Here is a 112,396-nt window from a genome sequence, read left to right as displayed (position 1 = left end):
CGCTGCTGGCGACGCGCCGACATTTAAAAGAAATTGAACCTGTGTAGGGTGAATATGGTCATAGACCCACAACACACAGATAAAGGCTTGCAGTTTGCCCCTGCTTGGGTATATTTTTGCATGCTTAATCAGCAATTCGGTCTTCGACGATTCGGAAACGAGGTTTGAATGACAAAAGAGATGAACGCATTGGCACCGATTGTTCAAGATAACATCGACGGTTATCTGCAAGCGGTAAACAGCCACCCTATGCTCAGCGCTGAAGAGGAGCATTCGCTGGCCGAGCGTCTCCATTATCATGGTGATCTGGAGGCGGCGAAGTCGCTGATCTTATCTCACTTGCGTTTTGTTGTTCATATCGCCCGTGGATACACCGGATACGGTCTCCCGATGGCAGACTTGGTACAAGAAGGCAACATTGGCTTGATGAAGGCGGTGAAGCGTTTCAACCCAGAGGTTGGCGTACGCCTCGTGTCCTTTGCTGTCCATTGGATCAAAGCTGAAATTCACGAGTACGTATTGCGTAACTGGCGTATCGTTAAAGTGGCAACCACCAAAGCGCAGCGTAAGCTTTTCTTTAACTTGCGTAAAAACAAAAAGCGCTTGGGTTGGTTTAATAACGACGAAGTGAATATGGTCGCAGAGCAACTCGGCGTGGAAGCGTCTGAGGTGCGCGAAATGGAAGCGCGGTTGGCCGCACAAGATGCGACCTTTGAAGCGCCGGCGAATGCCGACGATGAGCGCGAAAACGGTCCAATGGCCCCTGTCTATTATCTGGAGGACAAAACCTCCGATATTGCCGCATCGCTAGAGGCGGAGAACTGGGAATCGCACGCCAATCGCCGCTTGGCCAGCGCACTCTCGGCACTGGACGAGCGCAGCCAACATATTGTTCGCTCGCGTTGGTTAGACGATGATAAGGCCACATTGCAAGATCTCGCGGATCATTATCAAGTGTCGGCGGAGCGTATTCGTCAACTTGAGAAGAACGCGATGAAAAAACTGAAGCAAGCAATGGGTGATGCGCTGTAAGCGCGCAGTCAATCGAAGATGAACCGGCCACTAGGCCGGTTTTTTTATGTCTATCGAATAGATGAAAACCGTGATATTAAAAAGTTATTCACAGCTTATCCTGGATCCTTACTACATCTAGTGGATCCGAATCAAGGATCATCGCTTATCAACGCAATCCACACCTTTTTCCACAGTCGATCAAAAAAACGCACGTTGCTGGTTTGGTGACGCAGACGCGTGCGCGCAAACTCAGGTACAATGCAGGTTCACCGTGAGGAGCACGTTATCGCCGTGTGACGTCAGTTGGGAATAACTTTGTGAGTGAAGAGGTAAAAGGTATGGATCAGTTTGCACACATCTCTGTGACCGATGCGTGGGAAATGCTGCGTGATGATCAGCAAAATGCAGTATTAGTGGATATTCGCGATCCGCAAACATTTCAGGTTGCTCACCCTCAAGATGCGTACCACCTGACTAACGATACCTTGGTCTCGTTTATGGATCAGGTCGACTTTGATCAGCCGGTGCTGGTGATGTGTTATCACGGGATCAGCAGCCAAGGCGCGGCACAGTATTTGATCAATCAAGGCTTTGATGCGGTATACAGTGTCGATGGTGGCTTTGAGGCTTGGCAGCGCCAAGCGCTGCCGACCGCGTCGGGTATCGATCTTAAATAGTGATCATCAATAGGACACGTCATGCAAAAACTCGCGGTACTGCCAAATGCACGCTTGGCACAGGCGTTTGTCGATTATGCGGCGGCGCATCGGGTTAGTCTTGAGCTTGCCCCCGAGCCAGACGCACAAGTGGCGATTTGGTTAGTCAACGATAATGATAAGGCGTGGGTGGATAGCGAGCTGGAACGATTTATCGCTGATCCCATGCACAGTCGTTATCAAGCGGCATCTTGGCAAGTCGCCGAAACCCGTCATGCCCGTTTTCACTATCCGTCAGCCGGATTGTGGCAAACCGTTAAAGATAAATCTGGCCCGGTCACTCTAATGGTTATGAGTGCCAGCGTGGTGTTGTTTGCACTTATGACGCTCGGTGGGTTTGAGGTCGTGGTGCGCAGCTTGCTGTTTCCGGCAGACAGTGAACAGCGCTGGCAGCTGTGGCGTCTATTCAGCCATGCACTGCTGCATTTTTCCGCGTTGCATATTATTTTCAACTTACTCTGGTGGTGGGTGCTTGGTGGTCGCATCGAGCGCCTCGGCAGCAGCAGTAAGCTGGTTCAAATCTTTTTATTCGCCGCGCTTTTCTCGGGACTCGGCCAGTATTGGTTGGAAGGGCCTTACTTTGGTGGTCTCTCGGGCGTGGTTTACGCGCTGTTAGGCTATTTATGGTGGATGACTTGGCTGGCGCCATCGCGTGGTCTCACGGTAGAAAAGCCGTATGTTGTCTTTATGCTGGCATGGCTGGTGATTGGCTTTTTCCAGCCGATGGGCATGAACATTGCCAATATGGCGCATTTATTTGGTTTGATCATCGGCTGTTTGCTGGCGCTTTGGGATGCAAAACGCCATTCAACGGGCTGAAAGGGGTCTACACGTGGTGGGTTTATCCGCCGTTGATAGAAAAAGAGCAGATATCTGCTCTTTTTTTGTTCGTAAGCGCAATTTTATTGCGTCAGATCTATGTTTTTATGTTCGCTTTCACGGTTTTTGTTTTCAATTTGAGTAATTATTCTACCCGTTGAGCGAATACGAAAATTTATTGCTCACTTCTTTGATTTTTATCCTTTTATAAATCCATCGCGTACATCTTACTGAGGACCCTCTCATGTTTGGAATCTTCCGTCCGGCTTCTCACCGGCAAAGATTGCCCCAAGCGCAGATCGGTGACACCTACACTCGACTGCGTTGGCAATTGTTTATTGGGATTTTTATCGGCTACGCCGGTTATTATCTCGTGCGTAAAAACTTTAGCTTGGCCATGCCGTATTTGATTGATGAGTATGGCTTTAGTCGTGGTGATTTGGGGGTGGCGCTCGCCGCTGTGTCCATCGCTTACGGCTTATCAAAATTCTTAATGGGCAGTGTCTCTGACCGCTCAAACCCACGTTATTTCCTCAGTGCTGGGCTGTTAATGTCATCGTTGGTGATGTTCAGTTTTGGTTTCCTTCCTTGGACAACCAGCAGCATTGCCATCATGTTTGTCTTGCTGTTTATTAATGGCTGGGTACAAGGCATGGGCTGGCCTGCCTGTGGGCGCACCATGGTGCACTGGTGGTCACGGAAAGAGCGTGGTGAGCTGGTGTCGGTTTGGAACGTGGCGCACAACGTCGGGGGTGGCTTGATTGGGCCGCTATTCTTGCTCGGCTTGTGGCTGTTCAATGATGACTGGCGTGCGTCTTTTTATGTGCCCGCATTTTTTGCCGCATTGGTCGCTGTGTTTATCTGGTTAACCCTACGTGACACGCCACAGTCGTGTGGCTTGCCACCGATTGAGGAGTATAAAGACGATTACCCAGAAAACTATGACGAGGACGCGTTCGAGAAAGAGATGACCGCCAAAGACATTTTCGTCACCTACGTGATGAAAAACCGTCTGCTGTGGTACATCGCGATTGCTAACGCCTTTGTCTATTTGATTCGTTATGGCGTACTCGATTGGGCACCGGTTTATCTTGATGAAGCCAAAGGCTTTACCGTGGATAAATCCTCATGGGCCTACTTCCTCTATGAATGGGCGGGGATCCCAGGCACCTTATTATGTGGCTGGATGTCTGATAAATTCTTCAAAGGGGCACGGGCGCCAGCCGGTGTGTTATTTATGGTGCTGGTGACCGTGGCAGTGTTGGTATACTGGTTTAACCCAGCCGGCAATCCGGGCATCGACATGGTCGCACTGGTGGCGATTGGTTTCTTGATTTACGGGCCGGTGATGCTGATTGGTCTGTATGCCTTGGAGTTGGCACCGAAAAAAGCGGCGGGCACTGCGGCAGGCCTGACCGGTTTATTCGGCTATCTGGGTGGCGCGGTTGTCGCGAATATCGCGCTTGGCTATACCGTCGACCACTTCGGCTGGGACGGTGGCTTTATGCTGCTCACCGGCGGGTGTGGGTTGGCCATCTTCTTCTTGTGCTTAGCCTGGGTTGGGGAGCATCGTGTGCGCCGTGACACAGCTGTGCACGCTGCCTAAATGATCTGTCTTGGCATCGCCTAGTGGCTATGCGTAAACTAGGAAGCCCTCGTGTTCGCGGGGGCTTTTTTGTAAGGGGAGAAGCAGTGAAGCAAAACAAACGTCATCAGCAAATCATTGATCTGGTTAAGTCACAAGGATACGTGAGCACGGAAGACTTGGTTGAGCGCTTCAATGTCAGCCCGCAAACCATTCGACGCGATCTTAATGAATTGGCGGCAGAGAACCATATTCGTCGCCATCATGGGGGCGCAACGGTGCCGTCCAGCTCTGAAAATACCGCGTATGCCACCCGTAAAGTGCTTCAGCAGCACGAAAAAGACACCATCGCCCAAGCGCTTGTTCAACACATTCCCGATGGTGCCACCTTGTTTATCGATATTGGCACCACACCTGAAGCCGTGGCACGGGCGTTGTTAGATCACCAAAACTTACGGGTAGTGACCAACAACTTGAATGCCGCCGCGATCCTGATGCCAAAGCAGGATTTTACGGTGATTATTGCGGGCGGCGAAGTACGTAACCGTGATGGCGGGATTGTTGGTGAAGCCACACTCGACTTTGTCTCTCAGTTTCGGCTCGACTTTGGCATTCTTGGGATCAGTGGCATTGACGATGATGGCTCACTGCTCGACTTTGACTACCATGAAGTGCGGGTCAAAAAAGCCATTCTTGATAATAGTCGTTGTGTGATGTTAGCGGCAGACCATACCAAGTTCGGCCGTAATGCCATGGTGAACCTGGGGAATATCACCCAGCTTGATATGGTCTTTACTGACGCGACGCCACCGGCACAGATCCGCGATATGCTAAGCGCGCAGGGGAGCCATCTTGAGGTGATCAGCCACCCTGGATGGGTCGCTGACGTCACCGTCGAGTCATCATTGGTATAAGTATTTAGTGAATAATAGGTCGGTGAGCATACGGCGATTGGTTTCGGCGAGTAGGAGCTCGTTGACCTTCTCTAAACACTTTTTCCTAATCGTTTCCCGGCCAGACAAGGATTTTATCTGGGTAGCGTTTTGCTGGTTCAAGGTTTCAATAATCACATCGCGGATCAGGGGAGAGTGATACTCCAGCTCACTGACGAGTTTGGGGTTATCGACCATCAACTCCACTTTTATCTTGATAAAGCCGAGCCGGCGACCTTCGGTCACATAGTTGGTGGTGATCTCAGGCTCCAAAGAAAAGTAACTGTATTCAGGGTTACGCTCACCCTCTTCTTGTGCATGGACGGCGGCACTAAGCCAGAACAACACGCTCAGTACGACCATTAATAGGGGTTGCTTTTTACTCATAGTGACCCAGTTATTCCGTTCATGGTGTGATAAGGGTAGGCCGAGCGCATTCTCCAAACGCAGCCAGCCTGATACAATTACCAGCCGAGTATAGCAACATTGTCCACCCCTTAGCGGTAAGGACAGGCGAATTTTGCGCGATGTGGCACAGGAAACAATGTCGGAATTAAATCATACCTATTTAGAAGCGCTGCAAATGGCACGCTGGGAGCGACCAGATATTGCGGCGCTAAAGCGCACCGCAGAGGGCAGTTGGTTACTCGAATCGCACTCGATGACAGCGAGGCTAAAGCGCCACTGTCATGACTTTGATGTGGATGTGATTGCTGTTTATCAATTAACCCCAGATAAACTGACCGACGGCGAAATCGCGCTGATTGGCCAAGAGGCTTGTGTGGTGCGCGAAGTGGTATTAAAAGGGGATGGGCGTCCTTGGCTGTGCGCGCGCACCCTGATGCCCGCTTCCACCTTAGAAGGGCAAGGAGGACACTTGCACGCGTTGGGCACCGAGCCATTGGGTCAACATGTATTTAAACAGCGCGCCTCTCGCCGCGATGCGATTGAAACCGCCAATGTGGCGTGTCTATCGCATCAGTTACATGCGCGTCGCTCTCGCCTTTGGCTTCACAATCGGCCAATGTTAGTGGCGGAGCTGTTTTTGCCAGACTCACCTGTGTATGGAAAGGAGATCCCGGCATGAGCGCAAAACTGGCGGCCTTTGGACAGTTAGCACGTTTAGACCGACCTATTGGCACCTTACTGCTGTTATGGCCCACTCTATGGGCTTTGTTTTTAGCGGCGGAGGGTCTACCGCCACTATCAACTTTAGCGGTCTTTGTGCTCGGTGTGTATATGATGCGTGCGGCAGGTTGCGTGATTAATGACTATGCAGATCGCCACGTCGATGGCCATGTTAAGCGTACTAAAGACAGGCCGTTACCGGCCGGACGGATCAACGAAAAAGAGGCCATTGGCTTTTTTGTTGCGTTGGTATTGGGCGCTTTTTTGTTGGTGCTCACCCAAAACCGTTTGACCATTCAACTTTCTTTTGTCGGCGTTGCGCTGGCGTTTATTTATCCTTTTATGAAGCGCTACACCCATCTGCCCCAGTTAGTATTAGGGCTGGCGTTTAGTTGGGCGATCCCGATGGCGTTTGCGGCGGCGCAAAATGCGCTGCCCCCCGTAGTTTGGCTGTTGTTTCTGGCTAACATTTGTTGGACTATCGCTTACGACACCTTGTATGCCATGGTCGACAGAGACGATGACGTTAAAATTGGCATCAAATCGACCGCCATTTTATTTGGCCGCTGGGACAAAGCGGCAGTGGGTGGCTTGCAATTATTCACCTTGGGGCTGCTGATGCTCGCTGGGCAGTGGTTAGCGCTGTCGCCAGCCTATCAGTGGAGCTTATTGGCCGCTTTTGCCTTGTTTGTTTATCAGCAATACCTTGCCAGAGAGCGCGAGCGAATGGCGTGCTTTAAAGCCTTTTTGAACAATAACTATGTCGGCTTAGTGATTTTTATTGGTGTATTGGCCGGTGTATACGGTTAGCCCAATTTGAAAAGAAAGATAAGAAAGGCGCTTCTTGGTAAAGCGCCTTTTTTGATCAGGGTTGATTGGTGAACGGACGGTTTCGCTTAGCTTTTGTCCGTCTTGTGCGTACCTAGTGGCTGATTAAGCACCGCTTGAATGGTCAATTGCACTTCCGGTGAAATTAACCCACACACCAGATCGTTGAGTGCGGCGATACGCTCGGCATTGGCTTTGGCATCATCATCCAAATAGCCTTGCTCACGGAGCGTATCGACGAAGGTGCTAAATACGCCTTTGTCAAAAAACTCAGGTGCATTAATACCGTGTAAGCGGCTCAGACGCTGCGCCAGCATTTGGCTGTGTTTTTCCAAATCGCGCTTATCAATGTGCGGCTGGTGGCTGAATAAGGTGAGCGTAATCGCGTAGCGCTGCAGCGTTTCGGCAATGGTACGGCCAAGTAATTGCAGCTCACCGAGCTTGGCATTATTCATGGTCACTTTGCCATCGTCACAACACAGCAGCGACTGATCGTGCATCGCATGTAGCAAGGCATCGAAATAGCTTTCGAGTCCGGCATCATCAAAGCTCATAAAAAGTTCTGCTTTGAGCAAGGGATACAGCTGCTGTACGCAGGCGCGTAAGCCCGATTGACTAATCGATTTGTGGGTCACCAATATTTGCGCGATCAGCGATGGCAGCGCCACCAGATGAATCACATTGTTGCGATAATAGGTCATTAGGATCGCTTGTTGGCGATCTAAGGAAATCACCTCGCCCATGGTGTCTTTTTCGACCACCAATTTGTTGAGTGATAACGCGTGATCGACCAAATCCGCCGGTGATGCTTGAGGCACACTGCTGCTTGGCGAGTAAGGCGCTTGCGTTAACAAAGCCTTATACACACCCAGTTGTGTTTCCAGTGCTTCACGGCTTAAGGCGCGCTGGCGCGAGGCGAGCAATGCAGTGGCACATAAGTTGAGGGCATTCGTGGCCGCCGCATCGTTAATGTGGGTCATCACCTTGGTGGCCAAATCGCTGACAACTGGGTTCATCCACGCTGGCTTTTGCGGCTCGATGGGATTGACGTAGTCGTGCCAGTCAGGGACTTGTTCATTAAGGTGCTGATTGAGGGCAATGGGCTCGCCAAAGTTAACGTAACCGAGGCCATAATTACGCAGTTTGCGCACAATACCAAGCACCTGGCCAAAGCTTTCTTTCTCTTTGCGTTGGCCTTGGAGCTCTTTGGCGTAGGTGTTGACCTCCATGACGTGCTCGTAGCCGATATAGACAGGCACCAAGGTAATGGGGCGCTGTTGACCGCGCAGCATGGCTTGCAAGGTCATGGCGAGCATGCCTGTTTTTGCTGGCAGTAAGCGGCCTGTGCGAGAGCGGCCACCTTCGGCAAAGTACTCCACCGAGTAACCTCGGGCAAATAACTCGGCCAAGTACTCGCGGAAAACGGTGGAATACAGGCGGTTGCCCTTAAAGCTGCGGCGAATAAAGAAGGCACCACCACGACGGAAAAGCGGCCCAGCGGGGAAGAAGTTGAGGTTCACGCCAGCGGCAATATGCGGTGGCACCAACCCTTCTTTGTACAGCACATACGACAGCAATAAGTAGTCCATGTGTGAGCGGTGGCAGGGCACATAAACGATTTCATGACCGTCTTGTGCTAACTGACGTACTCGTTCGGCATTATTGACGTTGATGCCTTGATAGAGCTTGTTCCAAAGCCAGGTAAGAATGCGGTCACTGTAACGGATCAAGCGATAGGAAAAGTTAGCGGCGATCTCTTCCATCATATCGACCGCTTCTTTACGAACTTTTTCAACCGATACATCACGGCTTTGCGCTTCGTCGTGGACGACTTTGTCGATGGCCTTTGATGCCAGCAGGCGTTTGAATAGCAGAGCGCGATTAGGCAAACGAGGGCCTGAAGCCGCGAGTTTTTGCCGCGAGAAGTGGATCATCGCCACCCGCGCCAATTTATGGGCGATGGCTTGGTCGGTGCCGTGCTTGTCGGCCATGTAGCGCAGCGACACCGCTTGGCTAAGTCGCACCATGCCATCACGGCCACGAGTAAGAATGGTCCACAGCTTCTCGGGGCCATTCATCGCGCGCAGAATGGCTTGATGGCGCTGGGTCTCATTGCCCGGATCGCGCTGCCAAAGCACCGAGGCAGGCACAAGTTGAATATCTAAATCGCTGTCTTGCCGGTGTAAGTGGAGTAAGTCTTTAAAATGCGCGAGCGAGCGCGCAGGCAGATCGTCATCACCGGAAAACACCTTGCGTCCGTGACTAATAAACACGTAGCGCGGCAAGGTGACATCGCCAATGGTCAAGGGCGTTAACGGATCGGGAAGCCCTTGACGCAGACAGGTACGCCGTAAGGTTAATAAATCCGAATGAGACCGAAACGGCAACACATACACGATGGGCCGTGCGAGTGACAGATTAAGCTGTTCGACCGGTTCAGAGGGAATGCATTGGGTTTTTACCCAGGCAGAAAGCGGCAAATTCAATAGCTTGTAATAAATCTTTTGCCAGAGCGCCATGATTGTCAGTGCCTCAAATTCAAAATGCGCGCCAAGGATAGCAGAAAAGTGCCGCGAACTTGCAAACAAAGGTCGAGATTGACCGCTCTGCTGCGCGTCATCGGCGGCGTTCACGAGAATGAGATCCGCTTCTCGTGGGCATAATTAGTGCTTTTCAAGCTGCAGTTTACTGGATATACTCACAGTTAACTGTATAAAAAGACAGGTAAGAGCATGAAGCCGTTAACCGCGAGACAGCAACAGATCTTCGATTTGATTAAAGCACACATTGAAGAGACAGGAATGCCCCCCACCCGCGCCGAGATCGCCCGTCAATTGGGGTTTCGTTCGGCGAATGCCGCTGAGGAGCATTTAAAAGCCTTGGCCCGCAAAGGGGTACTGGAGATTATCCCAGGCGCCTCGCGTGGTATTCGTTTGATCAGTGAAGAAGAAGTGGTGACGCCGGAAGAGCAAGGGCTGCCCTTAATTGGTCGTGTCGCCGCCGGGGAGCCGATACTGGCGCAAGAGCACGTGGAAAGCCACTATCAGGTCGATCCTGCGCTATTCAAGCCTAATGCTGACTTCCTGCTTCGTGTGAATGGCATGAGCATGAAAGACATTGGTATCCTCGATGGTGATTTGCTCGCCGTCCACAAAACGCAAGATGTGCACAACGGCCAAGTGGTGGTTGCCCGTGTTGATGACGATGTGACGGTCAAACGGCTTGAGAAAAAAGGCGCACAAGTGGTCCTTCATGCTGAAAACGATGAGTTTATGCCTATTTCGGTGGACTTAACCGCCCAGTCGCTGACCATTGAAGGCGTCGCTGTGGGGGTGATCCGTAATACCGACTGGATGTGATCCTGGCCTGGGCGGGCGAGAGCGTCCGCCATTAAAGCGCGGTTAAAAAAACACCTTTGCATTCTTGCTAAGTTAAACGATAATTATTATCATCAATGATTATCGTGTGTGGAGGTGTCCGTGCGTACTCAACAGCATTCTGTTCCCAGTAAGCTATTTAAGCCAATGTGGCTGCGCAGTCGTGAGAGCCTGACTGACGACGGGGTGATCTATGATCCTATGGCGGCCGCGGCCTGTCAGGGGTGCGTGTTGCAGCCCGAATGCGATTGGCGCAATCTCGATCAAACCCAGCTGCTATATGCCACACTCACTAGCCAATGTGATGCCATCGTCAAACAGTTTTTGGCCCAGCATCCCACTGCGTGGATTATTAACGTGGGTGGCGGATTAGACACCCGCTTTTATCGATTGGATAACGGCCGCTGTCGCTGGTTGGAAGTGGACGTGGACGAAACCCTGCTCTGGCGTGAGCGCCTCTTTCATACCAGTGAGCGGTTTCGGATGGTGCAAGGCTCGGTCAAGCAGCTTGACTGGCTGGCGCAGTTGGCGGTGCCGGCCGGTCACCCGACGATGCTGATTTGCGATCAAGCCTTGTTAGAATGTACTAACCAAGACATTTCTGCTTTTTGCCACCATATTAGCCGTTATTTCCCCCAACTTGAGGCTTGCTTGGTCTTGGCGGGAGACAAATGTCATACTCGCATGGGCCAAAAGCTCGGCTGTGAGCGCTACCAACACGGGTTCACCGACCCCAGAATGGCGATTATTAATGCGTTACCTTGGGCGTGTCGCGTGGAAGAAAAATCCCCGCTCGATAAGCCGTGTCCGCGTTGGCGACTGTGGCAGCGTGCGCTGGCGGCGATGCCGCGTTACCGTCTGCGTTTTACCCCGGTGGTTCTGCACCTAGAACTGTAGTGCGGTGTGGTTCGCCGCCTGCCGCGCCTGCGTGATGTATCAGTATGTGCTTGGCATCACGATCTTTTTCTGCTGTTTTTTTGTCCTTTAGGCAAACCTCTCCTAAATTGAATGTAAATAAAACGTTAATGAATGTGACCGGCTGTATCGCGTTTTTTCCTTAACGACGGCTTGCTGATATCGCCACTCTGACTGCTATCACGGCGTGAGACGTTGGTATGTGGCCATAGGCAGCGAGGCTTTGCATTGATGCCGTGAGGCAGGAGGGAGCCGTGCTGAGGCACCAACGACGAATCCTAGCATTGGGAATGGCTTTGCTCAGTGGCCCAGCGCTGGCCGCCGAGCGTGAAGGCTGGAACCTCACCCAAGGGGTGACGGCCATCAGTCAGCAGGTGTATGACCTGCATATGACCATCTTTTACATCTGCGTGGCGATTGGCGTGCTGGTATTCGGGGTGATGTTTTGGGCCATCATCCGCCACCGCAAATCCAAAGGCGCAAAGCCTGCCTCGTTTCATGAAAGCACCAAAGTAGAAATTGCGTGGACGCTCGTGCCGTTTTTGATTTTGGTGGGCATGGCAATTCCGGCCACCCAGGTGTTACTCGATATGGAAGATACCAGCGAGCCGGCACTCACGGTGCAGGTAACGGGCTCACAATGGAAGTGGCATTACCGCTATTTTGACCATGACGTTGCCTTCTTTTCACTGCTTGCCTCTAGTCCGGAACAAATCCGCAATGAAAGACAAAAGCGTGATACCTATTTGCTCGAGGTCGATCAGCCTTTGGTGTTGCCAGTTGGGCGTAAGGTGCGCTTTTTGATCACCTCACAAGATGTGATTCATTCGTGGTGGGTGCCCGCCTTTGCGGTGAAGAAAGATGCCAACCCCGGCTTTATTAATGAGGCGTGGACCAAAATTGATAAGCCCGGCATTTACCGCGGCCAATGTGCAGAGCTGTGCGGGAAAGACCACGGCTTTATGCCGATTGTGGTGATCGCCAAGCCCCAAGCGGAATTTGATGCTTGGGTGCAAGAAACCGCCTTGGCACAGCAGAAAGCGCGCGAAGAGGAGCAACGCTTGCTGGACATGGAAATGCCGATGGATGAGCTGATGGCGCTCGGCAAACAAGTGTATGACAGCCGCTGTGGCATGTGTCATCAAAGCGAAGGGCAAGGGATGCCGGGCGTGTTCCCCGCGTTGGCCGGCGCTGAGATTGCTACTCAACCGGATAGATTGGTCGACCATATCGATATTGTCGTCAACGGTAAAGCGGGCACTGCCATGCAAGCGTTTGGCCCGCAATTGTCGCTCAAAGAATTGGCAGCGGTGGTGACCTATGAGCGTAATGCGTGGGGCAATGACACTGGTGAGACCGTACAAGCTGCGCAAATCAACGCGGTGAAGTCAGGTGAAGATCTTTAGGAGCGCGTGATGACAGATACTACCCCAGATAACCTGCATGACGATCATCACCACAAACCACGTGGGATCATGCGTTGGGTGTTGACCACCAACCACAAAGACATTGGTTCCATGTACCTGATTTTCAGCTTCACCATGTTTTTACTGGGTGGGGCAATGGCGATGGTGATCCGCGCCGAGCTTTTCCAGCCCGGGCTACAATTGGTTGAGCCTAACTTTTTCAACCAAATGACCACAGTACATGGCCTGATCATGGTGTTTGGCGCGGTGATGCCCGCGTTTACCGGTTTGGCTAACTGGATGGTGCCGATGATGATAGGGGCGCCGGACATGGCGCTGCCACGGATGAATAACTGGAGCTTTTGGATCCTGCCGTTCGCATTCTTGCTACTCATTGGCTCCTTGTTTATGGAAGGCGGCGGCCCTAACTTTGGTTGGACTTTCTACGCACCGCTGTCGACCACCTATAGCCCAGACAGTACCGGCTTATTTGTATTTGCCCTGCATATCATGGGGATCAGCTCGATCATGGGGGCCATCAATGTGATTGTCACCATCACCAATATGCGTGCGCCGGGCATGACCTACATGAAAATGCCGCTGTTTGTTTGGACGTGGCTGATCACCGCCTTTTTGCTCATTGCAGTGATGCCGGTGTTGGCGGGCGCGGCCACCATGGTGCTTACCGATAAGTACTTTGGTACCAGCTTTTTCGATGCCGCGGGGGGCGGCGATCCAGTTTTGTTTCAGCATATTTTCTGGTTCTTTGGTCACCCCGAGGTCTACATCATGATTTTGCCAAGCTTTGGCATTATCTCGGCCATTGTCCCTGCGTTTTCACGCAAGCGCCTGTTCGGTTATAGCTCGATGGTGTATGCCACCGCCTCGATTGCGGGGTTGAGCTTTTTGGTGTGGGCGCACCATATGTTCACCACCGGGATGCCGGTGTTTGCCGAACTATTTTTCATGTTCTGTACCATGCTGATTTCGGTGCCCACTGGGGTGAAGGTCTTTAACTGGGTCGCCACCATGTGGCGGGGATCCTTGACCTTTGAAGTGCCCATGTTGTTTGCGATTGCCTTTATTGTGTTGTTTACCATCGGTGGGTTTTCGGGCTTGATGCTGGCCATTACCCCGGTCGATTTTCAGTATCACGATACCTATTTTGTGGTAGCGCACTTCCACTATGTGCTGGTTTCGGGGGCGGTGTTCTCGATTATGGCCGCCGCTTACTACTGGCTCCCCAAGTGGACGGGCCATATGTTTAATGAAACCTTGGCCAAGTGGCACTTTTGGTGTTCGGTGATTTCGGTGAATGTGCTTTTCTTCCCCATGCACTTTCTGGGACTGGCGGGAATGCCACGCCGGATCCCCGATTATGCCCTGCAGTTTGCCGATGTGAATGCGATTGTCAGTATCGGTGGCTTTGCCTTTGGTTTATCGCAACTCATCTTCTTGGTGGTGGTGATTCAATGCGCACGGGGTGGCGCACCAGCGGCCGCTAAACCGTGGGAAGGTGCCGAAGGGCTGGAGTGGACTGTACCTTCACCGGCACCGTATCACACCTTTGAGACACCGCCTGATCTCAAGGAGGTGCGCGATGGCCACTGAGTCCGCGCGCTCCGTGCGCCGCTTACTGCTGCTCGCCGTGGCGATGTTTGGCTTTGCCTTTGCCTTAGTGCCTTTGTACGACGTGTTCTGTGAGGTGACAGGGATCAATGGTAAAACCGATAACGAGGCCGCCGCATCCAGTGCGGGTATTGACCAAGACCGCTTGGTGACTGTCGAGTTTATTGCCTACACCAACCCCGGCATGCGCTGGACGTTTGAGCCGCAAGTTAATCAGATGCAAGTGCATCCTGGTGAGACCCATACCATCAATTACCTAGCGACCAACAATGCGCGTTATGACACGGTAGGCCAAGCGGTGCCTTCGGTCTCGCCGGGATTGGCGGCACAGTACTTTAATAAAATCGAATGTTTTTGCTTTAACCGTCAGCCACTGCCGCGTGGTGAGGATGCCTCCTTACCGCTTATCTTCTACGTGGATCCCGAGTTGCCGGATGATATTAACCACTTAACGCTGGCTTACACCTTGTTTGATGTGACTGCCAGCGCCAAAGAATAAGGAGGCGCTCATGGCGACGCCTGAACGTTACTATGTCCCTGCGGCGAGTATTTGGCCGATTGTTGGTGCGGTGGCGCTGTTCCTGATTGCCGCTGGCGCAGGCGCCACGGTGGGTGGCTTGTTTGGTGGCAACGGCCCTTGGTTGTTGCTGGCAGGCACTGTGCTTATTTTGATTATGCTCACCGGGTGGTTTCGCGACGTGATCCACGAATCTATGCAAGGGCTGTACTCGGCGCAAATGGACCGTTCTTTTCGCCAAGGAATGAGCTGGTTTATTTTCTCTGAGGTGATGTTTTTTGGCGCTTTTTTTGGTGCGCTCTTTTATGCCCGTTTTATCGCTGTCCCGTGGCTCGGTGGTGCGAGTAACAATGCGATGACCGCAGAGGTACTGTGGCCGGATTTTGTCGCCCAGTGGCCACTCACTTTAACCCCGGGTGGGATTGAAACCACCGCGATGCCGGCGATGGGACTGCCCTTACTTAACACACTGATCCTACTGACCTCGTCGGTCACGCTCCATATTGCCCATACCGCGATTGAAAAAAATCAGCGTGAGCGATTGAAAGGCTTTTTACTGGTGACTGTGCTGCTTGGGGCACTGTTTATGTTCTTTCAAGGCGAAGAGTATGTGCACGCCTATCAAGAAATGAATCTGCGTCTCGACTCCGGAGTGTATGGCAATACCTTTTATCTATTAACTGGCTTTCATGGTCTACACGTGACTTTGGGCACCATCATGTTGTTGGTGGTGTGGCTACGTGTGATGCGTGGGCATTTTAGCCCTGAGCATCACTTTGGCTTTCAAGCCAGTGCCTGGTATTGGCACTTTGTCGATGTGGTCTGGCTATGCCTGTTTGTCTTTGTGTATATCTTGTAGCTCAGTAAGGGCGCGGGTTGGGGGCAATCCAGCCCATGGAGAGCGCAATCAGCAATAAGACAAAGACAACCACGGAAAACAGCACACGCCGACCGAGATAACGCGATAAAGGCACGGAACTATCGCCTTTTAGGAGTACCGGCAAGGCACGAAAGAGGTTAAACAGAATAAAAACCAGTAAGCAAATCAGAATAGCTTTGACCAACATAAGCGCTCCTTAGCGCAATAGGTAATCATGAAACAAGGACGGCGAATGGGGTTTCTGATATTGACTGTGGTTGTGGTCTTGCTGCTCGTCAAGTTAAGCCATTGGCAATGGACGCGTGGCGAGCAAAAAGCCCAACACCTGGCACAGTTTGAGGCCAATCAAGCACCGGAGTCGCTCTCAGGCACGGAGCAAAAAGGGCAATACCTGGCGATCGATGGCCAGTTTCGCCCCGAGTTTGCCGTGTGGCTCGATAATCAGACCCACCAAGGTCGCGTAGGCTATCGCCTTTTTCTTCCCTTTGTACCGAGCCAGCAGTCATCGCAATGGTGGCTGGTTGAATTGGGTTGGATTGCCGCGCCTGCGCTGCGCCGCTTGCCGGAAGTGCCCGCGTTGGCATCGCGCTACCAGCTGTCTGGCTTTATTGATACACCGTCCAAGCGGGTGGTGCTCAAGAAAGAAACGGCATCGCATAAGTGGCCTGCTCGGGTGCAGCGCATTGACTTACAAGCACTGAAAGCCCAACTGACAACGCTGAATACGCAGTGGCTGATACGGACAAAAACATTGGTCGATCTGTCAGCGCCGAGCCAGGATGCCTTGGCGCAAGCTGGGATAACGCCGGTGTGGCAGCCGGTGGTGATGCCGCCTGAGAAACACTATGGCTATGCCTTGCAGTGGGCGTTAATGGCGCTCGCGGTCAGTATTGGCGCGGGCATCTGGTGGTACAAAACTAAATAGAGGGAAGCGGTGTGAAAGGACGCATGACGCTGGTGGCATTGATTGGCATTTTTGTCCTGCCCGTGGTGGTGGCGAAATTGGTGTTGGAGCAAAGTTGGTATGAAAAAGGGGTCACCAATTACGGACAGTTTCTCACTGAGCCGGCGACCTTGAATTGGTTACCTGAGCAAGGCCAGTGGCGGTTGATTTATCGGGTGCCAGAACAATGTGATTCGGTGTGTGAGCAAGCCCTGTTTCAGTTAACACAAATTCCGATTGCGGTCGGTAAAGAGCGCGATCGGGTCAGCAGCGTGGCACTGACGAGCTCCGCCCCGAAAGCGCCGGAGGTACTGACATGGCAAACCTTGACCACCGAACAAGCGCAGGTGTGGCAGCAGCAAGCCTTTGATAAAAATACCATTTATCTTAGCGATCCGATGAATAATGTGGTGCTGGCCTATCCGGTCAGTGACGATAAAACGAAGTGGGTCGCGCAAGGCAAAGGCTTATTGCGCGATCTCAAACGGCTTCTCAAGTTGTCTAAGGTAGGCTGATTATGGCAACGCGTCGCTACCAACTCGCCGTCTTATCGACACTGATGCTGGCCGTGCTGGTGGTTGGACTCGGCGCGTATACCCGCCTGACTGAAGCGGGACTTGGCTGTCCAGACTGGCCCGGATGCTATGGCCATTTAGGGGTGCCGGCCAGTGACAGCGCGCAATCGGTCGCCATGTCGCGTTTCCCCGATGCGCCGCTCGATATCAATAAAGCGTGGAATGAAATGTTGCACCGCTACGTGGCGGGCACCCTAGGGTTGGCGATTTTTGCGTTGGCGTGGATCAGCTGGCGACGTCCTGACTATCAGGCTTTACGACCACTGACCACCTTGCTCAGTGTAGTCGTCATCGCTCAAGCTGCCCTAGGGATGTGGACCGTGACCTTAAGTTTAATGCCGGTGGTGGTGATGGCGCACTTACTCGGTGGTTTCACCACGGTATGCTTGCTGGCTTGGCTGGCGGTGGCGACAGGCGCGCTCCGGTTGCCTATGATTTCGATGTCGTCATCCGCGCGCCGCGTGGGCACGTTGGCTTTGGTGGCGGTGATTGTACAAATCGGTCTCGGCGGCTGGACCTCCGCCAACTATGCCGCTACTGTGTGCACCCAGCTACCTATCTGCGAAAGCCCTTGGTGGCAGCTTTTCACCCCTTCCGCTTTTCATCCTGTCAGTCCTCTTAGCGATACCTATCAGTTTGGGGTGCTGAACCATGCCGAGCGGGTGACCATTCATGCCACGCACCGTCTGGGCGCCATGGTGGTCACCGCGTTAGTGCTCGCTTGGGCATGGGGGCTGTGGCGTGCTGGGGCGCGTGCGCTGGCAATGAGTGTCAGCGCCGTGTTGGCGATTCAAATTACGCTGGGCGTGACCAATGTGGTCGCGCTACTGCCGCTGAGTGTGGCGGTGGCGCATAACCTCGGTGGATTGTCGCTATTGGCCACATTACTCCTCACCCGATTTTTATGTCTTTCAGCGTCGACCCGACAAGGAGCCCGTGATGGCACAGTTTCAACGTACCGCTAGTGTTTCGACGCCTGCTGGCGCCAGTTGGCGAGATTATTATGAGCTGACCAAGCCGCGCGTGGTCGCCATGTTGCTCCTCACTGCGCTGGTGGGAATGTGTTTAGCCACCCCCGGCTGGCCACCTTGGTCGGCCGTATTGGTAGGGTTATTTGGCATTGGCGCACAAGCCAGTGCGGCGGCGGTGTTTAATCACGTGATCGACTGGAAAATTGACACGAAAATGCAGCGCACCCGCCATCGCCCCGTTGCCGAGGGACGAGTCACTCAAGGCGCCGCGTTGGCTTTTGCGGTAGGGCTGATGGTGAGCGGTTTTATCGCCTGTTGGTGGCTGAACCCGCTCACGGCTTGGCTAACATTTGCTAGCCTGGTCGGGTATGCGTTGGTGTATACCCAGTGGCTTAAACCCGCGACTCCGCAAAATATCGTGATTGGTGGTTTGGCCGGTGCAATGCCACCACTGCTAGGCTGGACCGCGGTGACCGGAGAGCTTCACGCGCATGCGTTGCTGTTGGTGATGATCATTTTTACCTGGACGCCGCCTCACTTTTGGGCGTTAGCGATACATCGTCGCCATGATTATGCCAAAGCCGATGTGCCAATGCTGCCGGTCACTCACGGGGTAGGGTTTACCCAAACCATGGTGTTGCTTTATACCCTACTGCTGGTCATCGTGGGCATTTTCCCTTGGCTGACTGGAATGAGTGGTTGGCTGTATCTGGTAGGGGCGACCACGCTAAACCTGGTCTTTGTTGGCTATGCGTGGCGACTGAAAACCCAGTCGCAAAAAGGCATCGCGTGGCAGACCTTTAAGTTCTCGATATGGCATATCTTTGCGACCTTTGTGGTGCTGCTTGCCGACCACGCGTTGCGCTATTGAGTTGCGCTATGGGAGGGACTATTTTAGCCCTTTTGCCGACAGCACGGTGGCTTTGTCGGCGACAAACGAGACTTTGATGTGTTGACCATCGCCACCCCATACACAGTGGGTCAATCCCATGGTGTCGTCGCATTGGCTTGGCTCGCCAATGTGGCTCACAACCACGTCATAGCTCATGCCGACTTCAAGTTGATCATAGTTTTGCTTGGTGACTTTCGAGCAGCCCGCGAGTAATACCACCAACACACAAGCAAAAAATACACGCATAACCCTTCCTTATTCATTCAGTGATGAGGGCAGTTGACCCAGTGTAACTGACGCAGTGTAACTGGCGCAGTGCAACTGACGCAGTGTAACTGGCGCAGTGCAACTGACGCAGTGAGGCTGCCGCTCGTCGATGAGATTGCTGCAATGGTACACTGCTGCACCCATCAGGGCTACCCAAGGATGTGAGCGCTTGTCGGTGCAATCATGTTCTTTATCAAAAATAGATTACCTCCCTCACTCAGTGTGGGTTCTTTAAGATTCAAAACGAGGCAGTATGTGGCAGTCTTTAACCCAGCGTGAACTTCACTGGCGCGTTTTATCGCTGGCTTTACCCATGGTGATCTCCAACATTACCGTCCCCTTGTTAGGGCTCGTGGATGCCGCGGTGATCGGCCATTTGGAGCATGCGTGGTATCTAGGTGGCGTGGCGGTTGGCAGCACCATGATTAATGTCACCTTTTGGTTGTTGGGCTTTTTGCGCATGGCGACCACCGGGTTTACCGCGCAAGCCTATGGCGCGAATGATAACCGTGAGCTGGCAGCGACCTTTGTGCGTGGCGCGACCTTAGCGGGTCTGTTGGCTACGCTATTAATCGCACTGCATGTGCCTATTTTAGAGGGGGTCATGCACTTTAGTGACGCCAGTGCTGAAGTCAAACATCACGCGAGCCAGTATTTCTCCATTCGGATCTTTAGTGCGCCAGCGACCTTGATGAACTTGGTGGTCATGGGCTGGCTACTGGGGGCGCAAAATGCGCGTCAGCCGATGTGGCTGCTGATTGTGGTTAATAGTGCCAATATTATCCTTGATTTGCTGTTTGTAGTGGGTCTCGATATGAAAGTCGAGGGAGCCGCGGCGGCGAGTGTGGTTGCCGATTATCTCGGCCTCATGCTGGGGCTCTATTTTGTTAAAGGCATCTGGCAATCGCGCCAGTTACCGACCGTTCGGTCGGTGTTTGAGCGCGGGCTGACTGGGATGAGCCGTTTGCTAAAGCTTAACCGAGACATCTTTTTGCGCAGCCTTAGTTTGCAGTTGGCGTTTACTTTTATGACCTTCCAAGGGGCTACGCTTGGTGACGAGATTGTGGCCGCCAATGCGGTATTGATGAGCTTTCTGATGCTGATTTCCTTTGCGATGGACGGCTTTGCTTATGCGATGGAGGCGATGGTGGGGAAAGCGGTTGGCGCGCAGAGCAAGTCTGCGTTGTTGGTGTCACTGATAGGCAGCACTTTTTGGTCGTTGGTGATTTGCTTGGCGATCACACTGGCGTTTGGCGTGGCAGGCCATCACATTATTGCGCTGATTTCCGATATTGAGGCGGTGCGTGACCAAGCGGCGCGCTATTTACCTTGGCTAGTAGCTATGCCTTTGGTGTCGATGTGGTGCTTTTTGCTCGACGGTATCTTTATTGGCGCGACGCGGGGTAAAGACATGCGCAATGGGATGTTTGTCGCCACTGCAGGTTTTTTTGCTGCCTGGTGGTTAGCGCAAGGGTGGGGCAATCACGCCCTGTGGTTAGCGATGCTTACTTTTATGGCGCTAAGAGGGCTCAGTCTCGCGGTATGCTTTGTGTACCACTGGCGACGAGATAGCTTTTTTGACGTTACGCACTGAGACCTATCAACAAAAAACAGGCCAGTTGGCCTGTTTTTTCCGATAAGAGACGGCGTTTATTAGTAGTAAGAATGATCGCCACGGGCGTGCTCGGTCACATCACGCACGCCGTTTAGCTCGCCGCTGAACTCAGCCAGCAACTGCTTTTCGATCCCTTCTTTTAAGGTCACGTCTACCATTGAGCAACCATTACAACCGCCACCGAATTGCAAAATCGCCACCGCGTCATCGGTGATTTCAATCAAATTCACATGGCCGCCATGGCTGGCAAGCTGTGGGTTAACTTGGCTTTGAATCACGTAATCAACCCGCTCCATCAAAGGCGCATCGGAGGCCACTTTCCGCATTTTCGCATTCGGTGCTTTCAACGTCAGCTGTGAGCCCATTTTATCGGTGACAAAGTCGATTTCCGCTTCGTCTAAAAAGGGCAGGCTCATCTCATCGATAAAGGCCGAAAACCCGTTAAACTTGAGTTCGGTATCGCTGCCTTCTATCGCTTCGGGGGGACAATAAGAAACACCGCACTCGGCGTTTGGCGTGCCTGGGTTAACCACAAACACGCGAATATTGGTGCCCTCGGGCTGTTGCTCAAGCAGCTTCACAAAGTGGCTTTGTGCATTTTCTGAAATATTGACTTCTGACACGACAAATACCTGACTAATCCAGTGTGTTTTATACAGTGTACTCCGGTTTGCGTTGGCTATCACCCCTTGAAGCATGTGGCTACTTTATGAGCATGGATAGCACGCTTTCCGTTAGGGTAGATCGGTACGTGCCAAACAGTAAATATCGATCGTTTCTGCTCCCGCACGGCGTAATAACCGGCACAGTTGTGACACCGTTTGTCCGGTTGTTACCACGTCGTCAATGATAGCCACATGCGAACCTGGCAGCTCGCCGCTGATCGCAAACGCATGTTTCAGATTAGAGAGCCGCGCCTGTCGGCTTAAACCTTGTTGTGGCGCAGTATGGCGATGTCGGACTAAAACATTATCGTCAACTTGAGTGTCAAGATGGTCGGCCAGTGCCCAGGCTAAATGCACGCTTTGATTAAAGCCGCGCCGCCAGCGGCGCCGCCAATGGAGTGGAACAGGCAGCAATACGGGGGCGGGGTGATGGATACGTTCACTTAACTGGCGGGCAAAAGGTATCGCCAATTCAAAGGCCTGTTGGTATTTAAATGCATGGATAAGCTGCGGCAGCGGATCCTCGTAGGCACTGATCGCGACCAAGCGGTCCCATGCTGGAGGGTGGCTAAGGCAGACACCACAGCGTGCTTGTGGGGTTGGGACCGGCAGGCCGCAACATTGGCATAGACAATAAGAGTAGTGCGCATCCCAGCAGGCGGCACAGCATAAAGCCGGGGTGGCACTCTCGGGTGCGGCATCCAATGACAAGTGGCAAACCGGACACTGAGAGGGCAAGAGTTTGCCTCCCCAGTGGGTGAGTAAACGCGTGAAGCGCCGTGGTGTGATTGCTGATATCATAGGCACCTTGATTGAAAAGCAACCAAGGCAGTGTAAAGCATGGCGTTATGTGATTGGCAATCTCACGGGCAAGGTCCCGATCTGGTTCTCATTCATGGCTGGGGAATGAACAGTGCTGTCTGGTCAATGCTAATCCCTTACTTGACCGCGCACTATCGTGTTCACTGTGTTGACCTGCCGGGTTTTGGCGACAGCGCCCACCAACCGGATCTTGATATCGAGAAACTGGCACAAGTGTTGCTTAAAGAATCACCAGCGCATGCAACTTGGATAGGTTGGTCACTGGGCGGATTAGTGGCAACACAAGCCGCACTGTTATCGCCACAGCGTGTGACTGGATTGGTCACTATCGCCAGCTCACCCAAGTTTGTCGCAGAGCCAGGGTGGCGTGGGATCAAGTCGGCGGTACTCACCGACTTTGCCGACCAGCTTGAGCGTGATTTTTCGCAAACGGTGGAGCGCTTCATGGCGCTACAAGCTATGGGGTCTCCCACGGCGAGAAAAGATGTGAAAGCGCTCAAACAAGCGGTATTTTCGCGACCGGCGCCTGACCCTCGCGCGTTGGCGGATGGCTTGGCGATGCTGGCAAACACGGATCTGCGCCAGCAGTGTGAGGCGATCACTGTGCCTTGGTTGCGGTTATACGGGCGGCTAGACGGTTTGGTGCCTGCGTCGGTGGCGGAAGCGGTCTCTGCGTTAGCGCCTCACTCACAATGCGAGGTATTAGCACACAGTGCTCATGCCCCCTTTGTGACGGAGCCTGACGAAGTGGTGGACAAGCTATTTGCCTTTTTAGGCACAAACTTGCCGCCCAAATAGTGTGCGCTGATCGTTTTTTGGTAGAATTGACTAAATCCTGTCATGGTTCTGCCGATAAGTTAACTATGTCACTTGCTCTGACATTAGGAGAGACCATAATGAACGTAGGTAACGTTGGGCAGTCTCAGGCGTATCATCAACAAACGATGAAGCCAAAAGCGCCGACACAACCGCAACAAAATGCGGACAACGCGGCCAAAGACACGAAAACAGCCAAGGCGGCTGAGACGCTTTCCGCTGCCGAGGCAGCAAAAGAAAGCAAAGATGTGAAAGCAGCGAAAAACGCTGAAGGTGTTAAAAAGCCAGAAGATAAATCATCGGTTGAATCCTTTACCTATGGTGCGTTGGGCATGGACCACCCGGACAAAGTGAAAGAAAACGATGATGCGGCCTATGGTGCGGGGCAGTTTTTGTCTGCGCTGGGCACAATAGGTACCATACTTGCGGTTGTCGTCTAAACTATAAGGAGACGAGGCCGCACTGACAATTAGGCCTTCAGCTGATGTTGGGAGGTAGCATCAGATGAATATATCGCCAGCAAGCGTCAGTATCCCAACTGTCGCGCCATCGGTGAACCCGCCAACTGAACAAGTTGCGCGGGATAACCGCATGCGCGAAAAAATTGTCCCTACCAAGCAAGCCCCAGAGCCAGAACACGGCAAAGCGGCGACCGATCAAGGTAAGCAGCTCGGCCGCTCATCCTGGGATCCGTCACAGCACCCTAATTATTCGCTCGACTACAGTCGCGAGTCCTTGTCCGACGCTGATTACGACGGCGCCAATATTGCTGGGCGTGTTGATGCCATGGCACGTAATGAGCCTGGAGAGCAAGCACGCAAAGACAACGGCTACCCCTTGGGGTTGAAAATGCCGGAAGAGGTGCTGGAGAAAGTTGAAGAGCTGAAAAGGTTCGAGCAAACGCGTGCGGTGGTTGCCATGCGTTATCAGCAAGCAACCGTGGCGAACATGCCCTCAGAAGTGCTGATTGTGATATAAGTGGTGTCCATGATGCCACGATGAAAAAGCCCCACGATGTTGCGTGGGGCTTTTTGGTTAGGAGCGCTTGGCGCGGGCAAAGGCATCGGCCATGCTGCCCATTGCGGTGGGTTTGTCCTGGCGCTTTTTCGGACTTTTGTCACGCGGCTTAGGGGCGGCTGCTGAGGGTTCGCTGGCGGCTGGGGTATCGTCGAGGCGCATCGATAACCCAATTCGCTTGCGCGGCGCATCCACCTCCATGACTTTCACTTTCACCACATCACCGGCTTTGACCACCTCACGTGGGTCGCTGACAAAGCGCGTCGACAGCGCAGAGATATGGACTAAACCGTCTTGATGAACACCCACGTCGACGAAGGCGCCAAAGTGAGTGACATTGGTCACCACACCTTCGAGCTGCATCCCAGGCTTCAAATCACTGATTTGATTAATGCCATCGGCAAAGGTCGCCGTTTTGAACTCTGGACGCGGATCGCGACCGGGTTTCGCAAGCTCACTCAGCACATCGGCGACAGTGATCGCCCCAAAGGTGTCATTGGCATAATCATTGGCGTTTAAACTTTGCAGTACGCCCCCGTTGCCGATTAATGCATCGACCGCTTTACCCGTCTTTTGGGCGATGTGTTTGACCAGTGGGTAGGTTTCTGGGTGAACGCCGGAGCGGTCGAGCGGATTGGTACCGTCCATGACGCGTAAAAATCCCGCGCACTGTTCATAGGCTTTGGGGCCCAAACGAGGTACTTTCAGCAGTGTCTTGCGCTCATTAAAGCGGCCGTTTTGGTCGCGAAACGCAACAATGTTGTGTGCCATCGTTTGGCTTAAGCCCGCCACGCGCGTGAGCAACGGTGCAGAGGCAATATTCAAATCTACGCCCACGGCGTTGACACAATCTTCCACCACCGCATCAAGCTTTTTCGCCAGCTGGTGCTGAGAGACATCATGCTGGTATTGGCCCACCCCAATCGACTTAGGATCAATTTTTACCAGCTCCGCCAAAGGATCTTGCAGGCGGCGAGCGATAGAAACCGCGCCACGTAGCGAGACATCCAGATCGGGAAATTCTTTGGCTGCCAGCTCTGACGCTGAGTAAACCGAGGCACCGGCCTCACTGACCATCACGGTTTGGATGCTCAAATCGGCTTGTTTGAGCATGGTGGTGACAAAGTGTTCGGTTTCACGTGAGGCGGTGCCATTGCCGACCGCAATCAAGTTCACGCCATGGCGATCAATAAAACGGCGTAGTGTTTTACTCGCCCCTTCAATATCGTGTTTAGGCGCGGTGGGGTAAATGGTGGCGGTGTCGAGCAGTTTGCCCGTGCCATCCACCACCGCCACTTTACAGCCGGTACGTAGGCCTGGGTCTATCCCCATGGTGCAGCGAGGGCCAGCCGGTGCAGCCATCAATACATCTTTTAAGTTGGCGGCAAACACATCAATGGCGTCGTTCTCTGCGCGCTCTTTCAGGTTGGCCATGAACTCGGTCTCAAGATGCATCAAGATTTTTACTCGCCAGGCAAAGGCGATGACTTGTTTGCGCCAACGGTCTGCCGGGGCGGTGCCCAAAGACAGCTGATAGTGTTGAGCAATCATGGTTTCGCACACGCTTTGCTTGCTGTCTGGTGCTTGGTCGGGGTCGGCAACCAGTGCTAGCTGTAGCACGCCTTCATTGCGACCACGAAGCATGGCTAAGGCACGATGAGACGGCACTTTGGCAATTGATTCTTGGTGAGCAAAGTAGTCTTTGAACTTGGCACCGGCTTCTTCCTGGCCAGCAACCACGGTGGCGCGCAGCACCGCGTATTGCTTAAGGTATTGGCGCAGCGTCTCTAATAAGCTCGCATCCTCGGCAAGGCGCTCCATCATAATGGCGCGGGCGCCATCCAGCGCGGCTTTGCTATCAGCGACGCCCTTTTCCGCATTGATGTATTGCTCAGCAAGTGTGTCAGGGTTGTGTGAGGCGTCTTGCCATAAGGCCTCAGCCAAGGGTGCTAGGCCGGCCTCAATCGCAATTTGGCCTTTGGTTCGGCGCTTGGGTTTGTAAGGCAGATAGAGATCTTCTAAGCGGTTTTTACTCTCGGCAGCGAGAATATCGCGGCGCAAGCTCTCGGTCAGTTTGCCTTGCTCGTCAATCGATTTGAGAATGGTATCACGACGAGCGTCCAATTCGCGCAGATAGACCAAACGGGTCTCAAGGGTGCGCAATTGCGAGTCATCCAGGCCCTGGGTCGCTTCTTTACGATAGCGGGCGATAAAAGGGACAGTGTTACCATCGTCAAGCAGATCGACCGCTGTCTTAACTTGACCTGGTGCGACATTGAGTTCGTGCGCCAGGGTGTGTGTAATGGATGTGTGCATGTGTTTCCTTTTCTCTACAAGCACGGCAGGGGAACGCCCTGCCAAGGGATAGCATTTTTGACCGCGATGGGGACGAAGGTTCCCTCAGGTGTTACTGAGCGTCGCTGTCACTGGGTTTCGGGTAGGTAATGGTATTCACAAACCATTGCTTTTCGCCTTCAGGGGTTGAGACCACCACCTCGTCATCAACGGCTTTTTTTAATAGCGCCCGCGCCATGGGGGCATCGATAGAAATGTAATCTTTGCGTTCATAAATCTCATCAGGACCAACGATTCGAAATTGCTTGGTGTCGCCGGCTTCGTTTTCAATTTCCACCCAGGCGCCAAAAAAGACCCGTCCTTCTTGCTCGGGCGCGTAATCAACAATAGTTAGGTCATTGAGGCGTTTGCGCAGATAACGGACGCGGCGGTCTATTTGGCGTAACAAACGTTTGTTGTAGGTGTAGTCTGCATTTTCTGAGCGATCACCCAAACTGGCGGCCCAACTGACAATTTTGGTCACTTCTGGGCGCCGTTCGTGCCACAGGTAATCGTGCTCGGCTTTGAGCGCGTTAAACCCTTCTCGGGTCACCAATTTGGTTTTCACGTTACCTCTCCTTTCGCTAGCCATTCGGCGTCGCGCGATATAACCTTGTCCAGGAAAGTACAAGAAGCGGGCAAACTTGTCGAGGCAACACTCGGTAACAATTTACCCTTGGCTTGGCGTCAGACAAACACGCGGTCTGAAAGAGAACTGTGGCAAAATTCAGTATGATATAAGTGACGGTCAATCGATGGCCGGGCAACGATCAGTATTGAGGGCTTAGCATGCAAGAGAACTATAAAATTCTAGTGGTGGATGATGATATGCGTCTGCGCTCGCTACTGGAACGCTACCTGACCGAGCAAGGTTTTCAGGTGCGTAGTGTGGCCAATGCCGAGCAAATGGATCGCTTACTCGCGCGTGAAGCCTTTCACCTGATGGTGCTGGATCTGATGTTGCCGGGGGAAGATGGCCTGTCCGTGTGTCGCCGTTTACGTCAAGCGAATAACCAGTTGCCCATTTTGATGTTGACCGCCAAGGGCGATGAGATTGATCGCATTGTCGGTTTAGAAGTGGGTGCCGATGATTACCTACCCAAGCCTTTTAACCCGCGAGAGCTATTGGCGCGGGTACGCGCGGTATTGCGCCGGCAGACCATTGAAGCGCCAGGCGCGCCGAGTGCAGACTCAACCACAGTGACCTTTGGCGAGTTTCGCCTCAACTTGGGCACGCGAGAAATGTTTCGCAATGATGAGCCTATGACGCTCACATCTGGCGAGTTCGCGGTGCTTAAGGCCTTGGTCACCAATGCGCGAGAGCCTTTGTCACGTGATAAGCTGATGAACATGGCGCGTGGCCGTGAGTATTCGGCGATGGAGCGCTCGATTGATGTACAAATCTCGCGTTTGCGCCGCATGATAGAAGAAGATCCGAGTAAACCGCGTTACATTCAAACCGTATGGGGGCTCGGCTACGTATTCGTGCCGGATGGAGAGGTATAGCGATGCGGATGTCACCGCGGACTAACTTTGCACGTACCTTGTTTATCTTGGCTGGCTTATTAATTGCCAGCCAAGTTTTTTCTTATCTAACCATCGTTAATTATGCCTTGCTGCCTAGTTTGCAGCAGTTCAACAAGATCCTCGCTTTTGAAGTACGCTTGATGCTGGAAGAAGACTGGTATCTTAAGGGTGGTGAAGTCCTTCACCTGGGTGAACCCGTGCGGCGGCAATTGTTGGAGCAGATTGGGGTCACCTTGCATGCGCCCAACAGTGAGCCTGCGGCGGCGTTTAAAGACGCCATGGAAATTGATTATTTAAGCGAACATATCAGCGAGGAGTTGGGCACCCAAACCGAAGTGCGCTTGGTCAGTGGTGAAGACAGCTACGTGCTGTGGCTGAAGTTTGACCAGATTGACGATTTTTTAATGCGGATCCCGCTTTCCGAGCTGCATCAAGACGACTTTGCGCCTTTATTTCAATACAGCTTAGTGATTGCCCTGTTGGTGATAGCGGGCGGGTGGCTATTTATCAAGATGCAAAACCGCCCACTTGTGGCCCTTGAGCGCGCGGCGTTAGATGTGGCGGATGGCCGTTTTCCTGACCCTGTCCCACCACGAGGGGCATCAGAAATTCAGGCGGTGACGGTCGCGTTTAATAAAATGTCAGCCGGTATCCGTAAGTTGGAAGAAGACCGCGCCTTGCTGATGGCGGGCGTGAGCCATGATTTGCGCACGCCACTAACGCGCATTCGCCTTGCCACTGAAATGATGTCATCGGATGACGCCTATTTGGCCGATAGCATTACCGAGGACACCGAAGAGTGTAATGAAATCATCAACCAGTTTATGGATTACTTGCGCGCCGTGCAGCAGCAAGACCCTGATCCTGTCGACTTAGCGAGCATTTGCCACGATGTGGCGAGTAATCAGCAACAAATGGGGGTCGATATTGATCTCGATTTAGGGGCATTGCACGGAGAGTTATTTGCTAACTCGGTAGCGTTAAAGCGTGCGGTGACCAATTTGGTGGTTAATGCGGTGCGATACGGTCATGGCTGGGTCCGTCTCGGTTGTGGCAGTAATGCTGATCACACCTATCAGTGGGTGGAAGTGGAAGATAATGGCCCGGGCATTGAAGCGAGTCTCGAAAATACCTTGTTCCAGCCGTTCACCCGCGGCGATACGGCGCGGGGCAGCGAAGGAACGGGGCTAGGACTAGCGATCGTGAAACGGATTGTGGAACAGCTTCATGGTGATATTCGCTTGTCGTCACGCACTGAAGGTGGGTTAAGAATTCAGATGACGTTTCCTGTGGGCAATAAAAAATAACGCCCTTGTGTGCGTGTGACCACGTTTTTAGCCGCGGAAGTCGCGGAACCAGGGGGGTAGGCCATACTGTCATAGAGACTCAATACACTGGGAAACGGCCATGCGTTTATCGCTAGACAGTCAGGATCCGACGCCTAAATTTCAGCAGCTGATTGATCAAATTCAACGGCAAATTGCCAGCGGCACCCTCTACCCCGGTGCGCGACTTCCCTCAGTGCGGCAACTGGCCAAAACATTGGCGATGAACCCAATGACGGTGTCGCGCAGCTATCAACAATTGGCCGATGAGGGGTGGCTTGAGCGCTTGCCTGGAGTGGGCATGCAGGTGAGTGAAACCATGCGCCCGGCTGAACCCGAGCAGCGTTTGCACTACGTTGAAGGCGCACTGGCGCACTTTATCCAGGCGGCCAGTGAAGCGGGATACAGCAAGTCAGAAACCATGGCGCTGATCATGACGCATTGGGAGCGTTATAGCGGCGATCAGGCATTGGAGTAGTGGGTTTTATGCCCCAGCCAGCGGCGAATAATCGCTTGAGCATGTTGTGGGTAGTGTTGATGTAGGTGCGTGGCCAGTTTTTGCACTTCAGGGATCAGCCCCTGATCTCTGACCAAATCGGCAATCTTAAACTCAGCCAGCCCGGTCTGGCGGGTGCCGAGAAGCTCGCCAGGTCCACGAATATCGAGATCGCGCTGCGCAATCACAAAGCCGTCATTGCTATCGCGCAGCACCCCAAGCCGCTGACTGGCGGTTTTGGATAAAGGGGCATGGTAAAGCAGCACACAATGACTGGCGACGGAACCACGGCCGACACGGCCACGTAGCTGGTGGAGTTGTGCCAGCCCGAGTCGCTCGGGGTTTTCGATAATCATTAGGCTGGCGTTAGGGACATCGACGCCCACTTCAATAACCGTTGTGGCCACCAATAACTGTAACTCGCCTTGTTTAAAGGCTTCCATGACCGCTTGCTTTTCTGCCGCTTTCATTCGCCCGTGAACTAAGCCAATCTCCAGGTTGGGGAGGGCTTCTTTAAGCGCGGTGGCTGTGTCTTCCGCGGCTTGCGCTTCTAAGGCGTCGGACTCTTCAATCAAGGTGCACACCCAATATGCTTGTCGACCGGCTGCACATGCGGCACTGACGCGGGCTATGATATCGTCGCGGCGGGTGTCGGGGACGGCGACGGTTTGGATGGGTGTGCGCCCCGGGGGTAATTCATCGATGACGGACGTTTCAAGATCCGCATACGCGGTCATCGCCAAGGTACGGGGAATGGGGGTCGCGGTCATGATAAGCTGGTGCGGATGGGCGCCTTGCTGCTCGCCTTTTTCACGCAGCGCGAGACGTTGGTGAACGCCAAAGCGGTGTTGTTCATCAATAATGACCAACGCTAGGCTGTCGAACTGGACGCTCGCTTGAAACAAAGCATGGGTACCGACCACCATTTTCGCTTCGCCGTCAGCAATGCTTGCCAGGGTTTGCTCCCGCGCTTTCCCTTTTAGTTTGCCGGCCAGCCAACCGACTTGAATGCCCAGTGGTTCGAGCCACTGAGCGAAGTTAGTGGCGTGTTGCTCGGCCAATAGCTCGGTCGGTGCCATCAACGCAACTTGATGGCCTTGTTCAATCGCTTGCAAGGCGGCGAGCACGGCGACCAAGGTTTTACCTGCCCCCACATCGCCTTGCACGAGGCGCATCATCGGAAACGGCTTGGCCAAATCGGCGCTGATCTCGCTCACCACCCGGGTTTGTGCGCCGGTGGGAGTGAAAGGCAGGTTGTCTAAAAGGCGCTGCCCTAATGACTGACTGGGCGCGAGGGCAAAGCCTTTCACTTGTTGGGCATGATGGCGCACAGACAGCATCGACAGATGCTGGGCAAGGAGCTCTTCAATGATCAAGCGTCGCTGAGCAGGGTGTTGCCCTGCTAATAAGTCTTCCAACACGGTCTCGGGCGGCGGACGATGCAAAAGGTGTAATGCATCGCGCAGCGAAAGCTGTCTATCGTACAAGCCTTCGGGCAGCAGCTCGTCGACGCCACTTTTGTCTAACAAAGCCAGGGCTTGATCGGTCAGGCTACGCAGCGTCGCTTGGCGAAGCCCCTCCGTGGTGGGATACACGGGGGTGAGGGTTTCTTCCATCACCAACTCGGTAGGCTCGGAAAATACCTGATACTCGGGGTGAATGATCTCCAGCCCGTGCTTTCCGCGCTTGAGCTCACCGTAGGCTTTTACTTGCTTGCCTACGGCTAAACTGTTTTTCATTGCGGCATTAAAGTTGAAAAATCGCAGCGTTAACGCGCCACTGCTATCTTGCACTCGGACGGTGAGCATCCGGCGACGACCAAACACGGTGTCATTGTGGGTGATTTCCCCTTCGATGGTGGCATGTTGGCCCGGTAAGAGACTCGCGACCGGCCACACACGGGTGCGATCTTCATAACGATAAGGCAGGTGAAATAAAACATCCTGCACCGTATGCAGGCCTATTTTTGCCAGTTTTTCTGCCATTTTGCTGCCAACGCCACTTAAGGTATCAACAGTCACCGCACTTAGCATCGAAGATCGCATCTGTTTCTCTATGGGTTTGCTCTGGCTCGTGTGTCGGACTAACGTGGATGTTTGGCTGCCTGCATCTGTGCCCACCACGCCTCGCCGGCCACAATTTGACCGTGCGCATCTAAGGGCGGATAAGGCAAGCCTTTTTGTTTTGCCACGCGGGCAAGCACCGGGTGACCACGCTCGAACAAAATGTGGTGAACCTCGTGGTCGGGCAAGCGTGTCTTATCCAACTGATACATGCCAGCCGCTTGGCGTTGGCGCTGTGCTTCGTACAAAATCAAGGCACTGGCTACTGACACATTGAGTGACTGTACCATACCTACCATAGGAATGAGGATGTCTTGGTCCGCTTTGTCGAGCGCTTCGCGACTGATGCCTTGTTTTTCTTGCCCCAGCACGATGGCCGTCGGACGGGTGTAGTCGATCTCGCGAAAATCGACCGCGGTATCCGACAAGTTAGTGACTAACACCTGCATCCCTTGGGCGTGCATGGCATCAAAGGCTTCTTCCGTGGTGTTGTGAGTGACCACATCTATCCAGTTGCGCGAGCCGGCCGATGTGCCACCGAGGGTGCGCATCTTGGTGCCTTCTGGCCATACCGCATGCATGCGGTGAATGCCTACCGCGTCGGCCGTGCGAATGATAGCGGAAATATTATTGGGCTTGTGAACTTGCTCCATGCAGACAGTGAGATCAGGCTGGCGTTGGGCCAAGACCTGATGAATGCGTTCAAAGCGTTCAGGGGTCATGATTTAATTCCGTCAATAACAGGCAAAAAACGGTGACGCCCGCCAAAGGGCGGGCGACGGGTAATGATGGGCTGGGGCACTCAGTTTTTCTGGCGGCTCACTTTCACCACATTAGGCATCACGCGAAGGCGACGCATAATGTTGGCCAAATGCACTCTGTCTTTGGTCGTTAAGCGAACAAAGATAGTGTATAGGCGACCATCACGCTCTTCGGTGGTTAACCCTTGGATATTGGATCCGGTTGCGGCGATGGTATTGGTGAGGTCGGCCAATGCTCCCTGGTGGTTTTGCATATCCACGCGTACCCGGGTGCTGAACTCTTGTTCAAAATCGTCCGCCCACTCGACCGGCATATATTTATCCGGCTCTTGGCGGTGGCCACGGATGTTGGCACAGGTTTCACGGTGGATAACCAAGCCTTTACCTGGGCTGACATGCGCAATGATGGGGTCACCTGGGATCGGGCGACAGCAATTGGCATAAGTCACCAAGATGCCATCTGCCCCGCGAATCGGCATTTTGCCCTCGGTCGGGGCGGCCGGATCTTGATCTAGCAAGCGACGAGCGATCACCACGCTCATGAGTTCGCCAAGACCAATTGATGCCAGTAAGTCGTCACTGGTTTTGAGCTTCAAGTCGCTCAGTACAGCGTCAACGCGTTCAGGATTAATATCCGTTAGGTTTTTCTCTCCGAGCGCGTGATTGAGCAGGCGACGCCCTAGGGTGACCGACTCTTCTCGGCGCATGGTTTTTAGCACCTGGCGGATTTTCGTCCGTGCCCGCGCAGTGACCACATAGTTAAGCCAAGCGGCATTAGGACGCGCGCCTGGTGCGGTGATAATCTCAACCGTTTGACCATTTTTGAGCGGCTGGCTCAGCGGGTAAGGCTGACGATTAACCCTTGCCCCAACACAGGTGTTGCCGACATCGGTGTGGACGGCATAGGCAAAGTCGACCGCGGTGGCATCGACAGGCAGCTCGACAATCCGCCCTTTGGGGGTAAAGACGTACAGCTCGTCAGGGAAGAGATCCGATTTGACGCTCTCGATAAATTCGAACGAGCTGCCGGCGCTTTGCTGCAGCTCGATAATGTTCTGCATCCAACGCTGCGCCCGTTTTTGCGCGGTGGTGCCAGAGGGTCTGTCGGTGCCACTTTTGTACGCCCAGTGTGCGGCCACCCCTTTATCCGCCATTTGATCCATGTCTTCGGTACGAATTTGTACTTCCACCGGGACACCGTGCGGGCCAATCATAGAGGTGTGCAGTGACTGGTATCCGTTGGCTTTGGGCACCGCGATATAGTCTTTGAGCCGGCCTGGGCGTGGCTTATACAAGTTATGCATTTGCCCCAGCACGCGGTAGCAGGTATCGAGATCACCCACAATCACCCGAAACGCGTATAAATCCATGATGGTGTGGAAACGCTGCTCTTTGTTCTTCATCTTGTTATAGATGGAGTAGAGGTTTTTCTCTCGGCCCAACACACGGGCGTTAATCCCTGCATCTTCCAAGCGGCCTTCAATTTCCGCATGGATTTTTTGGATCATCTCTTTGCGGTTGCCCCGCGCTTGCGCGATCACCTTTTTAAGCACGCGGTAGCGATTGGGGTACAAGGCCTCAAAGCCGAGCTCTTCAAGCTCGACTTTTATATTATGGATACCCAGACGATGGGCGAGGGGCGCGAAGATTTCTAGCGTTTCACGGGCGATACGGCGTTTTTTATCTGGGCGTAGCGCACCCAAGGTACGCATATTGTGGGTGCGGTCACTCAGTTTTATCAGGATCACGCGAATGTCATGGGCCATCGCCATGACCATTTTGCGAAAGTTTTCGGCCTGGGCCTCTTTGCGATCGCGGAATTTAAGCTTATCAAGCTTAGACACCCCGTCCACCAAGTCGGCTACCACATCACCAAAGCGTTGCTGCAGATCGTCTTTGGTCACCTCAGTGTCCTCAATCACATCATGCAGCAATGCCGCCATCAAGGTTTCACAGTCCAAGCGCATTTCTGCCAAGATCCGTGCTACCGCGATGGGGTGAATAATATAAGGTTCGCCGGTTGAGCGAGTTTGCCCGTCGTGGGCATCCCTGGCTACTAGATAAGCTTGCCGAAGCGCTTCAAGCTGTGACTCCGGCAAATACTGGCTAGCAACTTCTTTCAGGCTATCAAATAGATACAAACGGCCTGTCCCTGATAAATGCAGCGTTTAACGTTGACCAGAAATGGTGCTTACCGCGGCCATTTCAGCGGCTTCTTGCTCTTGCTTCTCCTGACGCTCTCGTGCGTCGAGGACTTCTTTGTTGATCAGTCCTTCTTCAACTTCACGCAAAGAGATCACTGTGTACTTGTCGTTTTCTTCTGCGACGAGGGCATCTTTGCCGCCGGTTTGCATTTGACGGGCGCGGCGAGCCGCAACCAGAACGAGATCGAAGCGGTTACCAATTTTTTCAACGGCGTCTTGAACAGTTACGCGTGCCATGAAGGACTCCAGCTATGTCATCAATAGGTCATTCAAAATGACCGAAAAGTATACAAAAGGCCGCGACCTATTGCCAGCGTTGGCTGGGGCAATGGCCACGTCTCAATGTGGTGGTTAGTCAGCCAACAGTTCGTCGATCATTGCATGATACTTGCTGGCTTGTTTGGCTTGTGCCATCCGCTCGGCACGGATGATGGCCTTAATATCCATCAATGCGACATCAAAGTCATCATTAATAATCAGGTAATCATAATCAGCATAGTGAGAGATCTCGGTGCGTGCTTCCTGCATGCGTTGCGCAATCACTTCCTCACTGTCTTGACCACGTGTCGTGAGGCGTCGTTCTAACTCTTCACGGCTGGGTGGCAAAATGAAAATACTCTTGCTGTTCGGCATTTGCTGACGAATTTGCTCAGCGCCTTGCCAATCGATATCGAGAAAAATATCGACACCATTATTAAGCATTTTTTCAATCCATACGCGCGAGGTGCCGTAATAATTGCCAAACACTTGCGCGTGCTCTAAGAACGCTTCCTGTGCAATCAGTGACTGAAATTCTTCCTCGGAGACAAAATGATAATGCACACCGTTTTCTTCACCCGGACGCATAGCGCGCGTCGTGTGAGACACAGACACTTTCATGTCATAGCGAGGGTTATCATTCAGCAGCGCTGAAATCAGACTAGATTTGCCCGCACCACTTGGGGCGGAAACAATGTAAAGCGTACCTTGGCTCATGGATTGATCACTTTCACTGGCTGATGCCCATCCGCAGTATAGCGTATACGTACAGGCGTCGATCGACGAATAGATAGTTGTTCCCCGTGGGAGGTGCGCAGGGTAGCACGAACTCATTAGGATTTGAACGGGAACGGTGTGAAAGCGATCCGCAGGATCCTTCGAGAGGCATGATGAGGTTGTGGTGTGACAAAGGTTCACTGTTCGATGCTGAGCTGATAGGGTAGGTCGTCGTTATCCAAGAAGATGCATAGCACGCGTTGGGGGTTGATTTTCAATCAGTCACCCACATTTGTGTTGTGCGCAATTCACGCCCTTTAGGGCCTTAAACAGCGAGAAGATATCACTAAAAAACGAACGACATGAAGGAGGTGTCAATAATGGAAGGTACACCCGATTTGTATCCCTCACGCGTCAATGGAAAAGAAACCCTCTCCCCACGTCTAGACCCTGTTGTGTACGGCGGTGCGCAGCCAGAGGTACCACATAGCTTAAGCCCGCACGAGCTGGATACGTTCGAGCGCCAAGGCTTTCTAGTTATGAAGGATTACATGCCGGAAATGGTGGCACCGCTTAAACGTGAAATCACCCGTTTACGCGATGATATGGCCGGCTATGAAGAGCTATATACCGAGCCAGACAGTGATGAGCTGCGTACTATTTTTAAACCTTTTGCCTACAGTGATTTGATTGATCGCTTCTCACGTGATCCGCGCATTCTCAATAAAGTTCGGCAAATTTTGGGCTCGGATGCATATTTGATGCAATCGCGCGTCAATATTAAGCCTGCGTTTAAAGGCAAGTCGTTTCCTTGGCATTCTGACTTCGAGACTTGGCACGTTGAGGATGGAATGCCACGGATGCGAGCCGTGACTGTATGGCTGATGTTAACCGATAACACCGAGCATAATGGGCCTTTGTATGTGATCCCCGGCTCGCACCATCACTATGCGTCTTGTGAAGGCAATACCGGCGAGAAGAACTATCAGCAGTCGCTGAAAAAACAAATGCTGGGCGTGCCCAAGCCAGAGACCATGGAGGCATTGTTAGAAGACAATGGCATTGCCTCGGTAACGGGACAAGCCGGTACCTTGGTGTTCCATGATTGTAACTTGATGCATGGCTCACCCGATAATATCGCCAACGACCCACGTTCGATTTTAATGTTTGTCTATAACAGTGTGGAGAATAAACCGGTGACGCCATTTAGTGGGTTGCCACCGCGCCCCCACTATTTATCCAATCCCGACCAACGCCCTCTGCAGGCGGTTGAGTCACTCTGGCCGCTGGCCTCTTAACCGTGCTAACGCCCACGTTGTTGTGGGCGTTTTTAGTTTTTTTCGCTTTGAATCAGGGTTTTGCTATGCTGTCTCGATAATTGAACAAGCGTTTAATTATCTCGCTAATTTCAACGACATTAAGGAGTTTCCGTTGAACACATCATCAAAAACGACCCTGAGCGTGACTGTTGCCGCCCTGAGTGTAGCCAGTGCCGTATCCTTCTCTTCTTTTGCTCAAGCCAGTGACAGTGCGCTTAGCGAACAACTTGGCATTGCTGATCATGCGGTGATTGCTCACCGTGGTGACTCTTACAATGCGCCAGAGTCGACCTTGCCGGCCTACCAACTTGCCTGTGAAGTGGGCGCCGATTATCTCGAGCTTGACCTGCAGCGCACAAAAGACGGCAAACTGATCGCGGTGCATGACGACAACCTTAAGCGCAACACCAATATTGAGACAGTCTATCCTGAGCGTGCCGGCGACCCGGTCAATACCTTTACTTGGGCAGAGCTAGAAAAGCTGGATGCGGGCAGCTGGTTTAATCAGTCATACCCAGAGCGTGCGCGTGAAAGCTTCCGCGGCTTGAAGCTAGTGACGCTGGATCAGGTACGTGAAATCGCGGAAGACTGTGCGCACCAGCCTGGGCTTTATATTGAAACCAAGGTGCCTGAATTCTTCCCAGGGATTGAGCAGGATTTGAAGCAAGACTTGACCGAGCATGGTTGGTTAGATGACGACGCCAAAGGCAAAGTGATCCTGCAGACTTTTAACAAATCGAGCCTTGAAACATTGCAAGATGTGATGCCGAATGTGCCAAAAATCTTGCTGCTATGGGCAGGTGATGGCTATATTCCCACCAAAGATAGCGCACCGAAAGCGGATGATGAGTCCTACGCCCAGTACTACGCGCGTCAAGAAGTGGCCTCGAAAGCGGACTACGCAGAGTGGTTGGATTATGCCAAGGAGCACGGTGCCATCGGTGTAGGCCCTTCAGGCACCCAAGCCAACTTTGATGATGCTTGGTCAAGCCAGTTTAGCTATATGGACCTAGCGAAGAAATGGATGGTGGACATGAGCCATGAAAAAGGCTTGCTGATGCACATGTATACCTTGGACGATCGCGAAGATTTGATCCGTTACCGTGAGCGCGGCGTGGATGGCTTCTTTACCAACCGTCCTAACGTGGCGGTCAAAGCCTTAACCGACAGCGACGGTAAAGACATTGAAGCGACCTTAACGCAACTGGGTTATTAACCCGGCGCGTTAACTGTATTTACCCTTTGAGCCCGCCTTTTATTAGCGGGCTTTTTTCGTTGGGGGCAAACGCTAGAGAGGGTTCGGTTCGGCTTATTTCGCTAAGCAGACCCTCCGCGCCATGGATGGCGCGGCGGAGCCTCCAGGGATGGATTGACGGCGTGTCTGTGTGCGACTGAGCCGATGCCCCAAGGTTAACTTTTTGGCTATCTACTCGCTCGCCATTAGTTTAGCCAGCGTACGTCGGTACATGGCATAAGCCACTGCGCCCGCAAGGAGGTTACCGATTAAGGCACCGGCAAACAGGCCAAACAGCTCGCCAATTTGTGCCCCCAGCCAGAGGCAGGGCAGGAAAAACGCAAATAGGCGAAGCGCAGAAATGGTCAGCGCGGTGTATGAGCGGCCCAATGCATTGGTAATCGACACCATCAACATACACACCCCTAGCGCGCCCAGGCTAAACGGCACTAGCGTAAGGTGAGTGTGCAAGATATCGGTGACTTGTTGATCGCTGGTCATCAAATCGGCGAGGGGAGCGGCAGCAAGCCAGGTCACTACGGCAATCAGCAATTGAAAGCCGAGAATAAACTGACAGGCTAACTTGACCAAATGGCGCACTTCGGTCAGATCGCCTTTACCCAGCAAACGACCCACCATGGGGGGCATCGACATAGTCAGCGCCAGCACCGAGACAATGGCAAAGAATTCAAAGCGTGAACCCAATGCCCAGGCGGCCACTGCCGCTGAGCCAAAGCTGGCGAGCAGCTTGGTGGCCAGCATGGATGACACAGGCGGCAGCAGCTGGCTTATCATCGCTGGCCCCATAATATGCCCAATCGAACCCACACTTTGTTTAATGTTTAAGTCCTGCCAGTCAAACGAAACCCAACCTTTACTAAACACGCGGGGCGCGACAATGGCAATGCCAGTGCCAAAAGCAATCAGAGTAGCCACCGCCGCGCCATTGATGCCCCAATCGAGCCAAAAAATAAAGATAGGATCGAGGATAAGGTTTAATAAGCTGGTAACCACCATCATGGAGCCGGGCAACATGGTGTTGCCATTAGCGCGAGCCAAGCTATAGAAGAAGTAAAGCACCGCCCCTGTCCAGGCACTGACGAGCCAAATTTGCCAATAACTATCGATCACCGGAAATACCTTGTCTGGCGCATCGAGCAACATCAAGATCGGGTGGCGTAAGGCATAGAGCAAGCCGGCAAACAATGCCACGCCTGTGGTGCCAATAAATAAAATCAGCCCGCCTAGCTGTTGGGCATAGTGACACTGATCGGCCCCGATCGCGCGCGAGATCACCGCCGTGGTCGCAATCCCGAGTCCGACTTGAATGCCGATAATGATCATCTGAATCGGCAAAGTGAAGCCTTGCGCCGCGAGGGGGAGCACGCCCAACTGACCAATGAAGGCACTATCGACAAGTTGAAAACTCATCAGCGACAGCACACCAAACAGCATGGGGAGGGTGGTCGAGAACAAGCGCTTTGCGCGAGAAGCAGACTCCATCAGGCACTCTTTGCGTTAATAAAGGGAAAAAAGCCGAGCATTGGCATGCTCGGCATAGTCGCACCAATTGTAGAGGATTGCTGAAAATTACCAACCCCTAATGAATGGGTGATTCATGGTTGACGGACGCCATCTAAGACTTACTCCATACCGAGCTGGTCGGCGAGATACGTATAGGTCCGCGCGAGCATCTTAGCACGGGTGGTATTGTTGGATGCGCCTGCATGCCCGCCTTCCATATTTTCAAAATAGAGCACGTCATGCCCCATCTCCTGCATTTTCGCGACCATTTTGCGCGCATGGCCAGGGTGCACGCGGTCATCGCGGGTTGATGTGGTAAAAAATATGCGCGGGTAAGCCGTTTCAGCTTCAATATTATGATACGGTGAATAAGTGCGAATGTATTCCCAGTCATCATTGTTGTCTGGGTTTCCATACTCTGCCATCCAGCTGGCACCGGCCAGCAACTGGTTAAAGCGACGCATGTCCAATAGGGGCACTTGGCACACGACCGCGTTGTAAAGATCGGGCCGTCGCATCGCGGTTGCGCCGACCAAAAGTCCTCCGTTGCTCCCGCCTTGAATGCCAAGATGGGCTGGTGAGGTGATTTTGGACGCGATCAATGCTTCTGCCACTGCTTCAAAATCTTCATAGGCTTTGTGGCGTTGATCTTTAAGTGCCGCTTGATGCCAAGCGGGCCCATATTCACCGCCCCCGCGTATATTGGCGAGGACATAAACGCCCCCTTTCTCGAGCCAATTTTTCCCCGTTACCGCGCTGTAGTGCGGTGTCAAGCTGACCTCGAATCCACCATAACCATATAACAATGTCGGGTGGGACTGATCCAGGTCGAGTGACTTTTTCGCCACGATAAAATAAGGAATGGCGGTGCCATCTTTTGATTTTGCAAACTGCTGTGTCACCTGAAGATCGTCCGCATTAAACTTGGCTTTAGTCGATTTAATCACGCGGGGATCTTGGTGACCTGGGGTCACTTGATAAATCGAGGGTGGGATCAGAAAGCTGGCTACGTCGACAAAAAAGTCATGGTGCTCAGGCGTCGCATTAAAGACCGAAAGCGTTGCATTATCTTCTATTGCCACCGTCTGAGTGTGCCACTGGCCAGTATCCTGTGGACGGAATAGCTGTATTTGCGACGTAACATCATTGAGCCAGCTGACCACAAGGTACTCGGCCGTGACGTCTAGCGCTTCAATATTGGCAGACGCCGTTGGTTTGACAAGTAATTGATAAGCCGGGGTCGGCTTGGCAAGCTCTGTCATTGAGGCATAGACAACACTGCCTTGCGGGAAGGTGCGTTCTCCTTGGCGATAGTCAGATTTTAGCTGGAAAAACAATTGCCCCTCAAAATAATCCATGACTTCACTATCTGCGGGTAATGCCAACGGCACCAGATCGTCTGCGTTTAGCCAAAAGAGCTTTTGCGAATAAAAGGTCATACCCTCTGCAATTAACGTCACTCGGCTGTGGCTATCACGTAACGTCATGGCGCTGACGGAGACCGAGTCGGTAGCGCCTTGGTATAAGGTTGTCGCTTCCGATAAAGGTGTGCCCCGTTGCCATTGTTTGATGGTGCGTGGGTAGCCCGAGTCCGTTAAGCTATCGGGCCCAAAATCAGTGGCTACGAGCAAATGATCGCGATCCAGCCAGGTGGTCCCGCTTTTGGCCTCGGGTAGTGTAAAGCCATCATGGACAAATGCCTTGTCGAGCATATCGAATTCACGTTTCACCGTCGCATCGGCGCCACCGAGTGAGAGGGCGACCATACAGCGCTGGTAGTCAGGCGCGTAGCAATCGACTCCTTTTAACACCCAATCTTTTTGCTCTTGCTGTGCCAGGGCATCGATATCAATGACGGTTTCCCACTCAGGCGCTTTTTGTGCATAACTTTGCGCCGATGTGCGTCGATAAATGCCCTTAACATGGGTATTATCTTGCCAAAAATTATAGTAGAAGGAGCCCCGTCGTGTCGGGTAGGCAAGCCGATCTTGTGCGTTAAGCACGGCCAAACTGTCTTCATAAAAGGCATCATACTGCGATTTTTTTTCCAGATAAGCGTCTGTTTTGCTGTTGTGCTTTTTAACCCATTCGAGCGCCTCTTTGCCCTCAACGTCCTCAAGCCACAGGAAAGGATCCGCTTGCTCAGCGCCGTGTGCGGTTGCAACTGTCATGGCCAGTGCAGCCGCTGACAGGCATTTGGTTTTGTTTGTCATCGTGATTCTCCCGACATCATTGTCAGTGGGTGTGTCAATACATAGAAAAAAACCGAGCAAAAAATGCTCGGCGTCGAAAAAGGTTCAACGTAAGCCGAAACGGCAGTGGTGGGATTTAACTATTACTCAAAAAAGCGATCCATGGCGACGCCATCGGTTTGAGTGACTCAGACTGCGCCGCCTGCTTCATCGCTTTCAGCGCCGCTTGGTTATTCTCAAGCTCAAAATACGCCATGCCTTTTAAGTACTCGAGCTCTGCGCGTACATCGCCAGCGATATCTTGATTGTCGTCCGCAAAGGGAATAACGGCTTGATACTGTTGGTCTTGTACCATCAGTCGCGCAATCTTTAGTTTGGTTTTTGGGTCATTATCGATGCGATAAGCCGCACGATACGCGTCGATCGCTTCCGGTAACTCTTTGGCTTGATGCCAATACTGCGCGAGTTTCTTTAAGTGATCATGGGTACGCTCGACAATGCCAGCGTCTAACGCTTGTGCCAGGGTTGTCGCTGCACGATAAGGAATCGATTGATACGCTAAAAAGTCTGTTAGCCTCAACACTTCCTTTTCTTTATCGAGTAACCCCAAGCTATAGGCTGACTCCAAAGCGGCCAGAGCTGCCGCTTCATTGTTTCTTTCCATTTCAATACCGGACAGTTGTTTCCAATATTGCTTTTTCGTCGGATTGATGGTGGTCAGCGTCGTTAACACTTGTGCCGTGTTCGCCAAATCGTTGGTTTGATAATAGGCCGACATCAGCATCATATACCAAGATTCACTCGGCGTATCACTGAGCGCAATGGCCTGCTTTATCTCGGGAATCGCTTGCTTAAACTGCTCTTGCTGTATGTACGCGCTTGCCAAGGTCATATAACTCATGGCGTCGGGTTTTTCCTCACCCTCAGCGAGTTGTATCTCGAACCACTGACGCATGAGTGAGACCGTTTTACCAAAGTCTTCTTGCACCATATACAACTGCGCTAAGCTATACCGCACTTGCTGCGCGACCGCGACGGGCAAGGCGCCAACTTCTAACGCTTTGGCGAAATAGGTAACCGCTTTGGCATAGTTATCTTCCATGGAATGGATATAGCCGAGTTGTTGTAAAAGTACTGCCTGATCATAATTTTTGTTACCGCGACGCTCGAGTGCCGATGCCAGCTCTTGCTTAGCCTCTTGATATGTCTCGTTAGCAATGTACTTTTGTACTTTGTTCACGGTACGGTAGGTACGATCGGACAGCTCAGGCGTATCCGCACCATAACTAGCACTTGATAAGCTGGCGACAAATAAGGCCAGTGCCAACATCCGTGTCAGTTTTTTTTCCATGATGGCCATCCTAGTTAATTGAAAACTCTATTTCTTGAGAGAGCCGAGCTTTAACGGGGGCGCCGTCTACAACTTTAGGTTTAAAGCGCCATTGCTTGACGGTTTTTTGCGCCGCCCGGCGAAGTCCCATGCGGCGCGGATCTTCTTTGAGTACCGCCACGTCTTCGACGCCGCCTTGCTCATTCACAGTAAACTCAAGCAATACTGTGCCTTTTTCTAGCCCAGCGCGTGCCGCTTTACGTGGCATTTGCGGTAAGAAGGTGGCAAGCGGTGTCGGCCCTTGGTTGCCGCTCACTCCGCCGCCGCCTTGGCTGTAATGCCCCAGTACCGATCCGCCACTGACATTCACGGGTAAATCCAGGTCAGGCATATCTAAATCTACCTGGTCCATTTGCGGCTTCACCGTTGATGTCACTTTCATTTCCGGTGGTGGTGGTGGCTTTTTCGGCGGTTTCGGCTTAGGAAGCTCACGCTTTTTCTCTTTAACCGTTTCTTCGGGTTTGATCCGTACAAATTCGATGATTCGCTGATCGTCATCAGAAGCTAGCTCATGGCGTTCTTTGTTGACAATTTTATCCATGCCCCAAAAAAGCCCCAGCGAGACGAACAGCGCGATCACTATTGACGCCAAATAACGCATACGCTAGTCCTTGCTTTTCGCTGCAATCGAGATGCTATCGACGCCGGCCATCTTAATTTGATCCATCACATCGACAACCACACCCGCACTGGCCTCTTGATCGGCTTGGATAACAACCGCGCCCTCTGGGCTCTCCGCTCGTAAACGCTCAATATTGGCGCGTACGGCATCAACATCGACGCGGCGTTTGTCCACCCATACATCGCCAGCAGGACCAACCGCAACCATGATGTTGCCTTTACTGACTGTTTGTGCAGTATTGGCACTGGGTCGGTTGACGTCTATCCCCGCCTCTTTCACAAATGAGGTGGTGACGATAAAAAAGATCAGCATGATAAAAACGATATCCAACATGGGAGTCATGTCGATTGCCGCTTCTTCATTGCCTTCATTGCTATAACGTCGTTTCATATCGCTACCTTAAATCCTTTTACGAGGTAACATGCTTAAGCTTATCTTCAAGCTTGCGCGTGGATAATTTGGCGAGGTGATCCAGCCGGGTACTAAAAAACAGCCCTGATAAAGAGGCAACCATGCCCGCAAGTGTCGGGATAGTGGCTTTGGAAATCCCTGAAGCCATTGCTCGTGGGCTGCCTGTGCCTACCACGGCTAACGTATCAAAGACGTGAATCATCCCTACCACGGTGCCAAGTAAGCCCAATAAAGGACACATGGCGATCAGTACTTTGACAATAGGCAGTCCGCGCTTGTTTTCAATATCACGTTGTGAAACTAGCTCCTCACGGATCCGCTTAGACGCCCAGCTTTTATGGTCCTTGCGTTGTTGCCACTGTGTGACGACCGACTTGGCCGCGCGTGGTGCCACAAAAATAAAGTAAAACCAACGCTCCAATAATGCACACCATAGAAAGACACTCAGGATAAATATGGCGACGAGGACATCGCCGCCCATACCGAGAAAGTGTCGAATCGACTCTAGTTCAGAGAGTATCCATTGCATGACATCTCCTTAGCTTTCAGCGGTGTGAAGCTTTTCCTGGTAACGCGCAATAAAGCCAGCGCTTTGCTCTTCAAGCGTTTGAACCAGTCGACGACCTTTGCTGTGGACAAAGGTGTAGAGGAACAACAAAGGAATCGCAACGACAAGGCCAAGCATGGTAGTCACCAAGGCTTCGGAAATGCCGCCAGCCATCAGTTTAGGATCGCCCGTACCAAATAGGGTGATCGCCTGGAAGGTCCCAATCATCCCCATTACTGTACCGAGTAGGCCGAGTAGCGGTGCCACCGATGCAAATAACTTAATCGATCCGATAAAGCGCTCAATTTTCGGTGCATTACGCATGATGATCTCGTCTAGTTTGGCTTCTAGATCTTCGAGGCTGGCACCTTGGTGCTCTTTATAAGCCGTGATCACTTCACCCAGCGGGTTACTACCAATCGCCTCTTCACTTTTCTTCTGCTTGCGTATTTTGTTACCGATAACCGATAGACGCAGATAGCAGAATAGGGCAATGAGCAGGCCAACGGCACCCATGGCGAGAATGATATAACCGACAATCCCGCCTTGGTCGATACGCTCTTGAACGTTTGGACTTTGCACCAGTAATGACAGAATCACCCCGCGTGATGGGTCGATATGTAAGGGCGCATAGTCACTAGAGGCTGACTCAAAGGCGGCAACATTAGAGAGAATCGAATCGACGGGTTGACGCGCTAATTCTTCAAACTTGCCGGTTTCTGGCTCATAAGTCAGGTATTTACCATTGGCAATGGCATTAAACTCACCAATCAGAGTGACATCATCTTGGGCTTCGCTGCCTTCGCCGTACACCACAGTGGCCGGTACGGTCGAGGTGTCACCTGAGACGATCATTTGCTCCATAATGATCTGCCAAAACTGCTCGAGCTCGGTAATCGACGGCAGCTCTTTACTTTCAGCGAGTTTGGTTAGCAGTGCTTCCCGCTCAGGAAATTGCACCGCATTTTGAGAGGCGCTGAACAAGCCGTTAAATTCGCCGGAGAACTGGCGAACGACGCCAAACATCTCACCTAGCGATCCTGAGCGTTGGCGCAGGGTCTCACTAAGCTCAGTGAGGGTTTTATCATTACTATCAAAGGTCGCTTTGAGATCTTCACCTCGCTGCGATTCGAAGGCGAGCTCCTCTTTAGCTTTGGCCAATAGCGCCGCTTGGTTTTCTTTATCGGCTAAAAACGCGGCTTCACGTTCGCGGTTTTGTTGCGATTCGGTAACGCGCTCGCTTTTAATTTGGTTGAGTAGCTCATCCAAGGTATTGGCTTGCACGTGGCTTAGCGATAATGTGACCGCGGCAATCCCTGCAAATAGATACTTGATTCCTTTCATGGTTACTTCTCCCCTGTAAAGACAGGCAACTCGATCAATGCGGGTGGCGCTTGTTTTTTCGCAATCCGCAGCCCTTGCGTAATTGCATCACTGTAGCCTTCGGGTAAGGCTTCCCATTGATTGGTTTGCTTATTCCACATGCCGGTTTCGGCGCCATCGGGCGATTGGAAGAAAAGTGCCGTTCGACCTATGCGAAGAAAATCATAGGTTTTAGTGTCACCATTACGTGCCATACTGGCTTTGTAGGCCTCAATGTTACGTGAGAAGCCTTCTTCAATTTGGTAAGCCTCGAGCACGCGACGGAACTTCTCTGATGTGGTGACATCCGCGCGATCCATCATCTCGCGGAGGCTGGCAATCCGTTTTTCCCGTTCGTCTAATTGGAAAGGTAAATCGAGCTGCACAAACTGATCGAGTGAATCAATCATCTTGAGTGTCAGCGGCACGATTTCCATCGCGGTTTGATCAATTTGTTCAATTTGCTTTTCCAGTGATGCGAGCTCTTTATTTTGCGAGTTCACCATTCGTTCAAGCTGGTTGTTATACACACGCATGCTATCGAGCTGACGCAGTACGGCTTTGTACTCGGCCAGCATGCTGTCGGTTTGTTCGCTGTATTGATCAATTTTTTGTTGCGATGCTTGCCCTGCGTTATTTTTACTTTCTACCGCTGACACCACGTCATCGGTAGAGGTAGCCATCGCAAACGAGCTCGTCAGCAACAGAGAACTGACAATGGCGTTACTTAATCCCTTACGTACCATATCCGTTACCTGTTAATTGTGGAGAAATAAGGCGCGGCGAGGCCGCGCCCGGTGTTGAGTTAGAAGTTTTGAGAATATTTAAAGAAGAAAACACGGCCTTGAATGCTGTATAAATCTTCGTCGTAGGTGACACCATCACTCTCAAAAGATGGATCCTCGTCAGTCAGGTTACGCACACCGGCTGAAAGTTGTCCGTCCCATGGGGCCTGGTAGGTATAGGCCAGATTCCATGTGGTTTGGCTAGTGATGTGTCCTGTCTCGTTATAATCCTTGTCAATATCTTGAGCTTGGCTATCGATATAATCCGCGGATAAATAGATATCGTGGGTATCAATGTAGTTAAAGCCAACGCCACTTTGGAAACGATATTTCGGCAATCCATTACGGCCCACTTGGTTATTAACCGGGCCATTGACGAACTCAGGCTCACTATAGTCAAGCACATAGGTACCACTGAAATCGTAACGAACACTACCTATGTTCAGGTCATGCGCATAGTTAGCCTTAAGATCGATCCCCGATGTATCGAGCGTCCCTAAGTTAAGCCATTCGGCATCGGCACTGACAATTTTTCCGCCCTGACGAGTGATGTTCGGGTTTGGCTTACCGCTTGAACGTGCCTCGTCAATCATTGACTGCAATGTATTTAAGACAATGGTGTCTTCAATCGAGACATTGTAATAGTCTGCAACCAAGTCAAGGTTCTCAAGCGGGCTGTAGCTAACGCCAAAGTTAAATGAAACTGACTCTTCGGCATCCAGATCTTTATTGGACTTACGAATCACATCATATTGACGCTCGGGACAGTCAGCGTCCGCTGTACCATTAGCTTCACATGAGACATAGTCTTTAGCGTAATCGCTAGACTGTGAATCAGCAGCGTAAAGATCGGACAGTGTTGGTGCTCTAAAGCCCATCCCTGCACCGGCGCGGAACATTAGATTATCTTGTGGTTGATAACGAAATGAAATCTTGGGTGAAATCTCGCTACCAAAATCGCTATAGTCGTCATAGCGTGCTGCTAAGTTCATCTCTAAATCATCAGTCAGGTACAGCACAGATTCTGCAAACAGCGCAAAAGTTTCACGGTCACCGGCGGCGGAGTTACCTGCACTACCAATGATATTGCCTGCTTCGCTTTGTGAATCATAAGTATCTGAATACTCGTAACTTGTAAATTCAGAGCCAAGATAGAGAGGAACGTTAATCCCTCCGATTTCGGCAACATCAAATTGCAACCCACCGGTGAATTGGTGCATCTCCATTTCTGTATCGCGAGAAGTGGTGGCTGAGAGAACATCGGCCGCTTCGTCAGTGAATTCGCCGTCGACAAATTCACCGTCATTGGCAAGCTGTTCGGCAGGGCTTTTAAATACATAGCCAGTGCCTGTTTCACTACTTTGTGAGTAGTTAGTGTGATAACCGGTTTCCCAGATCACTTCACCAACGGCCTCAGTCGCAAAGTAACCGTCTAAAGCAAAGTTCAAGTCAGCTTGGAAATCGGTCACTGTATTATCGCGTGTGCCGACTTTGTCGAACCGATAATAAACCGTTGCGGGTCCGTCAGCAGGATCGAGACCATTATCAGTAAAGAATTGTGCGCCGCCGGTTGTTGTTGGATCAACCGAAAAGGTACCGGCTGCGGGGGCAAAACGACCGAAACTTTCATTGCGGTTAATCAGCAGCTGAGAGGTAAAGGTTGTGGAGTCGGTTAAGGCCAAATCGCCATTTACAAACAGTGTGTTACGCTCAAGAGAAGCTGTTTTTGCTGCTTCAGACGTGTAATCATAGCCACACACGGTCCCCAGTCCGGGATAGATAGCTTCACCAGCAAAGCCATCTTTACACTCTCCATTGTTCTCGGTGCCGGCGATCGGTTTTATGGATCCATCATGAAATACATTGCGGCCGTAAACACTCACCCCACGCATATCATCGAAGCTGGCGGCATCGGTATTTTTAGAACGCAAGAAGTCACGGTCACGAAGATAAATCTCGTCTTTGCTATCATGCTCAAAGGTGAACATTAGGCTTCCATCACTGCCCGATGTACCACCTGATATAGACACATTTTTCTCATCGCCCCCTTCTCGGTCGGGAATGCCTCCACCGAAGGTCACATTGAGTCCATCAATACTGTCTTTTAATATAATATTGACCACGCCTGCGACGGCATCAGAGCCGTAAACCGCTGAGCCACCATCGGCCATGATTTCAATACGCTCCACGGAGGCGGCAGGAATCGCGTTAATATTGGCAGCACCGCCCCCCAACGCAGCCGACCCAGGCAAGCGTTTGCCGTTAACGAGAACCAGTGTACGAACACTGCCTAGGCCTCGTAGTGACATCGTCGCTTGGCTTTGCCCGCTAGAACCGGATCTTTCACTGTGTGAACCAAAGGAATTATAGCTTGATTTGCGCAGCACGTCGGCAATAGACACATCACCCGCACGTGCAATTTCGGCCTCACCGATAACTGCTACAGGCGTACTGCCCTCCATGGAGGCGCGTGTGATCCGCGATCCCGTGACTTTCAGCTTCTGCAACTCTTGGGCTTGTTCTTGAGACTCTTCCGCGATAGCGGTTGAGGCGAATGTGACTGATCCCACTGCGAGACCAATGGCAACAGACAGTGCCGTTGTTCTTGTCTTCATCCTTGATTGCTCCCTGTCATTTGACTATTTCTCCAGCGCGTATTTTCAGTACTGCTCTTATCCCTGAGCGCGCATGACAGCCAGATATACCGAATGTTTCGTCTAAGCGTCAAACAAGTGACAGCGACACCCTCTATCCGCGCTGTCATGGTTTATTTCGCTTATTTTGGTGGTTTGTTTTGATGTGCAGCGCATAAGCATGTCTATATAACTGGTCTTTTACTTATTGTTAGAGAATTGTTTCATGTGAGGCAGGGTTAGCGTGCTTGGTTGTGCGGTAAGTGGATATGCTGGTAATAGATGAATGTAAAGAATATACAACTATTTAACATGGTTTCGTTTCTCGTCGCATAATTTACCTAATGTGTGCATCGGTAATAGTGGCGTTCACGCGTTCAACGGAAAAGCAGTTAGTCCAGTTTTAAACTGACATGAGTTAACAAAAAATGACATTTATTTGATAATTGTGTTTGTAGCGTCTATGGAAATTTATGCACTTTTTTTGCTTAAGCGTCTAGAGCAAATGCTCAATTGATAGGTTTGTCATATTCTGTAATTTTACTGTCATGTGAATGAATGTTGTTTTTTTTATTTTGTAAGTGGCTGGTATCGAAAGAGAAAAAAAATCAGGTCTCATGGACATGGACCGTTGATCGTGGTGATAAATCAAGATAAATATAGGAGCCTTAAGTATCGTGTGTCATGAGGGGAAAGCCCCACGGTGCCTAGGATGGCACTGACAACTCGATACCATAGACTAATAAAGCGGCTCGTTTAGATGTCGTTGAGTCTAGACAGTCAACAGGGAGTAGTGGACTATGCTGTCGTACTTTTTACGCCGGTTACTGTTGGTGATCCCGACATTTCTCGGCATTACCATTTTGATCTTTGGTATCACCCGTCTTGTGCCGGGTGGGCCGGTCGAGCGAATGATGACGCAAATGCAGGCACAAGCCGATGGCGGCTCGAGCTTGCAACGTGCTGGTGACAGCTCGGCGTTATCGGACGATCAGATTGCCGAACTTAAGGCATTTTACGGCCTCGATAAACCCGTGCTAGAAGCCTATGTCGATTGGCTGGGCAAGCTCGCCAACTTCGATCTGGGTGAGTCGACGCGCTACTACGAGCCGGTCACCGACATGATCGCCGAGCGTCTGCCCGTCTCCTTGTTTTACGGCGGCATGACCTTCTTCATCAGCTACTTTATCTCTCTTCCGCTCGGGTATTACAAAGCCCTCAAACACGGTTCAGTGTTTGATTCGTCCTCCTCTGTGCTGATTTTTATTGGGTTTGCCTTGCCTGGCTATGTGGTCGGGGTATTACTGATCACCTTGTTTAGCTATCACCTCGAATGGTTCCCGATGGGGGGCTTTGTGGGCGATGCCTACTACGACGCGACCAGCTTTTGGGAACGCGCCAAAGATGTGATGTGGCATGCGGTACTGCCGCTGATTTGTTATCTGATTGGTGACTTTGCCACCCTGACCATGACGATGAAAAACAACCTAATGGAAAACCTCTCGGCGGACTATATCCGTACGGCGATTGCCAAAGGGTTACCGTTCCGCTCGGCGGTGCGCAAGCACGCGCTGCGCAACAGCTTGATCCCGATTGCTAGCCATTTTGGCAACTCGTTGTTGTTCTTTATGACCGGCGCGTTTTTGATTGAAGTCATTTTCAATATCAATGGCATCGGCTTACTGGGCTATGAGTCCATTATGGAGCGCGATTATCCGGTGGTGATGGGCATTGTCGCCATCAATGCGCTATTACTGCTGGCCGGCAATATTATCTCCGATATCTGTGTTGCCTTGGTTGACCCTCGCGTGAAGTTTGGATCTTGATATGTTGACGTTTAGCCCTTTAACTCAAAAGAAAATCCGCAGCTTTAAGCAAATTAAACGCGGTTACTGGTCGTTTATCATCTTGACCACCATGCTGGTGTTGTCGCTGTTTGCCGAGCTTTTTATCAACAGTAAAGCGTTAATGGTCAAATACGACGGTGAATATTATTTCCCGGTACTGAGTGATGTGTACTTGGCGAGCGACTTTGGTCAAGTGGGCACTAGCGAAGCCAACTATCGTCAACTTGCCAAAGCCTTTGCCGCACAAGGCGGTGACAATTATGTGGTGATGCCCCTAGTGCCATGGAACCCACTGGAGCAAGACTTTAGCGGTGATTTCCCGCCGACAGCGCCGAGCGCTGAGCATCAGCATTATCTCGGTACCGATGAGATTGGCCGCGACATTCTCGCTCGCTTGGTGTACGGCTTTCGTATCGCCATGGGGTTTGCGTTACTCACCATGGCCGCTTCCTATGCGATTGGTACAGCCGTTGGCTGTGCGATGGGCTTTTGGGGCGGCAAGTTTGACCTTTTCTTCCAACGCTTTATCGAAATCTGGTCGATGGTGCCGTTTTTGTACGTGATCATGATTTTGGTTTCGATTCTTCAGCCCACCTTTGCCCTGTTTGTAGGGATTAACGTGCTATTTGGCTGGATGGCGATCACCTGGTATATGCGCACCATGACCTATAAAGAGTCAGCGCGCGATTATGTGATGGCCGCGAGGGCGCTGGGGGCGTCGACCAGCCGGATCCTTTTCCGTCATATTTTACCGAACACCATGGTGATGATTGTTACTTTGGCGCCTTTCACCATCGCCCTCAATATTACCGCGCTAACAGCGCTGGATTATCTCGGCCTTGGGCTGATGCCGCCGACGCCCAGTTGGGGCGAGCTGTTGCAGCAAGGCAAATCGAATTTGGACGCACCATGGATTGTTGCGTCCGTAGTGACCTCACTGGTGGTGGTATTGGTGATGGTGACCTTCATTGGTGAAGCGGTGCGCGCGGCGTTCGACCCGAAAAAATTCACCCGTTACGACTAACGTTAAACACAATGTGCAATGTTTGAATCACGATAAGGAAATCACGATGAAAAAACTGATCCTTGCGACCTCAATTTCAATGTTTAGCCTGACTGGCTGGGCGGCGGATTTGCCTGAAAACCTTAATTGGCAAACCAATTGGGATGCACCTAAAATCGGCTCTCCCAACGCCAAACGTGGCGGCGTTTTGCGCTCACACTTAAGCTCCTTTCCCCAGACGCTGCGCACGGTTGGCCCAGACTCCAACTCAGGCCTGCGCAGTTATTTTCTCGATGAAATGCCTTCATTGGTAAAGCGCCACCCAGACACACTGGAATGGATCCCGGATTTGGCCAACGAGTGGGCGTTTGGCGATGATCATAAAACCATCTACTTCAAGCTGAACCCAGAGGCGACCTGGTCGGATGGCGAGCCCGTCACCGCTGATGATTTTGTGTTTATGATGCAGTTCTACCGCTCGAAAGACATTGTTGCGCCTTGGTACAACGAGTACTACACCAACACCATTGGTGGAGTCGAGAAAATTGACCAACACACCATTGCGATATCGACTGCAATAGAGAAAAGCGACGAAGATCTGATGTATACCTTGGGTAGTTTGGTCCCACGTCCCGCGCACTTTTACGCCAATCCGCGTAAAGATGAAAACCAAGACGGCATTGCCGACGACTTTGTACGTCGCTATAACTTCAAAGCGACCCCCACCGTGGGCCCGTACGAGTTAGCGCGGGTGCAAAAAGGCCGTAGCGTCACCTTTGAGCATGTGGATGACTGGTGGGGCTACACCAACCCCTATTATCAGCACCGTTATAACGTCGATAAGATCCGTCTGCGGGTGATCCGGGATAACGATATCGCCATGAAGCACTTTGAAAAAGGCAACTTGGATGTGTTCGATTTGCTATTACCGGATGTGTGGCACGACAAAACCCAATCTGAACCTTATAAAAAAGGCTACATCACCAAATTCTGGGGCCACAACGAATTACCGGTTGGCGCGGGCGGTTTATGGATGAATACGGCTATGCCGCTGCTCGATGATATCAATGTGCGCAAAGGCATCCTCTATGCCACGGACTTTGATGGCATGATTGAAAATATTACCCGTGGTGACTACTCACGCAAGCCACATGCAATGGGGCATGGTCATGGTGAGTACGACAACGATGGTGCGACACCGCCAGCGTTTGACCCTGAAAAAGCGATCAGCTATTTCGAAAAAGCTGGCTTTGACCAAGTGGGCCCCGATGGCATTCGTATTAACGACAAAGGCGAGCGTTTAAGCTTTGCGATCACCTATGGATATCAACACCACACCCCACGCATCGCTTACTTGAAAGAGCAAGCGAAAAAAGCAGGGTTGGACTTTACCATTCACCTGGTTGATGGCTCATCGGCGTTTAAATACATACTGGAGAAAAAGCATCAGCTGGCGTTTCTCAATATGGGCACCTCAGAAATCCCGGCCTATTGGGAATACTTCCACTCGGATAACGCTAATAAAAAGCAAACCAACAACCACACCAATTACAGCTCCCCGGCGTTGGATAAGCTGATCATGGCGTACAAAACCGAGTTCGACATGGCGAAGAAATACCAGCTGTCGCACCAGATCCGCGCTAAGATCTCAGAAGCCAGTGTGATTGTACCTGGGTACATGGTGCCGTATGTGCGTCAAGGTTTTTGGCGTTATGTACAAATCCCAGACAACGCAATGACCAAGCGCACCGAAAAAATGGTCACCAGTGGCCGCGTGATGGGCTTTGGTACCTTCTGGATTGATGAAGAGATGAAAGACGCCACCGAAGAGGCCATGGACGACGACAAAGCCTTTGAGCCGGTGACTATCATTGATGACAGATACAAGCTGTAGGGGCGATTATGACGCAGGATGTCATTCTTTCGGTTAAGGATTTGACCGTTAATTTTACCACTGACGACGGCCCCCGTGAGGTACTTCACGGGGTAAGCTTTGACGTAAAAGCCGGGCGCACGCTCGGCTTGGTGGGCGAATCAGGCAGTGGCAAAAGTGTCACAGCAATGTCAATCATGGGCCTGCTCCCTAAGCCCTACGGCCAGGTGACGGGCGGCGAAATCTTGTACCGCGGGACCGACTTGGTGACCTTGCCCGCCAAAGAGCGCTACGCGATGCGTGGCAATCGGATCTCGATTATCTTTCAAGACCCGATGACGGCACTGAACCCGGTGCATACCGTGGGTCGGCAAATCAATGAAGTTTTGATGCTACACCGCCCAGAGCTGGATAAAAAAGCGCGCGCGGCGTGTGCGCTCGATATGCTGGCCAAGGTGAAAATCCCGATGCCAGAAAAGCGACTGAACGAGTACCCGCATAACCTATCCGGTGGGATGCGTCAGCGGGTAATGATCGCCATGGCACTGGCCTGCAAACCCGATATCTTGATTTGTGATGAGCCAACCACCGCCTTGGATGTGACGGTGCAGGCCTCGATTTTGGACTTGATTAACGAGCTGCAAGAAGAAACCGGCATGGCGGTGATTTTTATCACTCACGATCTGGGGGTAGTCGCCGAGGTGTGTGACGATGTGGCGGTGATGTACGACGGCCAAATTCGTGAACGGGCGGATATTTTCACCCTCTTTGATCACCCATCCCATCCGTATACCAAGCGTTTATTGGGATTAATGCCGGGGCGTCATCATCAACCCAAACAGATGATTGATATTCGCCCGTTGGAAGCGTTTGATGCCGCGCCATCATCCCCGTAGTTGCAGGAGAACGCGATGAGCAAGGAAGTCCTCAGAGTAGAAAACCTGAAGCAGTATTTTGTCTCGGGCAAAGGCCTGCTTCGTCAAGGCTACACCATTAAAGCCGTCGATGGCGTATCGCTCTCGGTGTCCCAAGGTGAAACGCTCGGGCTGGTGGGTGAGTCGGGGTGTGGCAAAAGCACCCTTGGCCGTACCATGCTTAAGCTGTTTGAGCCTACCGAAGGGAACATTTTCTTTGAAGGTAAAGACATCACCCATTTATCGCCACGTCAGATGCGGCCACTGCGTAAAGATATGCAGATTGTCTTTCAAGATCCGCTCGAGTCGCTAAACCAGCGTCACACCATCGGCGGGATCTTAGAAGAGCCCTTTATTATTCACAATATAGGCACCGCGAAAGAGCGCCGCCAATGGGTACTTGAGCTGCTAGATAAAGTCGGATTGCCCCACGATGCGGTAAACCGCTACCCGCATGAGTTTTCGGGCGGTCAGCGCCAGCGGATTGGTATCGCGCGGGCGATTGCCCTTAAACCGAAACTGCTTATTTGTGACGAATCCGTCTCCGCCTTGGATGTATCGGTGCAGGCCCAGATTCTTAACCTGTTGCTGAAACTCCAGCAAGAGATGAACTTGGCGATGATTTTTATCTCCCACGACTTATCGGTGGTTCGTCATATCTCCGATAAAGTGGCAGTGATGTACTTTGGTCATGTGGTGGAAGAGGGTCCGACCGAAACCGTCTATCATCAGCCGCAGCACGAGTACACGCAAAAGCTACTCTCTGCCATTCCGATCACCCACCCCAAATATCGCAAACACAAGCGCCGCGCTGAGCAACCAGCCGCTGATGCGGACATTCAGCACGAGTCGGTGGGCGAAAAAAAGCCTGAAACCACCCGCTAGTTCTGTTTCCCCACCCTGTTTCAGGGTGGGCATCGGCTCATGCTTGCGCTTTTTGCCGAGGACGCTAGCCCGATAACCGCCAATGTGGTGTGTCTCACACTTCTTCCTCTTTGCTTTATCCTTGTGACAAATTAATCAGTAAGTGTGAGTGCGATCTCTGTTCATGCATCAGTGTTACCGGTAACTTTGCAGCGTAGAAGGTTGGTAACATAACAATTACATCCAGCGTTTCGACCACTCGCATTCCAGCTTGATGGAATAAATGGAAATAAAACAAGGACATCCTACTATGAAAGCAATAACGAAAACCCTGCTCGCTGCCTCTGTCTCTGGCTTGTTCTCTGTGTCAGCGATGGCGGCGGATTTTAATCTGAAAATCCAATCGTCTGATCCCTCAGGTGATCTCAACTTTAAGGTTCAGCAGCGCTGGGCTGACCGTGTGGAGACCATGTCTGATGGCCAAATCAATATTGATTTATTGCCTGTCGGCTCTGTGGTGAAACACACCGAGACGCTCGGGGCGATAAAAATGGGGATCCTGGACGGCCATGTCACTGCCACGGGCTACTTTTCCGGCAAAGATCCGGCCTTTGGCTTGATTGGTAATATGGTCGGTGCTTGGTCCGATACCACCCAGCTGCTGCAATACATGAATTACGGTGGCGGGAATGAGCTGATGACCGAGCTTTACGCCCCGTATGGTGTGCAGTTTGTAGGCGCATCGACCACGGGCGTTGAGTCGTTTATTTCCAAAAAACCGATTGACGGCGTGGCTGATCTTAAAGGACTCAAGCTGCGTGCCCCAGAAGGCTTGGTGCAGCAAGTGTTTGCCGCCGCTGGCGCCACACCGGTTAACTTGCCGGGCTCGGAAGTGTTTACCGGTCTGAGCAAAGGGGTGATTGATGCGGCCGATTACACCGTGTTTTCCACCAACCAAAAAGCGGGCATGAATGATATTGCACCGCACCCAGTGCAGCCAGGCTTCCACTCGTTGCCACTGATCGATATCTCTATCGCGCAGAAAAAATGGGACAAGATGCCAGAAGACTTGCAGACCATTTTGAAAACCTCGGTGCGGGATTTTTCTTACGACATGACCACCCAACTGAAAATGGCAGATATGGCAGCCGTGAAAGAGGCCAAAGCCAACCCAGAGATCACCATTCATGATTGGTCGGATGAAGAGCGCAAGAAGTTTCGTGAAATCGCCAAAACCCAATGGAAAGTGTTTGCCGAGCGCTCACCGAATGCACAAAAAGTGTATGACTCAGTCACTGAGTTCTTAGAAACCAATGGCTTGTTGTAAGCATTCATCCTTGTCTTGCCAGTGATAGGAGGGCGCTGCCCTCCTGATTGTGGACCCATTTTATGACTGAACAAACGCCTCATACCCCGCCCGAGCCCGACGAGCACCCAAGAAACGTACTCGATAGGGCGATCATTAAGGTAAGCCATTTATTAAGTTGGCTATTTATCGCCACCGTTTTTATCTCATTTTACGAAGTGGTGATGCGTTACCTGTTTGATTCGCCCACCACCTGGGTGCATGAAACTGCCTCATTTATCGGCGGCTCCTTGTTCATTATCGGTGGTATTTATGCCTTTGCGGCCAATCGCCATGTGCGTGTGGTCTTAGTTTACGACGCGGTGTCGTCACAAACGCGCAAATACCTCAACCTGGTTCATCACCTCGTCGGACTCGCGTTTGCCAGCATGCTGGCCTATTCATCCTACTCGCTTGCCAAGGAAGCCTGGTTTGCACCTTGGGGCGAGCTACGACTTGAGACCTCAGGGTCTGTGCTCAATGCGCCCTATCCGGCGCTGCTTAAAGGGCTGATTTTTATCGCGCTGTGCATTCTTGTGCTCCAGTTTGTATTGCATCTCATCCAAGAGCTTATGGGGCTGAGGAACAAAGACGATGTTTGATTTATCTTCGATTGGACTAGCGTGGGGAAGCCTGCTCATGCTGGTGATGCTGATTGGACTGCTGCTCACTGGGATGCAATTGGCGTTTGTGTCTGGGTTTGTGGCGATCTTTTTTACCCTCTTTTGGTTTGGCCCCGAGGCGATGCCATTAATTGCCAGCCGTACCTACAGTTTTGCCTCTGGTTACGTCTTTTTAGCCGTGCCGATGTTCGTATTGATGGCAGCACTGCTTGACCGGTCAGGCATTGCCAAAGACCTTTTCGATGCCATGAAGTCCCTAGGGCGCAAGGTGAGAGGCGGGGTCGCGGTACAAACCATTTTAGTCGCGGTGTTGCTGGCTTCTATGTCTGGCGTGATTGGCGGTGAAACCGTGCTATTGGGGATCTTGGCGTTACCGCAAATGCTCCGCCTTGGTTATGATCGCAAACTGGCGATCGGGACCACGTGCGCAGGGGGCGCGCTCGGGACCATGCTGCCGCCCAGTATCGTACTGATTATCTACGGTATGACCGCCAGTGTATCGATTGGTGATTTGTTCAAGGCATCCTTTCTCCCCGCCTTTATTCTCGCCGCTTGTTACATCGCTTACGTGTTGATTCGTTGTAAGTTAAACCCGTCACTGGCGCCGATCCCAAGCGACAGCGGCGAAGACGATGAGCCGCAAGTGAGCTACTTTAAAGCGCTGTTTTTCCCACTTTTCTCGGTAGCCGTGGTACTTGGCAGTATTTACACTGGAGTGGCCTCGGTCACTGAAGCCTCGGCGCTAGGGGTTGTGGGGATCATGCTGTCTGCGATTGTCCGTGGTGAGATGAATCTTTCGATGCTCAAAGAGAGCGCAATTGCCACTATGCGCACCTGCGGGATGATCATGTGGATTGGCATTGGTGCCAGCGCCCTGGTGGGAATCTACAACTTGATGGGCGGGATTGATTTTGTTGAACAAGTGATCCTGAGCCTAAGTGGCGGCAGTGCAATAGGTACCTTGCTTATCATGATGGTGATCTTACTCGTCTTAGGGATGTTTTTAGACTGGGTCGGGGTGGCGCTGTTAACCATGCCGATTTTTGTGCCCATCATCACCGGGCTTGGTTTTGACCCCATTTGGTTCGGGGTGGTGTTCTGCCTCAACATGCAGGTGTCGTTCCTTTCGCCGCCATTTGGACCCGCTGCCTTTTATCTTAAATCGGTCGCCCCGAAAGACATTAGTCTTGGTGAGATTTTTACCTCACTCCTGCCTTTTATCGCCCTGCAAGTGTTCGTGCTGTCATTGGTGATTATCTTCCCTGAGTTGGCAATGTGGTGGCAATGATCATGGTATTAAAACAGCAATATCGAGTTCTCAAGGTGTTATCGCTAGCGTGTGGCTTGGCTAAGGGTTGTGGTGTGCAATGAAAGTAAAAAAACTATTAATCATGGGGGTTTCAGGGTGCGGCAAAAGCCTGATTGGCAGTGAAATTGCCCGTGCACTCGACCTGCCTTTTTATGACGGTGATGATTATCACCCTGCTGACAATGTAGAAAAAATGCGGCAAGGGATCCCACTGACTGATGCTGACCGCAGCGGTTGGTTACGTACTTTGAACCGTCTGTACACCGACAATGAGGCAGCGGTGATTGCTTGCTCAGCATTAAAGCCGGAATACCGCGACGTTCTGCGACAAAACAACCCAGAGTTAGTGATTGTCTACCTGCAAGGGGATTACGCTACGATTTGGTCGCGGCTACAAAAACGGGCTAACCATTATTTTCATGGTGAGGCCATGCTGCGTAGCCAATTTGACGCCTTGGTCGAGCCCAGCGCTGAAGAGGCCTTGTTTGTCGATATCTCTTACCCCGTCGATACTGTGGTCGCGCACGCGTTGCAACAAATAAAGGAGATGGAGTCATGATGCCATCACAGATAGGTCTGGTTGGATTAGGTGTGATGGGGAAAAGCCTGGCTTTAAACCTTGTCGATCACGGCTTTAATGTCGCAGGCTTTGATATTGACCCGCACCACCGGCAAGCGGCGCATGAGGCCGCGTTACCCCTCAATCAGGCATCGGACAAGGGGCAGCTAACGGTGGTTGATTCGCTATCTCAGCTGCTGACCAGTTTGCAAACGCCGCGCGTTATCGCCTTGTCGGTGCCTGCCGGCGAGGTGGTCGACACGGTGATCCGTGAGTTGCTAGCAGCGGGGCTCGCACCTGACGATATTGTTATCGACACCGGCAACAGCCTGTGGACGGATAGCGAAAGACGCGCCCGCGACTACCAAGGGAAATTGCGATTTTTTAACACCGCCATTTCCGGCGGGGAAGTGGGCGCTCGCACCGGCCCCTCGCTGATGGCCAGTGGCGATGCGTCAGCGTGGGCGCAGGTTAAACCCATGTGGTTGGCGATTGCGGCAAAAGTGGATCACGCCGGTCAGCCTGTGGGCCAGTTTGAGCAGGGTGAGCCGTGTGCCGCTTATTTGGGCGGGGCGGGTGTGGGTCATTATGTCAAAATGGTACATAACGGCATTGAATATGCGGACATGCAGTTAATTGCCGAAGCGTACCACTTTATGTCGCAAGCACTAGGGCTGTCGGCGGTGGAAATTGGCCAATGTTTTGCTCGTTGGAACCAAGGGCCACTCAATAGCTACTTGATGGCAATCAGCGCCGAGATCTTGCAAACCCCAGACCCTATCACAGGTAAGCCGTTCGTCGAGGTGGTGCTGGATAAAGCCGGCCAAAAGGGAACAGGCATGTGGACGGCAGTGAATGCGCTGCAAACCGGTGTCGCGGCTCCAACCATTGCCCAGGCGGTGTTTGCTCGCGCCCAAAGTGGCTTAAAAACGGTGCGATTGGCGGCAGCGAGAACTCGCATAAACCTAACGTCTGTTGCGTATGATGATATTGATACCCAGCTTGAAAACCTGCACGACGCCCTGTATTGCGCCAAATTATCGGTGTATGCCCAAGGGTTTGACCTGATCAACACCACCGCGCAGCAACAAGGCTGGACACTGGACTTTGCGCAAATTGCCAAGATTTGGCGCGCAGGGTGCATTATCCGCGCGCAATGTTTAAGCGAGATTGCCAGCGCGTATCAACAGACGCCAGATGTCGCTAATTTACTTCTTGTCGCGCCCTTTGCCGAAGCGATGAACCGCCAAGCTCCCGGCTGGCGTGCGACCGTTGCCAGTGCCGCGCAAGCGGCGGTACCTATTCCCGCGATGGCGGCGTCATTGAGTTATTTTGATGCCCTGTACAGCGAGGTGTTACCCGCTAACTTGCTTCAGGCTCAGCGCGACTATTTTGGCGCTCATGGCTATGCACGCGTGGATGACGATGAGTCACGCCAGTACCATTTGACCTGGAGTGAGCAGCCAAAGCGCCAACAAACACGATAATAGGAGGTGCGCTGTGATGGGCGCGCCTTTTTGTTACACGTAACAACAAAAAGGCCCAAAGAGTGGGTATGATGGAGCCAAAACAAGACTGCATCAACGAAAGACCCAGATGGCGAATAAGAAAAAGCGACCGACATTACAAGACATTGCCGATCGAGTCGGCGTCACCAAAATGACAGTAAGCCGCTGTTTACGCGATCCGGCGATGGTCTCGGACGCCGCCCGTGAAAAAATCCAATTGGCGGTAGAGGAGCTGGGTTATATTCCCAACCGCGCCCCCGATATTCTTTCTAATGCGAAATCCCACGCGATTGGCGTACTGGTGCCTTCGCTGACCAACCAAGTCTTTGCCGAAGTGATCCGCGGGATTGAATCGGTCACCTCACCAGAGGGCTATCAAACCATGATTGCCCACTATAGCTATAGCGCCGCGCTTGAGGAGCAGAGCATTGAGTCTTTGCTCTCGTATAACGTCGATGCGATCATTTTGTCGGAAAATGTCCATACCGACAGAGCGCGCAAAATGCTGCAAACCGCCTCGATTCCGGTGATTGAAATCATGGATAGCGTGTCGCCACGCCTCGAGCAAGCGGTCGGTTTTGACAACACCAAAGCCTCGCGGGATATGACCAACGCCCTGATTGAAAAAGGGCGCCAATGCATTGCGTATTTTGCCGCCCGTATGGATGAGCGCACGCGCTTAAAGCTTGAGGGTTATCATCAAGCGATTGCTCAAACCCAGCAAACGCCGATCAGCCTGCAAACTGAAGACGCCTCGTCATTTACCTTAGGGGCCAAGTTACTCGGCCAGATCCTTGAGTTACATCCCGAGGTGGATGGCATTGTTTGCACCAACGATGACCTGGCGATTGGCGCTTTATATGAATGCCAACGACGCGGGATCAAGGTGCCGGAACACATTGCGATTGCCGGTTTTCACGGTCACGACATCAGCCAAGCCATGCTCCCCAAACTGGCGACAGTGATCACCCCCCGAGAAGAAATCGGCCGCGTCGCCGCCACCGAGCTTATCTCCCGACTCCGCGGCGCCGACACCTGGCCGAGCCACATCGATCTTGGCTACCGCATCGAACACGGGGAGAGTATTTGAGGCAGTAGCCATGGCACAGCGGTGAGGCGTTGTCTGTGAACGCGTTAACCGCTATTTATCGCCAGTGTGAGCCTGGTTGCCAGCAAACGTACGAGCAAGCAAATCGCACTTGCGCCAGAGGCGATGATGCGGCATCACGCTATCTTCATCAATATTGCGAAGCCTACCCGTCTCACGGTGATTCTGCGGCGGTTTAAGCGGTTTGTGGCAGCCTAATAGCCGTCGTAAAGCACTGTTAAATCGCTTGAGCGATTTGCTTAAATGGTTGGGGCCACCTCAGGCAGACCCAGTGTTGTTAGCAAAAAATACTTTTAAGTTTTGATTGGCTAAAAGCCTTTATGTGCTTCTATAGGTCTACACATTGTTACCTATAGAGTAACTTTGTGTAGACCATTTTCTTGCGCTGGTTTAATAATAGGTCTACGCTAAGTGAGTTATTTGGTAATTTAGTGTAGACCTATGGCAAAGTCTGATGAGCTACTAAACGTATTCGCAAAAGCGGTTCGCGCTGGCGGAGGCGTTCACAGTGCAGCTGAGCTTGCTTTTATGTTGGGTGTGCCCTGTGATCCTGCTTTTAGAAAACTCCTCGCAGATAGCGTAAAAAAGGGCTTGCTAAGACGAGTGGTGAAAGGGGTCTATGAAAGTATGATTACTCCCCCTGAGCCTGAGACAGCTATTTATAAAATCATCAAAAAGTTACGTAGTGGGGTATTGAATTACATTAGCTTGGAAAGCCAGCTCAGTCATACCGGTGATATTTCGCAAATTGTGATGGGCAGGACCACGGTAGTGACTAAAGGTCGAAGTGGTTGTTTTAATACGCCTTATGGCGTGATCGAATTTACCCATACTAAAAGGCCAGTCGAAAAAATCGCCCCTAATTTATACTATGACCCCGACATCCAAATGTATCGCGCATTCAAAGAACAAGCGATTGCAGATCTAAAGCACTGCCGCCGCAATCTACATATGCTGGAGAGCTAAGTATGGGTGAGCGTGTAGGAGATAGCGTATGCTGAAGCAACAAATTCGCCAAATCGTACAGTCAAACCCTGACTATGCATCAGTCACGCCCGTGATCGAAAAAGAGATCTTGCATCATGACATTATGGATGTGTTGATCAAGCAAGGCGTTCTGCAGCGATTAACCTTTATTGGCGGCACCTCCCTACGCATGTGCTACAACAGCAGTCGATTGTCAGAAGATCTTGATTTCAACGGTGGCCACTTCTTTTAAGCTCATCCCCATCTCTCGGTAGCGGTGCACTTTTTGGTGACGTTCGATATCGGGTTGGCGTCCTTTGTACTTGCCGGCTTGTTTGGCGGCGGCAATGTCTTGTTGCTGTCGGGCGCGACGGGTGAATTGGCCGTATACCTCTACTTTCCTTTGCGGTATTGGTTTTTCTGTGCTGGTAGGTTGAGAGGTTTTTCAAAGGGCAAAAGATATAGTGTATGGCCGGTTTTCGAATCGGATATAAGTATACTGTGCGGTAAATCACAAAAAAATCATTTATAAGATAAATGTTTTATTGACCCAAATCGGGTCACAGGGGTCATCGGACATTATGGCGGGGATGTTCCTTCTCATAAGGTAGAAATCGTCTCAGAGCGTCTTTTAGGGGGCTTTCTGTGGTAGAAAACCAATGGTTTTACTGCGGGAGGAGGTCGATAAAAGAACAGGGAGGTGACAGTTTGACACCCCTGTCGACAGGTCTTACATTCGACCTTGTAAAGTTACTTTACAGATTTAATAAGAGATAAAGTGATATCTAGGATGCACGACCTAGATATTGCGAAAATTTAAGCCTACTCGGTATTCCGAGTGGGCATTTTGTGTTTGTTGTAAAAAATGTTATATTAAAAGTAAGCGGTTGTGAAAAATGACTGCTAATGCCATTGCTCTTGCTTTCGTGCAAATTAAGTGAGGGCTTTGTGTACATCTCTTATTAAATTTTTAAGGTTATTATTATGCAAGATCATGCAACAAAGCCTCGAATTGAGGCCCTGGCTTTTGAGCCAATCACTCTTTCAGATCGTGAAACTGACCACCTTTCTTGGCTCTTCTATCAAGGCTCCAGAGAAACCAAAATGGCTAAGGTCTTCGTAGCCGTCGTTGACACCCCTCTTATCAATACCCATCAAATCAGGATGGTGACTGATATTTCAAATCCTTCTAATGCGATACATGCTATCAACAAAAAGTTGATGAATCATGGTCTTATGATTATGCGCGAAGAGCCAATTGGTGTTCCGCCAAATGGTGATTTTCATTATTGGTACCTGTGTGAAGCGCCTATACAGACGTTACCCGTACAGATGGCGGATAATGATCCACGCATTTAGTGGTCGCTTGAGGATAAAGCCCGTCTCTGCGGGCTTTTTTAGTTTTATCGGTCGCGATCAATCCCGCAGCGGTTACGTTGTTTTTAACTAGTCCTGTGAGCGAGACTCTAAGTCTTTAATGACGACATCAACCATGTCTTGGTTGGTGAGTTTAAACTGGTATTGCAACGGATCGCACTGAGGTCCTTTATCGACTTCGTCGTCGGTTCGAGCATCAATTTGCCAAAGTTTCGTCATCACATAGACCAGTGCTGCTCGTTCATACACGATCAGTTTCGTATCGTGCATAAAGCCAAAATCCATCTTAATGATGTTTTGCTGATCTTCTGGCAGGCTCGGATGTGGGATGAGTAGTAGCGGAACTTGAGTGCTCCACATCTTATCGTTACTCAAGCTTTCTTCATTCGATATCCTGTTGTCTTCATTGGCTTTTACTTCTTTGACCCTAGCAAAGTCAAAGTTTTTAAACACGCCTTCAGGGCTGTCTTTTTTACAACACCCTCGAAAGCTCCACGTTTTGCCGTTAAAGAAAATGGCTAATGGGAAGATTTCACGCCAAGATTCGCCTTTGCTGTGAGCAGAGAAGTAGTTTGCTGTAACCGAGTAGCCACCGGCGATAGCTCGAGTAATGCAAGCTACGTTGTTTACATCAAGGTGGCTGTTGGGGATACCTATCCGTGCGTAGGGAAGCATAGGCTCAGTGAGTATTTTGTTTTTATTAAACCCATTGGCGAGCATGCCTAATGCTGTATCCGCAGAGAGATCCAGAAAAGGTTTAAAAGTATCCGATTTTATTGTATTAGCACGTTTTTTCCTGTTGTAGCCCATGTTGCCAGGGAAGCGATCGGTATACATTTTCATCATTTTGGATGATGCTGCTTCTGCTAAGCCAAACATGTTTTTTAAGTCAGAGCGGTTAATCATCCCCGTGAACTGCAGCTTAAAATCGATATAAGCCATGCGCTCAGCCAGGGAGACGTCCTCTGCTTTTAAGTCTCGATACGTGGTCATGATATAGCCCTCTTTCTTTCCTCGATTGTAACAGAAAACCTAACGCACGTATTTAAATTGTAGGTGGCAAGATTATTTTTAACTAAAAATTAGATCTATGCATTGAATAAAAAAAGAGGATTGGTTAATGTGTGATCAATCCATGCTAAAGACGAAAAAGGAGGAAAGTATGGCTAAAAATGGTGTATCTGGCGATAACCGCCGACACGGTGCAGTAAGAGAGCGCTCTCAAACTCAAACGGCTTCAGGGCATTGGGTGAAGCGAGATGCGAACACTGGTCGCTTTATGAACGTAAAGCGGGATGGAAGCCCGTTTAAGGGGGTAAGAAGAGAGAAATAAAAAGGCATATCTACGCCAATAGATATGCCTATTTACCGTTGAGATGGGGTTTTGCTTGCGCCAACAAGCAAAATAGCTCTACTACTGAGAGGTCCCAGGCTCTGAGGTGTGTACTATTTCAATACGATTCAATAATACGCACAAACTCGGCCTATCTCAACTCATGGGGATCCCTCTCTCATTAAAATGAGGAGTATCTCATGAAAAACGGCGTTCGCTTTCCGAAAGCAAGAAAGAAAAAAGTGGTGCCTGTAATGGCTTACCCACGCTTTCGTTTCGGTCGCTGGGAGCACGTAGTTTCCCACTACCGTTCCCTACCCAACTGATAAATACTAAGGGCGCTAAGGCGCCCTATTTTTTCGCCAAAATCCGACACACTTGCGATCGGCTGTATCCGGTAGCGTCGGCCACTTCTTTTAAGCTCATCCCCATTTCTCGGTAGCGGTGCACTTTTTGGTGGCGCTCGCTGTCGGGTTGGCGCCCTTTATATTTTCCGGCTTGTTTGGCGGCCGCAATACCTTGTTGCTGTCGGGCGCGACGGGTTTCGTAATCCTTTCTGGCCATGGCGGCCATAAAGTCAATCAGCATGTTGTTTATCGCATCAAGCACCGCACTCATGATCGGGTCGTGTTGCGCGGTTTGGGTTTGCAGCGCTTGCTGGCCGAGCGAGGCTTATTGTCGTCATAGCCATTGGTGACGTCGCGTAGGCTCTCGTTAATATCGACGGGATGGACTTTGTCCAATTCCACTTTTTCGATGCGCCAGCCACCTCACGCTCGTACAGGCTCTTTTCTTTTTGGTGAGACGCGATCTCTCGTTTGCGAAGCGCGTAGTAGTCGGCGTAAAGATCATTAAGTGTTTTGAAGGGGTTTTGGTTAACCTTGTGCCGCTCCTGAACCGGATCAGCCCCCTCACGCTTGATCGCCAACCTCAGTTTCGCCGCCTCATCACGAGCATCTGCCAGTGACCAGTCCTCAACCTTACCGATGGTGTATTCCCGCCGGAGCTTTGTGGCCGGTGTGGTGTAACGCAGCATCCAGTAGGCATCGCCGCGCTTTGGTGTCATTAGGTAGAGGCCGTTACCGTCGGCATGCCGAACAGATGGCTTTTCTCGGATAAGTTTCTTGACGGTTTTGTCGTATAGCTTGCCCATTTTCGTGCCTCAAAAAAATGGGGAGTACAATCTCGCTAATACAATGTAGCGAGAAAATACTCCCCAATCTACTACCCAAACTTGGCAGAGCTTACACGAACGCCATGACCATCAAAATATAATAAATTTATGATTATAATAATGTTTATGACATGGGTGAACAGTCATAAACATTATTCAATATTCTGGATCTGCTCGCGCATTTGCTCGATAAGCACTTTGAGCTCGACGCCGGAGGCGGTGATTTCGGTGCTGATTGATTTGGAGGCGAGGGTGTTAGCTTCGCGGTTGAACTCTTGCATCATAAAGTCCAAGCGTCGGCCGCAGGCGCCGCCTTTTTTGAGGATTTTATGTGCTTCTGAAACGTGTGAGTCCAAGCGGTCAAGCTCTTCTGCAACATCCACTTTTTGCGCTAGCATCACCATTTCTTGTTCAACGCGGGCTGGGTCGAGTTCCACTTGTGCTTCTTCTAAGCGCGTGGTTAAACGTTCACGCTGCCACTCAATCACGGTGGGCATCTTTTCACGCACTTTGATCACTTCGGCGCTAATGGCATCGAGTCGTTGCTCAATCAGGGCTTTCATGTTCTCGCCTTCGCTGGCACGTGCGGCGATAAAGGCATCGAGTGCTTCATCAAGACCAGCTAATAAGGCGCGGTGTAGCTCGTCGGTGTCTTGCTCCGGTGCTTCCATCACGCCTGGCCAGTTCAGGACTTGAAACGGATTGATGTTGCCTTCACCCGCGGTCTCTTTCACCCACTTGGCGGCGTGAATCACTTGCTTGGCCAAGGCTTCATTGATGGTGAGCTTATCTTGGCTGGCTTGTGAGGTATCAAAGCGCAGGTTGCATTCCACTTTGCCGCGGGCTAGGCGCTTGCGAAAACGCTCGCGTACCACAGGCTCAAGGCTACGTAGCTGCTCAGGCATGCGAATGTAGGTTTCGAGATAGCGCTGGTTAACGGAGCGGATTTCCCAAACCGCGTTGCCCCAATCGCCCTTGAGTTCTTGACGGGCGTAGGCGGTCATACTGTGGATCATGTGTACCTGCTCTTGTGTGCTGAAGGTGAATGGCAAAGATTATACGCATCCATACCCTTGCCGTCAGCTGTCTTGGTCTGTGGGGTGGACAGGGATCGCAAGCGAGCGGAGAAACACGTATAATCGCGACCACATTCTGTCAGTCAATAAGGTAACTTGCATGCGCCCAAGTGGAAGAGCACTCGACCAAATTCGTCCCGTTAGCTTTACCCGCGGTTTTACGGCCCACGCAGAAGGCTCTGTGTTGGTGTGCTTTGGTGATACCAAGGTGATCTGTAACGCCACGATTGAAGAGGGCGTGCCGCGCTTTTTGAAAGGCAAGGGCCAAGGTTGGGTGACCGCCGAGTATGGCATGTTGCCACGAGCGACCCACACCCGTAACCGTCGTGAAGCGTCAAGCGGTAAACAAGGTGGCCGTACCGTCGAAATTCAACGTTTGATTGGGCGCAGCTTGCGCGCCGCGGTCGATTTAAAAGCACTGGGTGAGCGTACCATTACCGTTGACTGTGATGTGATTCAGGCCGACGGTGGCACACGCACCGCATCCATTTCTGGGGCGAGCGTGGCCCTGGCAGACGCGCTTAACGCGCTGGTACGCGAGGGCAAGCTTGCCGCTAACCCGATGCGTGGCCATGTGGCCGCTGTGTCGGTGGGTATTTATCAGCAAACGCCGATTTGCGACCTTGAATACGTGGAAGACTCGGCGGCAGATACCGATATGAATGTGGTGATGCTCGAAGATGGCCGCATGATTGAGGTGCAAGGCACTGCCGAGGCCGAGCCGTTTACCCCCGATGAGCTAAACGCGATGCTCGCACTGGCCAGTAAGGGCATTGATGACATTGTCGTCGCGCAAAAATCGGCACTCGCCGACGCCTAACAAATTAAGTAGCTCCCGCATCGGGGGCTATTTTTTTATCTATCCGACCCCAGGGTGGCATGTGGCGTGTCACCGAGATAACCAAGAGAGGAACGAATGAAAGCCTATCAGCGCCAGTTTATTGAGTTTGCCTTAGAGCGTGAGGTATTAAAGTTTGGCGAGTTTACCCTTAAATCAGGGCGGAAAAGTCCGTACTTTTTTAATGCCGGCTTGTTTAACACCGGACGCGATTTGGCAAAGCTGGGTGAATTTTATGCGGCCGCGTTGATGGATGCAGGGATTGATTACGATGTGTTGTTTGGTCCTGCTTACAAAGGGATCCCGATTGCGACCACCACCGCGGTAGCGCTCGCGGCGCATCATGATGTGGATACGCCTTATTGCTTTAACCGTAAAGAGGCCAAAGACCATGGTGAGGGCGGCAACTTGGTCGGCAGCGCGCTGAGTGGCCGTGTGATGTTGGTGGATGATGTGATCACCGCCGGTACTGCCATTCGCGAGTCAATGACACTGATTCAAGCGCAGGGGGCGCAGCTTGCTGGGGTGTTGGTGGCAATTGACCGCCAAGAGCGTGGCCAAGGAGAGTTGTCGGCGATCCAAGAAGTAGAGCGTGACTTTGGTTGCCAGGTGGTGTCTATCATTAGCTTATCGGACTTGGTCACTTACCTAGAGCAAAGCCAAGCCGATCCGGCTCAGTTGACGGCGGTGAAAGCGTACCAGGCGAGCTACGGGATTTAAGTTGCGTGCGTGCAGCCGGCAGAGCCATTTAGCTGAGCCTGTTGCACGACACCCGTTGCACTACGCCAGTTGCACTGCGCTCGTTGCACTACGCCATTTACTGCAGTTGGTTGGTGAGCAGTTGCCAGTATTGCTCGAAATTGGCAGTCGGCAGCTGCTTAAATGATGAGCGCACGTAGCGACAAAAGCCGCCTTCCACTTGGCTAATCAATTGGCTGGCGAGCACTGCTTCATCCAATGGGAACCCTTTCCCTTCGCGTAAACGACGCTCGCGCAGTACTTGCTTTAGCTGCGCCTCGACGCGTTCAAACAGCTGGTTGATCCGCGCTTGTAATCTATCTTGCTCAAACATCAAGGCATGACCTGTCATGATGCGCGTGAGCCCCGGGTTGCGCTCGCCAAAGGCCAGCAGCAATTGCAAAATCAGTTTGAGGCGCACCAAGGTATCCTTTTCTTCCTCAATGATCAGATTGATGCGGGATAACAGGGAATCTTCGATAAACTCGATGAGCCCCTCAAACATCCGCGCTTTACTGGGGAAGTGGCGATAGAGGGCTGCCTCAGACACCCCGACTTGCTCGGCGAGTTTGGCCGTGGTGATGCGTTGGCTGCCTTGGTTGGATTCCAGCATTTGCGCGAGCGCTTGAAGGATCTCTTCGCGGCGATTACTTTTTTTTGGGGCTGCCATGGATGCGATTCCTTTGTCTTTTTATCTGTCACACTGGCGACCGGTAAAGGAGGCATCATGGAGAGGTGTCGCCATGTGTGGATTTTTCCCCTATCTTAGCGACGAGGTCTCTGTATTAAAAGCAAAAAGCGTGGCCATGGCGCACGCTTTTGAACTTGTATTTTGGCGATAAGTAGGTTGCCCTCTCACCCGCGTCAGTGCTCATCCTGGATGGTTTGCTGTAAATAGCGTGCATGTATGTGCGTCATCACTTCGTCGGCTAATGTACGTTTTTCCGCGACAGGTAGGGCCTTGTCTCCCCCAGGCCAGAACAGGTGTAAGGCATTTCGATCGCTGTTAAAGCCTTGGTCGGACTGTGACACATCGTTCGCACAAATCATATCAAGCTTTTTGCGCGCCAGCTTGTCACGCGCGTAGGCCGCGACATCTTGGGTTTCGGCGGCAAAGCCGACCGTAAATGGACGATGTGACGTTAAGCCCGCAACCGAAGAAATAATATCGGGGTTTTTTACCATGGTGACCGTCATCGCGTCTTTATCCACTTGCTTTTTCATCTTCTGTTCGGCGATGTGTTGTGGACGGTAGTCTGCGACCGCGGCACAGCCGATAAAAATATCTTGGTCGGTGATGCTCGCGTGCACCGCATCATGCATTTGTTGGGCGCTGGTGACATCAATACGCGTGACACCTGTCGGCACTGGCAATGCGACTGGGCCAGAGACTAAGGTGATATCGGCCCCTAAACGGGCTGCCGCCTCGGCGAGGGCATAGCCCATTTTCCCTGAACTGTGGTTAGACAGATATCGGACTGGGTCTAGCGCTTCGCGGGTAGGGCCGGCGGTAATCATCACACGCTTGCCTGAAAGCGGTTTGGGGCCGGCCCAACGTTCGCATTCAGCTACTAAGGCCAGCGGCTCGAGCATGCGCCCAAGGCCCACATCGCCGCAGGCTTGCGCGCCACTGTCTGGGCCCCATATCAAGCAGCCGCGTGCACGCAGTCCACGTAAGTTCGCCTGGGTGGCGTGGGCGCGGTACATTTGCTGGTTCATTGCTGGTGCAATCGCCAGAGGCGCATCGGTGGCCAAGCACACGGTAGTGAGCAAATCATTGCCCATGCCCGCGTGGATCCGGGCAATCAAATCGGCAGTTGCCGGGGCAATCAGTACCAAATCGGCCCATTTAGCCAATTCTATGTGCCCCATAGAGGCCTCAGCCGCGGGGTCGAGTAAGCTATCCGATACCGGATGCCCAGAAACGGCTTGCAGGGTTAATGGCGTAATAAACTCTTTTGCGGCATGGGTCATCACTACCTTGACGGTGGCGCCACGCTCGATGAGGCGGCGGGTGAGATCGGCACACTTATAGGCGGCAATCCCGCCACCCATGCCAAGCAGAATACGTTTACCGGCCAGCGTCTGGGCTGGCTGCTGTGAACTATTGGCCATAATGCTCTGTGTGTTGGAACATGAATGACAAAACCATACCATAATCCTTAGCGCAAAAAGCTTGTTTGAGCGCATGAATCCGCATGGGGTGTGATGCGCGTTGGATGTGATATGGCTAGCGCGTGGCTGAAAGTATTGACGGTGGCACATGATAAAACCACGAGCGCGCCGCAGTTACATGGAAAAGCTATTGCGGCGTGAAAGAGGCTTACTTTAACTGGCGGCAATGTTGAAGAGGAATCACCATGAGCCTAAAAACCTTGCCGCAAGATTGTCGCCCCAGAGAACGCTTGTTAGCACGGGGAGCGGAAAGCCTCTCGGATGCCGAGCTGTTAGCGATTTTTTTACGCACGGGCGTCACAGGGATGAGTGCGGTGGCGCTGGCCGACCATCTGTTGCAGGATTTTGGCTCGCTCCGGGCGCTGATGGGCGCGGACCAAGGGGCGTTTTGTCAGCGAAAAGGACTGGGTAGCGCCAAATATGCTCAGTTACAGGCGGTACTGGAGTTGAGCCGGCGCTATTTAAAAGAAACCTTAAGCAAAACCGACGCATTGACCAGCCCGGACCATACTCGCCGTTATCTCTCGACCTTACTGCGTGACCGGCCTCGCGAGGCCTTTTACGTTTTATTTCTTGATAATCAGCATCGCGTGATAGCCGATGAGCAACTTTTTGAAGGCACGCACAATGCGGCGAGCGTTTATCCACGAGAAATTGTCCGTCGCGCGCTTGAGTTGCATGCCGCAGCACTGATTTTGGCCCATAACCACCCATCGGGCGTGGCAGAGCCGAGCCAGGCAGACCGACATATTACCGATAGAATTGCCAACGCCTTGTCATTCGTGGATGTTCGCGTGCTTGATCACCTAGTGATTGGGGACGGAGATGTGGTATCGTTCGCCGAGCGAGGTTGGTTGTTATCCCCTTAAGGATCGCCATTGGCGAAAAAAACGATCAAAAAGCGCATAAAAGGATCTGCTCGGGACTTGAGCAATGTGAATTCAGTTAGTATAATGCGCCACCTTTGATAGCCTTGACCTTCGACCTGACCTTAACGATGCAGGACTGGCGGACAAGGTTGATATCGAGCCGAAACGATTTTGGAGAGACTTTCATGTCACGAGTATGCCAAGTAACTGGCAAGCGTCCTGTAGTTGGTAACAACCGCTCTCACGCTAAGAACGCCACCAAGCGTCGTTTTCTGCCGAACCTGCAAACTCATCGTTTCTGGGTAGAAGGCGAAAAACGCTTCGTTAAACTGCGCCTATCCACTAAAGGTATGCGCATCATCGACAAAAAAGGCATTGATTCTGTACTGACAGAAATGCGTGCCCGCGGTGAGAACGTATAAGAGGAATTAGAGAATGGCTAAAAACGGCGTTCGTGAGAAGATTCGTCTAGTATCCTCTGCAGGTACTGGTCACTTCTACACCACAGACAAGAACAAACGTAACATGCCTAGCAAATTCGAGATCAAAAAATTTGATCCTGTAGTTCGCAAGCACGTTATGTATAAAGAAGCCAAAATCAAGTAATTTGATTGACGCTTTGAGAAAGACCCAGCTTCGGCTGGGTTTTTTTATAACTAAAATCTGGTCACATTTGCGGTTATACTGCGAAAGACACGCGTAACGTCCTCAGGTGAACCGACATGAAGCTAAAGCGGCAGACATGGAATAACATCCTGATTCTCTCAGTGGTGGTTTTTTTTGGCTTAATGCTGCTGCCAGACTATTTGCGCCATCAACGCCAAGCCCAGGCGACGCCTGAGGGAGTGATAGCGCTGGTTGAGTCGCGCAGTGATGTGCTGTCGTTGCGGTTTTCTCATTTAACCCTGACGCGTACGTTAGAGGGTTGGCAATCGGATAAACCCTTAGTGATTAGCCCGACAGAGCTTGCTCAGCGCTGGCTGGGGCTGACTGGGACACAAATCGATGACACCACCTTGCAGTCGTTGCGACCCCAATTAACGTCTCCCCGTACGTTGGAGCTCACCCGTAGCCCCGACCAAGAGCCCATTCGCATTACCTATTATCAACAACCCCAGTTTTGGTTGATGCAAAACGAAAACGGCCAATGGCTAGCCGTGTCAGTGGATAGTCGGTATCTTTTCCCGCTATCAAAGTCGTAAATATTAAGAGCTGTGTTATGCCCGAGTTACCTGAAGTAGAAGTAAGCCGTTTAGGTATCATGCCGTATGTCGAAGGGCAAACGGTCACCGAGATTACCATTCGTCAGCCCAAGCTACGTTGGCCTATTCCCGAAACGTTACAACAGTTAAAGGGTCAGGTGATCCGTCGGGTGACCCGTCGGGCCAAGTATCTTTTATTGGAGACGGATGTCGGTACGGCGATTGTGCATTTGGGGATGTCAGGCAGTTTGCGGGTGCTTCCCACGTCACTGGCACCGGAAAAACATGATCATGTTGATGTGACACTCAGCAATGGTCGCTTAATTCGTTACCACGATCCGCGCCGCTTTGGCGCCTGGTTGTGGCAGGAGGGAGATTTGCCGCATCCCGTGTTGGGAAAACTCGGCCCTGAACCCCTCACCGATGCGTTCAATTCAGATTATTTGCTGGCCAAGGCGGCAGGCAAAAAAATGGCGATGAAAAGCTTTATTATGGACAACGCCGTTGTGGTAGGTGTGGGGAATATTTACGCCAACGAATCGCTGTTTTGTGCTGGTATCCATCCTAAACGCCCTGCCGGTAGCCTGACGCAAACAGAAGCGACGGCGCTGGTGGGTGAGATAAAAACCGTGTTAGCGGCGGCAATCACACAAGGCGGTACCACGCTGAAAGACTTTACCCAGGTAGACGGGAAGGCCGGTTATTTCGCTCAAGCGCTACGTGTTTACGGTAAGTCGGGTGAGCCGTGCCCAACCTGTGACACGACCCTTGAGCGCATAGTCATCGGCCAGCGAGCAACCGTGTTTTGCCCGCAATGCCAGCCTTTATGAACGCTTGTCTTGCAGCTTTTCTTGCAAGGCGGTCAGTACGCTAGGCGCGACAAACTCACTGGTATCACCGTCGTGTAACGCCACTTCTTTGACCAACGTCGAGGAAATAAACGAATGCTCCTCTGACGGAGTCAGAAAGACGCTTTCCAGTGCCGGCATCAATCGGCGGTTCATATTGGCGAGTTGAAATTCATACTCAAAGTCGGAGACCGCCCGCAAACCGCGCACTAGAATGTTGGCCTGGTACTGCTTGGCAAAATTGACCAACAACCCTGAAAAGCCAACCACAGAGACATTGGGAAGGTGCGCGGTGACCGCTTGCGTGAGCGCCACGCGCTCATCCAGATCGAACAATGGCTTTTTGCTCGGGCTAGCCGCAATCCCCACAATCACATCATCAAACATTCTCGCCGCCCGCTCAATCAGATCCAAGTGACCGTTGGTGATGGGGTCAAATGTGCCTGGATAAATCACGCGTGTATGTTGTTTGTGTGTCACTGGCTTATCCTTAAAAACGTTGATCTGGAAAGAGGTTATCAAATCCTTGTCCATCACGCATTGTTCTTGCAGCGCCGTGACCTCTTGCCTGTGAATCCATTGACGAGCAAGGTACACTAATATGCGCTAGCGTGAGTGCGCAAACAGGAAAAACCGTGAGTATAGAAGTAGAGCAAGGCGACAACGAGTGTATTTGGTACGATCCGGCTTTAGTAGAGGGCGATCCTCGCCAGTATTTTGATATTCATTTTTGGCACCAGAAAGCCGCCGTCACCGGTTCAGCCAAAGGGCGCGGTACCACGTTCTTTATTCGAGGGCCGAAAATGGAGATGGCGTTGCGTCATTACTATCGCGGTGGTTTGTTTGGTAAATTCGTGAAGGATCAGTATTGGTTTCAAGGATGGGAGGCGACCCGTTGTGGCGCTGAGATCAACTTACTGGCCTATCTTCGCGAGAAAAAAATGCCTGTGCCTCGTCCTGTCGCTGCACGCGCGGTAAAAAACGGCCGTACTTATCGTGCTGATATCTTGGTGGAGAAAATTCCAGGCGCGCGCGATCTGGTTGCTATCTTGAGTGAAAATAGCTTACTTACCCATGATTATCGTGCCATTGGTCGTTTGGTTCGCCGCCTACACGACGCTGGCGTGTGTCATACTGATCTGAATATCCACAATATCCTCCGTGATAGAAAAGGAAAGCTGTGGCTGATTGACTTCGATAAGTGCCAACAGCGCGATGGCGAACAGTGGAAAGAGGATAACCTTGCCCGCCTTCATCGCTCGTTTAAAAAAGAAAAAGAGAAGCGTCAGATCCGTTGGCAACCCGAAGACTGGGCTGCCGTATTAAAAGGCTACAATCATATCCGCAAGTAAGACACGAGTGCGGGCGCTAGCGCGGGCGATTAAGCCAGGGCGCGAGTGCCTGCAAGGTGCGTTCGACCGCACCACGATTTTGCTCTACCACAGAGAGGCCAGCGTTACCCGCTTGCGCGGCAAGAGTGGGGGCATTAAAAAAGGCACCGATTTTGGCGGCGAGGTCTTGGCTATCGTTACATACCTGTAGGGCGCCAGCGTCAATCAGAGCATCACCAATCACTTGGAAATTATAATAGCTTGGGCCGGTTAAAAGCGGCTTGCCTAACGCCGCGGGTTCAAGCAGGTTATGCCCACCCACTTTGCTACCCAGAAAACTGCCCGCCATCACCACCACATCCGCGGCTGCCAGGTAGGTCATCATCTCTCCCATGGTGTCCCCAAGATAAACTTGATTACTGAGTGCCAGCGGCTCACCCTCGGTGCGTCGTTGCACACTGAGGCCTTGGCTAGCCACTTGCTGGGCAACATCATCAAAACGTTCAGGATGGCGAGGGACCAATATCAGCAAGGCGTCAGGGTAGTCGCGCAGTAAAATACTGTGAGCGGCGAGCAAGGTGGCGTCTTCTCCCGCGTGAGTACTGGCACCTATCCAGCAAGGGCGCTCGCCACGTGCTTGGCGAAGTGTGGCACCCAACGCCGGATCCACGGCTTTAATATCAAATTTCACCGAGCCAGCCACTGCGAGCTTGTTGTCAGCAACCCCGAGACTAGCAAAGCGCGCTTGGTCGTTTTGATGCTGGCAAACGATTAAGTCGATATGTTTACTCATGGTTTGAAAGAGCGGCGCAATTTTCTGGTAGCGCTGGCAAGCTTTTTGAGAAAGCCGGGCGTTGATAACCGTAATGGGGATGCCCGCTCGACCCACATGATGCAAGGTATTTGGCCAAAGCTCGGTTTCCATGATCACGCACACCCGTGGTGACACCGCGCGGAGAAAACCTTTTACCGCAAAAGGAAAATCAACCGGCATATAGCGGTGTATGATCCCATCAAGACGCTCGGCCTGCTCTGCACCGGTGGCGGTGGTAGTGGTGACCAGGATCGGAACATCTGGATAGGCTTGTTGCAGCGCGATGATCACTGGCTTGGCGGCGAGAACTTCCCCCACCGACACCGCATGGAGCCAAATAGGCTGACCGTCTACGTTGGGCGTCCCACCAAAGTGTTCTCGCCACCGCTCGCCAACAGCAGGCTTACCAGGCCGTTTACGGTACAGCCCAACAAGCAAAAAAGGGGCGGCAAGCGTGAGTAACAATGTATATATCCAGCGCACAAGTTGGCTCTCGAACTGACCACAAATAAGAGTGTTATGATACAGTTGTCACAGCATTTATTGAACAGCGCTCTTTATGAAAAGTAAATCCGCCACCTTGATTGTTTCCTTTTACAATAACAGAAACGCTTTAGAGTTGATTTTTCAATCACTGGCTGAACAGTGGAATCATGACTTTAATGTTGTGATCGCTGATGATGGGTCGAAAGAGGAGGTAAAAAATTGGTTATCTGTAAGAGTAGAACAACTCCCATTTTCTGTTACACATGTTTGGCATGAGGATAAGGGGTTTAGGAAAAACAGAATTCTTAATAAGGCGATACTCGCCTCAAAAAGTGACTATTTGATTTTTATTGATGGTGATTGTGTTCCTCAGCATGGGTTTGTCAGAGATCATCTGCAAGCAGCTGAACGGGGGACCGTGGTGTGTGGACGTAGAGTAGAGCTGTCTAAGAAGTACACGGGTTTACTGGTGAAAACTAATAAAAAGTCGACATTTAGTCATAAGTATATGCTATCCATGCTAGTTGACTATCTAGTTAATCGAAGGGAGAAAAATACGACAGAGTACACGGGCAAACACCTCAAAAATGGTCTGTGTCTGCCTTGGTTACAACGTTTAACGAGCCTTTCCTCGAAGCCAAGATCGATTATAGGATGTAATTTTTCTATATATAAGAAAGACTTAGAAAGAATAAACGGTTTTGATATGAACTATGAGGCGCCAGCAGTGGGTGAAGATACAGACATAGAGTTCAGACTGAAAGGCGTGGGTGTACGAACCAAGGCTATCAAGTTTGGTGCGGCGTTGTTACACATGTACCATCACGAATTACCTAGGCTCTCAACTAACAAAGATATCTTTCATAGAACCGTTCAAGAAAAAGCGTTTTGGGCTTCTAATGGCCTCAACAAGCTGAAAAGTTAACCCTTTATTTCTTTATATAGGACTTCATATTTTTTAGCGCACTCAGATATGTCAAATTGATTTATCCTCGCTTCGGAGTTTTCCTTTATGAAGGAAAGTGTGACATCATCTTTGCTGATATTGTGAATCCTCGCGGCGAGGGATGCACTATCCCCTGGTGTGATTAAATAGCCACTAATGCTGTCTTCAATGATATCAGGGATCCCACCCGTTTGGGCGCCTATCACGGGCAGCCCTGCCGCCATCGCTTCTAAAATAACTGATCCCAATCCCTCTGTATAAGAAGGGTGGATAAGCAAATCGGCCGCCGCGAACCAATCTCCCATATTGGTTTGTTTACCCATAAACTGCACATTCGTGACCCCTTGGGCTTGCGCCTCGAGTGACGCTCGCTCTTTGCCGTCACCGAGTAAGCAAAACTGAATGTCAGGTGATGTGTCAGCCAGTAACCGTGCAGCTTCAATCGTGACATCAAAGCCTTTATGCGCATACATATTGGCGGCATGAATCACCAAGAACTTCCCACGAAAGTGCGCTTTGATTTGCTCAACCTTATCTTGTGAGACAGGGTAGGTGACAGGAGAGCTAGGGATTTTGACTAACTTAGCACTAGGGTGGCGTTTTTCTAGTTGATGGATGATCTCCGAACTTAAACCGACCAGCGCGCTGGCTTTGCGGTACGCCAGTTGAGATAACCACTTATTCTTTAAAGGGTTATCAATGCGGCGTGTCACCATGTAAGGTACGCGGTGCAATAGGTGTTGAAACAGTGCCCAATAAATGGCGCGGCCTTCGTGAACATGGATCAGATCGCATGTTGCAGTGATTGAACGACCATGTTGCCGGGTATAATGCTTACAAAGCACTAATTGGCATTGTTCTAACGCGCGAATTTTATCAGCGAGTGGGCTTTTGGGGTTTACCACTACGGTGAGTCGATAACCCATTGCGAGCTGTTGTTTAATCAGTGTGAGCGTTTGTCGCTCACCGCCGCTAAAACCAGAAGCGAGATTAACGTGGCAAATGTGCATCTTAACGTTGTTTTTTAACATAGTCTCTTAGCCATAAGTCGGCATAACGCGTAAAAACGACGTTGGCGCTGAGAAGTGCGAGGATAAAGCCGTGTCGACCATCTAAAAATCCTTTTTTCAAGAAATACATCTTAATAAATCTAAAAAGAGCATGCCCTAAAGCTTTGGAGACACTTGAGCTCTTCTTGCCCTCGCGCTGATCACTCCATAACTTTATATATTGGTTGGTTTTAGCGGTATATTCATGGAGGTAATTAAACGTGTTATGCAGTAGAACACCATTTAAATAAATTTTCTTATGTGTGTTAGGAGCAACAACATGTTCATGCACGAGAGAATCAGAATAATGAGTTTCTGATGTTTTATAAAGTCGGCAAATCCAATCTGGGTGCCAACCAGAGTGCTTGATTTCTTTCCCAAAGGCGTTAGAAAGCCTATTTATGTAATAGACACAGTTAGGTTGGTGGTCATTGATAACACCTAAGATATTTTTCTTTAATTCAGGTGTGATTCTTTCATCTGCGTCTAACCAAAACACAAAGTCACTTTCTACATATGATTGAGCGCGCTGGCGTTGTTTTCCAAATCCACGCCAGTCTGAAGCTACGTAGACTTTATCCGTATACTGTTTAGCTATTTCAGTTGTGTTATCTGAGCTTCCCGCGTCCAGTACAACGATTTCATCCACCCAATTGCATACAGACTGCAAACATAGGTCAATATTATGCGCCTCGTTTTTAACGATAAGTGCAACGGCAACGGTTGAATTCCTTTCACTCATGACGCTTTATCCATCTTTATTAAAGAAATAACGCGGCTAGGGTCCAAATTCTTTAAACACTTCAAATGCCCAAGTGGACATTCGCGCTGGAAGCAAGGGCGGCACTCGATATCCGTGTGCACAATATCGACCTTACTGGTCAGCGGCGGGGTGTAATCGGGTGATGTTGAGCCGTAGATGGCGATCACTTGGCAGTTGACCGCTGCGGCGATATGCATCAACCCCGAGTCATTGCTGACCACAGTTTGACACGCGCCTAAAAGGTCGACGGCTTCGATTAAGTTAGTTTTGCCTGCCAATACATGAATGTTAGGCGCGTTTTCTGCGAGAGTGGCAATGTTTTCACAGGTTTCAACATCTTTTGCCGAGCCAAATAGCCAGATTTGGTAGCCTTGTTGATGTGCTTGGCGTGCCACTTCCGCATAGTGCTGCTCAGGCCATTTTTTGGCGGGTCCGAACTCGGCACCCGGGCATAAGCCAATCACAGGTTTATCTTGGTTTAGTCCCAGCTTGGTGATAACGGCCGCTTGTGCGTCAGGGTCAATGGTTAACTCAGGTTTTGGCAGGCCTTCAAGACCGCCTAGCGAGGCAGAGCTTTGCATCTTGGCGCGAGGGTGAGCGAGAGCAACATAACGCTCAACCATGTATTGAAACGCTTTTTTATTTGGGCGCAGATCATTGAGCAAGCCATAACGCATTTCACCTTTCCAGCCTATACGCGTCGGGATCCCGGCAAACCAAGGGATGAGCGCCGATTTGGCCGAATTAGGCAACACGTAGGCACGGTCATAGCTACGCTTTGCCAGGCGCTTGCCCAGTTGATAGCGCTTACCCAGTGCAAACTCTCCATGGCCGAGAGGCATTTCAATGCTGCGATTGACCTCGGGCATGCGCGCGAGAATCGGTGCGCACCAAGCGGGCGCCATCACATCAATCTTGGCATCCGGGTGCTGTTGCTTGAGGGCTTTGTACAAAGACTGCGACATCACCATGTCGCCGACCCATGATGGACCAATGACTAAAATGCGTGTCATGATGCCCGTTTCCTCTTTGCCTCTTGGTAGATATTGCGACCATCCTCGCGGGTGCGAAGCAGCTGTAAGATCCACATATATTGATCTAACTGCCCGTCGAGCATGGTCTCTATTTGTTCGTTCATCATGCGTGCGTCGGTGCCACTGTCTCCCGTTGGGAAGTCATTAAACGCAGGATGCACCTCGATCACGAACCGACCGCTTTTCGCATCAAAGCCGGAAAGCACAGGGACAATATGTGAGCGGGTGACTTTGCTTAATTTCCCGAGGCTGGGCAAGGTCGCTTTGGTGGTAGCAAAAAACGGCACAAACTCGCTGCTCTCATCGCGCATATCTTCGTCGGGCAAGTAGTAGCCCAAAAAGCCGCGTTTAACTGCGCGGATAAAGGGCTTAATCCCTGCTTCGCGCTCATAACAATTGCCGCCATATTGCACGCGTTGACGGTGCATGAGCCAGTCCAGCAGCTGATTTTTTTGCCGTTTTGAGAATGCCGCCACGGGGAGCCCTTGCGAGGCAAATAAAATCGCGGCGGCATCAATGGCCCAAGTATGGGGCACAAAGAGGATTACCGCTTCGTCGTTATCAGTGTGCCGAGTAATATGTTCCATGCCAATCACATCACAGTGGTCCTGAAACCACTGGCGACTGCGCAAGGTGATCAGCGGAAAGCTCAGCAAAAAAGCCCCGGCGGTGGTCAAGGTGTCGATTAATACGGTCTCACGCGCTTGCGCGGATTTCTCGGGAAAGCAGGCTTCCAGATTAAGCCAGGCGTTAAGGATCGTGCCTTTTTTCTTTTTAACCAGCTTGCGTGCTACCCAGTGCGCGAAGCGATGCTTAGCGCGCGCCGGCACCAGGAGGCTGAACGGCATAGCGATGAGTAGCATCAGCCATGTGCCCCAGTATTTGGGCGCTAAGTAAGCACGCGAGAACTCGGGGTTATACGCGTTCGCGTCGTAATCGTGTCGCTGTTTTGTCATTGCTCTTTACTCGCACCCCAGAACGTCTGAGGCGAACTGCTGTGATTAGCGATTGATTTCGGCTAGGTAAGCGGCGACACCTTCTGCCACTGTCTTAAAGGATGCCGTGTATCCCGCTTCACGTACCTTGGTCAGATCGGCTTGTGTGTAGGCTTGGTAGCGACCTTTTAGGTGGTCGGGAAAGGGGATTTCCTCGATCTCTCCTTGGCCGTGGAATTCAATCACCGCGTTGGCAACGGCGCTAAAGGGCTCTGCACGACCGGTACCGCAGTTGTAAATACCGCTGATCTGTTGTTGCCAGAACCAAATGTTCATTGCGCAGACATCACCGACATAGACAAAGTCACGCTTGAACGTATCACTGCCCTCAAAAAGTTTAGGGTTTTCGCCTTTTAGAATTTGTTGATTGAGGTGATAAGCCACTGACGCCATGCTGCCTTTGTGCTGTTCTCGCGGACCATATACATTGAAGTAGCGGAAGCCAGTAATCGGTGGCAGTGTCTCGCCATGGGCCTTAGCATCTTCTTGCACGCGACGGACATAGTTGTCGAATTGCTGTTTGGAATACCCGTACACATTCAGCGCGCCTTCATATTCTGGCGCTTCAATAAAGTCACTGTCGCGGCCACCATAGGTGGCTGCTGACGAGGCATAAAGAAAGGGAATATCGCGATCAATACAATAATGCAACAGCTCTTTGGAGTACTCGTAGTTGTTGAGCATCATGTATTTGCCATCCCACTCTGTGGTGGCCGAGCAGGCACCTTGGTGGAAAATGGCTTCGATCGGGCCGAAGTTCTCACCGGCCATGATTTGGGTAAGGAAGTCTTCCTTATCCATATAATCTGCAATGTCGAGGTCAACCAGGTTAACGAATTTGGTGCCGTCTTTGAGGTTATCGACGACCACGATGTCACGGTAGCCTTGCTCGTTCAGTGCTTTTACTAAGTTGCTGCCAATCATGCCAGCACCACCAGTCACAAAAATCATATCGTTACCTAATTCATCTTTATCTGACGACAGACCCCGTCGCCATTACTGTTGACTGTGATAGTATGGTTGAGCATCAACCGGGCAGAGGACTGAACCATACATGAAAACCCGAGACCGAATTATCCATGCTGCACTGGCTTTATTCAATCAACATGGTGAGCCGAATATCACCACCAACCATATCGCGGCAGATCTCGGGATAAGCCCGGGGAACCTTTACTATCACTTCCGTAATAAAGAGGCGATTATACACAGTATATTCGACCAATACGCGCAAGATCTTGCCCTTGCCTTTGATCCTAGTCAGCCTCGTGACGATACCCAAGCTTTATTGCAGCACTATCTCGACGCGACCTTTAGCTTGATGTGGCGCTATCGATTTTTTTACGCCAATTTGCCGGATATTTTGCGCCGAGACGATGCACTGCAGCAAAAATACCTGGGGGCGCAGCAACAGCTACAAACCAACTTGATGACCATCTTGCACCACTATCGGCAAGCCGATTGGCTGAGCCTCAATGACAGCGCCTTGTCTGCGGTGGGAGAAACGCTTAAGCAAGTGGCGTCGAGCTGGATTTTTTATCAAAGTGCACAAGCTCCCCAAACGCAAATTCATGCAGGGGTGATCTACAAAGGTATTTTGCAGATGCTGGCATTGTTACATCCGCTGACATCGGCACAGGGACAAATGGCCATTACTGCGTTAATAGACCACTACGAGCAGCAGTTAGTTCGCCAAGACTCACGCTCACTGGACACATTGAACTGAGCTATCTCTCTAGGTGGTGATCGCATTGCGCGATATTCGCCCAGCTTGTCAGTGATTACACGATATGAATCACTGTCTCGCGCCCCTTATTGGCACAAAACGCGCGAACGTGCCATGATAGCAAGCATTCATTCGTCGTACACAATGTGTGCGGCGGCCTTCCCAAAGTAATCATCACAGCACGGAGATTGCGATGACGGCTGCCTTCTACCAGCAAATCCGTCATCAGCTTGAGCAAGTTAAAGCTGATGGCTTGTACAAAAGTGAACGCCTTATTACCTCACCACAAGCGGCCAGTGTCGCCGTCAATCATGAACAGCAGGTACTGAACTTTTGCGCCAATAACTATTTGGGGCTCGCCAATCATCCTGAGTTAGTGGACGCTGCCAAAGCAGGGATGGATGAGCACGGCTTTGGTATGGCGTCGGTGCGATTTATTTGTGGCACGCAAGATGCTCACAAAACTCTGGAAGCCAAGTTATCTGACTTTCTCGGGATGGAAGATACCATCCTGTATTCCTCATGCTTTGATGCCAATGCGGGATTGTTCGAGACCATTCTCGGCCCAGACGATGCCATTATTTCTGATGCGCTAAACCATGCGTCGATTATCGATGGCGTGCGCTTGTGTAAAGCCAAGCGTTTCCGTTACGCCAATAATGATATGGATGAGTTGGAAGCGCAGTTAAAAGCGGCGAAAGCGGCGAAAGCGGCGGGTGTGGCCAATATCTTGATTGTCACGGATGGTGTCTTCTCGATGGACGGCGTGGTGGCGAACTTGCCGGCTGTGTGCGATCTGGCGGAGCAATATGGCGCGCTGGTGATGGTGGATGACTCCCATGCGGTCGGCTTTATGGGCCAGAACGGTCGAGGCACCCACGAATACCATCAAGTGATGAACCGCGTTGACATCATCACTGGCACCTTGGGCAAAGCCATGGGCGGTGCTTCAGGAGGCTATACCTCAGGCAAAAAAGAGGTGATTGATTGGTTGCGTCAACGTTCGCGCCCTTACCTTTTCTCCAACTCGCTGGCCCCCGCGATTGTATCTGCCTCTATTCGCGTACTGGATATGCTGGCCGAAAGTGATCACTTGCGTGAGCAGCTTTGGGATAACAGCCAACACTTCCGTGCACGCATGACGGAAGCTGGCTTTACCTTGGCGGGCGCTGATCATGCCATTATTCCTGTGATGCTCGGTGATGCAAAAGTGGCCAGTGAGTTTGCCGAGCGGATGATGGAAGAGGGCGTCTATGTGGTGGGCTTCTCCTACCCAGTGGTGCCCAAAGGGCAAGCACGTATTCGCACCCAGATGTCAGCCGCGCATACACGTGAGCAACTGGACCGTGCCATTGATGCCTTCATCAAAGTGGGCAAAGAGATGAAATTGATTGGGTAATGTCATGACACAAACAACCATGAAAGCCTTGGCCAAACTCAAGGCGGAGCCCGGCATTTGGATGACGGAGGCCGAGCTTCCTGAGCTGGGGCATAACGATCTGCTGATCAAAATTCGTAAAACGGCCATCTGTGGCACCGATGTGCATATTTATAAGTGGGACGAGTGGTCACAAAACACCATCCCTGTTCCTATGGTGGTCGGCCATGAATATGTCGGTGAAGTGGTCGGCATTGGCCAGGAGGTACGCGGTTTCTCATTGGGGGATCGCGTATCGGGTGAGGGCCATATCACCTGTGGGCATTGCCGTAACTGTCGTGGCGGTCGTACTCACCTGTGCCGCAACACGGTTGGTGTGGGCGTCAACCGTGAAGGCGCGTTTGCCGAGTACTTGGTGATCCCTGCGTATAATGCGTTCAAAATCCCCGATGAGATTTCGGATGACTTAGCCTCGATTTTTGACCCATTTGGCAACGCCGTCCATACCGCGCTCTCGTTTGATTTGGTCGGTGAAGACGTATTAATCACTGGCGCAGGCCCGATTGGCATCATGGCCGCTGCGGTGGCGCGCCATGTTGGGGCGCGTCATGTGGTGATCACCGATGTGAACGAGTATCGCCTTGAGCTTGCCCGCAAAATGGGGGTGACCCGTGCGGTCAACGTCGCCAATACCTCGCTGGAATCAGTGATGGAAGAGCTGGGGATGAGTGAAGGCTTTGATGTTGGCCTCGAAATGTCCGGCGTGCCCGCAGCGTTTAATAGCATGCTGACGGCCATGAATCACGGTGGCAATATTGCGCTTCTTGGGATCCCACCCAGTGATATGGGGATTGATTGGAACCAGGTGATTTTTAAAGGCCTAGTGATCAAAGGCATCTATGGCCGTGAGATGTTCGAAACCTGGTACAAGATGGCGTCGTTAATCCAATCTGGCTTGGATTTAACTCCGATCATCACCCATCACTACAGCGTGGATGACTTCCAAAAAGGCTTTGACGTGATGTGCTCAGGCCAATCAGGCAAGGTGATCCTCGATTGGCAAGACTAATGCCCGGCAGCCGGAACCATGTTTAGCCGTGTTGATGCGCGCTAGGCACGAGTGAAAACGCCCGCCTACCCGGTGGGCGTGTTTAATCCAGCCAAGGGATGGGGTTGGTGGTGTTGCCTTTGCGGCGTATTTCGAAATATAAAGAAGGGGTGGATTGGCCACCGCTGTCGCCCACCAAGGCGATAGCTTCCCCGGCGGTCACCGTATCGCCCACATCTTTGAGCAAGGCTTGGTTGTAGCCATACAAGGTCATGTCCCCTTTACCGTGATCGACGGCAATCAACAGGCCATAGCCACGCAACCAACTCGACAGCACCACTTTACCGGCATGGGCGGCTTTGACCTCGGTACCGCGCTTGGCACCAATCACGATACCATTCCATGACACCTCACCGGATTGGCGCTCGCCAAAGCGGTGGAGCAGCTTCCCTTGGGTAGGCCAGTGAAGTTTGCCTTTGGCCTTGCCAATGCCCGCCATTTTTACTTGCGCACGCCGCGCGGCCGCGGCGATCTGCTCTTGCAGCCGTTGCTTATTGGCCTTGAGTTCAGCTAAATAAGCATTGTCGCTGGCAATTTTGGCCCGGATTTTTTTCGCGGTCTGGCTTTGCGAGGCTTGCTCTCGTTCCAGTGCTTGTTTTTTCTCGGTTAACTCTGCCACCAAGCTAGCCTGCTTATCACGCTGTTGTTTGAGCTGGTGGGCCGTGAGTTGATAATCGGTGCGGGTCGCAGCTAATGATTCGATCGCCTCCTGCATGGTGCTTGCTAGCACTTCAGCATACTTCGTGAGTCGGTCGAGCTTGGTGGGTGACTCTTGGCTAAGCAGACGTTTAAGCTGATCATGCTCGCCTTGGCGATATTGAGCATCGATCAATTCGGCCAACTGTGCCTGCTGGGCAATCATCTCTTGTTTGAGTCGCGCTTGTTTTTTGCTTAGGCGCGTGATTTGGACATCGGTCTGCTGCAGGGTTTGCTGGGCTTGGCGCGTTTTTCTAGACAGGGTATCAATGCGTGTCGACTGTGCTTTTAGATCGCTTTGTAACGCATTGAGCTTTTTATTGTGCGCCGCCAATTGTGATTGCTGGCGGGCAATTTCATCGCTCACTCCCTCTAGCTCAGAGTTGGCATTGGCTGAGCCAATCAACAGGCAGAGAAAAACGCCAGTGCATAATGCACTGGCGCGGAGGGTTTGGCGTAAGCGTGTTCGTTTTTCCCGCATAGGGGGATTATTTCAGATCGAACAGTGGCTTGCCAGTCATCTCTTCAGGAATCTCCATACCGGTCAATGCCAGCATGGTCGGTGCCAGATCAGACAGCTTACCGCCCTCTTTCAAGCTTACCGGCTGACTCCCCACATACATCAGTGGGACAGGCAGGTTGGTGTGTGCGGTATACGCACCACCGGTCTCTTCGTTGACCATCATCTCAGCGTTACCGTGGTCGGCGGTGATTAGCATCTGACCATCGACTTCTTTGATGGCTTCCAAGACACGGCCGATGCAGTGATCGACAGCTTCACAAGCTTGAACTGCCGCGTCATACACCCCAGTGTGGCCAACCATGTCGCCGTTTGGATAGTTACAGATGATCATATCGAACTTACCAGACTTAATCGCATCAACGAGCTTGTCGGTCAGCTCTTCTGAACTCATTTCTGGTTGCAGATCATAGGTAGCTACTTTCGGTGAGGCGACCAAGGCACGCTCTTCGCCTTCAAACACGGTCTCGATACCGCCGTTGAAGAAGAAAGTCACGTGTGCGTACTTCTCGGTTTCAGAGATACGCAGCTGAGTTTTACCATTTTTTGATAGCCACTCGCCAAGCGTGTTGAAGAGGCTTTCAGGTGGGAAGGCCACCGTGGTATCGATGTCGGCTGCATATTCTGTCAGCATCACAAAATCAGACAGCTCGGCGTATTTTTTACGCGTAAAGCCATCGAAATCCGGCATAAAGGCGCGCGTCATTTGACGGGCACGGTCGGCACGGAAATTCATGAAAACGACCGCATCGCCATCGTTGATGGTCGCTTTGTTGTCACCGTCACGGTAAATTTCCGTTGGGGCGACGAACTCATCATTTTCTTCACGTGCGTAAGCCGCTTCCAAGCCTTCTACGGCGCTGGTCGCAGTGAATTCACCTTGTGCTTGGGTGAGCAAGTCATAGGCGCGCTCGACACGGTCCCAGTTGTTGTCACGGTCCATGGCGTAGTAGCGACCAACCAGTGATGCGGTACGGCCTTTACCCAGCTTTTCAAACAGGGCATCGAAGCGCTCTAGCGATGCTTTTGCACTGCGTGGCGGCGTATCACGGCCATCCAAGAAGCAGTGTAGATAAATCTGATCGGCGCCACGCTCTGCGGCCAGTTCAACCATGGCGGCAATATGATCTTCATGGCTGTGCACACCGCCTGGCGACATCAGGCCCATGATGTGCACGGCTTTGCCCTTATCGACGGCTTTATCAACGGCGGCCGTCAGCGCTGGCGTTTGATTAAACTCACCGTCCGCAATGGATTTGCCAATACGGGTCAAGTCTTGGTAAACCACGCGGCCAGCGCCGATGTTGACATGGCCAACTTCTGAGTTACCCATTTGTCCATCAGGCAGACCCACATCGAAACCGGAGGCTGAAATCAGTGTGCTGTTATCGGCCATGAGGCTATCGATCACAGGCGTGTTGGCGTTGGTAATCGCGTTATCACTTTGAGGGTCGCGATAACCCCAGCCATCGAGAATCACCAGTGCAAGTGGTTTTTTCGCAGACATGTTACGTCCTCTTAATTCAAGCAAAAGACTGACATTGGATGCCAATGACATTGGATGTCATGGAGCAACCACTGAGGCATGGAGCCAGATTCATGACTAGCTTCAGGACTCAGTGTGTGCGTAATTTTACAACATTTTACGGGCTGATATGTAGGCTAAGATCAATTATCCCAGCTGACAAGTTAACCAGCAAGCCTTGGTTCACTTGCCTTCGACCCTTGACTCCCCTCATTATGGCGAAGATCGCCGCTGTGCGCGAATGGCTTGGCTCAATTTCTGCGATTGATGAAACCTTCTTTCTTTTCAAGTTATTGAGCGGAAGGTGAAAACGCGTGGACGTGCGTATGAGTGAGCAAACGCGCGATTTCGTCTCGGCAGGCTGTAAAACCATGGCGAGCAGGTTATACTCGACACCATTTTCACCCTTGATGGACTCTCGCCTTTGGCGAGACAAGCAAGCAGTATAGAGCAAAGGTTATGCAGGAATATATTGATTTTGTCTCCAACAACATGATTCTCACCCTTGTCTGGGTGGGTTTGGCGGCCGCTTTACTGATGTCGCTGATTAAACAAAAAACGGCTGCCTACAAAGTGGTCGGTCCTAATGACGCGGCGATCCTTAACAACCGAGAGAATGGGGTGTTTGTCGACATTCGTAGCCACGATGAATTTCGCGCTGGTCACATCACGGGTGCGCTTAATGTGTTACCGAGCGAAATCAAATCACAGTCGTTTGGTGAACTTGAAAAACACAAAAATGACCCCATTATCGTGGTATGTAAAACCGGTCAAACGGCGACTGACAGTGCCAATCAACTGGCGAAAGCGGGCTTCGAATCCGTGTATATTCTCAAAGACGGTTTGACCTCTTGGAACGATGCCAAAATGCCACTTGTTCGCGCCAAAAGCGGCAAGGGCAAAAGCAAAAAGAAAAAGTGATCCTTCACTCAATTCTCGAGCGACCGCATGACGCGGTGGCTCGCATTTTTTAATGTGCCAGTCGCATTTGCAATTTTTTAAATAAGGACGAACCATCATGGCTGAAGCCGAAAACAACCAACAAGCCGAGCAAAATTTTGCCATTCAACGCGTTTTTCTCAAGGACGTGTCTTTTGAAGCGCCAAACTCTCCAGAAGTGTTCCAGCAAGATTGGGCGCCAGACGTTAACCTTGATTTGGACACGCAAAGCCGCGAGTTGGGTGAAGGCATCTATGAAGTGATCTTGCGTTTGACCGTGACCGTGAAAAACCAAGAAAGTAATGCCTTCCTTTGTGAAGTGCAGCAGGGTGGTATTTTCTCTGTGTCAGGCATGGAATCGCCTCAATTGGCACATTGCCTGGGCGCTTTCTGTCCTAACATTCTTTTCCCTTATGCGCGTGAAACCATTTCTAGCCTCGTTGTGAAAGGGACCTTCCCGCAGCTAAACCTGGCACCGGTTAACTTTGATGCCTTGTTCATGAACTACCTGCAGCAGCAGGCGGGCGAAACAGCTAGCGAAGAAGATGCACAAGCATAAGGTGTGATGATGACAGATCTTGCTCCCACTCAAGACGCAGCGATTACGGTTCTGGGCGCTGGCTCTTACGGGACAGCGCTGGCGATCTCGTTGGCCAGAAATGGCGCTAACGTGGTGTTATGGGGGCACGATCCGAGTCATGTCGCGCAGCTAGAAATTGATCGCGCCAACCAAGCGTTTCTTCCCGATGTCGCGTTTCCAGACTCATTAGTGCTCTGTGCGGATCTTTCTGTTGCGGTCAATGCCAGTCGCGATTTGCTTGTGGTCGTCCCCAGCCATGTGTTTGCTGATGTACTGAGCCAGGTGCGCCCTCACTTACGGGCCGACTCTCGCATATGTTGGGCGACCAAAGGCTTAGAGCCGGAAACCGGGCGCTTATTGCAAGAGGTGGCGCGGGAACAATTGGGTGACGATATTCCGCTCGCGGTGTTATCGGGGCCTACGTTTGCTAAAGAACTTGCCGCGGGCATGCCGACCGCGATTTCGGTGGCCTCGCCCGATGCAGAGTTCGTGAGTGATTTACAAGAAACCATTCATTGCCAACATAGCTTCCGTGTGTATGGCAATCATGATTTTATCGGCATGCAACTTGGCGGCGCGGTGAAAAATGTGATTGCCATTGGCGCAGGGATTTCCGATGGCATTGGCTTTGGCGCCAACGCACGGACGGCATTGATTACCCGCGGGCTTGCCGAAATGACCCGGCTGGGTGAAGCACTGGGCGCCTCTCGAGATACTTTTATGGGGATGGCGGGGTTAGGGGATTTGGTGCTGACCTGCACCGATAACCAATCACGTAACCGTCGCTTTGGCTTGGCCTTGGGGCAAGGTGAAGATGTGCAAGGTGCCCAAGACAACATCGGCCAAGTAGTCGAAGGGTATCGCAACACCAAAGAAGTATGGGCACTGGCCCAGCGTGCGGGGGTTGAGATGCCGATTGTTGAGCAGATTTATCAAGTGCTGTATCAAGGCAAACTGGCCCACCATGCTGCGCGCGATTTGCTGGCACGAGACAAAAAGTCCGAATAACAGCAAAGACAAAGAGAATAACGCGCGGGGTGAGAACCGCGCGTTTTTTTTATACACTGGCGTGGGGCGGTGTTGTCGCCTGAGCGGTAGATCATTTGGGATAAGGATGAAGGCAGTGAATCAGGCCAAAAAACAATGCCAACAAGATCGTGTCTGGCAAGCAGTGAAAAAAGAAGCGCGTGAGCATTCAGAGCGTGAGCCGATGTTGGCGAGTTTTTACCACGCCACCATTATTAAGCACGATAATTTAGCCAGCGCTCTGAGCTATATTCTCGCCAACAAGCTTTCCACGCCCTCGATGCCTTCAATGGCGGTGCGAGAGGTGATAGAAGAAGTCTATGCCAACGATGCTTGTGTCGCGGAATCCGCGGCGTGTGATATTTGTGCCACCGTGGAGCGCGATCCGGCTGTCGAATTGTATTCAACGCCACTTTTATACTTGAAAGGTTTTCATGCGTTGCAAGGCTTTCGGGTCGCTAACTGGCTATGGCGTCAAGGACGCAAAGAGCTAGCCACTTACTTACAAAACCAAATTTCGGTGACCAGCCAAGTGGACGTTCATCCAGCGGCCTGTATTGGTCGTGGCATTATGTTTGACCATGCCACGGGTATTGTTATTGGTGAAACCGCGGTCATTGAAGACAATGTGTCTATTCTCCAAGATGTCACCTTGGGCGGCACCGGCAAAGAGGGCGGCGACCGCCATCCGAAGATCCGCACTGGGGTGATGATTGGTGCAGGGGCGAAAATACTGGGTAATATTGATATCGGTGAAGGCGCGAAAATTGGCTCTTGCTCTGTGGTGCTTAACCCCGTACCGCCTCATACCACGGTGGCTGGCGTACCGGCAAAGATCGTAGGTCGACCCAGCTCGCACATGCCATCGCTGGATATGGATCAAGAATTTAATGGCTCGCACAAGACATTTATCTCGGGAGACGGGATATGATGCGGCTTGCACAAGCGCGGATTGCATAAGCGCGGATTGCATAAGCGCGGATTGCATAATCGCGGCTTGCATAAGCGCGAGTATTGTTTTCTAGAGTGACGGGATAATGCGCCGACTCAAGTGTGGGGTTAGAACGAAAAACGGAGCCGAGGGCTCCGTTTTTGCAATAGATGAAAGCTCCGCCGCGAGTTAGAACAGCTTTTCAGCGACTTCGTATAAGTCATCGCGGAATGGGCGCTTCATGTTTTCAATCGCATCGATGATGTCATGGTGCACCATTTTGTCGTTCTGAATACCGACACAGCGTCCCCCTTCACCTTGTTGCAGAAGGTCAACGGCGTAAGCGCCCATGCGTGAGGCAAGAATGCGGTCAAAGGCGCCGGGCTGGCCGCCACGTTGAATATGACCAAGAATGGTCGCGCGTGTTTCGCGGCCAGTTTCTGTCTCGATGAACTTCGCGAGTTCATTAGCGTCGGTCATCAGCTCAGTGATCGCGATAATCGCGTGTTTCTTACCTTTGTAGATGCCTTCTTTCACTTTGGCGAGAAGCTTGTCTTTATCCAAGCCGATCTCTGGGGTGATGATGTATTCACAGCCACCGGCAATCGAAGCCATCAAGGTTAAGTCACCACAATGGCGTCCCATCACCTCAACAATAGAGATACGCTGGTGAGAAGATGAGGTGTCGCGAAGGCGGTCAATGGCGTCAATCACCGTGTTCATCGCCGTCATATAGCCGATGGTGTAGTCCGTCCCCGCAACATCATTATCAATGGTGCCCGGCAGGCCAATACAGGGGTAACCCATTTCGGTCAGTTTCTTTGCCCCCATGAATGAGCCATCACCACCAATGACGACCAAGGCGTCGATAGCGTGCATCTTCAGGTTCTGAATCGCTTGCTCACGGACTTTTTCGTCGGCAAACTCAGGAAAACGTGCCGAACCTAAAAATGTCCCGCCGCGGTTAATCACGTCGGAAACACTGGTGCGGTTGAGGCGTTCAATACGGTTTTGATGCAGGCCGAGAAAGCCATCATAAATACCACATACTTCTAAGCCTTCGCTGAGCGCGCTGCGAACCACACCGCGAATCGCTGCGTTCATACCTGGCGCATCACCGCCACTGGTCAAAACACCAATTTTTCTAACCATGGTTACCCTCTAACTGTTCGTCACTTAATTCGTGCCGATTGCGGTAATGGCAACCTGCTTGCCCCAGTGAACCCGCAATGACGATCGCTTAAACTGTAATTTTCCTACTTCTGTAATAGTATTACAATTGCTATAGAAAAAAAGTTGATACATGTCAGCCCGATGAGCTTTTGTTCACGTTACCTCTCACGCCTTTGCCTCTTTTGGCACCACGGATTTGGGATCTTGATGGATGATCACATCTGCCCCGGGAAAGGCGACGAGCAACCTATCTTCCACTTCATCGGCGATAGTATGTGCATCCACTAAGGGTAGCTCGTCATCCAGCTCTATGTGTAATTGGATAAACTTTGTCATCCCCGCCTGACGTGTGCGTAATTGATGAATGCCGTGCACCCCAACCACTGAGCTGGAGAGCACGGCAATTTTTTCTTGCTCTTCAAGCGGTAATTGCCTATCGAGCAGTGATTGGATGGCCTCATAAGCCATTTTAAGCGCTTGCGATAAGATAAACAGGCTGATGGCAATCGCAAACCAGGCATCGGCGTGTGTCCAGCCGTACCAACTCAGTCCAAGGGCAATAATAATCGCGACGTTCATTAATAAATCAGATTGATAATGAAGGGCATCGGCGGCGATGGCGGGGCTGGCGGTTTTGCGGATCACCCACTTTTGAAACAGCACCAAGCCGAGGGTGATCACGGTGGCACCGACACTGACCATAATCCCCAGTTCAGGGGCGGCAATCGGTACAGGCTTGAACAAACGTTCGAGTCCACTGAGCAGCAAGAAGGAGGCGGAGCCAATAATGAAGGTGGATTGCGCCAAGGCGGCCAGTGATTCGGCTTTACCGTGGCCAAAACTGTGTTCGCTATCTGCCGGTTGTACTGCATAGCGCACCACGAGCAAGTTGGTGAGCGAGGCGAGCAAATCGAGCAATGAGTCAACAAACGAGGCCAGCACACTGACCGAGCCGGTGAGCCACCACGCGATGAGTTTGGCTAACAGGAGAAGGGTCGCCACACAGGTGGCTGCCCACGCCGCGGCTTCAACCCAAAACGCATACTTTTTTGTCATACAGAGGGCAGTCGGTTAATTAACACTGCCCTCAGTATATATGCCATTGACGGCAAACGTATGACACGGCGCAGGTTTAGCGCCAACAGTCACCTTTTTGACCCGGTTGACGATGCGCCCCTTTACCACGGTGACCGTGGCCGCGTTGCGCCCGCTTTTCCGTCATCGCATCAAAAAAGGCGCTCTGTTGCTCAGCGGTCAGCACTTGTAACATCGCATGCTGATGGCGGGCATGACTAACGCGTCGCTCAAGATTAGGTTGTGACTGAGACGACAATAGGTCGCGCACCGCTGCTTCATCGAACGTCTCTTGGGTAAGCAGTGTATGCATATTGGTATGGAAGTCGCTTCGTGCTTGTTGACGCTGGGCGCGATAGTCATCTCGCAATGCTTCAAGCTGAGTCTTTTGCTCAGCGGTCAAATCCAGATCACGCCATAGACTGCGGTCCATGCCACCACTAAAGTGCGGGGCAGCCAAGGTGGGAAGGGTCACTGCCGCAAGTGCTAAGCCAATCGTAAAGCGTTTCATCATCTCTCTCCTAATTGGAATGTTTACCCTGTTAGCCTACGGACTGGGATGTAAAGTGACGTTATTGGGTGTAAAGATGGGTAAAGTCACGCATGTGTGTGAGCCGCTATGATAGAAATACACCCTGTTGGGTGTCACAAACACGCCACCTTGGGAGTGAGTGTAAAAGCATGTATCAGGTTTTAATCATCGATGATGACACAGCGTTAACGGACCTTCTGAGCGAACTACTGTCTTTGGAGGGATTTGCGGTGCGCTGCGCGGATAACGGCCAAGTGGGGTTGGAGATGGCAAATGCGTCCCCGCCCGATATCATTTTGCTGGATGTGATGATGCCAGTACTCAACGGGATGGAAACCTTGCGCCAGCTACGCGCGACCTCCAACGTGGCGATTTTGATGCTCACTGCGCGAGGTGAGGAAGTGGATCGTGTGATGGGACTAGAATTAGGCGCGGACGACTATTTGGCTAAACCCTTTAGTGATCGTGAACTGCTTGCCCGAATGCGTGCCATTTTACGCCGGACGCAGGGAGATGGCGTTGAACCGACGCAATCGGACGAGGAGCCTGTCCTCGCCCACCATGACGTGCGGGTCTACCCACGCCGGTTAGAAACCCTATGTCAAGACAGGCCCGTGGAGCTAACGGGGATGGAAACCGAAATGCTCGCCTGTTTACTTCATCACCCTGGCGAAGTGGTGAGTAAATCCTTGCTCAGCGAACAGGTACTGGGCAAGCGCTTAATGCCGTTTGATCGGGCGGTCGATGTGCATATCTCCAACTTACGCAAGAAGCTGCCCGAGCGCCTTGATGGTAAGCCAAGGATCAAAACATTGCGCGGGAAAGGTTACTTATGGGTCGATTAATAGCGCTGCGGCAGCGTATCGGTGAACGTTGGGCGCGATTACCCTTTCTTGGCAGCCTTTATGGTCGGGTTTTTATTATTTTTTGGCTCACTTTGCTGGTGGTGCTCGCGGCAGTGATGTGGGCACAGCGTGGTGACCCGCGTAGCTTACATGCGATCTCATCCGTCGAAAAAGCGCGCATACAAAGTCAGATTGAGAAATTGATGGCCATCGCGCAGCGCCGAGAGGTACCGCTCTCTGTGCTGGTGGCACGGCAACATCAATATCGCGGACACCGCCGCACACCGTACAAGCTCTACTGGGTGCCTGACAGCGCACCGCTCGACGCGCTTCCTCGCGAGTTACGCCACTTTATGTCACGAACGTCAGACACTGCCGAGCCTTTGCAACGCCTCTATCATCGCCACATGTTCGCGGGGCCGTTTCCGGTCCAGACCTCCGATGCGTCGGGGCGTTTTTATCACGCCAGACGCTGGCAGCCCAGACTGCCCTTTGTCCTGAAAATATTGGAAAAGCCGGAGCATCTATTAGGTGTCACCATGTTGGTGAGCACACCTTTATTATTGTGGTTAGCGTATACCTTAACGCGCCCGGCCAGGCGCTTTCAGGCGGCCAGTCAACGGGTGGCCCACGGGGAGTTAGTGACAGACTCTGATCTTGAGCAAGGCCCGAGGGAGTTTCGCGACGCGGGGCAGGGCTTTAACCAAATGGTGACCGCGCTTAATCAGATGGTGACCGGACAACAACAGCTGGTCTCAGATATTTCTCATGAATTACGCTCACCGCTCACGCGTTTGCAAATGGCGCGGGCCCTCGCTGCGCGTGAGCTGGGCGATAGCGAGGCGTTAGCGAGAATTGAACGCGAAGCGAGCCAACTTGAGGCGTTGATCAGCGAGTTACTCACTTTGTCACGCTTACAATCCCAAGGCCACCTGGCGCGAGAAAGAATCAGTGCTGATGCCTTGTGGCAAACAGTGATAGAGGATGCCCAGTTTGAAGCCGGTCAACAGGGTAAGCAGGTCACCAGCAAGGGGATCCCAGATGCCATGCTGACCGTCAATGTGCGCCTGGCGCGTAGTGCCTTAGATAACGTATTACGCAATGCCATTCACTATGCCGGCCAACACGTTCACATCACGGTGGAACGAGACGCGGGACAGCTCTGCCTCTCGGTTGTTGATGATGGGCCTGGGGTGCCAGAGAGCATGTTAAAAGACATTTTCCGCCCGTTTTACCGGGTATCGGCCGCGCGCGATCGCCACAGTGGCGGCTCAGGATTGGGACTGGCGATTACCGCACAAGCGATTCAACAGCACGGTGGGCAGGTTAACGCATCCAACCGTCCACAAGGTGGGCTAGCGGTGTGTTTATACTGGCCATGTGGTTAATATTGCGCAATCCACAAGCGGTTGCGACAATACCGCCTTTGCTGGATTTTGCAGGTTACTGCCATGTTTGATATTGCGCTCTATGAGCCTGAAATTGCACCGAATACGGGCAATATTATTCGCCTGTGTGCCAATTGCGGCGCGCACTTACATCTGATTGAACCGTTGGGTTTTGATCTTGACGAGAAAAAAGTCCGTCGCGCGGGATTGGATTATCATGATTTGGCGCGTGTGACACGTCATCAGGACTACACGGCGTTTGCAAAAGCGATGGCCGGCCGGCGGATCTTTGCGTGTACCACCAAAGCCACCCAGTTTCACACTGCGGCGACGTTTGCGGACGGTGATGTGTTGTTGTTTGGGCCAGAAACGCGCGGCTTACCCGATGCGTTGATCCAAGCATTACCAGACGCGCAGCGGTTACGCATTCCAATGCAGCCAGAGGCACGTAGCCTTAACCTGTCTAATGCCGTGGCGATTATTGGGTATGAAGCGTGGCGGCAGTTTGGTTTTAATGGCGCGCAATAAAAAACGCCCCCAGCGATGGCTGAGGGCGTGGATCTTTCATGTCTTCGGCGCGTAATTTACGCTTTTTTCGCTTCTGCCGCGGCTTTAGCAATCGCCGCAAAGCCAGCAGCGTCAAGCGCGGCACCGCCAACGAGCGCGCCGTCGATGTCTGGCATTGCAAACAGCTCAGCGGCGTTGCCGGCTTTCACAGAACCACCATATTGAATCACGACTTTGCTTGCCACGTCTTCGCTATAAGACGCAATATGCTTGCGGATCGCTGCATGGATATCTTGTGCTTGCTGCGCGGTCGCCGCTTTACCGGTGCCAATTGCCCAGATTGGCTCATAGGCGATCACGGCATCGTTCAAGGCTTCAACCCCTTGTGATTGGATTACAGCGTCAAGCTGACGTGCGCATACCGCGAGAGTTTCACCCGCTTCGTTTTGCGCGTCAGACTCACCGATACACAACACAGGCGTGAGGCCGTTTTCTTTCAAGAAAGCAAATTTCTGCGCGACAAATTCGTCAGACTCTTGATGATACTCGCGACGCTCTGAGTGGCCGATAATGATATGGGTCGCACCAAAGTCTTTCAGCATCTCTGCAGAGATATCACCGGTGAATGCGCCGCTGTTGTGTGTATCGACGTTTTGCGTACCGAGTTTAATCGCGCTATCAGCCAGCAGTTGCTCAGCTTGTGCCAAATACATCACTGGTGGCGCAACGGCCACATCGACGCCTTCAACGCCTTTCAGTTCAGCGTTAAGGCCGTTAAGCAGTTCAGTGACCATGGCTTTGCTGCCATTGAGTTTCCAGTTACCCATTACCAATGGACGGCGCATAGGAATTCCTCCGCGGTTTAGTTGATTTGAAGTCAAAAGATGTAAAGAAGGTAGTCTATTGTAGCGCGGCCTTCTCTGTTTAAAATCATAGAATGGCGAGAATGCTTTCGTTTTTACCCGTTTTAGGCCAAAAAGGGAACCTTAGGTAGTAAATTTTCATCATAAGGGCAGGCGGGTATCGACAAAAGTGTGACAGTCGCGCTCGTGGTAAGGCAAGACTTTCGGCACTATACGCGTGGGCGTGTTTAATGGAGGGAGGTTTTATGCCCCATCTGGTAATGGAATACACAGACGCATTGGCCGAGCGCGTCAATATTGATCAACTGGTGGATGACTTACACCATGCTGCGATTGCTACCGGCAGCTTCGACCCCGAGGCCTTAAAATCACGCGCGGTACCGTGCGGTGTTTGGCGTGTGGGGGCACAGGCAGATCGCAGTGAGTTTGTTCATGTTGAATTTCGGTTACTCGCGGGGCGCAGTACCCAGCAAAAAGAAGCGATCAGTGATGCGTTGACCGTGCCGCTGCGTGAGCATGCCGGGCACGTCAGTAGTCTTACGGTAGACGTCCGTGATATGGATACCAGTAGCTACCGTAAGTGGGTGGGGACCACGCGCGCGATGTAGCGCATTTATGCGGGTGTAGGACACTCACACAAGGGTGGCTAAGTGGGACGGTCCGATCCTTTTGTCACGCCTTTTTTCGCGGCCTGCCCAACGCGAAAGTCCATAATGTCCGCTTGATGACGGCATAGTTCATCGGGTGCGGTAAACGCGGTGGCAAAGCGCGAATACTGGCGCGTCAGTGCTTGGAACAACAGCATATTGACGTGTAATGGGTTCTTACCATGATCTATCATTCGATTGATATGGCTTAACATCGCATGTAGCTGAGGTTGGGTGGCGTAAGATGCATTGGCGATGACATCTTCACTCATACTAAGCCTCAATGCTTCTAATGCGTGTGGGTCTGACTCAGCCAGTGCCGCCAACTCATCGAAAGAGGGTAGGGTCTTCATCGCTTACTCCTTACACGCCGCCGATCATCTGATCGTGTTACCAAAGCGTTAATTTAACTATGAGCCGGAGGCTGGAGGGGATCAAATAAGCGATGTCTGGCTATATTGGCGGCCTGAATGAGGATGCAGACGGAGGCGGGGGCAATCGACTGAATCCGAATGGGTTTTTGTGATTAATTCTCGTCGATAAAAATGCCCTGCTTTACCGTATGCTTGTCAGCAAAGCAGGGGAGCGGCTTACCAGTAGTGCTCGGTGGTCACGTTGCCTGGTTTACGGCGCAGGTTTTTGCTCAGTCCTTTACCTTCTAAGAGTGTTTTCACTTCTTTGACCATGGCCGGGTTGCCACACAGCATCACTTGGCTGTGTTCAGGCGTGAGGGGCAGACCCACTACCCGCTCAAGTAGCCCATCTTCCAGTGCGTGGGTCACGCGTCCAGAGAGCGCGCCCGCGGTTGGCTCGCGGCTGACGAAAGGTTGAACCACCAACTGATCGGGATACTTTTCTTGCAGCGCGTTAATGCGTGCTTGATAGGTTAAATCGGCGGCGAAGCGTACGGCATGCACCAATATCACTTTACGAAAACGTGACCACAGATCGCCTTGTTCCATGAGTGAGATGTACGGGCCGATTGCCGTCCCAGTGGCAAACATCCAAAGGTGTTGGCCTTGCGGCACTTCATCGAGGGTAAAGTAGCCAGCCGGATCTTGCGTAATCATCACGTTGTCACCCGGCTCAAGCGCGTGGAGGCGGGGTGACATTAACCCGTCGGCGACACGGGTGGCATAAACTTCTAAATATTTACTTTGTGGAGGATTCACGAACGAGTAGGCACGCTGGATCAACTTGCCATCGATCTCCATGCCGAGTTTTGTGAATTGGCCTGCCTTAAACGGCTCGACAGGGGCGGATAACACCAGGCTGAAGAGATCCTTTGTCCAATGTTGGTTCTCCACGACCTCAGCCTTAATCCAAGTGGCCATATTACCTCCTCAGGTCTTTTCTCCAATACGATATGTGCAGCGGTGCTGTCCAGAGACAATGTGCTCTTCGCGTTCGACCCGATAGGCCTCACCGAGCAGGTGGCGGAATAACTGGATTTCTGAGCGGCATAACGCCGGACAGGACTTTGCTGCATGACAGATAGGGCAGTGATGTTCAATCAGTATATAGTCGGTGCCGTCTTGATGAAGCTCGGCCATATATCCCTCGCTCTCTCTAAGATACGTCAAGGTTTGCAATTTAGCCTCTAAATTATCGCAATCTTTGAGCGCGTCTTGATATTGGGCAAAGGTGGCGGCTTCACGTTGGGCAATGACATCGGCAACACCTTGCTCGCCAAACACGTTTTGCACGGAATCGATAAGGGTAACCGATAAATCATGGTGGCTGTCGGCAAACCGCCGATGACCCTGGGCGGTTAGGGACCAATGACGAGAAGGTCTGCCCACTTTAGCGCGGATATCCTCAAAGTCGACCAAGCCATCGCGCTCTAAGCTTTGCAAATGCTGACGTACGCCCATGGTGGTCATGCCGAGCTGATCGGCCAAGACTTTCGCACTTACGCTGCCTTCGCGTTTGATGGTGTGTAGAATGCGGTCAGTGGACTTCATGATTCGATTTCGATTACCCCAATCGTGTCGTCGCAAATAAATAAAGTAAACTCTTTATAAAAGGATAATCGAAATCGACGGGCTTGACCAGTCTAGGGCCGTATTCACGGCCACTGGGGTTACAGGATGTGCGGTTTGATCGCCGTATCTTTGCGACTTAAATAATGGGTCGAACGGATCCGACGAATGGTGCGGCATTGCCCGCGTACCACCAAGGTTTCTGTGGTGGCTAAATCCCCGTGTCGGGTAATGCCATCGAGCAGATCGCCCTTGGTGATCCCAGTCGCCGCGAATACCACATTATCACTGCTGGCCATGTCCGATAGCGTCAACACCTGATGAGCGGCAATCCCCATTTGCGCACATCGTGTCATTTCTTGTTCACCGAGCAAGCGGTTGTCTGGGGTATCCCCTTTCACGTCGTGACGTGGTAGCAATCGTCCTTGCATATCGCCGCCCAGGGCCCGGATCACGGCCGCGGATACCACACCTTCTGGCGCACCGCCAATGCCAACCATCACATCGACTTCACTTTCTGGCATACAGGTGAGAATAGAGGCCGCCACATCCCCATCGGGGAAGGCAAAGACACGGATCCCTTTGGCCTGCATGCTGGCAATGATTTCATCATGACGCGGTTTGGCCAAGGTGGCGACCACCAAGCTGTCGAGTGGTTTACCTAACGCTATCGCGACGTTTTCGAGGTTGTCGAGCAAAGGCTTATTGAGGTCAATCGCCCCTTTGGCACCGGGGCCGACCACCAGTTTTTCCATGTACATATCAGGGGCTTTTAAAAAGCTGCCTTTCTCGCCAGCGGCGAGGACTGCCAATGCGTTGGCTTGCCCCATGGCTGTCATTCGCGTGCCCTCAATCGGGTCAACGGCGATATCGACCGCATCGCCGCCTAAACCAACCTGTTCGCCAATGTAGAGCATGGGGGCATCATCGATTTCACCTTCCCCTATCACGATTTCACCGTCGATATCGGTGAGGTTAAGCAGGGTGCGCATTACTTCAACCGCCGCACCATCGGCCGCGTTCTTGTCTCCACGTCCCAGCCATTTGTACCCAGCCAATGCTGCGCCTTCGGTTACGCGCGAGAATGCCAATGCGAGATCACGTTTCATCAGTACTCCGGAAATGTCAGCCACACTAAGACGGGCCTTAGCCCAATTTGCGCGCAAGTCTACCAGAAAGAGAAAACGTTTGCGTGGAGTCGGGGCGGGCGTTTTTATCTCATCCGGAAGGGCGATGACAAAAGGCGCTGCTTTTTTGCGCACTTGTACGCGAGCAGGTAGCGAGAACAGTGGCAGTCTGGTATCACCTGAGTACAATAAAGCCGGGGTGCACGTTCCGTTGCACGGGTTGCTGCGCATGAGGCAGTAACGGGATCAATCGTCAGAAATAAGGTGGCCTTGATGTCATTGGAAGTATTAGAACAACTCGAAGCTAAAGTACAAATGGCGGTGGATACCATTTCGCTGCTACAAATGGAAATCGAAGAACTCAAAGAAAAGAACGGCTCACTAGAGCAAGATGCCGTCGCGGAAAAAGAGCGCCGTGAGCAGCTTGAGCGGGAGAACGCTAAACTGCGCGATGAGCAGCAAGCATGGCAAGATCGCATTCGGAGCTTGCTAGGTAAAATTGAGAACGTTGAATAAACAAAAACAGAGCCAATTGGCTCTGTTTTGCTATTCGGTATCAGACGACGAGTCAGTCGTCGTCTTCCGCATCGTCGAGGTCTTCGTCTGCCATGGTCAGCGCATCCGGTGAAAGGATCACGCCAGTGGTGTCGGCATAAACATGATCATCGGGCAAGAAAGTGACGCCGCCAAAGTTGACGGGGACATCCGTTTCACCGATACCTTGCTCATCAGTCCCCACTGGAATCGAAGCCAGTGCTTGAATGCCGATATCGATTTCATCGATGGTATCGACATCACGAACACAACCGTAAACAATCATGCCAGCCCAGTCGTTGTCAGCGGCAAGCTGCGCAATCTCGCCGTCAATAAGGGCGCGACGTAACGAACCGCCGCCATCAATCAGCATAATTCGCTGCTCGCCGTCTTGCTCGGCCATTTCACGAATTAACCCATTGTCCTCAAAGCATTTTACTGTGGTAATTTGGCCACCAAACGAGCTGCGGCCCCCATAAGAGCTAAACATTGGCTCCACGACATCCACGTTTTCGGGGTACATGTCGCATAGTTCCGAGGTATTATATTCCATAGTCTAACTTCTTGTTGAGGCAGAAAAAGGCTGGCAAGCTAGCGTTGCCAACATGGCAAGTCCAAGTATAACGAGCCCATAAGGGTTTGCAATGTTAAAGCGGCCAATCTGTGGCCTAATTAGACCAACAGCATACCCGTCATAAATAGGCCATTGGTGATCAGTGCACAACGCACCATGGTTCCCATCATGGGGCGCAGGGCGCTGGCATTAGTGGCTTGATAGACGTCACGCCCGTGGCGCGCCAGAAATGGGACACCAGCGAGGAACAACCAACCCAACCAAGCTTGCAAGGTAAGGGCAGCAAACAAGGAATAACAAACGATAGCGCCGGCCAGCAAGATCACGTGATACTGACGCCCGCGCTCCGGCCCTAAACGCACCACCAAGGTATGCTTACCACAAGCGCGATCGTTATCAATATCTCGTAAATTGTTGATGTTTAATACGCCCACCGCCAGCAAGCCGCAAGCGGTGGCAGGAAGTATGATTAAAGAATCAATATGACCGACCTGCAAATAATAGGTGCCGGCCACCCCGAGCCAGCCAAAAAACATCAGTACCGATAAATCCCCCAGCCCGCGATAGCCATACGGTTTGTTGCCCACGGTGTAGGTAATGGCTGCCACAATCGCCATCACGCCAAGCAGCAAGAAACTGATAATGTCGGTCGGTTGTTGGCAGGCTATCGCAATCAGTGAGCCACCACTGAGTAGGGTCAAACCAATATTGAGCATGAGCGCGCGGCGCATGGTGGTCAGGCTGACATGGCCGGATTGGATGGCACGCATGGGGCCGATACGCGTCGCGTTATCCGTGCCTTTTAGTGCATCACCATAGTCGTTCGCGAGGTTAGACAGGATCTGCAGCAATAAGGCAGTCACCAGCGCCATCAAGCTGATTGACCATGACAGGCTCCCTTGTGAGGCGGCGACAGCACTGCCGGACAAAATCGAGGTAACGGCCAGCGGTAGGGTTTTAGGTCGCGCCGCATCCAGCCATATCGCAAGAGTAGAAGGCCGCATAGCGATCCTCAAGACGAAAAAACGATGCCACTATTATCGCGCAAGCGGGGAGAGGAGTAACCCATTGTTGGCTGAAATCCGACTTGCTATTGCGCTAGCTCAACTTTTGATGCAAAAAAGGGCAGCGTTTGCTGCCCTAGTGTTGTGGTCTCTCGCACGCTTAGAGGATGAAACGACTCAAATCTTCGTCGTCAACTAACTCTTCGAGGTGGCGGCGGACATAATCGGCATCGACGGTGACGCTTTGACCGGCACGCTCGCTGGCGTCGTATGAGACCTCTTCCATCAAGCGCTCCATCAAGGTATGTAGACGACGGGCACCGATGTTTTCGGTTTTCTCGTTCACACGCCATGCGGCAGAGGCCAGCTCATCAATACCACTTTCCTCAAACGTCAGATCAATGTCTTCGGTTTTCAGCAGTGCGGTATATTGCTGGGTGAGCGAGGCATTTGGCTCGGTGAGGATCCGCTTGAAGTCATCGGTGGACAGTGCTTCAAGCTCAACACGGATGGGCAAGCGGCCTTGCAGTTCAGGGATCAGATCAGACGGCCGTGATACTTGGAAAGCGCCTGAGGCGATAAACAAGATATGGTCGGTTTTGATCATCCCGTGCTTGGTGGACACTGTGCTGCCCTCGACCAATGGCAAGAGATCGCGTTGCACCCCTTCGCGAGACACATCGCCACCGCTGGTGTTGCCTGATTTACAGATCTTATCGATTTCATCCACGAACACGATACCGTTGTTCTCCACCATGTGGATGGCTTGCTCTTTAATTTCTTCTTGGTTAACCAGCTTGGCGGCTTCTTCCTCGGTCAGCGCCTTCATAGCGTCTTTGATTTTCATCTTACGCTTTTTGGTGCTGTTGCCACCGAGGTTTTGGAACATGCTTTGCAGCTGGTTGGTCATCTCTTCCATGCCTGGCGGCGACATGATTTCCACCCCCATTTGTGGGGCGGCGACATCGACTTCCACTTCTTTATCATCAAGCTGGCCTTCGCGTAATTTTTTACGGAAGCTTTGCCGTGTTGAAGAGTCCTCTTGGCTGGCCTCATTTTGGCCCCATGCGTCGCGTGCTGGTGGCAGCAAGATATCGAGGATACGATCTTCTGCTTGTTCTTCTGCGCGGAATTTGACCTTTTCCATCGCTTGCTGCTGGGTCATGTTCATCGCCACATCCGCGAGATCGCGAATAATGGTTTCTACTTCTTTCCCTACATAACCCACTTCGGTGAATTTGGTGGCTTCCACCTTGATAAAAGGCGCGTTCGCGAGTCGTGCCAACCGGCGAGCGATCTCTGTTTTGCCCACACCAGTTGGACCTATCATCAAGATGTTTTTTGGGGTGACTTCCGCACGCAGCTCTTCGGCAAGCTGCATTCGGCGCCAGCGGTTTCGCAGTGCGATCGCCACCGCACGTTTGGCATTGTCTTGACCGATAATGTGACGGTCAAGCTCATGCACGATTTCGCGTGGAGTCATTTCAGACATCACTAATCCTGTTTCTTACTCTCGAGTTCTTCAACCGTGTGTTGCTGGTTAGTAAACACACATATATCACCGGCGATGGTTAGCGCTTTCTCTGCGATCTCGCGGGCATCTAACGCCGTGTTTTCAAGCATAGCAACGGCGGCGGCTTGGGCATAGTTGCCGCCAGAGCCAATGGCGATCAAGTCGCGCTCTGGTTCAACCACATCGCCGTTACCGGTAATGATCAATGAGGCGGTTTCATCGGCGACGGCCAGTAGGGCCTCTAATCGACGTAGCGCGCGATCAGTACGCCATTCCTTAGCAAGTTCAACGGCCGCTTTGGTTAGGTGCCCTTGGTGCAGTTCAAGCTTGCGCTCGAAGCGCTCAAATAAGGTGAAGGCATCAGCAGTGCCGCCAGCAAATCCGGCGAGTACTTGGCCGTTATACAAGCGGCGAACTTTTCGGGCATTGCCTTTCATGACAGTATTGCCGAGTGACACTTGGCCATCGCCAGCAATAACCACTTTACCTTCGCGACGAACGGAGACGATTGTAGTCACGGGAACCTCTTTCTTTGTGTCTGGTACACCAGATGGGTGATTACTGTATGAGGTTGGGCTTTACCGATCACTTTTCAAGGGGTGAGGAGAGGATTTCAATCAAGGCTGGGCAAGGAATAGACTTGGCCCAGCCGATACAATGCAGCAGTGTTATTCCCAGTACCAAATGGCACAAGGTTCAACTCCGGCGCGTCGGAGCATATTACGGTCACGCTCTGCTTGACGCTTACGCGGGTAAGGACCCAATACCACGCGGTACCAGGTGCCTTTTTCCCCTTGGCTTATCTTGATTTGGCTTTCTAGCCCTTGAAAGGCAATGATCGCTTTACGCTCATTCGCCTGATCTTGACTGCGGTACGCGCCGCATTGCATCAGATAAGGACGCGTGGATTGTGGTAGTGCTTTGGCCTTCACTTCCACCTCTTTACTCTCCAGCTCCTCGATGTAACTCCATTTTTCTTCAGGCTTTTTAGGCAGATGTGCCTTATCGCTCTGCGCGGAAGGCTGAGGCTGTGCGTTTGTTGCCGGTTTAGGCGCGGGCGCGTCAGTGTTGCTCAATAGGTACAGGCCATAGCCAAACGCGCCAACCAAGCAGACAGCCAGTAACGCCCACTTTAATGGGAAACGAGCACGCGCTTTGGGTGGTTGCCGACGGGTATTTTTTTTACGCGGTGCTTTACCACGTTTTACGTAATCACGAGTTGCCACAGCAAATATTCAAATTCAAAAAGCCAGTAAAGCGTTCATGTTACTGGCTTCGACCCGTGCTGACCAGTCTTACTACCGAGACGGTGGGGCAACGCTCTCACGGATCACTAACTTGGCATCTAAAAGCCGTGATCCTGCGTTCACTTCACGCCCTTGCAAGGTGTTGAGCAGCATTAACATGGCCTGACGACCAATGTCATAGCGAGGTTGGGAGACGGTGGTCAGGGGAGGATCGCAATATTCCGCGAACTGGATGTCATCAAATCCGACAATCGAAATATCTTGCGGTACGCGCATGCCTAAGCGTTTGGCTTGTTGCATTGCGCCCACGGCCATCACGTCGCAATGACAGAAGACGGCGGTGGGTGGCTCGGGCAGAGAGAGTAGGTTGGTCATTGCCCGTGCCCCCGAGGCAAAGCTGAAATCCCCCACCACGCTGTAGGCTGGGTTGACGGTAATCCCCGCGCGCTGTAGTGCTTGCTGATAACCTTGCGAGCGGAATTGCGTCAGTGCGGTTTCTGGTACCCCAGTAATATTGGCGATACGGGTGTGGCCGACTTGGGTGAGGTAATTGACCGCCTCAAACGCGGCAGTTAGGTTGTCGATATGCACCGTCGGCAGTTCAAGATCCGGGGCATACTCACAGGCCATCACCAGCGGGGGCAGGTTTTTCTGCTCGGGCTTACTCACATCAAAGGGCACATCGGCGCCCAGCAGTAGCATGCCGTCTGCCTGCTTGGTGAACACCAAGTTGACGAATGAGTTTTCGCGGTGGTGTTGTTGGGCACTATCACCGAGCAAAACCAGGTAACCGTGCTCCATCGCCGCTTCTTCGATCCCGCGGATGATCTCACTAAAGTAAGGATCGCAGATATCCGGGACGATAGCGACGATGGTTTTGGACTCGTTGCGGCGTAGATTACGCGCAAGTGAGTTAGGGGAATAGCCAGCTTCTACGACCGCTTGCTCAACCTTTTTACGGGTTGTGGCCGAGACCTTTTCAGGGTTCATCAGCGCGCGTGATACGGTTGCTGTAGATACACCGGCAATGTGGGCAACGTCCTTCATTGTCGCCATAATGACAGTCCTCTTGTTATCTGTATTGTGAGATCAGACAGTTATTAGCTCATCTGACCTGTTCTCTTAGCCAATTGCGGCCTTATTCTACCTAGCCTTGTCCGATTTAAACACGGACAAGCTAACACTTATTGCAATGAAAGTGTGATTTCTGTCGCTTTACTGCAAGGGAATATTAAGAAAGGTCTTGCGGCTCGACGTCTAATGACCATCTGACTTTACGTGACAGGGGGAGCTGTTGGATGGCCGGAAGTGCCACCTGGAGCCATTGCTGCATCACTTTTCGGCTGGGCGCTTGAATGAGGAGCTGCCACCGATAGCGACCCGCGCGTTTCGCCATCGCGGCGGGCATCGGCCCCATAATATGACATTCATCCTGTTGAACCGGTGAGGCAGCCAGTGTTTGACGGACTTGTTGTAAAAACTGCTGGACACTGTTTTCTTCATGCCCATCGGCGCGAAAGAGGCTAAGAAACGTGTAAGGCGGCAGCCATGCCTGACGCCGTTCATTTAACGCCGATTCGGCAAAGGCTTGATAGCCTTGGTGCACCAAAGATTGGATCAGGGCGTGCTCTGGATGGTGGGTTTGTAATAACACAGTACCTGGTTTGCTGGCGCGGCCGGCGCGCCCGGCCACCTGAACCATCAATTGGGCTAAACGCTCAGGCGCGCGAAAATCATTGCTGAACAGCGCCCCGTCCACATCGACTAAGGCGACCAGGGTGACGTTAGGAAAGTGATGGCCTTTGGCGAGCATTTGCGTGCCCAGTAGAATTTGATACTCACCTTTTTCAATATCGGCCAAGTAACCTTCAAGGCTCCCTTTTCGCCGGGTATTATCGCGATCAATGCGAACGGTATTGTATTCGGGAAATAACTCGCCAAGCTGGGATTCGAGTTGCTCGGTGCCTACGCCAACACTAATCAACTGGGTAGAACCACAGTCGCCACATTGCGGGGGCACTCGTTTTTGGTGGCCGCAGTGATGGCAGCGTAACTCTTGGTGTCGCTGATGAAGGGTGTAGTAGGCATCACAGCGTTGGCAGTTCGCCAGCCAGCCACACTCATGGCACATCATCGCCGGCGCATAACCGCGGCGATTTAAAAACAGCATCACCTGGTTACCTTGTTGCAAGTGCTGACGCATTTCAGCAATCAGCGGCGCAGACAAGCCAGCTTCGAGGTGATGGCCTTTGATATCGAGTATCCCTTGCCGGGCGGTGACCGCATTACCAGGACGTTGAGTCAGTTTGAGGTACTGGTATTTGCCGGTCTTTGCGTTATGCAAGCTTTCTAGCGACGGCGTGGCTGAGCCCAAGATCACCGGTACGTTTTCTTCATGCCCCCGCATGACGGCCAGATCGCGGGCGTGATAGCGAAAGCTATCTTGCTGTTTATAAGAGGGATCGTGTTCCTCATCGATAATGATGATGCCAAGCTTTTCCATGGGGGTAAAAAGTGCAGAGCGGGTACCAATCACAATGGCTGCTTGGTTTTCGCGTGCGGCCAGCCAAGCGTTGAGACGGTCGGTATCGCTGAGCCCTGAATGCATCACGGTCACAGGGACAGCAAAGCGACGCTCAAAACGGCGAATGGTTTGTGGTGTCAGGCCAATTTCTGGCACCAAGATTAGCGCTTGCTGGCCGCGTGCGAGCACCGGTTCTAGCACATTGAGGTAAACCTCGGTTTTGCCTGAGCCTGTGATCCCCTCTAATAACGCGCAGGCAAAACCATCGCTGGCATTGAGGGTGGCAACCGCCATCGCTTGCTCGTGATTAAGCGTCGGCTTTTCTTCGGTGACCGCAAAGCTTTTTACCCAAGCAATGGCCTGAGAAGGGGGCGAGTAGGGCGCGATCCAGCCTCTTTCTGCCACTGTTTTTAGTACCGGCGCGCCGATGTCTTGTTCGATTAAGTCGGCTTGGGTGGCCGGGCCGTGAGTGAGCAGCTGCAACACTCGGGCTTGTTTGGGGGCGCGGCTCAGACCTGATAGAGGTTGGTTTTGTCCTGATTCGGTAATTTGCCACCATTTTTGTTGCTGTAATGTCGCCGGGCGTCCTTTACGCAGCGAAGTCGGCATCACCGCCCCCATCGCATCGCCAAGCGGGTGATGGTAAAAGCGACTGGCCCATTGCAAAAGGTTATAAACGGCGGGGGTCCAGACCGGTTGCGCGTCGAGTACGGTATCAATCGCTTTGAGTTGGCTGGTTTCCACACTGGCCGTGGACGACAAGCCGGTAACGATGCCGACTTTATGCTGGCGTCCAAACGGCACCTTGACGCGCCCGCCGACAACCGGGTGCTGATCGTCTGCGATACGGTAATCAAAGGTTTTCGGCAAAGGGACAGGCAACGCTACCTGAGCAAACTGTTCCATCACAACATCTTATTGGCCAGAAGGAATCTCAGTGTAACGGTTAGCCACACGTTGGCAAAGCCTTGATGCCTTTCAGCTGGCGCTATGATTGCACAAAAAAGTTGCGAAAAAGAGGGCGCTTGATTAGAATTGCGCGCCTTAGAAAATGTTTGTTAACGACGTGTGGTGCCCGGCTTAGGATCGGGAGAGCGACACGGCCTTCAAGATGAGGTTATCCCTATGAAAGCTGGTATCCATCCAGAGTACAAAGCCGTCACAGCAAAATGCTCTTGCGGTAACGAATTCGCGTTCAGCACAACCCTAGGCAAAGACATCTACCTAGACGTGTGTGACAAGTGTCACCCATTCTACACTGGTAAGCAGCGTATCCTTGATACCGGTGGCCGTGTTGACCGCTTTAAGAAGCGTTTCGGTGCCCTTAGCAGCAAAAAATAAGCCGCTATTGACCGAATACAGAGAAGGGACGCATCAGCGTCCCTTTTTTTGATCGTATCGTCCTTGTATTGGGGCAACAGGTCCGAGCATCATCG

General features: G+C 51.8%; 116 protein-coding genes and 1 pseudogene (1 of these 117 cut by a window edge). 65 read left to right on the top strand and 52 right to left on the bottom strand.

What is annotated here, in order from left to right; translation table 11 throughout:
* From ftsX to C7A19_RS10840, 6 genes are all read left to right on the top strand, one after another.
* Positions 1–47, top strand: partial view of a permease-like cell division protein FtsX gene (gene ftsX, locus C7A19_RS10865; RefSeq protein WP_069361988.1) — the final stretch only. 892 nt of this gene lie to the left of the window's left edge; only the last 47 of its 939 coding nucleotides appear in the window; the start codon falls outside the window, past its left edge; it ends in the stop codon at positions 45–47.
* A gap of 121 nt (positions 48–168) precedes the next feature.
* The gene (gene rpoH, locus C7A19_RS10860; RefSeq protein ID WP_069361987.1) at positions 169–1,032 is read left to right on the top strand and encodes an RNA polymerase sigma factor RpoH; all 864 of its coding nucleotides are present in this window, start codon (positions 169–171) and stop codon (positions 1,030–1,032) included.
* A gap of 320 nt (positions 1,033–1,352) precedes the next feature.
* On the top strand, positions 1,353–1,691 hold the full coding sequence (glpE, locus tag C7A19_RS10855) for a thiosulfate sulfurtransferase GlpE (protein ID WP_069361999.1): 339 nt from the start codon (positions 1,353–1,355) through the stop codon (positions 1,689–1,691).
* A 21-nt stretch (positions 1,692–1,712) separates the two neighbouring features.
* Positions 1,713–2,549: a rhomboid family intramembrane serine protease GlpG gene (gene glpG, locus C7A19_RS10850; RefSeq protein WP_077608868.1), complete on the top strand. Its 837-nt coding sequence runs from the start codon at positions 1,713–1,715 to the stop codon at positions 2,547–2,549.
* 244 nt (positions 2,550–2,793) lie between these two features.
* The gene (gene glpT / locus C7A19_RS10845) at positions 2,794–4,155 is read left to right on the top strand and encodes a glycerol-3-phosphate transporter (protein WP_116644882.1); all 1,362 of its coding nucleotides are present in this window, start codon (positions 2,794–2,796) and stop codon (positions 4,153–4,155) included.
* Between the two features lie 86 nt (positions 4,156–4,241).
* A complete protein-coding gene (locus C7A19_RS10840) occupies positions 4,242–5,048 on the top strand; it encodes a DeoR/GlpR family transcriptional regulator (protein WP_077608867.1) in 807 nt (268 codons plus the stop codon).
* Here C7A19_RS10840 and C7A19_RS10835 read toward each other — a convergent pair.
* A complete protein-coding gene (locus C7A19_RS10835) occupies positions 5,037–5,453 on the bottom strand; it encodes a flagellar basal body-associated protein FliL (protein ID WP_077608866.1) in 417 nt (138 codons plus the stop codon). The genes C7A19_RS10840 and C7A19_RS10835 overlap by 12 nt on opposite strands.
* Positions 5,454–5,610: 157 nt before the next feature.
* Between C7A19_RS10835 and C7A19_RS10830 the strand changes: the two genes are divergently transcribed.
* Together C7A19_RS10830 and ubiA are read left to right on the top strand one after the other, a co-directional pair.
* Positions 5,611–6,153, top strand: coding sequence for a chorismate lyase (locus C7A19_RS10830; RefSeq protein ID WP_069361982.1), 543 nt, complete (start codon positions 5,611–5,613; stop codon positions 6,151–6,153).
* Entirely contained in the window at positions 6,150–7,004 is an 855-nt protein-coding gene (gene ubiA, locus C7A19_RS10825) for a 4-hydroxybenzoate octaprenyltransferase (protein ID WP_116644881.1), read from the top strand. The genes C7A19_RS10830 and ubiA overlap by 4 nt, the downstream gene beginning before the upstream one ends.
* An 86-nt stretch (positions 7,005–7,090) precedes the next feature.
* Here ubiA and plsB read toward each other — a convergent pair whose 3' ends face one another.
* A complete protein-coding gene (plsB, locus tag C7A19_RS10820; protein WP_116644888.1) occupies positions 7,091–9,541 on the bottom strand; it encodes a glycerol-3-phosphate 1-O-acyltransferase PlsB in 2,451 nt (816 codons plus the stop codon).
* Positions 9,542–9,754: 213 nt separating this feature from the next.
* On the opposite strand from plsB, the gene lexA reads away from it, so the two are divergent.
* The 6 genes from lexA to C7A19_RS10790 all read left to right on the top strand — a co-directional run bounded on the left by lexA (position 9,755) and on the right by C7A19_RS10790 (position 15,725).
* Positions 9,755–10,381, top strand: coding sequence for a transcriptional repressor LexA (gene lexA, locus C7A19_RS10815; RefSeq protein WP_077456800.1), 627 nt, complete (start codon positions 9,755–9,757; stop codon positions 10,379–10,381).
* Positions 10,382–10,501: 120 nt separating this feature from the next.
* On the top strand, positions 10,502–11,296 hold the full coding sequence (locus C7A19_RS10810) for a class I SAM-dependent methyltransferase (protein ID WP_321166655.1): 795 nt from the start codon (positions 10,502–10,504) through the stop codon (positions 11,294–11,296).
* A gap of 308 nt (positions 11,297–11,604) precedes the next feature.
* Positions 11,605–12,720, top strand: a complete 1,116-nt coding sequence (gene coxB, locus C7A19_RS10805) for a cytochrome c oxidase subunit II (RefSeq protein WP_069361978.1) — start codon at positions 11,605–11,607, stop codon at positions 12,718–12,720.
* 9 nt (positions 12,721–12,729) lie between these two features.
* Positions 12,730–14,331, top strand: coding sequence for a cytochrome c oxidase subunit I (gene ctaD, locus C7A19_RS10800; protein ID WP_069361977.1), 1,602 nt, complete (start codon positions 12,730–12,732; stop codon positions 14,329–14,331).
* Positions 14,321–14,848: a cytochrome c oxidase assembly protein gene (locus C7A19_RS10795; RefSeq protein WP_116644880.1), complete on the top strand. Its 528-nt coding sequence runs from the start codon at positions 14,321–14,323 to the stop codon at positions 14,846–14,848. The genes ctaD and C7A19_RS10795 overlap by 11 nt, the downstream gene beginning before the upstream one ends.
* 10 nt (positions 14,849–14,858) lie before the next feature.
* Positions 14,859–15,725: a cytochrome c oxidase subunit 3 gene (locus C7A19_RS10790; RefSeq protein ID WP_116644879.1), complete on the top strand. Its 867-nt coding sequence runs from the start codon at positions 14,859–14,861 to the stop codon at positions 15,723–15,725.
* A gap of 1 nt (position 15,726) precedes the next feature.
* On the opposite strand, the gene C7A19_RS10785 is transcribed toward C7A19_RS10790, so the two are convergent.
* Entirely contained in the window at positions 15,727–15,933 is a 207-nt protein-coding gene (locus C7A19_RS10785) for a DUF2909 family protein (RefSeq protein ID WP_069361974.1), read from the bottom strand.
* 45 nt (positions 15,934–15,978) lie between these two features.
* Here C7A19_RS10785 and C7A19_RS10780 point away from each other — a divergent pair, with 45 nt between their 5' ends.
* From C7A19_RS10780 to cyoE, 4 genes are read left to right on the top strand one after another with little or no spacing between them, the layout of a single operon-like run.
* Positions 15,979–16,671: an SURF1 family protein gene (locus tag C7A19_RS10780; RefSeq protein ID WP_162300265.1), complete on the top strand. Its 693-nt coding sequence runs from the start codon at positions 15,979–15,981 to the stop codon at positions 16,669–16,671.
* Positions 16,672–16,682: 11 nt separating this feature from the next.
* Positions 16,683–17,204, top strand: coding sequence for a hypothetical protein (locus C7A19_RS10775; RefSeq protein WP_116644877.1), 522 nt, complete (start codon positions 16,683–16,685; stop codon positions 17,202–17,204).
* 2 nt (positions 17,205–17,206) lie between these two features.
* Positions 17,207–18,229, top strand: coding sequence for a COX15/CtaA family protein (locus tag C7A19_RS10770; protein WP_077599546.1), 1,023 nt, complete (start codon positions 17,207–17,209; stop codon positions 18,227–18,229).
* On the top strand, positions 18,204–19,106 hold the full coding sequence (gene cyoE / locus C7A19_RS10765) for a heme o synthase (RefSeq protein WP_069361971.1): 903 nt from the start codon (positions 18,204–18,206) through the stop codon (positions 19,104–19,106). The genes C7A19_RS10770 and cyoE overlap by 26 nt, the downstream gene beginning before the upstream one ends.
* Before the next feature lie 18 nt (positions 19,107–19,124).
* On the opposite strand, the gene C7A19_RS10760 is transcribed toward cyoE, so the two are convergent.
* Positions 19,125–19,373, bottom strand: a complete 249-nt coding sequence (locus tag C7A19_RS10760) for a DUF3862 domain-containing protein (protein WP_077456791.1) — start codon at positions 19,371–19,373, stop codon at positions 19,125–19,127.
* 274 nt (positions 19,374–19,647) lie between these two features.
* Here C7A19_RS10760 and dinF point away from each other — a divergent pair, with 274 nt between their 5' ends.
* A complete protein-coding gene (gene dinF, locus C7A19_RS10755) occupies positions 19,648–20,988 on the top strand; it encodes an MATE family efflux transporter DinF (RefSeq protein WP_116644876.1) in 1,341 nt (446 codons plus the stop codon).
* A 59-nt stretch (positions 20,989–21,047) separates the two neighbouring features.
* Here dinF and nfuA read toward each other — a convergent pair whose 3' ends face one another.
* Positions 21,048–21,632, bottom strand: a complete 585-nt coding sequence (gene nfuA, locus C7A19_RS10750) for a Fe-S biogenesis protein NfuA (protein ID WP_069361996.1) — start codon at positions 21,630–21,632, stop codon at positions 21,048–21,050.
* A 111-nt stretch (positions 21,633–21,743) separates the two neighbouring features.
* The gene (locus tag C7A19_RS10745) at positions 21,744–22,475 is read right to left on the bottom strand and encodes a ComF family protein (RefSeq protein ID WP_116644875.1); all 732 of its coding nucleotides are present in this window, start codon (positions 22,473–22,475) and stop codon (positions 21,744–21,746) included.
* Between the two features lie 39 nt (positions 22,476–22,514).
* Between C7A19_RS10745 and bioH the strand changes: the two genes are divergently transcribed.
* The 3 genes from bioH (at position 22,515) to C7A19_RS10730 (ending at position 24,290) form a co-directional block, all read left to right on the top strand.
* Complete coding sequence (gene bioH / locus C7A19_RS10740; protein WP_116644874.1) at positions 22,515–23,294, top strand: pimeloyl-ACP methyl ester esterase BioH; 780 nt, start codon at positions 22,515–22,517, stop codon at positions 23,292–23,294.
* A gap of 98 nt (positions 23,295–23,392) precedes the next feature.
* On the top strand, positions 23,393–23,752 hold the full coding sequence (locus tag C7A19_RS10735; RefSeq protein WP_069361966.1) for a hypothetical protein: 360 nt from the start codon (positions 23,393–23,395) through the stop codon (positions 23,750–23,752).
* A 64-nt stretch (positions 23,753–23,816) separates the two neighbouring features.
* Positions 23,817–24,290 (top strand): hypothetical protein, encoded by a 474-nt coding sequence (locus C7A19_RS10730; protein WP_077456781.1) that lies wholly within the window; start codon positions 23,817–23,819, stop codon positions 24,288–24,290.
* Positions 24,291–24,347: 57 nt separating this feature from the next.
* Here C7A19_RS10730 and C7A19_RS10725 read toward each other — a convergent pair whose 3' ends face one another.
* A complete protein-coding gene (locus C7A19_RS10725; protein ID WP_116644873.1) occupies positions 24,348–26,645 on the bottom strand; it encodes a Tex family protein in 2,298 nt (765 codons plus the stop codon).
* 91 nt (positions 26,646–26,736) lie between these two features.
* Positions 26,737–27,231 (bottom strand): transcription elongation factor GreB, encoded by a 495-nt coding sequence (gene greB / locus C7A19_RS10720; protein ID WP_069361963.1) that lies wholly within the window; start codon positions 27,229–27,231, stop codon positions 26,737–26,739.
* 221 nt (positions 27,232–27,452) lie between these two features.
* Here greB and ompR point away from each other — a divergent pair, with 221 nt between their 5' ends.
* The 3 genes from ompR (at position 27,453) to C7A19_RS10705 (ending at position 29,993) form a co-directional block, all read left to right on the top strand.
* Entirely contained in the window at positions 27,453–28,169 is a 717-nt protein-coding gene (ompR, locus tag C7A19_RS10715; protein WP_046074657.1) for a two-component system response regulator OmpR, read from the top strand.
* 2 nt (positions 28,170–28,171) lie between these two features.
* A complete protein-coding gene (envZ, locus tag C7A19_RS10710) occupies positions 28,172–29,497 on the top strand; it encodes a two-component system sensor histidine kinase EnvZ (RefSeq protein ID WP_116644872.1) in 1,326 nt (441 codons plus the stop codon).
* Positions 29,498–29,597: 100 nt separating this feature from the next.
* Positions 29,598–29,993, top strand: a complete 396-nt coding sequence (locus tag C7A19_RS10705; RefSeq protein WP_069361961.1) for a GntR family transcriptional regulator — start codon at positions 29,598–29,600, stop codon at positions 29,991–29,993.
* On the opposite strand, the gene recG is transcribed toward C7A19_RS10705, so the two are convergent.
* The 5 genes from recG to gmk form a co-directional block, all read right to left on the bottom strand.
* Positions 29,978–32,131, bottom strand: a complete 2,154-nt coding sequence (gene recG, locus C7A19_RS10700) for an ATP-dependent DNA helicase RecG (RefSeq protein WP_255566237.1) — start codon at positions 32,129–32,131, stop codon at positions 29,978–29,980. The two genes, C7A19_RS10705 and recG, sit on opposite strands and share 16 nt — an antisense overlap.
* Positions 32,095–32,796: a tRNA (guanosine(18)-2'-O)-methyltransferase TrmH gene (trmH, locus tag C7A19_RS10695; protein ID WP_077673189.1), complete on the bottom strand. Its 702-nt coding sequence runs from the start codon at positions 32,794–32,796 to the stop codon at positions 32,095–32,097. The genes recG and trmH overlap by 37 nt, the downstream gene beginning before the upstream one ends.
* 80 nt (positions 32,797–32,876) lie before the next feature.
* A complete protein-coding gene (spoT, locus tag C7A19_RS10690) occupies positions 32,877–34,976 on the bottom strand; it encodes a bifunctional GTP diphosphokinase/guanosine-3',5'-bis pyrophosphate 3'-pyrophosphohydrolase (protein ID WP_116644870.1) in 2,100 nt (699 codons plus the stop codon).
* Positions 34,977–35,003: 27 nt separating this feature from the next.
* Entirely contained in the window at positions 35,004–35,276 is a 273-nt protein-coding gene (rpoZ, locus tag C7A19_RS10685) for a DNA-directed RNA polymerase subunit omega (protein ID WP_046074663.1), read from the bottom strand.
* A 114-nt stretch (positions 35,277–35,390) separates the two neighbouring features.
* Positions 35,391–36,014 carry a guanylate kinase gene (gene gmk, locus C7A19_RS10680; RefSeq protein ID WP_077456769.1) on the bottom strand — a complete coding sequence of 208 codons (624 nt, stop codon included), beginning with the start codon at positions 36,012–36,014 and terminating at the stop codon, positions 35,391–35,393.
* 380 nt (positions 36,015–36,394) lie between these two features.
* On the opposite strand from gmk, the gene C7A19_RS10675 reads away from it, so the two are divergent.
* A complete protein-coding gene (locus C7A19_RS10675) occupies positions 36,395–37,312 on the top strand; it encodes a phytanoyl-CoA dioxygenase family protein (protein ID WP_116644869.1) in 918 nt (305 codons plus the stop codon).
* A 133-nt stretch (positions 37,313–37,445) separates the two neighbouring features.
* A complete protein-coding gene (locus C7A19_RS10670) occupies positions 37,446–38,549 on the top strand; it encodes a glycerophosphodiester phosphodiesterase (protein WP_077485920.1) in 1,104 nt (367 codons plus the stop codon).
* 210 nt (positions 38,550–38,759) lie between these two features.
* Here the strand turns inward: C7A19_RS10670 and C7A19_RS10665 are convergent, their stop codons facing one another.
* The 9 genes from C7A19_RS10665 to C7A19_RS10625 form a co-directional block, all read right to left on the bottom strand.
* Positions 38,760–40,070 (bottom strand): MATE family efflux transporter, encoded by a 1,311-nt coding sequence (locus C7A19_RS10665; RefSeq protein ID WP_116644868.1) that lies wholly within the window; start codon positions 40,068–40,070, stop codon positions 38,760–38,762.
* A gap of 140 nt (positions 40,071–40,210) precedes the next feature.
* Positions 40,211–42,304: a prolyl oligopeptidase family serine peptidase gene (locus C7A19_RS10660; protein ID WP_116644867.1), complete on the bottom strand. Its 2,094-nt coding sequence runs from the start codon at positions 42,302–42,304 to the stop codon at positions 40,211–40,213.
* Positions 42,305–42,419: 115 nt separating this feature from the next.
* On the bottom strand, positions 42,420–43,634 hold the full coding sequence (locus tag C7A19_RS10655; RefSeq protein ID WP_116644887.1) for a tetratricopeptide repeat protein: 1,215 nt from the start codon (positions 43,632–43,634) through the stop codon (positions 42,420–42,422).
* Positions 43,635–43,644: 10 nt separating this feature from the next.
* On the bottom strand, positions 43,645–44,274 hold the full coding sequence (locus C7A19_RS10650) for an energy transducer TonB (protein WP_116644866.1): 630 nt from the start codon (positions 44,272–44,274) through the stop codon (positions 43,645–43,647).
* A 3-nt stretch (positions 44,275–44,277) separates the two neighbouring features.
* Positions 44,278–44,685 (bottom strand): biopolymer transporter ExbD, encoded by a 408-nt coding sequence (locus C7A19_RS10645; protein ID WP_069361944.1) that lies wholly within the window; start codon positions 44,683–44,685, stop codon positions 44,278–44,280.
* A gap of 19 nt (positions 44,686–44,704) precedes the next feature.
* Positions 44,705–45,235: a MotA/TolQ/ExbB proton channel family protein gene (locus tag C7A19_RS10640; protein WP_069361943.1), complete on the bottom strand. Its 531-nt coding sequence runs from the start codon at positions 45,233–45,235 to the stop codon at positions 44,705–44,707.
* Positions 45,236–45,244: 9 nt separating this feature from the next.
* On the bottom strand, positions 45,245–46,597 hold the full coding sequence (locus C7A19_RS10635) for a MotA/TolQ/ExbB proton channel family protein (RefSeq protein WP_069361942.1): 1,353 nt from the start codon (positions 46,595–46,597) through the stop codon (positions 45,245–45,247).
* 2 nt (positions 46,598–46,599) lie between these two features.
* The gene (locus tag C7A19_RS10630; protein ID WP_077659122.1) at positions 46,600–47,361 is read right to left on the bottom strand and encodes a DUF3450 domain-containing protein; all 762 of its coding nucleotides are present in this window, start codon (positions 47,359–47,361) and stop codon (positions 46,600–46,602) included.
* Between the two features lie 59 nt (positions 47,362–47,420).
* Positions 47,421–50,015, bottom strand: coding sequence for a TonB-dependent receptor (locus tag C7A19_RS10625; RefSeq protein WP_116644865.1), 2,595 nt, complete (start codon positions 50,013–50,015; stop codon positions 47,421–47,423).
* An 818-nt stretch (positions 50,016–50,833) separates the two neighbouring features.
* Here C7A19_RS10625 and C7A19_RS10620 point away from each other — a divergent pair.
* From C7A19_RS10620 to C7A19_RS10555, 15 genes are all read left to right on the top strand, one after another.
* Positions 50,834–51,859 (top strand): ABC transporter permease subunit, encoded by a 1,026-nt coding sequence (locus C7A19_RS10620; RefSeq protein WP_077771876.1) that lies wholly within the window; start codon positions 50,834–50,836, stop codon positions 51,857–51,859.
* A gap of 1 nt (position 51,860) precedes the next feature.
* Positions 51,861–52,904: an ABC transporter permease subunit gene (locus C7A19_RS10615; protein ID WP_046074668.1), complete on the top strand. Its 1,044-nt coding sequence runs from the start codon at positions 51,861–51,863 to the stop codon at positions 52,902–52,904.
* 46 nt (positions 52,905–52,950) lie between these two features.
* Complete coding sequence (locus C7A19_RS10610) at positions 52,951–54,777, top strand: extracellular solute-binding protein (RefSeq protein WP_116644864.1); 1,827 nt, start codon at positions 52,951–52,953, stop codon at positions 54,775–54,777.
* 8 nt (positions 54,778–54,785) lie between these two features.
* On the top strand, positions 54,786–55,652 hold the full coding sequence (locus tag C7A19_RS10605; protein ID WP_082084440.1) for an ABC transporter ATP-binding protein: 867 nt from the start codon (positions 54,786–54,788) through the stop codon (positions 55,650–55,652).
* Between the two features lie 15 nt (positions 55,653–55,667).
* Positions 55,668–56,555, top strand: coding sequence for an ATP-binding cassette domain-containing protein (locus C7A19_RS10600; protein ID WP_116644863.1), 888 nt, complete (start codon positions 55,668–55,670; stop codon positions 56,553–56,555).
* Positions 56,556–56,844: 289 nt separating this feature from the next.
* Entirely contained in the window at positions 56,845–57,861 is a 1,017-nt protein-coding gene (locus C7A19_RS10595) for a TRAP transporter substrate-binding protein (protein ID WP_116644862.1), read from the top strand.
* 62 nt (positions 57,862–57,923) lie between these two features.
* On the top strand, positions 57,924–58,481 hold the full coding sequence (locus C7A19_RS10590) for a TRAP transporter small permease subunit (protein WP_116644861.1): 558 nt from the start codon (positions 57,924–57,926) through the stop codon (positions 58,479–58,481).
* The gene (locus C7A19_RS10585; protein ID WP_046074672.1) at positions 58,474–59,790 is read left to right on the top strand and encodes a TRAP transporter large permease subunit; all 1,317 of its coding nucleotides are present in this window, start codon (positions 58,474–58,476) and stop codon (positions 59,788–59,790) included. Before C7A19_RS10590 ends, C7A19_RS10585 begins: the two co-directional genes overlap by 8 nt.
* A 79-nt stretch (positions 59,791–59,869) precedes the next feature.
* Positions 59,870–60,370 carry a gluconokinase gene (locus C7A19_RS10580; RefSeq protein WP_046074673.1) on the top strand — a complete coding sequence of 167 codons (501 nt, stop codon included), beginning with the start codon at positions 59,870–59,872 and terminating at the stop codon, positions 60,368–60,370.
* Positions 60,367–61,857: an NADP-dependent phosphogluconate dehydrogenase gene (gndA, locus tag C7A19_RS10575; protein ID WP_116644860.1), complete on the top strand. Its 1,491-nt coding sequence runs from the start codon at positions 60,367–60,369 to the stop codon at positions 61,855–61,857. The genes C7A19_RS10580 and gndA overlap by 4 nt, the downstream gene beginning before the upstream one ends.
* A 109-nt stretch (positions 61,858–61,966) precedes the next feature.
* Positions 61,967–62,968, top strand: coding sequence for a gluconate operon transcriptional repressor GntR (gene gntR, locus C7A19_RS10570; RefSeq protein WP_116644859.1), 1,002 nt, complete (start codon positions 61,967–61,969; stop codon positions 62,966–62,968).
* 35 nt (positions 62,969–63,003) lie between these two features.
* A complete protein-coding gene (locus C7A19_RS15600) occupies positions 63,004–63,165 on the top strand; it encodes a hypothetical protein (RefSeq protein ID WP_162300264.1) in 162 nt (53 codons plus the stop codon).
* Positions 63,166–63,427: 262 nt separating this feature from the next.
* A complete protein-coding gene (locus tag C7A19_RS10565; RefSeq protein ID WP_077650749.1) occupies positions 63,428–63,952 on the top strand; it encodes a hypothetical protein in 525 nt (174 codons plus the stop codon).
* 28 nt (positions 63,953–63,980) lie between these two features.
* Positions 63,981–64,205: a nucleotidyl transferase AbiEii/AbiGii toxin family protein gene (locus C7A19_RS10560; RefSeq protein ID WP_198533002.1), complete on the top strand. Its 225-nt coding sequence runs from the start codon at positions 63,981–63,983 to the stop codon at positions 64,203–64,205.
* 731 nt (positions 64,206–64,936) lie between these two features.
* Positions 64,937–65,311: a hypothetical protein gene (locus C7A19_RS10555; RefSeq protein ID WP_077650748.1), complete on the top strand. Its 375-nt coding sequence runs from the start codon at positions 64,937–64,939 to the stop codon at positions 65,309–65,311.
* Between the two features lie 87 nt (positions 65,312–65,398).
* Here the strand turns inward: C7A19_RS10555 and C7A19_RS10550 are convergent, their stop codons facing one another.
* Complete coding sequence (locus C7A19_RS10550; protein WP_077650747.1) at positions 65,399–66,322, bottom strand: WYL domain-containing protein; 924 nt, start codon at positions 66,320–66,322, stop codon at positions 65,399–65,401.
* Positions 66,323–66,491: 169 nt separating this feature from the next.
* Between C7A19_RS10550 and C7A19_RS15680 the strand changes: the two genes are divergently transcribed.
* Entirely contained in the window at positions 66,492–66,662 is a 171-nt protein-coding gene (locus C7A19_RS15680; protein ID WP_201264080.1) for a hypothetical protein, read from the top strand.
* Positions 66,663–67,013: 351 nt separating this feature from the next.
* Here the strand turns inward: C7A19_RS15680 and C7A19_RS10540 are convergent, their stop codons facing one another.
* The 3 genes from C7A19_RS10540 to C7A19_RS10530 all read right to left on the bottom strand — a co-directional run bounded on the left by C7A19_RS10540 (position 67,014) and on the right by C7A19_RS10530 (position 68,852).
* On the bottom strand, positions 67,014–67,280 hold the full coding sequence (locus tag C7A19_RS10540; protein WP_077650745.1) for a helix-turn-helix domain-containing protein: 267 nt from the start codon (positions 67,278–67,280) through the stop codon (positions 67,014–67,016).
* Positions 67,264–67,815, bottom strand: a complete 552-nt coding sequence (locus C7A19_RS10535) for an Arm DNA-binding domain-containing protein (protein WP_235614291.1) — start codon at positions 67,813–67,815, stop codon at positions 67,264–67,266. The genes C7A19_RS10540 and C7A19_RS10535 overlap by 17 nt, the downstream gene beginning before the upstream one ends.
* Before the next feature lie 173 nt (positions 67,816–67,988).
* A complete protein-coding gene (locus C7A19_RS10530) occupies positions 67,989–68,852 on the bottom strand; it encodes a YicC/YloC family endoribonuclease (RefSeq protein ID WP_069361928.1) in 864 nt (287 codons plus the stop codon).
* Between the two features lie 160 nt (positions 68,853–69,012).
* Here C7A19_RS10530 and rph point away from each other — a divergent pair, with 160 nt between their 5' ends.
* A complete protein-coding gene (gene rph, locus C7A19_RS10525) occupies positions 69,013–69,732 on the top strand; it encodes a ribonuclease PH (protein WP_069361927.1) in 720 nt (239 codons plus the stop codon).
* 96 nt (positions 69,733–69,828) lie between these two features.
* A complete protein-coding gene (gene pyrE, locus C7A19_RS10520) occupies positions 69,829–70,470 on the top strand; it encodes an orotate phosphoribosyltransferase (protein ID WP_069361926.1) in 642 nt (213 codons plus the stop codon).
* Between the two features lie 97 nt (positions 70,471–70,567).
* Here the strand turns inward: pyrE and slmA are convergent, their stop codons facing one another.
* Both slmA and coaBC read right to left on the bottom strand, forming a co-directional pair.
* Positions 70,568–71,158 (bottom strand): nucleoid occlusion factor SlmA, encoded by a 591-nt coding sequence (gene slmA / locus C7A19_RS10515; protein ID WP_069361925.1) that lies wholly within the window; start codon positions 71,156–71,158, stop codon positions 70,568–70,570.
* Between the two features lie 194 nt (positions 71,159–71,352).
* Entirely contained in the window at positions 71,353–72,603 is a 1,251-nt protein-coding gene (gene coaBC / locus C7A19_RS10510) for a bifunctional phosphopantothenoylcysteine decarboxylase/phosphopantothenate--cysteine ligase CoaBC (RefSeq protein ID WP_116644857.1), read from the bottom strand.
* Between the two features lie 245 nt (positions 72,604–72,848).
* Between coaBC and radC the strand changes: the two genes are divergently transcribed.
* The 5 genes from radC (at position 72,849) to mutM (ending at position 75,564) form a co-directional block, all read left to right on the top strand.
* Positions 72,849–73,532 (top strand): DNA repair protein RadC, encoded by a 684-nt coding sequence (gene radC, locus C7A19_RS10505; RefSeq protein ID WP_069361923.1) that lies wholly within the window; start codon positions 72,849–72,851, stop codon positions 73,530–73,532.
* Positions 73,533–73,717: 185 nt separating this feature from the next.
* Positions 73,718–73,954 carry a 50S ribosomal protein L28 gene (gene rpmB, locus C7A19_RS10500; RefSeq protein WP_116644856.1) on the top strand — a complete coding sequence of 79 codons (237 nt, stop codon included), beginning with the start codon at positions 73,718–73,720 and terminating at the stop codon, positions 73,952–73,954.
* Positions 73,955–73,967: 13 nt separating this feature from the next.
* Positions 73,968–74,138 carry a 50S ribosomal protein L33 gene (gene rpmG, locus C7A19_RS10495; protein WP_046074696.1) on the top strand — a complete coding sequence of 57 codons (171 nt, stop codon included), beginning with the start codon at positions 73,968–73,970 and terminating at the stop codon, positions 74,136–74,138.
* Between the two features lie 116 nt (positions 74,139–74,254).
* Positions 74,255–74,734, top strand: coding sequence for a hypothetical protein (locus C7A19_RS10490; protein WP_116644855.1), 480 nt, complete (start codon positions 74,255–74,257; stop codon positions 74,732–74,734).
* A gap of 17 nt (positions 74,735–74,751) precedes the next feature.
* Positions 74,752–75,564 carry a bifunctional DNA-formamidopyrimidine glycosylase/DNA-(apurinic or apyrimidinic site) lyase gene (gene mutM, locus C7A19_RS10485; RefSeq protein WP_116644854.1) on the top strand — a complete coding sequence of 271 codons (813 nt, stop codon included), beginning with the start codon at positions 74,752–74,754 and terminating at the stop codon, positions 75,562–75,564.
* On the opposite strand, the gene coaD is transcribed toward mutM, so the two are convergent.
* Positions 75,559–76,062, bottom strand: coding sequence for a pantetheine-phosphate adenylyltransferase (coaD, locus tag C7A19_RS10480; RefSeq protein WP_069361919.1), 504 nt, complete (start codon positions 76,060–76,062; stop codon positions 75,559–75,561). The two genes, mutM and coaD, sit on opposite strands and share 6 nt — an antisense overlap.
* A gap of 161 nt (positions 76,063–76,223) precedes the next feature.
* On the opposite strand from coaD, the gene C7A19_RS10475 reads away from it, so the two are divergent.
* A complete protein-coding gene (locus C7A19_RS10475) occupies positions 76,224–76,934 on the top strand; it encodes a 3-deoxy-D-manno-octulosonic acid kinase (protein WP_116644886.1) in 711 nt (236 codons plus the stop codon).
* Positions 76,935–76,950: 16 nt separating this feature from the next.
* On the opposite strand, the gene waaA is transcribed toward C7A19_RS10475, so the two are convergent.
* Positions 76,951–78,210 carry a lipid IV(A) 3-deoxy-D-manno-octulosonic acid transferase gene (gene waaA, locus C7A19_RS10470; protein ID WP_116644853.1) on the bottom strand — a complete coding sequence of 420 codons (1,260 nt, stop codon included), beginning with the start codon at positions 78,208–78,210 and terminating at the stop codon, positions 76,951–76,953.
* A gap of 76 nt (positions 78,211–78,286) precedes the next feature.
* On the opposite strand from waaA, the gene C7A19_RS10465 reads away from it, so the two are divergent.
* Positions 78,287–79,138: a glycosyltransferase gene (locus C7A19_RS10465; RefSeq protein WP_077659156.1), complete on the top strand. Its 852-nt coding sequence runs from the start codon at positions 78,287–78,289 to the stop codon at positions 79,136–79,138.
* On the opposite strand, the gene C7A19_RS10460 is transcribed toward C7A19_RS10465, so the two are convergent.
* From C7A19_RS10460 to rfaD, 5 genes are read right to left on the bottom strand one after another with little or no spacing between them, the layout of a single operon-like run.
* On the bottom strand, positions 79,135–80,169 hold the full coding sequence (locus C7A19_RS10460; RefSeq protein ID WP_116644885.1) for a glycosyltransferase family 4 protein: 1,035 nt from the start codon (positions 80,167–80,169) through the stop codon (positions 79,135–79,137). The two genes, C7A19_RS10465 and C7A19_RS10460, sit on opposite strands and share 4 nt — an antisense overlap.
* 1 nt (position 80,170) lies before the next feature.
* Positions 80,171–80,950: a glycosyltransferase family 2 protein gene (locus C7A19_RS10455; protein ID WP_116644852.1), complete on the bottom strand. Its 780-nt coding sequence runs from the start codon at positions 80,948–80,950 to the stop codon at positions 80,171–80,173.
* Positions 80,947–81,984: a lipopolysaccharide heptosyltransferase II gene (gene waaF / locus C7A19_RS10450; RefSeq protein ID WP_116644851.1), complete on the bottom strand. Its 1,038-nt coding sequence runs from the start codon at positions 81,982–81,984 to the stop codon at positions 80,947–80,949. Before waaF ends, C7A19_RS10455 begins: the two co-directional genes overlap by 4 nt.
* The gene (gene lpxM, locus C7A19_RS10445) at positions 81,981–82,961 is read right to left on the bottom strand and encodes a lauroyl-Kdo(2)-lipid IV(A) myristoyltransferase (RefSeq protein WP_116644850.1); all 981 of its coding nucleotides are present in this window, start codon (positions 82,959–82,961) and stop codon (positions 81,981–81,983) included. Before lpxM ends, waaF begins: the two co-directional genes overlap by 4 nt.
* A 45-nt stretch (positions 82,962–83,006) precedes the next feature.
* Positions 83,007–83,951, bottom strand: a complete 945-nt coding sequence (rfaD, locus tag C7A19_RS10440) for an ADP-glyceromanno-heptose 6-epimerase (protein ID WP_077522000.1) — start codon at positions 83,949–83,951, stop codon at positions 83,007–83,009.
* A 103-nt stretch (positions 83,952–84,054) separates the two neighbouring features.
* Between rfaD and C7A19_RS10435 the strand changes: the two genes are divergently transcribed.
* The 3 genes from C7A19_RS10435 (at position 84,055) to tdh (ending at position 87,170) form a co-directional block, all read left to right on the top strand.
* Positions 84,055–84,723, top strand: coding sequence for a TetR/AcrR family transcriptional regulator (locus tag C7A19_RS10435; RefSeq protein ID WP_077650736.1), 669 nt, complete (start codon positions 84,055–84,057; stop codon positions 84,721–84,723).
* Between the two features lie 193 nt (positions 84,724–84,916).
* Positions 84,917–86,122 carry a glycine C-acetyltransferase gene (locus tag C7A19_RS10430; protein ID WP_116644849.1) on the top strand — a complete coding sequence of 402 codons (1,206 nt, stop codon included), beginning with the start codon at positions 84,917–84,919 and terminating at the stop codon, positions 86,120–86,122.
* Positions 86,123–86,141: 19 nt separating this feature from the next.
* Positions 86,142–87,170 carry an L-threonine 3-dehydrogenase gene (gene tdh, locus C7A19_RS10425; RefSeq protein WP_116644884.1) on the top strand — a complete coding sequence of 343 codons (1,029 nt, stop codon included), beginning with the start codon at positions 86,142–86,144 and terminating at the stop codon, positions 87,168–87,170.
* 82 nt (positions 87,171–87,252) lie between these two features.
* Here tdh and C7A19_RS10420 read toward each other — a convergent pair whose 3' ends face one another.
* Complete coding sequence (locus C7A19_RS10420) at positions 87,253–88,386, bottom strand: peptidoglycan DD-metalloendopeptidase family protein (protein ID WP_116644848.1); 1,134 nt, start codon at positions 88,384–88,386, stop codon at positions 87,253–87,255.
* 7 nt (positions 88,387–88,393) lie between these two features.
* Positions 88,394–89,932 (bottom strand): 2,3-bisphosphoglycerate-independent phosphoglycerate mutase, encoded by a 1,539-nt coding sequence (gene gpmM, locus C7A19_RS10415; RefSeq protein ID WP_116644847.1) that lies wholly within the window; start codon positions 89,930–89,932, stop codon positions 88,394–88,396.
* Between the two features lie 477 nt (positions 89,933–90,409).
* On the opposite strand from gpmM, the gene C7A19_RS10405 reads away from it, so the two are divergent.
* The 4 genes from C7A19_RS10405 (at position 90,410) to cysE (ending at position 93,426) form a co-directional block, all read left to right on the top strand.
* The gene (locus tag C7A19_RS10405; protein WP_069361902.1) at positions 90,410–90,871 is read left to right on the top strand and encodes a rhodanese-like domain-containing protein; all 462 of its coding nucleotides are present in this window, start codon (positions 90,410–90,412) and stop codon (positions 90,869–90,871) included.
* A 97-nt stretch (positions 90,872–90,968) separates the two neighbouring features.
* Positions 90,969–91,448: a protein-export chaperone SecB gene (gene secB, locus C7A19_RS10400; protein WP_077459041.1), complete on the top strand. Its 480-nt coding sequence runs from the start codon at positions 90,969–90,971 to the stop codon at positions 91,446–91,448.
* Between the two features lie 9 nt (positions 91,449–91,457).
* Positions 91,458–92,477: an NAD(P)H-dependent glycerol-3-phosphate dehydrogenase gene (gene gpsA / locus C7A19_RS10395; protein WP_069361900.1), complete on the top strand. Its 1,020-nt coding sequence runs from the start codon at positions 91,458–91,460 to the stop codon at positions 92,475–92,477.
* Positions 92,478–92,592: 115 nt separating this feature from the next.
* A complete protein-coding gene (cysE, locus tag C7A19_RS10390) occupies positions 92,593–93,426 on the top strand; it encodes a serine O-acetyltransferase (protein WP_231637427.1) in 834 nt (277 codons plus the stop codon).
* A 189-nt stretch (positions 93,427–93,615) separates the two neighbouring features.
* On the opposite strand, the gene pfkA is transcribed toward cysE, so the two are convergent.
* From pfkA to C7A19_RS10375, 3 genes are all read right to left on the bottom strand, one after another.
* A complete protein-coding gene (pfkA, locus tag C7A19_RS10385; RefSeq protein ID WP_116644845.1) occupies positions 93,616–94,578 on the bottom strand; it encodes a 6-phosphofructokinase in 963 nt (320 codons plus the stop codon).
* A gap of 186 nt (positions 94,579–94,764) precedes the next feature.
* Positions 94,765–95,655 carry a CDF family cation-efflux transporter FieF gene (gene fieF, locus C7A19_RS10380; RefSeq protein WP_069361898.1) on the bottom strand — a complete coding sequence of 297 codons (891 nt, stop codon included), beginning with the start codon at positions 95,653–95,655 and terminating at the stop codon, positions 94,765–94,767.
* Between the two features lie 76 nt (positions 95,656–95,731).
* Positions 95,732–96,187: a Spy/CpxP family protein refolding chaperone gene (locus C7A19_RS10375; protein ID WP_116644844.1), complete on the bottom strand. Its 456-nt coding sequence runs from the start codon at positions 96,185–96,187 to the stop codon at positions 95,732–95,734.
* Positions 96,188–96,354: 167 nt separating this feature from the next.
* Here C7A19_RS10375 and C7A19_RS10370 point away from each other — a divergent pair, with 167 nt between their 5' ends.
* From C7A19_RS10370 to C7A19_RS10360, 3 genes are all read left to right on the top strand, one after another.
* The gene (locus C7A19_RS10370) at positions 96,355–97,050 is read left to right on the top strand and encodes a response regulator (RefSeq protein ID WP_116644843.1); all 696 of its coding nucleotides are present in this window, start codon (positions 96,355–96,357) and stop codon (positions 97,048–97,050) included.
* Positions 97,038–98,438 (top strand): envelope stress sensor histidine kinase CpxA, encoded by a 1,401-nt coding sequence (cpxA, locus tag C7A19_RS10365; RefSeq protein WP_077485840.1) that lies wholly within the window; start codon positions 97,038–97,040, stop codon positions 98,436–98,438. The genes C7A19_RS10370 and cpxA overlap by 13 nt, the downstream gene beginning before the upstream one ends.
* Positions 98,439–98,501: 63 nt before the next feature.
* Entirely contained in the window at positions 98,502–98,966 is a 465-nt protein-coding gene (locus tag C7A19_RS10360) for a tRNA (cytidine(34)-2'-O)-methyltransferase (RefSeq protein WP_077608198.1), read from the top strand.
* Between the two features lie 56 nt (positions 98,967–99,022).
* On the opposite strand, the gene tpiA is transcribed toward C7A19_RS10360, so the two are convergent.
* Positions 99,023–99,790 carry a triose-phosphate isomerase gene (gene tpiA / locus C7A19_RS10355; RefSeq protein ID WP_069361893.1) on the bottom strand — a complete coding sequence of 256 codons (768 nt, stop codon included), beginning with the start codon at positions 99,788–99,790 and terminating at the stop codon, positions 99,023–99,025.
* A 263-nt stretch (positions 99,791–100,053) separates the two neighbouring features.
* Between tpiA and C7A19_RS10350 the strand changes: the two genes are divergently transcribed.
* Positions 100,054–100,416 carry a 5-carboxymethyl-2-hydroxymuconate Delta-isomerase gene (locus tag C7A19_RS10350; RefSeq protein ID WP_077485838.1) on the top strand — a complete coding sequence of 121 codons (363 nt, stop codon included), beginning with the start codon at positions 100,054–100,056 and terminating at the stop codon, positions 100,414–100,416.
* 38 nt (positions 100,417–100,454) lie between these two features.
* Here the strand turns inward: C7A19_RS10350 and C7A19_RS10345 are convergent, their stop codons facing one another.
* The 4 genes from C7A19_RS10345 to glpX all read right to left on the bottom strand — a co-directional run bounded on the left by C7A19_RS10345 (position 100,455) and on the right by glpX (position 103,546).
* Positions 100,455–100,808 carry a DUF3135 domain-containing protein gene (locus C7A19_RS10345; protein ID WP_116644842.1) on the bottom strand — a complete coding sequence of 118 codons (354 nt, stop codon included), beginning with the start codon at positions 100,806–100,808 and terminating at the stop codon, positions 100,455–100,457.
* 237 nt (positions 100,809–101,045) lie between these two features.
* The gene (locus tag C7A19_RS10340) at positions 101,046–101,789 is read right to left on the bottom strand and encodes a ferredoxin--NADP reductase (protein WP_077485834.1); all 744 of its coding nucleotides are present in this window, start codon (positions 101,787–101,789) and stop codon (positions 101,046–101,048) included.
* Positions 101,790–101,798: 9 nt separating this feature from the next.
* Positions 101,799–102,419 carry a metalloregulator ArsR/SmtB family transcription factor gene (locus tag C7A19_RS10335; RefSeq protein WP_077608194.1) on the bottom strand — a complete coding sequence of 207 codons (621 nt, stop codon included), beginning with the start codon at positions 102,417–102,419 and terminating at the stop codon, positions 101,799–101,801.
* A 119-nt stretch (positions 102,420–102,538) separates the two neighbouring features.
* The gene (gene glpX, locus C7A19_RS10330) at positions 102,539–103,546 is read right to left on the bottom strand and encodes a class II fructose-bisphosphatase (protein ID WP_077485830.1); all 1,008 of its coding nucleotides are present in this window, start codon (positions 103,544–103,546) and stop codon (positions 102,539–102,541) included.
* A gap of 291 nt (positions 103,547–103,837) precedes the next feature.
* Between glpX and zapB the strand changes: the two genes are divergently transcribed.
* Positions 103,838–104,080 (top strand): cell division protein ZapB, encoded by a 243-nt coding sequence (gene zapB / locus C7A19_RS10325; RefSeq protein ID WP_116644841.1) that lies wholly within the window; start codon positions 103,838–103,840, stop codon positions 104,078–104,080.
* A gap of 52 nt (positions 104,081–104,132) precedes the next feature.
* Here zapB and rraA read toward each other — a convergent pair whose 3' ends face one another.
* From rraA to priA, 7 genes and pseudogenes are all read right to left on the bottom strand, one after another.
* Entirely contained in the window at positions 104,133–104,651 is a 519-nt protein-coding gene (gene rraA, locus C7A19_RS10320) for a ribonuclease E activity regulator RraA (protein ID WP_116644840.1), read from the bottom strand.
* Between the two features lie 119 nt (positions 104,652–104,770).
* The gene (locus C7A19_RS10315) at positions 104,771–105,676 is read right to left on the bottom strand and encodes a 1,4-dihydroxy-2-naphthoate polyprenyltransferase (protein ID WP_069361885.1); all 906 of its coding nucleotides are present in this window, start codon (positions 105,674–105,676) and stop codon (positions 104,771–104,773) included.
* A gap of 160 nt (positions 105,677–105,836) precedes the next feature.
* A complete protein-coding gene (gene hslU / locus C7A19_RS10310) occupies positions 105,837–107,168 on the bottom strand; it encodes an HslU--HslV peptidase ATPase subunit (RefSeq protein ID WP_116644839.1) in 1,332 nt (443 codons plus the stop codon).
* A gap of 2 nt (positions 107,169–107,170) precedes the next feature.
* Positions 107,171–107,707, bottom strand: coding sequence for an ATP-dependent protease subunit HslV (gene hslV, locus C7A19_RS10305; RefSeq protein ID WP_069361883.1), 537 nt, complete (start codon positions 107,705–107,707; stop codon positions 107,171–107,173).
* 150 nt (positions 107,708–107,857) lie between these two features.
* The gene (locus C7A19_RS10300) at positions 107,858–108,415 is read right to left on the bottom strand and encodes an SPOR domain-containing protein (protein WP_069361882.1); all 558 of its coding nucleotides are present in this window, start codon (positions 108,413–108,415) and stop codon (positions 107,858–107,860) included.
* A 72-nt stretch (positions 108,416–108,487) separates the two neighbouring features.
* Positions 108,488–109,498, bottom strand: a pseudogene (gene cytR / locus C7A19_RS10295) (DNA-binding transcriptional regulator CytR); the annotation flags it as partial.
* A gap of 169 nt (positions 109,499–109,667) precedes the next feature.
* Complete coding sequence (gene priA / locus C7A19_RS10290; RefSeq protein ID WP_201264079.1) at positions 109,668–111,869, bottom strand: primosomal protein N'; 2,202 nt, start codon at positions 111,867–111,869, stop codon at positions 109,668–109,670.
* A gap of 216 nt (positions 111,870–112,085) precedes the next feature.
* Between priA and rpmE the strand changes: the two genes are divergently transcribed.
* Positions 112,086–112,301: a 50S ribosomal protein L31 gene (gene rpmE, locus C7A19_RS10285; RefSeq protein WP_046074736.1), complete on the top strand. Its 216-nt coding sequence runs from the start codon at positions 112,086–112,088 to the stop codon at positions 112,299–112,301.
* Positions 112,302–112,396 lie beyond the last annotated feature (95 nt).

The organism is Salinivibrio sp. HTSP (assembly GCF_003390965.1).
GTDB lineage: Bacteria > Pseudomonadota > Gammaproteobacteria > Enterobacterales > Vibrionaceae > Salinivibrio > Salinivibrio kushneri.
Note: the sequence above shows the minus strand (reverse complement) of the source record. Positions and strands in the feature narration are given on the sequence as shown.

What these genes read in the sequence shown, in the direction of transcription:
- C7A19_RS10630 (WP_077659122.1), bottom strand. Translation starts at nt 47,361, where the DNA reads ATGGTACGTAAGGGATTAAGTAACGCCATTGTCAGTTCTCTGTTGCTG.
- C7A19_RS10635 (WP_069361942.1), bottom strand. Translation starts at nt 46,597, where the DNA reads ATGAAAGGAATCAAGTATCTATTTGCAGGGATTGCCGCGGTCACATTA.
- C7A19_RS10660 (WP_116644867.1), bottom strand. Translation starts at nt 42,304, where the DNA reads ATGACAAACAAAACCAAATGCCTGTCAGCGGCTGCACTGGCCATGACA.
- tpiA (WP_069361893.1), bottom strand. Translation starts at nt 99,790, where the DNA reads ATGCGCCGTCCATTGGTAATGGGTAACTGGAAACTCAATGGCAGCAAA.
- C7A19_RS10735 (WP_069361966.1), top strand. Translation starts at nt 23,393, where the DNA reads ATGAACGTAGGTAACGTTGGGCAGTCTCAGGCGTATCATCAACAAACG.
- rpoZ (WP_046074663.1), bottom strand. Translation starts at nt 35,276, where the DNA reads ATGGCACGCGTAACTGTTCAAGACGCCGTTGAAAAAATTGGTAACCGC.
- secB (WP_077459041.1), top strand. Translation starts at nt 90,969, where the DNA reads ATGGCTGAAGCCGAAAACAACCAACAAGCCGAGCAAAATTTTGCCATT.
- radC (WP_069361923.1), top strand. Translation starts at nt 72,849, where the DNA reads ATGAGCCTAAAAACCTTGCCGCAAGATTGTCGCCCCAGAGAACGCTTG.
- C7A19_RS10420 (WP_116644848.1), bottom strand. Translation starts at nt 88,386, where the DNA reads ATGCGGGAAAAACGAACACGCTTACGCCAAACCCTCCGCGCCAGTGCA.
- C7A19_RS10370 (WP_116644843.1), top strand. Translation starts at nt 96,355, where the DNA reads ATGTATCAGGTTTTAATCATCGATGATGACACAGCGTTAACGGACCTT.
- C7A19_RS10460 (WP_116644885.1), bottom strand. Translation starts at nt 80,169, where the DNA reads ATGCACATTTGCCACGTTAATCTCGCTTCTGGTTTTAGCGGCGGTGAG.
- glpX (WP_077485830.1), bottom strand. Translation starts at nt 103,546, where the DNA reads ATGAAACGTGATCTCGCATTGGCATTCTCGCGCGTAACCGAAGGCGCA.
- C7A19_RS10650 (WP_116644866.1), bottom strand. Translation starts at nt 44,274, where the DNA reads ATGCGTTATTTGGCGTCAATAGTGATCGCGCTGTTCGTCTCGCTGGGG.
- C7A19_RS10675 (WP_116644869.1), top strand. Translation starts at nt 36,395, where the DNA reads ATGGAAGGTACACCCGATTTGTATCCCTCACGCGTCAATGGAAAAGAA.
- C7A19_RS10645 (WP_069361944.1), bottom strand. Translation starts at nt 44,685, where the DNA reads ATGAAACGACGTTATAGCAATGAAGGCAATGAAGAAGCGGCAATCGAC.
- lexA (WP_077456800.1), top strand. Translation starts at nt 9,755, where the DNA reads ATGAAGCCGTTAACCGCGAGACAGCAACAGATCTTCGATTTGATTAAA.
- ompR (WP_046074657.1), top strand. Translation starts at nt 27,453, where the DNA reads ATGCAAGAGAACTATAAAATTCTAGTGGTGGATGATGATATGCGTCTG.
- cyoE (WP_069361971.1), top strand. Translation starts at nt 18,204, where the DNA reads ATGGCACAGTTTCAACGTACCGCTAGTGTTTCGACGCCTGCTGGCGCC.
- C7A19_RS10565 (WP_077650749.1), top strand. Translation starts at nt 63,428, where the DNA reads ATGGCAAAGTCTGATGAGCTACTAAACGTATTCGCAAAAGCGGTTCGC.
- rpmE (WP_046074736.1), top strand. Translation starts at nt 112,086, where the DNA reads ATGAAAGCTGGTATCCATCCAGAGTACAAAGCCGTCACAGCAAAATGC.
- C7A19_RS15680 (WP_201264080.1), top strand. Translation starts at nt 66,492, where the DNA reads ATGGCTAAAAATGGTGTATCTGGCGATAACCGCCGACACGGTGCAGTA.
- C7A19_RS10535 (WP_235614291.1), bottom strand. Translation starts at nt 67,815, where the DNA reads ATGGGCAAGCTATACGACAAAACCGTCAAGAAACTTATCCGAGAAAAG.
- C7A19_RS10760 (WP_077456791.1), bottom strand. Translation starts at nt 19,373, where the DNA reads ATGCGTGTATTTTTTGCTTGTGTGTTGGTGGTATTACTCGCGGGCTGC.
- C7A19_RS10730 (WP_077456781.1), top strand. Translation starts at nt 23,817, where the DNA reads ATGAATATATCGCCAGCAAGCGTCAGTATCCCAACTGTCGCGCCATCG.
- C7A19_RS10540 (WP_077650745.1), bottom strand. Translation starts at nt 67,280, where the DNA reads ATGAGTGCGGTGCTTGATGCGATAAACAACATGCTGATTGACTTTATG.
- glpT (WP_116644882.1), top strand. Translation starts at nt 2,794, where the DNA reads ATGTTTGGAATCTTCCGTCCGGCTTCTCACCGGCAAAGATTGCCCCAA.
- C7A19_RS10335 (WP_077608194.1), bottom strand. Translation starts at nt 102,419, where the DNA reads ATGAAGTCCACTGACCGCATTCTACACACCATCAAACGCGAAGGCAGC.
- rph (WP_069361927.1), top strand. Translation starts at nt 69,013, where the DNA reads ATGCGCCCAAGTGGAAGAGCACTCGACCAAATTCGTCCCGTTAGCTTT.
- gmk (WP_077456769.1), bottom strand. Translation starts at nt 36,014, where the DNA reads ATGAGCCAAGGTACGCTTTACATTGTTTCCGCCCCAAGTGGTGCGGGC.
- gpmM (WP_116644847.1), bottom strand. Translation starts at nt 89,932, where the DNA reads ATGTCTGCGAAAAAACCACTTGCACTGGTGATTCTCGATGGCTGGGGT.
- rpmG (WP_046074696.1), top strand. Translation starts at nt 73,968, where the DNA reads ATGGCTAAAAACGGCGTTCGTGAGAAGATTCGTCTAGTATCCTCTGCA.
- dinF (WP_116644876.1), top strand. Translation starts at nt 19,648, where the DNA reads ATGTGGCAGTCTTTAACCCAGCGTGAACTTCACTGGCGCGTTTTATCG.
- C7A19_RS10430 (WP_116644849.1), top strand. Translation starts at nt 84,917, where the DNA reads ATGACGGCTGCCTTCTACCAGCAAATCCGTCATCAGCTTGAGCAAGTT.
- rfaD (WP_077522000.1), bottom strand. Translation starts at nt 83,951, where the DNA reads ATGATTTTTGTGACTGGTGGTGCTGGCATGATTGGCAGCAACTTAGTA.
- C7A19_RS10345 (WP_116644842.1), bottom strand. Translation starts at nt 100,808, where the DNA reads ATGAAGACCCTACCCTCTTTCGATGAGTTGGCGGCACTGGCTGAGTCA.
- pyrE (WP_069361926.1), top strand. Translation starts at nt 69,829, where the DNA reads ATGAAAGCCTATCAGCGCCAGTTTATTGAGTTTGCCTTAGAGCGTGAG.
- slmA (WP_069361925.1), bottom strand. Translation starts at nt 71,158, where the DNA reads ATGGCAGCCCCAAAAAAAAGTAATCGCCGCGAAGAGATCCTTCAAGCG.
- pfkA (WP_116644845.1), bottom strand. Translation starts at nt 94,578, where the DNA reads ATGGTTAGAAAAATTGGTGTTTTGACCAGTGGCGGTGATGCGCCAGGT.
- C7A19_RS10590 (WP_116644861.1), top strand. Translation starts at nt 57,924, where the DNA reads ATGACTGAACAAACGCCTCATACCCCGCCCGAGCCCGACGAGCACCCA.
- C7A19_RS10610 (WP_116644864.1), top strand. Translation starts at nt 52,951, where the DNA reads ATGAAAAAACTGATCCTTGCGACCTCAATTTCAATGTTTAGCCTGACT.
- C7A19_RS10770 (WP_077599546.1), top strand. Translation starts at nt 17,207, where the DNA reads ATGGCAACGCGTCGCTACCAACTCGCCGTCTTATCGACACTGATGCTG.
- C7A19_RS10580 (WP_046074673.1), top strand. Translation starts at nt 59,870, where the DNA reads ATGAAAGTAAAAAAACTATTAATCATGGGGGTTTCAGGGTGCGGCAAA.
- ubiA (WP_116644881.1), top strand. Translation starts at nt 6,150, where the DNA reads ATGAGCGCAAAACTGGCGGCCTTTGGACAGTTAGCACGTTTAGACCGA.
- C7A19_RS10595 (WP_116644862.1), top strand. Translation starts at nt 56,845, where the DNA reads ATGAAAGCAATAACGAAAACCCTGCTCGCTGCCTCTGTCTCTGGCTTG.
- C7A19_RS10745 (WP_116644875.1), bottom strand. Translation starts at nt 22,475, where the DNA reads ATGATATCAGCAATCACACCACGGCGCTTCACGCGTTTACTCACCCAC.
- waaF (WP_116644851.1), bottom strand. Translation starts at nt 81,984, where the DNA reads ATGACACGCATTTTAGTCATTGGTCCATCATGGGTCGGCGACATGGTG.
- coxB (WP_069361978.1), top strand. Translation starts at nt 11,605, where the DNA reads ATGGCTTTGCTCAGTGGCCCAGCGCTGGCCGCCGAGCGTGAAGGCTGG.
- C7A19_RS10835 (WP_077608866.1), bottom strand. Translation starts at nt 5,453, where the DNA reads ATGAGTAAAAAGCAACCCCTATTAATGGTCGTACTGAGCGTGTTGTTC.
- C7A19_RS10620 (WP_077771876.1), top strand. Translation starts at nt 50,834, where the DNA reads ATGCTGTCGTACTTTTTACGCCGGTTACTGTTGGTGATCCCGACATTT.
- coaBC (WP_116644857.1), bottom strand. Translation starts at nt 72,603, where the DNA reads ATGGCCAATAGTTCACAGCAGCCAGCCCAGACGCTGGCCGGTAAACGT.
- hslU (WP_116644839.1), bottom strand. Translation starts at nt 107,168, where the DNA reads ATGTCTGAAATGACTCCACGCGAAATCGTGCATGAGCTTGACCGTCAC.
- C7A19_RS10605 (WP_082084440.1), top strand. Translation starts at nt 54,786, where the DNA reads ATGACGCAGGATGTCATTCTTTCGGTTAAGGATTTGACCGTTAATTTT.
- C7A19_RS10490 (WP_116644855.1), top strand. Translation starts at nt 74,255, where the DNA reads ATGAAGCTAAAGCGGCAGACATGGAATAACATCCTGATTCTCTCAGTG.
- envZ (WP_116644872.1), top strand. Translation starts at nt 28,172, where the DNA reads ATGCGGATGTCACCGCGGACTAACTTTGCACGTACCTTGTTTATCTTG.
- gpsA (WP_069361900.1), top strand. Translation starts at nt 91,458, where the DNA reads ATGACAGATCTTGCTCCCACTCAAGACGCAGCGATTACGGTTCTGGGC.
- lpxM (WP_116644850.1), bottom strand. Translation starts at nt 82,961, where the DNA reads ATGACAAAACAGCGACACGATTACGACGCGAACGCGTATAACCCCGAG.
- C7A19_RS10640 (WP_069361943.1), bottom strand. Translation starts at nt 45,235, where the DNA reads ATGCAATGGATACTCTCTGAACTAGAGTCGATTCGACACTTTCTCGGT.
- C7A19_RS10315 (WP_069361885.1), bottom strand. Translation starts at nt 105,676, where the DNA reads ATGCGGCCTTCTACTCTTGCGATATGGCTGGATGCGGCGCGACCTAAA.
- rpmB (WP_116644856.1), top strand. Translation starts at nt 73,718, where the DNA reads ATGTCACGAGTATGCCAAGTAACTGGCAAGCGTCCTGTAGTTGGTAAC.
- tdh (WP_116644884.1), top strand. Translation starts at nt 86,142, where the DNA reads ATGAAAGCCTTGGCCAAACTCAAGGCGGAGCCCGGCATTTGGATGACG.
- C7A19_RS10790 (WP_116644879.1), top strand. Translation starts at nt 14,859, where the DNA reads ATGGCGACGCCTGAACGTTACTATGTCCCTGCGGCGAGTATTTGGCCG.
- C7A19_RS10530 (WP_069361928.1), bottom strand. Translation starts at nt 68,852, where the DNA reads ATGATCCACAGTATGACCGCCTACGCCCGTCAAGAACTCAAGGGCGAT.
- C7A19_RS10785 (WP_069361974.1), bottom strand. Translation starts at nt 15,933, where the DNA reads ATGTTGGTCAAAGCTATTCTGATTTGCTTACTGGTTTTTATTCTGTTT.
- mutM (WP_116644854.1), top strand. Translation starts at nt 74,752, where the DNA reads ATGCCCGAGTTACCTGAAGTAGAAGTAAGCCGTTTAGGTATCATGCCG.
- C7A19_RS10465 (WP_077659156.1), top strand. Translation starts at nt 78,287, where the DNA reads ATGAAAAGTAAATCCGCCACCTTGATTGTTTCCTTTTACAATAACAGA.
- C7A19_RS10550 (WP_077650747.1), bottom strand. Translation starts at nt 66,322, where the DNA reads ATGACCACGTATCGAGACTTAAAAGCAGAGGACGTCTCCCTGGCTGAG.
- cpxA (WP_077485840.1), top strand. Translation starts at nt 97,038, where the DNA reads ATGGGTCGATTAATAGCGCTGCGGCAGCGTATCGGTGAACGTTGGGCG.
- C7A19_RS10795 (WP_116644880.1), top strand. Translation starts at nt 14,321, where the DNA reads ATGGCCACTGAGTCCGCGCGCTCCGTGCGCCGCTTACTGCTGCTCGCC.
- C7A19_RS10585 (WP_046074672.1), top strand. Translation starts at nt 58,474, where the DNA reads ATGTTTGATTTATCTTCGATTGGACTAGCGTGGGGAAGCCTGCTCATG.
- C7A19_RS10600 (WP_116644863.1), top strand. Translation starts at nt 55,668, where the DNA reads ATGAGCAAGGAAGTCCTCAGAGTAGAAAACCTGAAGCAGTATTTTGTC.
- C7A19_RS10665 (WP_116644868.1), bottom strand. Translation starts at nt 40,070, where the DNA reads ATGGAGTCTGCTTCTCGCGCAAAGCGCTTGTTCTCGACCACCCTCCCC.
- C7A19_RS10555 (WP_077650748.1), top strand. Translation starts at nt 64,937, where the DNA reads ATGCAAGATCATGCAACAAAGCCTCGAATTGAGGCCCTGGCTTTTGAG.
- ctaD (WP_069361977.1), top strand. Translation starts at nt 12,730, where the DNA reads ATGACAGATACTACCCCAGATAACCTGCATGACGATCATCACCACAAA.
- C7A19_RS10830 (WP_069361982.1), top strand. Translation starts at nt 5,611, where the DNA reads ATGTCGGAATTAAATCATACCTATTTAGAAGCGCTGCAAATGGCACGC.
- C7A19_RS10405 (WP_069361902.1), top strand. Translation starts at nt 90,410, where the DNA reads ATGCAGGAATATATTGATTTTGTCTCCAACAACATGATTCTCACCCTT.
- fieF (WP_069361898.1), bottom strand. Translation starts at nt 95,655, where the DNA reads ATGACAAAAAAGTATGCGTTTTGGGTTGAAGCCGCGGCGTGGGCAGCC.
- C7A19_RS10780 (WP_162300265.1), top strand. Translation starts at nt 15,979, where the DNA reads ATGGGGTTTCTGATATTGACTGTGGTTGTGGTCTTGCTGCTCGTCAAG.
- bioH (WP_116644874.1), top strand. Translation starts at nt 22,515, where the DNA reads ATGGCGTTATGTGATTGGCAATCTCACGGGCAAGGTCCCGATCTGGTT.
- glpG (WP_077608868.1), top strand. Translation starts at nt 1,713, where the DNA reads ATGCAAAAACTCGCGGTACTGCCAAATGCACGCTTGGCACAGGCGTTT.
- glpE (WP_069361999.1), top strand. Translation starts at nt 1,353, where the DNA reads ATGGATCAGTTTGCACACATCTCTGTGACCGATGCGTGGGAAATGCTG.
- C7A19_RS10725 (WP_116644873.1), bottom strand. Translation starts at nt 26,645, where the DNA reads ATGCACACATCCATTACACACACCCTGGCGCACGAACTCAATGTCGCA.
- C7A19_RS10455 (WP_116644852.1), bottom strand. Translation starts at nt 80,950, where the DNA reads ATGAGTGAAAGGAATTCAACCGTTGCCGTTGCACTTATCGTTAAAAAC.
- gntR (WP_116644859.1), top strand. Translation starts at nt 61,967, where the DNA reads ATGGCGAATAAGAAAAAGCGACCGACATTACAAGACATTGCCGATCGA.
- C7A19_RS10350 (WP_077485838.1), top strand. Translation starts at nt 100,054, where the DNA reads ATGCCCCATCTGGTAATGGAATACACAGACGCATTGGCCGAGCGCGTC.
- C7A19_RS10705 (WP_069361961.1), top strand. Translation starts at nt 29,598, where the DNA reads ATGCGTTTATCGCTAGACAGTCAGGATCCGACGCCTAAATTTCAGCAG.
- C7A19_RS10655 (WP_116644887.1), bottom strand. Translation starts at nt 43,634, where the DNA reads ATGGAAAAAAAACTGACACGGATGTTGGCACTGGCCTTATTTGTCGCC.
- gndA (WP_116644860.1), top strand. Translation starts at nt 60,367, where the DNA reads ATGATGCCATCACAGATAGGTCTGGTTGGATTAGGTGTGATGGGGAAA.
- C7A19_RS10560 (WP_198533002.1), top strand. Translation starts at nt 63,981, where the DNA reads ATGCTGAAGCAACAAATTCGCCAAATCGTACAGTCAAACCCTGACTAT.
- C7A19_RS10435 (WP_077650736.1), top strand. Translation starts at nt 84,055, where the DNA reads ATGAAAACCCGAGACCGAATTATCCATGCTGCACTGGCTTTATTCAAT.
- trmH (WP_077673189.1), bottom strand. Translation starts at nt 32,796, where the DNA reads ATGACCCCTGAACGCTTTGAACGCATTCATCAGGTCTTGGCCCAACGC.
- rraA (WP_116644840.1), bottom strand. Translation starts at nt 104,651, where the DNA reads ATGGAATATAATACCTCGGAACTATGCGACATGTACCCCGAAAACGTG.
- rpoH (WP_069361987.1), top strand. Translation starts at nt 169, where the DNA reads ATGACAAAAGAGATGAACGCATTGGCACCGATTGTTCAAGATAACATC.
- C7A19_RS10615 (WP_046074668.1), top strand. Translation starts at nt 51,861, where the DNA reads ATGTTGACGTTTAGCCCTTTAACTCAAAAGAAAATCCGCAGCTTTAAG.
- C7A19_RS10625 (WP_116644865.1), bottom strand. Translation starts at nt 50,015, where the DNA reads ATGAAGACAAGAACAACGGCACTGTCTGTTGCCATTGGTCTCGCAGTG.
- zapB (WP_116644841.1), top strand. Translation starts at nt 103,838, where the DNA reads ATGTCATTGGAAGTATTAGAACAACTCGAAGCTAAAGTACAAATGGCG.
- C7A19_RS10340 (WP_077485834.1), bottom strand. Translation starts at nt 101,789, where the DNA reads ATGGCCACTTGGATTAAGGCTGAGGTCGTGGAGAACCAACATTGGACA.
- C7A19_RS10375 (WP_116644844.1), bottom strand. Translation starts at nt 96,187, where the DNA reads ATGATGAAACGCTTTACGATTGGCTTAGCACTTGCGGCAGTGACCCTT.
- C7A19_RS10360 (WP_077608198.1), top strand. Translation starts at nt 98,502, where the DNA reads ATGTTTGATATTGCGCTCTATGAGCCTGAAATTGCACCGAATACGGGC.
- plsB (WP_116644888.1), bottom strand. Translation starts at nt 9,541, where the DNA reads ATGGCGCTCTGGCAAAAGATTTATTACAAGCTATTGAATTTGCCGCTT.